103 protein-coding genes and 1 pseudogene (1 of these 104 cut by a window edge) are annotated in these 115,343 nt (G+C 41.7%); 19 read left to right on the top strand and 85 right to left on the bottom strand.

Translation table 11 applies throughout. From position 1 onward, the window contains the following. Window positions 1-149 precede the first annotated feature (149 nt). From STRCR_RS05250 to STRCR_RS05240, 3 genes are read right to left on the bottom strand one after another with little or no spacing between them, the layout of a single operon-like run. Window positions 150-1,496: a PTS galactitol transporter subunit IIC gene (locus STRCR_RS05250; protein ID WP_004226658.1), complete on the bottom strand. Its 1,347-nt coding sequence runs from the start codon at window positions 1,494-1,496 to the stop codon at window positions 150-152. 34 nt (window positions 1,497-1,530) lie between these two features. Then, window positions 1,531-1,857: a PTS sugar transporter subunit IIB gene (locus STRCR_RS05245; protein WP_004226524.1), complete on the bottom strand. Its 327-nt coding sequence runs from the start codon at window positions 1,855-1,857 to the stop codon at window positions 1,531-1,533. 14 nt (window positions 1,858-1,871) lie between these two features. Further along, entirely contained in the window at window positions 1,872-2,333 is a 462-nt protein-coding gene (locus STRCR_RS05240) for a PTS sugar transporter subunit IIA (RefSeq protein ID WP_004229877.1), read from the bottom strand. Window positions 2,334-2,514: 181 nt separating this feature from the next. Here STRCR_RS05240 and STRCR_RS05235 point away from each other — a divergent pair, with 181 nt between their 5' ends. Further along, window positions 2,515-3,264 carry a DeoR/GlpR family DNA-binding transcription regulator gene (locus STRCR_RS05235; protein ID WP_004225930.1) on the top strand — a complete coding sequence of 250 codons (750 nt, stop codon included), beginning with the start codon at window positions 2,515-2,517 and terminating at the stop codon, window positions 3,262-3,264. Between the two features lie 21 nt (window positions 3,265-3,285). Beyond that, on the top strand, window positions 3,286-4,242 hold the full coding sequence (locus STRCR_RS05230) for a 1-phosphofructokinase family hexose kinase (RefSeq protein ID WP_004226983.1): 957 nt from the start codon (window positions 3,286-3,288) through the stop codon (window positions 4,240-4,242). 468 nt (window positions 4,243-4,710) lie between these two features. Here STRCR_RS05230 and STRCR_RS05225 read toward each other — a convergent pair whose 3' ends face one another. From STRCR_RS05225 to STRCR_RS05210, 4 genes are all read right to left on the bottom strand, one after another. Continuing rightward, window positions 4,711-5,661, bottom strand: a complete 951-nt coding sequence (locus tag STRCR_RS05225; RefSeq protein WP_004226683.1) for a bile acid:sodium symporter family protein — start codon at window positions 5,659-5,661, stop codon at window positions 4,711-4,713. A gap of 367 nt (window positions 5,662-6,028) precedes the next feature. Continuing rightward, on the bottom strand, window positions 6,029-7,075 hold the full coding sequence (locus tag STRCR_RS05220; protein ID WP_004228485.1) for a D-alanine--D-alanine ligase: 1,047 nt from the start codon (window positions 7,073-7,075) through the stop codon (window positions 6,029-6,031). A gap of 224 nt (window positions 7,076-7,299) precedes the next feature. Further along, entirely contained in the window at window positions 7,300-8,538 is a 1,239-nt protein-coding gene (locus STRCR_RS05215; RefSeq protein ID WP_004227986.1) for an acyl-CoA thioester hydrolase/BAAT C-terminal domain-containing protein, read from the bottom strand. Further along, window positions 8,528-9,007 carry a MarR family winged helix-turn-helix transcriptional regulator gene (locus tag STRCR_RS05210; RefSeq protein WP_004226127.1) on the bottom strand — a complete coding sequence of 160 codons (480 nt, stop codon included), beginning with the start codon at window positions 9,005-9,007 and terminating at the stop codon, window positions 8,528-8,530. Before STRCR_RS05210 ends, STRCR_RS05215 begins: the two co-directional genes overlap by 11 nt. Before the next feature lie 149 nt (window positions 9,008-9,156). Here STRCR_RS05210 and STRCR_RS05205 point away from each other — a divergent pair, with 149 nt between their 5' ends. After that, complete coding sequence (locus tag STRCR_RS05205; protein ID WP_004227518.1) at window positions 9,157-9,753, top strand: TetR/AcrR family transcriptional regulator; 597 nt, start codon at window positions 9,157-9,159, stop codon at window positions 9,751-9,753. Continuing rightward, window positions 9,750-10,313: an NAD(P)H-dependent oxidoreductase gene (locus tag STRCR_RS05200; protein WP_004226368.1), complete on the top strand. Its 564-nt coding sequence runs from the start codon at window positions 9,750-9,752 to the stop codon at window positions 10,311-10,313. The genes STRCR_RS05205 and STRCR_RS05200 overlap by 4 nt, the downstream gene beginning before the upstream one ends. 74 nt (window positions 10,314-10,387) lie before the next feature. Here STRCR_RS05200 and recR read toward each other — a convergent pair whose 3' ends face one another. The 3 genes from recR to STRCR_RS05185 form a co-directional block, all read right to left on the bottom strand. Continuing rightward, entirely contained in the window at window positions 10,388-10,984 is a 597-nt protein-coding gene (gene recR, locus STRCR_RS05195; RefSeq protein ID WP_004227811.1) for a recombination mediator RecR, read from the bottom strand. A 67-nt stretch (window positions 10,985-11,051) separates the two neighbouring features. Beyond that, entirely contained in the window at window positions 11,052-13,214 is a 2,163-nt protein-coding gene (pbp2b, locus tag STRCR_RS05190) for a penicillin-binding protein PBP2B (protein ID WP_004229291.1), read from the bottom strand. A gap of 552 nt (window positions 13,215-13,766) precedes the next feature. After that, window positions 13,767-14,459: a phosphoglycerate mutase gene (locus STRCR_RS05185; RefSeq protein ID WP_004227585.1), complete on the bottom strand. Its 693-nt coding sequence runs from the start codon at window positions 14,457-14,459 to the stop codon at window positions 13,767-13,769. Between the two features lie 278 nt (window positions 14,460-14,737). On the opposite strand from STRCR_RS05185, the gene STRCR_RS05180 reads away from it, so the two are divergent. Both STRCR_RS05180 and STRCR_RS05175 read left to right on the top strand, forming a co-directional pair. Next, entirely contained in the window at window positions 14,738-15,673 is a 936-nt protein-coding gene (locus STRCR_RS05180; protein WP_004228450.1) for a dihydroorotate oxidase, read from the top strand. A 653-nt stretch (window positions 15,674-16,326) separates the two neighbouring features. Next, complete coding sequence (locus tag STRCR_RS05175; protein WP_004226725.1) at window positions 16,327-17,364, top strand: oxidoreductase; 1,038 nt, start codon at window positions 16,327-16,329, stop codon at window positions 17,362-17,364. Window positions 17,365-17,488: 124 nt separating this feature from the next. On the opposite strand, the gene STRCR_RS05170 is transcribed toward STRCR_RS05175, so the two are convergent. From STRCR_RS05170 to STRCR_RS05150, 5 genes are all read right to left on the bottom strand, one after another. Next, window positions 17,489-17,674 carry a hypothetical protein gene (locus tag STRCR_RS05170; protein WP_004225914.1) on the bottom strand — a complete coding sequence of 62 codons (186 nt, stop codon included), beginning with the start codon at window positions 17,672-17,674 and terminating at the stop codon, window positions 17,489-17,491. Between the two features lie 68 nt (window positions 17,675-17,742). Then, window positions 17,743-18,018: an HU family DNA-binding protein gene (locus STRCR_RS05165; RefSeq protein WP_004228960.1), complete on the bottom strand. Its 276-nt coding sequence runs from the start codon at window positions 18,016-18,018 to the stop codon at window positions 17,743-17,745. Window positions 18,019-18,275: 257 nt separating this feature from the next. Continuing rightward, the gene (locus tag STRCR_RS05160; protein ID WP_040804467.1) at window positions 18,276-18,872 is read right to left on the bottom strand and encodes a YpmS family protein; all 597 of its coding nucleotides are present in this window, start codon (window positions 18,870-18,872) and stop codon (window positions 18,276-18,278) included. Next, the gene (locus STRCR_RS05155; protein ID WP_003048894.1) at window positions 18,850-19,692 is read right to left on the bottom strand and encodes an SGNH/GDSL hydrolase family protein; all 843 of its coding nucleotides are present in this window, start codon (window positions 19,690-19,692) and stop codon (window positions 18,850-18,852) included. The genes STRCR_RS05160 and STRCR_RS05155 overlap by 23 nt, the downstream gene beginning before the upstream one ends. Continuing rightward, window positions 19,685-20,527 (bottom strand): DegV family protein, encoded by an 843-nt coding sequence (locus tag STRCR_RS05150; RefSeq protein WP_004228990.1) that lies wholly within the window; start codon window positions 20,525-20,527, stop codon window positions 19,685-19,687. Before STRCR_RS05150 ends, STRCR_RS05155 begins: the two co-directional genes overlap by 8 nt. 882 nt (window positions 20,528-21,409) lie before the next feature. Here STRCR_RS05150 and STRCR_RS05145 point away from each other — a divergent pair. Further along, window positions 21,410-22,996: a putative cross-wall-targeting lipoprotein signal domain-containing protein gene (locus tag STRCR_RS05145; protein ID WP_004229959.1), complete on the top strand. Its 1,587-nt coding sequence runs from the start codon at window positions 21,410-21,412 to the stop codon at window positions 22,994-22,996. A gap of 181 nt (window positions 22,997-23,177) precedes the next feature. Here STRCR_RS05145 and STRCR_RS05140 read toward each other — a convergent pair whose 3' ends face one another. The 17 genes from STRCR_RS05140 to queG form a co-directional block, all read right to left on the bottom strand. Continuing rightward, window positions 23,178-24,923, bottom strand: a complete 1,746-nt coding sequence (locus tag STRCR_RS05140; RefSeq protein ID WP_004228914.1) for an ABC transporter ATP-binding protein — start codon at window positions 24,921-24,923, stop codon at window positions 23,178-23,180. Next, window positions 24,886-26,655 carry an ABC transporter ATP-binding protein gene (locus STRCR_RS05135; RefSeq protein ID WP_004225420.1) on the bottom strand — a complete coding sequence of 590 codons (1,770 nt, stop codon included), beginning with the start codon at window positions 26,653-26,655 and terminating at the stop codon, window positions 24,886-24,888. Before STRCR_RS05135 ends, STRCR_RS05140 begins: the two co-directional genes overlap by 38 nt. Before the next feature lie 170 nt (window positions 26,656-26,825). Next, window positions 26,826-27,356 (bottom strand): VanZ family protein, encoded by a 531-nt coding sequence (locus STRCR_RS05130; RefSeq protein ID WP_004229467.1) that lies wholly within the window; start codon window positions 27,354-27,356, stop codon window positions 26,826-26,828. 6 nt (window positions 27,357-27,362) lie between these two features. Next, complete coding sequence (rlmN, locus tag STRCR_RS05125) at window positions 27,363-28,478, bottom strand: dual-specificity RNA methyltransferase RlmN (RefSeq protein WP_004229496.1); 1,116 nt, start codon at window positions 28,476-28,478, stop codon at window positions 27,363-27,365. A gap of 1 nt (window position 28,479) precedes the next feature. Then, window positions 28,480-29,043 (bottom strand): YutD family protein, encoded by a 564-nt coding sequence (locus tag STRCR_RS05120; protein WP_004227126.1) that lies wholly within the window; start codon window positions 29,041-29,043, stop codon window positions 28,480-28,482. 170 nt (window positions 29,044-29,213) lie between these two features. Next, the gene (locus tag STRCR_RS05110) at window positions 29,214-30,359 is read right to left on the bottom strand and encodes an ISAs1 family transposase (RefSeq protein ID WP_004225757.1); all 1,146 of its coding nucleotides are present in this window, start codon (window positions 30,357-30,359) and stop codon (window positions 29,214-29,216) included. A gap of 189 nt (window positions 30,360-30,548) precedes the next feature. Beyond that, the gene (locus STRCR_RS05105) at window positions 30,549-31,634 is read right to left on the bottom strand and encodes a SepM family pheromone-processing serine protease (RefSeq protein ID WP_004228979.1); all 1,086 of its coding nucleotides are present in this window, start codon (window positions 31,632-31,634) and stop codon (window positions 30,549-30,551) included. Next, window positions 31,621-32,112, bottom strand: coding sequence for a pantetheine-phosphate adenylyltransferase (gene coaD / locus STRCR_RS05100; RefSeq protein ID WP_004227827.1), 492 nt, complete (start codon window positions 32,110-32,112; stop codon window positions 31,621-31,623). Before coaD ends, STRCR_RS05105 begins: the two co-directional genes overlap by 14 nt. Then, a complete protein-coding gene (gene rsmD / locus STRCR_RS05095; RefSeq protein ID WP_004226009.1) occupies window positions 32,102-32,641 on the bottom strand; it encodes a 16S rRNA (guanine(966)-N(2))-methyltransferase RsmD in 540 nt (179 codons plus the stop codon). Before rsmD ends, coaD begins: the two co-directional genes overlap by 11 nt. Window positions 32,642-32,824: 183 nt before the next feature. Then, window positions 32,825-33,904 carry an MmcQ/YjbR family DNA-binding protein gene (locus STRCR_RS05090; RefSeq protein WP_004230123.1) on the bottom strand — a complete coding sequence of 360 codons (1,080 nt, stop codon included), beginning with the start codon at window positions 33,902-33,904 and terminating at the stop codon, window positions 32,825-32,827. An 84-nt stretch (window positions 33,905-33,988) separates the two neighbouring features. After that, window positions 33,989-34,981, bottom strand: coding sequence for an aspartate--ammonia ligase (gene asnA / locus STRCR_RS05085; protein ID WP_004228458.1), 993 nt, complete (start codon window positions 34,979-34,981; stop codon window positions 33,989-33,991). 573 nt (window positions 34,982-35,554) lie between these two features. Beyond that, window positions 35,555-37,375 (bottom strand): zinc ribbon domain-containing protein, encoded by a 1,821-nt coding sequence (locus STRCR_RS05080; protein WP_004226295.1) that lies wholly within the window; start codon window positions 37,373-37,375, stop codon window positions 35,555-35,557. Between the two features lie 24 nt (window positions 37,376-37,399). Then, window positions 37,400-38,728 (bottom strand): hypothetical protein, encoded by a 1,329-nt coding sequence (locus STRCR_RS05075; protein ID WP_004227331.1) that lies wholly within the window; start codon window positions 38,726-38,728, stop codon window positions 37,400-37,402. Between the two features lie 776 nt (window positions 38,729-39,504). Next, window positions 39,505-40,419, bottom strand: a complete 915-nt coding sequence (gene ftsX, locus STRCR_RS05070) for a permease-like cell division protein FtsX (protein ID WP_004229153.1) — start codon at window positions 40,417-40,419, stop codon at window positions 39,505-39,507. After that, window positions 40,412-41,104, bottom strand: coding sequence for a cell division ATP-binding protein FtsE (ftsE, locus tag STRCR_RS05065; protein ID WP_003048823.1), 693 nt, complete (start codon window positions 41,102-41,104; stop codon window positions 40,412-40,414). Before ftsE ends, ftsX begins: the two co-directional genes overlap by 8 nt. A gap of 12 nt (window positions 41,105-41,116) precedes the next feature. After that, a protein-coding gene (gene prfB, locus STRCR_RS05060; protein ID WP_100207983.1) for a peptide chain release factor 2 occupies window positions 41,117-42,215 on the bottom strand; the annotation gives its coding sequence in 2 pieces (ribosomal slippage) (window positions 41,117-42,142 and window positions 42,144-42,215; 1,098 coding nt in all). Window positions 42,216-42,299: 84 nt separating this feature from the next. Next, the gene (queG, locus tag STRCR_RS05055; protein ID WP_004227949.1) at window positions 42,300-43,424 is read right to left on the bottom strand and encodes a tRNA epoxyqueuosine(34) reductase QueG; all 1,125 of its coding nucleotides are present in this window, start codon (window positions 43,422-43,424) and stop codon (window positions 42,300-42,302) included. A gap of 98 nt (window positions 43,425-43,522) precedes the next feature. Here queG and STRCR_RS05050 point away from each other — a divergent pair, with 98 nt between their 5' ends. Beyond that, window positions 43,523-44,380, top strand: a complete 858-nt coding sequence (locus STRCR_RS05050; RefSeq protein WP_004229754.1) for a metallophosphoesterase — start codon at window positions 43,523-43,525, stop codon at window positions 44,378-44,380. A 108-nt stretch (window positions 44,381-44,488) separates the two neighbouring features. After that, on the top strand, window positions 44,489-46,267 hold the full coding sequence (locus STRCR_RS05045) for a glycerophosphoryl diester phosphodiesterase membrane domain-containing protein (RefSeq protein WP_004226308.1): 1,779 nt from the start codon (window positions 44,489-44,491) through the stop codon (window positions 46,265-46,267). Window positions 46,268-46,567: 300 nt separating this feature from the next. Here STRCR_RS05045 and STRCR_RS05040 read toward each other — a convergent pair whose 3' ends face one another. The 11 genes from STRCR_RS05040 to STRCR_RS04990 all read right to left on the bottom strand — a co-directional run bounded on the left by STRCR_RS05040 (window position 46,568) and on the right by STRCR_RS04990 (window position 64,003). After that, window positions 46,568-49,009 (bottom strand): YSIRK-type signal peptide-containing protein, encoded by a 2,442-nt coding sequence (locus tag STRCR_RS05040; protein WP_004227290.1) that lies wholly within the window; start codon window positions 49,007-49,009, stop codon window positions 46,568-46,570. 629 nt (window positions 49,010-49,638) lie between these two features. Next, window positions 49,639-51,183, bottom strand: a complete 1,545-nt coding sequence (locus STRCR_RS05035; protein ID WP_004228620.1) for a peptide chain release factor 3 — start codon at window positions 51,181-51,183, stop codon at window positions 49,639-49,641. Between the two features lie 890 nt (window positions 51,184-52,073). Beyond that, window positions 52,074-53,615 (bottom strand): phage holin family protein, encoded by a 1,542-nt coding sequence (locus STRCR_RS05030; RefSeq protein ID WP_004226061.1) that lies wholly within the window; start codon window positions 53,613-53,615, stop codon window positions 52,074-52,076. 403 nt (window positions 53,616-54,018) lie between these two features. Then, window positions 54,019-55,182 carry a cell division protein FtsQ/DivIB gene (locus tag STRCR_RS05025; protein WP_040804873.1) on the bottom strand — a complete coding sequence of 388 codons (1,164 nt, stop codon included), beginning with the start codon at window positions 55,180-55,182 and terminating at the stop codon, window positions 54,019-54,021. A gap of 33 nt (window positions 55,183-55,215) precedes the next feature. Further along, complete coding sequence (locus STRCR_RS05020) at window positions 55,216-56,304, bottom strand: UDP-N-acetylglucosamine--N-acetylmuramyl-(pentapeptide) pyrophosphoryl-undecaprenol N-acetylglucosamine transferase (protein ID WP_420805001.1); 1,089 nt, start codon at window positions 56,302-56,304, stop codon at window positions 55,216-55,218. Next, window positions 56,301-57,656 (bottom strand): UDP-N-acetylmuramoyl-L-alanine--D-glutamate ligase, encoded by a 1,356-nt coding sequence (gene murD, locus STRCR_RS05015; protein ID WP_004228139.1) that lies wholly within the window; start codon window positions 57,654-57,656, stop codon window positions 56,301-56,303. Before murD ends, STRCR_RS05020 begins: the two co-directional genes overlap by 4 nt. Before the next feature lie 432 nt (window positions 57,657-58,088). Further along, window positions 58,089-58,391 (bottom strand): DUF3165 family protein, encoded by a 303-nt coding sequence (locus STRCR_RS05010; protein ID WP_004229369.1) that lies wholly within the window; start codon window positions 58,389-58,391, stop codon window positions 58,089-58,091. 133 nt (window positions 58,392-58,524) lie between these two features. Next, window positions 58,525-60,372, bottom strand: coding sequence for a translational GTPase TypA (gene typA / locus STRCR_RS05005; protein WP_004227023.1), 1,848 nt, complete (start codon window positions 60,370-60,372; stop codon window positions 58,525-58,527). 192 nt (window positions 60,373-60,564) lie between these two features. Then, a complete protein-coding gene (gene pepF / locus STRCR_RS05000; protein ID WP_004225676.1) occupies window positions 60,565-62,376 on the bottom strand; it encodes an oligoendopeptidase F in 1,812 nt (603 codons plus the stop codon). Window positions 62,377-62,408: 32 nt separating this feature from the next. Further along, complete coding sequence (locus STRCR_RS04995) at window positions 62,409-63,392, bottom strand: competence protein CoiA (RefSeq protein WP_004226759.1); 984 nt, start codon at window positions 63,390-63,392, stop codon at window positions 62,409-62,411. Window positions 63,393-63,511: 119 nt separating this feature from the next. Then, entirely contained in the window at window positions 63,512-64,003 is a 492-nt protein-coding gene (locus STRCR_RS04990; protein WP_004228670.1) for a YkgJ family cysteine cluster protein, read from the bottom strand. Window positions 64,004-64,179: 176 nt separating this feature from the next. On the opposite strand from STRCR_RS04990, the gene STRCR_RS04985 reads away from it, so the two are divergent. Next, on the top strand, window positions 64,180-64,782 hold the full coding sequence (locus STRCR_RS04985; RefSeq protein WP_004229712.1) for a TetR/AcrR family transcriptional regulator: 603 nt from the start codon (window positions 64,180-64,182) through the stop codon (window positions 64,780-64,782). Further along, a complete protein-coding gene (locus STRCR_RS04980) occupies window positions 64,775-65,161 on the top strand; it encodes a hypothetical protein (protein WP_004225977.1) in 387 nt (128 codons plus the stop codon). Before STRCR_RS04985 ends, STRCR_RS04980 begins: the two co-directional genes overlap by 8 nt. A gap of 24 nt (window positions 65,162-65,185) precedes the next feature. Here the strand turns inward: STRCR_RS04980 and STRCR_RS04975 are convergent, their stop codons facing one another. The 8 genes and pseudogenes from STRCR_RS04975 to STRCR_RS04940 all read right to left on the bottom strand — a co-directional run bounded on the left by STRCR_RS04975 (window position 65,186) and on the right by STRCR_RS04940 (window position 71,144). Next, a complete protein-coding gene (locus STRCR_RS04975) occupies window positions 65,186-66,145 on the bottom strand; it encodes a ketopantoate reductase family protein (protein ID WP_004227024.1) in 960 nt (319 codons plus the stop codon). Further along, entirely contained in the window at window positions 66,142-66,993 is an 852-nt protein-coding gene (locus STRCR_RS04970) for a CPBP family intramembrane glutamic endopeptidase (RefSeq protein WP_004228094.1), read from the bottom strand. Before STRCR_RS04970 ends, STRCR_RS04975 begins: the two co-directional genes overlap by 4 nt. Window positions 66,994-67,116: 123 nt before the next feature. Further along, on the bottom strand, window positions 67,117-67,494 hold the full coding sequence (locus tag STRCR_RS04965; protein ID WP_004229801.1) for a hypothetical protein: 378 nt from the start codon (window positions 67,492-67,494) through the stop codon (window positions 67,117-67,119). Next, entirely contained in the window at window positions 67,491-67,949 is a 459-nt protein-coding gene (locus STRCR_RS04960; RefSeq protein WP_004228967.1) for a LytTR family DNA-binding domain-containing protein, read from the bottom strand. Before STRCR_RS04960 ends, STRCR_RS04965 begins: the two co-directional genes overlap by 4 nt. Before the next feature lie 72 nt (window positions 67,950-68,021). Continuing rightward, window positions 68,022-68,534, bottom strand: a complete 513-nt coding sequence (locus STRCR_RS04955) for an HXXEE domain-containing protein (RefSeq protein WP_004225460.1) — start codon at window positions 68,532-68,534, stop codon at window positions 68,022-68,024. Beyond that, on the bottom strand, window positions 68,534-69,520 hold the full coding sequence (locus STRCR_RS04950) for an AraC family transcriptional regulator (RefSeq protein ID WP_004229920.1): 987 nt from the start codon (window positions 69,518-69,520) through the stop codon (window positions 68,534-68,536). Before STRCR_RS04950 ends, STRCR_RS04955 begins: the two co-directional genes overlap by 1 nt. A 26-nt stretch (window positions 69,521-69,546) precedes the next feature. Then, on the bottom strand, window positions 69,547-70,365 hold the full coding sequence (locus STRCR_RS04945; RefSeq protein ID WP_004227659.1) for an oxidoreductase: 819 nt from the start codon (window positions 70,363-70,365) through the stop codon (window positions 69,547-69,549). A 339-nt stretch (window positions 70,366-70,704) separates the two neighbouring features. Then, window positions 70,705-71,144 (bottom strand): annotated as a pseudogene (locus STRCR_RS04940) (GNAT family N-acetyltransferase). Window positions 71,145-71,333: 189 nt separating this feature from the next. Between STRCR_RS04940 and STRCR_RS04935 the strand changes: the two are divergent. Then, window positions 71,334-71,696: a GyrI-like domain-containing protein gene (locus tag STRCR_RS04935; protein ID WP_004229227.1), complete on the top strand. Its 363-nt coding sequence runs from the start codon at window positions 71,334-71,336 to the stop codon at window positions 71,694-71,696. A gap of 5 nt (window positions 71,697-71,701) precedes the next feature. Here STRCR_RS04935 and STRCR_RS04930 read toward each other — a convergent pair whose 3' ends face one another. Both STRCR_RS04930 and nagB read right to left on the bottom strand, forming a co-directional pair. After that, on the bottom strand, window positions 71,702-72,418 hold the full coding sequence (locus tag STRCR_RS04930; protein ID WP_004227694.1) for a pseudouridine synthase: 717 nt from the start codon (window positions 72,416-72,418) through the stop codon (window positions 71,702-71,704). A 148-nt stretch (window positions 72,419-72,566) separates the two neighbouring features. Then, entirely contained in the window at window positions 72,567-73,268 is a 702-nt protein-coding gene (gene nagB, locus STRCR_RS04925) for a glucosamine-6-phosphate deaminase (protein WP_004225866.1), read from the bottom strand. 122 nt (window positions 73,269-73,390) lie between these two features. Between nagB and queA the strand changes: the two genes are divergently transcribed. Beyond that, window positions 73,391-74,419 (top strand): tRNA preQ1(34) S-adenosylmethionine ribosyltransferase-isomerase QueA, encoded by a 1,029-nt coding sequence (gene queA / locus STRCR_RS04920; protein ID WP_004225678.1) that lies wholly within the window; start codon window positions 73,391-73,393, stop codon window positions 74,417-74,419. Window positions 74,420-74,894: 475 nt separating this feature from the next. Here the strand turns inward: queA and STRCR_RS04915 are convergent, their stop codons facing one another. The 10 genes from STRCR_RS04915 to STRCR_RS04865 form a co-directional block, all read right to left on the bottom strand. Next, on the bottom strand, window positions 74,895-75,722 hold the full coding sequence (locus STRCR_RS04915; RefSeq protein ID WP_004228655.1) for a hypothetical protein: 828 nt from the start codon (window positions 75,720-75,722) through the stop codon (window positions 74,895-74,897). Window positions 75,723-75,992: 270 nt separating this feature from the next. Continuing rightward, window positions 75,993-77,039 carry a serine hydrolase gene (locus tag STRCR_RS04910; protein ID WP_004229723.1) on the bottom strand — a complete coding sequence of 349 codons (1,047 nt, stop codon included), beginning with the start codon at window positions 77,037-77,039 and terminating at the stop codon, window positions 75,993-75,995. Window positions 77,040-77,743: 704 nt separating this feature from the next. Beyond that, entirely contained in the window at window positions 77,744-78,352 is a 609-nt protein-coding gene (gene sodA, locus STRCR_RS04900) for a superoxide dismutase SodA (RefSeq protein ID WP_004229293.1), read from the bottom strand. Window positions 78,353-78,522: 170 nt separating this feature from the next. Continuing rightward, a complete protein-coding gene (gene holA, locus STRCR_RS04895) occupies window positions 78,523-79,563 on the bottom strand; it encodes a DNA polymerase III subunit delta (protein ID WP_004228518.1) in 1,041 nt (346 codons plus the stop codon). 99 nt (window positions 79,564-79,662) lie between these two features. Beyond that, complete coding sequence (locus tag STRCR_RS11335; protein ID WP_004227583.1) at window positions 79,663-80,346, bottom strand: DUF805 domain-containing protein; 684 nt, start codon at window positions 80,344-80,346, stop codon at window positions 79,663-79,665. Between the two features lie 541 nt (window positions 80,347-80,887). Next, entirely contained in the window at window positions 80,888-81,793 is a 906-nt protein-coding gene (locus STRCR_RS04885; protein ID WP_004230044.1) for a DUF805 domain-containing protein, read from the bottom strand. 139 nt (window positions 81,794-81,932) lie between these two features. Beyond that, window positions 81,933-84,164 carry a DNA internalization-related competence protein ComEC/Rec2 gene (locus tag STRCR_RS04880; protein WP_004228684.1) on the bottom strand — a complete coding sequence of 744 codons (2,232 nt, stop codon included), beginning with the start codon at window positions 84,162-84,164 and terminating at the stop codon, window positions 81,933-81,935. Further along, the gene (locus tag STRCR_RS04875; RefSeq protein ID WP_004227766.1) at window positions 84,161-84,811 is read right to left on the bottom strand and encodes a helix-hairpin-helix domain-containing protein; all 651 of its coding nucleotides are present in this window, start codon (window positions 84,809-84,811) and stop codon (window positions 84,161-84,163) included. Before STRCR_RS04875 ends, STRCR_RS04880 begins: the two co-directional genes overlap by 4 nt. Before the next feature lie 494 nt (window positions 84,812-85,305). Further along, window positions 85,306-86,046 carry a lysophospholipid acyltransferase family protein gene (locus tag STRCR_RS04870; RefSeq protein ID WP_004227170.1) on the bottom strand — a complete coding sequence of 247 codons (741 nt, stop codon included), beginning with the start codon at window positions 86,044-86,046 and terminating at the stop codon, window positions 85,306-85,308. A gap of 11 nt (window positions 86,047-86,057) precedes the next feature. Beyond that, complete coding sequence (locus tag STRCR_RS04865; RefSeq protein ID WP_004226732.1) at window positions 86,058-86,987, bottom strand: peptidase U32 family protein; 930 nt, start codon at window positions 86,985-86,987, stop codon at window positions 86,058-86,060. Window positions 86,988-87,189: 202 nt separating this feature from the next. Here STRCR_RS04865 and STRCR_RS04860 point away from each other — a divergent pair, with 202 nt between their 5' ends. Beyond that, window positions 87,190-87,498: a DUF3270 family protein gene (locus STRCR_RS04860; protein ID WP_004227158.1), complete on the top strand. Its 309-nt coding sequence runs from the start codon at window positions 87,190-87,192 to the stop codon at window positions 87,496-87,498. A 638-nt stretch (window positions 87,499-88,136) separates the two neighbouring features. On the opposite strand, the gene STRCR_RS04850 is transcribed toward STRCR_RS04860, so the two are convergent. The 9 genes from STRCR_RS04850 to miaA all read right to left on the bottom strand — a co-directional run bounded on the left by STRCR_RS04850 (window position 88,137) and on the right by miaA (window position 95,821). Then, the gene (locus tag STRCR_RS04850) at window positions 88,137-88,961 is read right to left on the bottom strand and encodes a DUF6612 family protein (RefSeq protein ID WP_004225813.1); all 825 of its coding nucleotides are present in this window, start codon (window positions 88,959-88,961) and stop codon (window positions 88,137-88,139) included. 205 nt (window positions 88,962-89,166) lie between these two features. Continuing rightward, the gene (locus STRCR_RS04845; RefSeq protein WP_004230104.1) at window positions 89,167-89,595 is read right to left on the bottom strand and encodes a YtxH domain-containing protein; all 429 of its coding nucleotides are present in this window, start codon (window positions 89,593-89,595) and stop codon (window positions 89,167-89,169) included. After that, window positions 89,595-89,996 carry a DUF948 domain-containing protein gene (locus tag STRCR_RS04840; RefSeq protein ID WP_004228628.1) on the bottom strand — a complete coding sequence of 134 codons (402 nt, stop codon included), beginning with the start codon at window positions 89,994-89,996 and terminating at the stop codon, window positions 89,595-89,597. Before STRCR_RS04840 ends, STRCR_RS04845 begins: the two co-directional genes overlap by 1 nt. Then, window positions 89,990-90,808 (bottom strand): prolipoprotein diacylglyceryl transferase, encoded by an 819-nt coding sequence (lgt, locus tag STRCR_RS04835; protein ID WP_004228645.1) that lies wholly within the window; start codon window positions 90,806-90,808, stop codon window positions 89,990-89,992. The genes STRCR_RS04840 and lgt overlap by 7 nt, the downstream gene beginning before the upstream one ends. Continuing rightward, entirely contained in the window at window positions 90,808-91,737 is a 930-nt protein-coding gene (gene hprK, locus STRCR_RS04830; protein WP_004225296.1) for an HPr(Ser) kinase/phosphatase, read from the bottom strand. Before hprK ends, lgt begins: the two co-directional genes overlap by 1 nt. 100 nt (window positions 91,738-91,837) lie before the next feature. After that, window positions 91,838-92,104 (bottom strand): PspC domain-containing protein, encoded by a 267-nt coding sequence (locus tag STRCR_RS04825; RefSeq protein ID WP_004229038.1) that lies wholly within the window; start codon window positions 92,102-92,104, stop codon window positions 91,838-91,840. 151 nt (window positions 92,105-92,255) lie between these two features. Further along, entirely contained in the window at window positions 92,256-92,693 is a 438-nt protein-coding gene (locus STRCR_RS04820; protein WP_004228244.1) for a SprT family protein, read from the bottom strand. Next, window positions 92,680-94,812 (bottom strand): Tex family protein, encoded by a 2,133-nt coding sequence (locus STRCR_RS04815; RefSeq protein ID WP_004228245.1) that lies wholly within the window; start codon window positions 94,810-94,812, stop codon window positions 92,680-92,682. The genes STRCR_RS04820 and STRCR_RS04815 overlap by 14 nt, the downstream gene beginning before the upstream one ends. Window positions 94,813-94,933: 121 nt before the next feature. Beyond that, window positions 94,934-95,821, bottom strand: coding sequence for a tRNA (adenosine(37)-N6)-dimethylallyltransferase MiaA (gene miaA, locus STRCR_RS04810; RefSeq protein ID WP_004227426.1), 888 nt, complete (start codon window positions 95,819-95,821; stop codon window positions 94,934-94,936). Window positions 95,822-95,890: 69 nt separating this feature from the next. On the opposite strand from miaA, the gene STRCR_RS11665 reads away from it, so the two are divergent. Beyond that, window positions 95,891-96,067, top strand: coding sequence for a DUF3042 family protein (locus STRCR_RS11665; protein WP_002962393.1), 177 nt, complete (start codon window positions 95,891-95,893; stop codon window positions 96,065-96,067). Between the two features lie 142 nt (window positions 96,068-96,209). Further along, window positions 96,210-96,866: a DUF6287 domain-containing protein gene (locus STRCR_RS04805; RefSeq protein WP_004229678.1), complete on the top strand. Its 657-nt coding sequence runs from the start codon at window positions 96,210-96,212 to the stop codon at window positions 96,864-96,866. 397 nt (window positions 96,867-97,263) lie between these two features. On the opposite strand, the gene STRCR_RS04800 is transcribed toward STRCR_RS04805, so the two are convergent. The 3 genes from STRCR_RS04800 to STRCR_RS04790 are packed head-to-tail and all read right to left on the bottom strand — an operon-like array spanning window position 97,264 to window position 99,295. Then, on the bottom strand, window positions 97,264-97,968 hold the full coding sequence (locus STRCR_RS04800) for a Bax inhibitor-1/YccA family protein (RefSeq protein ID WP_004226617.1): 705 nt from the start codon (window positions 97,966-97,968) through the stop codon (window positions 97,264-97,266). 46 nt (window positions 97,969-98,014) lie between these two features. After that, a complete protein-coding gene (locus STRCR_RS04795; RefSeq protein WP_004228071.1) occupies window positions 98,015-98,518 on the bottom strand; it encodes an HD domain-containing protein in 504 nt (167 codons plus the stop codon). 36 nt (window positions 98,519-98,554) lie between these two features. Continuing rightward, entirely contained in the window at window positions 98,555-99,295 is a 741-nt protein-coding gene (locus STRCR_RS04790) for a TrmH family RNA methyltransferase (protein WP_004226689.1), read from the bottom strand. Between the two features lie 57 nt (window positions 99,296-99,352). Here STRCR_RS04790 and STRCR_RS04785 point away from each other — a divergent pair, with 57 nt between their 5' ends. Both STRCR_RS04785 and yidC read left to right on the top strand, forming a co-directional pair. Continuing rightward, entirely contained in the window at window positions 99,353-99,631 is a 279-nt protein-coding gene (locus tag STRCR_RS04785; RefSeq protein WP_004227809.1) for an acylphosphatase, read from the top strand. 836 nt (window positions 99,632-100,467) lie between these two features. After that, window positions 100,468-101,394: a membrane protein insertase YidC gene (gene yidC, locus STRCR_RS04780; RefSeq protein ID WP_004225704.1), complete on the top strand. Its 927-nt coding sequence runs from the start codon at window positions 100,468-100,470 to the stop codon at window positions 101,392-101,394. 525 nt (window positions 101,395-101,919) lie between these two features. On the opposite strand, the gene greA is transcribed toward yidC, so the two are convergent. From greA to zapJ, 5 genes are all read right to left on the bottom strand, one after another. Next, window positions 101,920-102,402, bottom strand: a complete 483-nt coding sequence (greA, locus tag STRCR_RS04775; protein WP_004225189.1) for a transcription elongation factor GreA — start codon at window positions 102,400-102,402, stop codon at window positions 101,920-101,922. A gap of 95 nt (window positions 102,403-102,497) precedes the next feature. Continuing rightward, window positions 102,498-104,396, bottom strand: a complete 1,899-nt coding sequence (gene mltG, locus STRCR_RS04770; protein ID WP_004225976.1) for an endolytic transglycosylase MltG — start codon at window positions 104,394-104,396, stop codon at window positions 102,498-102,500. Between the two features lie 104 nt (window positions 104,397-104,500). Then, window positions 104,501-104,986, bottom strand: coding sequence for a GNAT family N-acetyltransferase (locus tag STRCR_RS04765; protein WP_004228962.1), 486 nt, complete (start codon window positions 104,984-104,986; stop codon window positions 104,501-104,503). A gap of 620 nt (window positions 104,987-105,606) precedes the next feature. Then, window positions 105,607-106,938 carry a UDP-N-acetylmuramate--L-alanine ligase gene (gene murC, locus STRCR_RS04760; protein WP_004227591.1) on the bottom strand — a complete coding sequence of 444 codons (1,332 nt, stop codon included), beginning with the start codon at window positions 106,936-106,938 and terminating at the stop codon, window positions 105,607-105,609. A 20-nt stretch (window positions 106,939-106,958) separates the two neighbouring features. Continuing rightward, the gene (gene zapJ / locus STRCR_RS04755) at window positions 106,959-107,603 is read right to left on the bottom strand and encodes a divisome accessory protein ZapJ (protein WP_004226846.1); all 645 of its coding nucleotides are present in this window, start codon (window positions 107,601-107,603) and stop codon (window positions 106,959-106,961) included. Between the two features lie 251 nt (window positions 107,604-107,854). Between zapJ and STRCR_RS04750 the strand changes: the two genes are divergently transcribed. Further along, window positions 107,855-109,456, top strand: coding sequence for a transposase-like zinc-binding domain-containing protein (locus tag STRCR_RS04750; protein WP_004225446.1), 1,602 nt, complete (start codon window positions 107,855-107,857; stop codon window positions 109,454-109,456). Window positions 109,457-109,470: 14 nt separating this feature from the next. On the opposite strand, the gene STRCR_RS04745 is transcribed toward STRCR_RS04750, so the two are convergent. From STRCR_RS04745 to STRCR_RS04725, 5 genes are all read right to left on the bottom strand, one after another. Beyond that, a complete protein-coding gene (locus tag STRCR_RS04745; protein WP_004225679.1) occupies window positions 109,471-110,043 on the bottom strand; it encodes a restriction endonuclease subunit S in 573 nt (190 codons plus the stop codon). Next, complete coding sequence (locus STRCR_RS04740) at window positions 110,030-111,871, bottom strand: HsdM family class I SAM-dependent methyltransferase (protein ID WP_004228969.1); 1,842 nt, start codon at window positions 111,869-111,871, stop codon at window positions 110,030-110,032. The genes STRCR_RS04745 and STRCR_RS04740 overlap by 14 nt, the downstream gene beginning before the upstream one ends. After that, entirely contained in the window at window positions 111,864-112,127 is a 264-nt protein-coding gene (locus tag STRCR_RS04735; RefSeq protein WP_162097698.1) for a hypothetical protein, read from the bottom strand. Before STRCR_RS04735 ends, STRCR_RS04740 begins: the two co-directional genes overlap by 8 nt. A 14-nt stretch (window positions 112,128-112,141) precedes the next feature. After that, window positions 112,142-112,420: a winged helix-turn-helix domain-containing protein gene (locus tag STRCR_RS04730; protein WP_004228538.1), complete on the bottom strand. Its 279-nt coding sequence runs from the start codon at window positions 112,418-112,420 to the stop codon at window positions 112,142-112,144. A 196-nt stretch (window positions 112,421-112,616) separates the two neighbouring features. Continuing rightward, window positions 112,617-115,343: the 3' portion of a pilus expression-regulating Snf2 family helicase gene (locus STRCR_RS04725; protein ID WP_004226769.1), read on the bottom strand. It continues 381 nt past the right edge of the window; the window shows 2,727 of its 3,108 coding nt (coding positions 382-3,108); its start codon lies beyond the right edge, outside the window — the gene reads right to left on this strand; it ends in the stop codon at window positions 112,617-112,619.

Here is a 115,343-nt window from a genome sequence, read left to right as displayed (position 1 = left end):
TTACCAGTAGCCCCAGTACAATCACAAAAATATTTAACCAATATAATTTTGTAGAAATAGCCACTATAAATAGCAGAAATGCTAGAAAGCTTAGGAAAGTCCAAAATATCTTAGAGTTTACATTCATCTCAGTTCCTTCTAAAAATTCACTAGTCTTGGTATTTGCTTGCTGGAATTGGATTTTTCTTAAATCCTCTGTATAAAACATAGAACAATGCTAACAATACTACTAAACCAACAATTGCTATGACATTACCTCGACCTGCCCAAGATGCTAAAAAACGAAAATCTGGTGCTTCAATAGAGCTCCATGAAACTTCTGATCCTTTAGGAACATTGATTGCTCCTGTGCTCTTGGCCAATTTTGTAAAGATGCCTGCAAAATAGGTTGAACCATATAGAAATAGTGGTTCATAGATAATACCTAAGACAAGCATCCTCAGCAGATTACCACCGGTCAACAAAAGGCCACCGACTCCAAGACAATAGTTAATAACACCAGCAAGAGGCAAGATTTCATTACCTGGTAAAATGGCAGAAAACAAAATGGATACAGGAATCAAGAGAACCATTGTTACCCAGAGCTCTGTACTTTGACCAACAATTGGCCAGTCCAAACCAATAACAAACTCACGACCTTTCACATGTTTTTTCATGAAATCACTCATTGTAGTACCAAATGGTGTCAAGGCATCCATAAAGAATTTTGCCATGACTGGGAAGATTGCCATGACAGCACCAGTTGTGACTGCAAGGTTCAATGAATTAGCAATTCCATACTGTCCAACCAATCCTAGAAGCAAACCAATAATAGCCCCCATCACGACAGGTTCACTCAAAATACCAATTTTACGTTTTAAGGCATCGGCATCCCATTTTTTATTAAAGACAGGGATATAATCCATCAATTTATTGACAGGACTCATAATAGCAGCAGTGAATGTTTCTATGTGTGTGACAGTTACACCTTCATAGCCTAACATATCTTTAATTTCATCCGCCCACATATCTCCCAACTTCAACGAGATAACAACTTGAATACCAGCAACAATACAACCCCAAACAAAGTTACCAGAAAATTGATATACAATATATCCAGTTAATGCAACTCCCCACACATTCCACATGTCTGCATTCAATGTTTTGGTCATTTTACCAAGCAACATAATCAGATTGATTCCAAGTTCAACTGCAAAAAATATAAATGCAAGCGGCCAGGCCCAAGTGATTGCTGAAGCTCCTGTCCAGCCAAAGTCAACAACTGGCAAGTTAATTCCTGTGTTTTTTGCCAAAGCTTTCGCTGCTGGGCTAACCGCTGCAGTTAATTGATTAATAGCTAAACTCATACCAATAAAACCAGTCCCTAGATAAAGTCCTGACAGCAGAGCTTTAGAAGGCTTCATCCCGAAGATCAAACCTAAGATAGCAATAAAGATGGGAATAAGAACAGTAGATCCAACTCCCAATATTGATTGAACAATGTCATTCCAGTTCATAATAAATTCCCCCTGAGAATTCTATAATTTTTAGTTATGCTAGCCTGTATTTTTCAACGATTTCTTTAATACGCTCGTTTGCCTCATCTTGCCCCATACCCGTCAACCATGGCAATCCGACCATTCCAACGACATCATGCTCATCAAGTACTTCTTGAAGTTCTTTATTTGCTGGTGCAATTCCGATATATACAATGATACTTGGATCACTTTCAATAGTTGACTTAGCTGTTTCAATAGGTTTAGGAGTTGCTTTAGCATACCCATCTAATCCTACCGAAGCCAGATATTCATTTACCTTATTTGTTACTTGGGGGCTTGTAGCGACACCCGAACCACAACACACTAAAATTGTTTTCATAAGAGTACTCCTTCTTATTCCTCAAAACGACTAACAACCAAATCGTACATCTCTTCTTTGGTTGTAACGTTTTTAAATTTATTTACAAACCCACTATCCTGAAACGCTGCCATCATATTTGCCAATAATTGTGACTGTTTCGACCCATCTTTGATTCCTAAAAATAGGAAATCTCTGGCAGACATTTCTGCTGCATCGCCCATTTGTCTAATATCTAGGACACCGCTGTTCCTTGCAATATAGATGAATGGTTCTTTTATATACTTACTATCTACATGCGGGAATGCAACGGATACCTCAGGAAATTGCAATCCTGTTGGGTACGATAATTCCCGCTTCTCTAACCCAGCAATGTATCCCAGTTCTGCAACACCTTTTTCTATAACTCTCATTCCTATTAAGTCAAACAGCTGGGCTTCATCGGATACAATAACGTCCAAGTCAATCAAATCTTCTTTGAACATTTCACTAATCATAAGATTTCTCCTCCCTAAAATGTTATCGCTTACATCACTAATTATAATCAAAACAATTCATAAGTCAATCATTTTCGAAACTTTTTTGAATTATTTTTTTCATTTTAGATTATTTATTGATTATTAACCTGTTGTATACTATAATAAAAACACCAAATATATTTAGTAAGAGGTATAGATAGTGATTAAAAATGTTCGATGGAATAAAATCATTGATTTAATCAATATGAACGGGGGAACAATGACAACTTCTGATATTGCTACCGTAACTGGAGTATCCGAAGTTACAATTCGCCGTGATCTGAAACAATTAGAAGAACAAGGAAAATTAAAACGAGAACATGGAGGAGCCATATCCATTGATCGTTCAAGGCATACTGAATTTTCAACAGATGAGAAATTACTGCTTAATGTCGAAAAGAAAAATAACATAGGAAAGAAACTCGGTGATTTAATTCCTAATAATTCCACCGTATATCTCGGTGCCGGCACCACACTCCTTTTAGCGATACCTTACCTAGCAGCTAAAAATATAAGATTTGTCACAAATAGTTATCCTGCCTTTCAAGCACTACTAGAATATGACAATCAAATCATATTAACTGCCGGTGAATTTTATAGGAGAACTGGTGAATTTTTAGGTCCGATTGCTGAAGCTTCTTTTAAAGATCTAAATATAGATTTTGCTCTTTGTTCAACAAATGGTATCAGCAAAAATAGAGTGACAACGAGCAATTCTACACAGGGAAGTATACAGTTAACAGCTATGAATTGTGCCAATAAAAAAATCATTGTGGCGGATACATCAAAAATTGGAATATCTGATATGATAACTTTTGCTCCTCTGGAAGCATTTGATAGTTTAGTCAGCGATGATGATTGGGTTTCCATAAAAAGAGACGAGTATTCAAAATATACAAATATATTATAATGTCCAGAAAGGAAGTCTTATATGATTATTACACTTACTATGAATCCTTCTGTAGACTACCTCTATAAAGTCGATAGCCTATCCTCTGGAAAATTAAATAGAGTAAAATTAATAACCAAAATGGTCGGAGGAAAAGGAATTAATGCGGCACGCGTTTCGGCAATACTTGGTACAGAAACTACTGCAGTTAGTATCATCGGCGGAATGAATGGAGATTACATTCTTTCCCAAACAAAAAAAGATAAATTCACGTCAGATTTTATCCGTACAAATGATGAAACTAGAAATTGCTACGTTATCTTAGATAAAGAGAATGTGAAGACAGAAATAAATGAGTTGGGATCAGCCATCACCCAACCTGTTCTAAGTGAACTTGAGGAAAAAACGGAATCTTATATTAAAACCAAAGATATTACAGCGATTTCAATTAATGGCAGCCTGCCACTTAATTGTCCACATAATTTTTATTCTAACTTAATACAGAAAATAAGAAGGTTCAATCAGAATATAAAAATCTTACTAGACACTTCTGGTAAGGCATTAAAAGACTGTTTAGACTCAGGTTTTCTACCAGATATTATTAAACCTAACGAGACTGAAATTGCCGAATTACTAAATACAGAAATAACCACTGATGCCAAAACACTGCAAAAAAATATCTTAGCTAATGAGTTGCTCTCTAATATCCCTATTATCTTTGTATCATTGGGAGCAAGCGGATCACTTATCAAGCATGAAGATGAATTCTATAGAGTTACATTTCCAAAAGTCAAGGCTATTAATACACAAGGATCTGGTGATGCAACAGTCGGTGGTATCTTGTCTGCTATTGATAAACACAAATCTTTCATTGATGTATTAAAATATGGTTCTGCAGCAGGAACTGCTAACTCTTTAGATGTCAAAACAGGATTTTTAGAAAATAGTGTCTTTGATTCGGTCTATCAAGACGTTTCAGTAGCAAAATTGGAATATTAATTTCATCAATAGTGCCAAAGCGCACTTTTTTCGTTTAGATTTATCTATAGATAGGGAATTACCACAATCATAATGATATATCCCTCTAAATCAGATAATAATAACATTCTAACCGCTCACTCTGGTATTACTATGATGCTATAGGTTATGAAAATTAAGAATAATCAATTGATGTTCTAAAACATCACAATGACCCATTAAACGAGTGGATTATTTGTCTTCCACCTATGGAAGCGAGGCGAACTAAAATCGCAGTAAAACGGGAGTAGGATTAACTCCAAAACTGAAAATTTTGGTTTGTATTCCCACCCCCTGTGCCAAGAGTTTATTACAAAACAGGGATACTGGACGAGTTTTTGGCTAGACTCACTGTTTAATTCTTATAATGTTATGCTCACTAAGTGAGGATTTTTTGCACAAAAAAACTTCACCACATTAGTGATGAAGCAAATTAACGATTGGATTCCTTTAGTCCTCTTTAATCAAGTTTTCCTTGGAGTGGTTTTTCCACCAAGATGAAAGGATAGACCCTGAGATATTGTGCCAAATTGAGAAAATAGTCGAAGGAATAGCTGCTGGACCTCCAAAAAATTTAAGAGCCAAAGTTGCCCCTAGACTGGAGTCCTGCATGCCAACTTCAAAGGTAATTGCCTTTTGTTGGGGTTCTTTCAATCCGAGCAATTTAGAAAAGGCAAAGCCAAGACCATAACCACAAAGATTGTGGAGCATGACAACCGGAATAACCAGAGCTGTCGCTGCCGTAAAGATATTGGCATGATTAGCAGAAACGACTGCTCCAATAATCAAAAGAATAGCAAACTGTGAAATCAGCGGCATAAGTTTGAGGATGTTATCCAACTTGTGTGAGAAAATAGTATGGATAAGTACCCCCAAAACGATAGGGATAACAACGATTCTAAAGGTAGACAAGAAAAGTTGAGCTGCAGGTACCGCTACGAGATGCCCTGCTAAAACCGATAAAAGAGTTGGCAACATCAGGGGAGCTAGGAGTGTGGAGAGCACTTCAATGGAGACATCAAGGGCAACATCACCGCCAGCCAAGAAGGCCATAACACTAGAAGAAGTTCCGCTTGGACAAGAACCAACCAAGATAACCCCCGCTGCTGTTGCTCCCTTAAGATGAAAAATCAGGCAGAGCAACCAAGCCAAGCCGGGCATGATAATGTAGTGAGCTACTGTCCCCAAAATGACAGGAATAGGTCTTTTTGAGATACGAACAAAATCCTCTGTCGTCAGCGTCAAGCCCATTCCGAAAAGAATAATTCCTAGTAGATAGGACGTATTGGGAATAACCCAAGTGCTTGTTTGCGGCAAGACATAGTTAAAAGCTGCCCAAATGATAACAATGACCGTGAACCATTTGCTGACCCAACTAGAAAAATTTTCAACTTTCTGCATAAGAACCTCCTATAAGATACTAAGCCCTTAAGCGGCTCATGGAAATTTAGGGGCCGAATGAAGAATCAACAAGATTCTAGGAAGGCGATCCTCAGTAGTTGATCGGCTGTGTGGGGGTGAGACGATGAAATCAAGATTTCTGTCCCACTCCCTAATTCCACAGAGTCGTAGGCGTGTTTAATTAATAAGAATAGTCCTATTGTACTCCTATTTGTTGTAATTTTCAAAATATTTTTTAAATTATTTTTCCGGAAATTTAGCAGAAATTTTCGCACATTCAATTTCCTTTTCCAAAGACATTTGAAATTAGTACCAACCACGCCCTTTCCCATAAGAAAAAGCGAAGTCTATGCTCCGCTTCCCATTTTTATAGCAAGTGACTTTCACGTTTGTCAAACACTTCCTGAGCCAGACGGGCCAGCTCAGTAATCAACTCTTTATATGGAAGACCCATGTTTTCCCAAAGTAAGGGGTACATAGACCATTGGGTAAAACCTGGCATGGTGTTAAGCTCGTTGAGATAAATCTCACCGCTCTCAGTTAAGAAGAAATCACAGCGAGACAAACCGCAACCACCGAGAGCTCGGAAGGCCGTCTCAGCGTAAGTCCGCATCTTGGTCATAACCTCCTCAGATACCTTGGCTGGAATATCCATAGTAATCTTATTATCGATATACTTGGCCTCGTAATCGTAGAAGGCCACATCCTTGACGACTTCACCGGGTTGAGTCGTTTTGATCTGGCTATTGCCCAAGATACCAACTTCAATTTCACGGGCCACTACGCCCTGCTCAATCAAAATCCGACTATCGTATTTGAGGGCTAATTCAAGGGCAGCACATAGCTCCTCCCCATTCTCAGCTTTAGAAATCCCAACGGACGAGCCCATGTTAGCTGGTTTAACAAAGACAGGGTAGGCCAATTTTTGCTCAGTCTGGCTAATAGCCTCTGCCATGTCCTGACCTTCCATATAGGTCACATAAGCCACCTGAGGAACGCCCGTTGATTCTAGGACATGTTTGGTTGTAATCTTATCCATAGCCACACTAGACGACAGCACATTTGTTCCAACATAAGGCAGACACAGAACTTCTAAGAAGCCTTGAATGGAACCATCTTCTCCCATAGGCCCGTGGAGAACAGGGAAGACAATCGCATTTTCCTCATAAATATCGCTAGGTCTGACAGCTTGACTGGCAACCACAGTCGCATTGGTCATGAGTTTTTCTGCTTCGCTAGGCTGACTGGTAAATTCTTGCGTCTTGATAAAATCACCAGCCTGGGTGATAAAGTAAGTCTTAACCGTAAACTTATTATAGTCAACAGCACGCATGACGCTTTCAGCCGACAAGACCGATACCTCACGCTCCGCCGAGCGCCCGCCATACAATAAAATCAGGGTTTTCTTTGACATGATTTCTCTTTTCTAGCAATTATTCGCCCTTTATTATAGCATAAATTGCAGGGAGATTGGAATTAGCAGATAAAACCGCTTCCGTCATCGTAAACGATGTTAAAAAGGCCCAGCATAACCATACTGAGCCTTTTTCTACCTCCGTGTTGAGGTCACTATATCTCATCGTAAGGACATTTTGGCATATTGAGACGGAAAGTCAAAAGGGAGAAGAAAATTTGAGCTCACAAATACTTTTGAAAGAATCCTACTGTCGCTTGCCAAGACCGCACACTATCAGACAAAACTTCTTGCCAAGCTATTTTTTTATAGCGGTTATTGGGCTGGTAGGCAACCGTCAGCATGTGACCGCTATGTTCCAAAACCAGTTTTTCTAAATGATACATCTGATTTTTTCTTTGCTGCCACCGCTCTGAAATTTTTTCAATTGACTCATCGGCTGGCCAGATTTCATCCTGTTTGCTTCCTATTAACAAAAGATGCCCTTGAATGGTTTCAACTGGAATATAGCTATCTGCCTGATAACGAATTCGAGGCTTTCTTGATAGCTTCCCCACCAAAAAAGCCCTAAGTGAAAACCCAGTAAAAGGCAGCTCCCGTCCTTGATAGACCCAAGAAGAATGACCCGAATTGCGATAACCCTTCATACCTTCAAGAACAGCACAAGATGGTGAATTAGCAATAATACATTTGAGCTTTGGAAAAAAAGCAGCCGCTGTCAGAGCTAATTCGGCCCCCTTGGACCGCCCATAAATCCCAATTCGTTCTTTATCAACTTGAGGCATAGAGCCAAGATAAGTTAGGACCTCTTCCATAAAACCTAAGTCAATTCTATCTAAATCTTCAGGAGTACCCTCCAAACCAAAATAGGCTACAGCCAGAGTAACAAAGCCATGACTGGCCAGTAATTGAGCTATATTTTGGGCTTTTTCAATCCGACCGTCACTGCCGCTCAGTACAACGATAGCTGGTAAATTGCCAGCCTTTTCTGGGTAAAAAAGTCTGGCTTTGGCTTGGTAAAAGGAAACATCCTGTCCCCTGATATGAGGCAATTGGTAATAACGTGAAAAACGCAGTTCCTCTAGTTTTCGCTTCCCTTCAAACACTTCCAAAAGGACGTTAAAATGTTTATTGAACGGGATATCTTCTAAACGCGAAGGCAGGCTTACCTTCCTTATTTTGTCTGGCCTACTGTTAAAGAATAATCCCATGGGATACTGTCCTTGATAGGAACCAGACTGACAAGCGGTCTGGCTAAGACTGATACAGCCTTGCTGATCCGAATAGTAAAGGCCACTGGATCGCCAGGGAACTATCCGGCTTAAGTCCATGGGAGCATTGATATTGTAATAATTTTCAAGAGTCATCTCCAACCGATAAGGGCTAGATGGCTTTAAGCCACTGATGACTATATCAAAAATACTATCGGCTAAAGCATCGTCGCTAATAAGTCTAATCGCCATTGCTCCACCCTTCTTGATTTCTCTGTGCTAAGGCGTTCCAAACACCTTCTACCTCTATCATCAATCGCCTTACTTCTTCTAAAAAATGCTCAGGATAGGCTTCCAAAACCTGCTGCAGCTTTTTCCTTAAAAACTCATGCTGGTAGAGGTGGATCTGGTAAATTTCCTGCCCCAATTCTGTTAAACTAACGCCATAGGCACTCTTCTTATGCGGCGAAAGTTCCTTTTGCAGATAGCCTTTTAGGACTAATTTTTTAACCAGCTGGGTCACAGCACTGCGGGAAATCTGCCGCTTCTGAGCAATCTGTGATAGACCAATTCCTCTCTCTTGTCCAACTAAGACCAGCAGATGAACTTCAGCCATTGTCAAATCCTTATCTGGAATATGGTGCTGCTCCTGCTCCAGTTTTTTATATTTTTCTACAAATATCTGCAAGTCTTGGCTCAAATCGAGTATTTTATCTGTCATCCTTCTTCTCCTTAATTTTGTTAAGTTGCTTAACATATTATCCGACTTAGTTCTTTTTGTCAATGCGTTAATTTCTTGACATCTGCAAGTATACAGTGTATACTTATTCCGAAAGTAGCCGGTGTATACTTTTTGAGAAAGGAAATTATGTGAAACGCAATACAGCACAACTCAAGGAAAATTTAATTCAAACAGGAATAGAAGAAATCCGCCAGCATGGCATAGATAATCTATCACTAAGGACCGTCTCGCAAAAATGCGGCGTCACACACGGTGCTCCCTATAAACACTTTGGCAGTAAAGATGGTTATCTCAGAATCGTTTTATCACGCCTCTCTGATTTCTGGGCCAATGAGATGACCGTAAACATCGCGCCATCCTCATCAGCTAGAGATGAACTGACCCAAATGGGATTTAACTTTGTCTTAGCCGCAAAAAGGAATCCTTATGTTTTTGAAGCCCTTTTTGTCAAATACCCTTTTAAATACTTGGAGCTTTCTGGAGAAACTATTCTAACAGAAACAGATTTGCCTGGTTTTGATGCTTTTAAGCACATCGTCCTCAAACTAAGACAGCAAGAAGGATTCAACAATAGCGAAGCTGAAACCCTCTTTCACTTCTGGAGCTTCATTTCTGGTCTGGCCATTTTGTCACAAAATCCTATTGGAACAGACTTGTCACAATCAGATATTCGAACTACGATTGAGCACATGCTTGATATTTACATCAAAGGAGAAAACACATGAATATTTTAATCATTACCGCCCACCCTAACCCACAAAGTTTTAATGCCTATATTGCAAAGCAAGTGCAAGAAAACTTGAATAAATCCCATAAACTTCGGGTAATAGACCTCTATGCTGAAGGATTTGATCCCATTTTACGTTTTGATAATAGGCATCGCAGACGTGACTTAGCCTCTGATCCTGAGACCGCCAAATACCGTGATTTGGTAACTTGGGCAGACCAATTCATTTTTATTTTTCCCATTTGGTGGTCAGGTATGCCGGCCATGCTCAAGGGCTTTATTGACCGTGTCTTTGTCGCTGGCTTTGCCTATCACAACACTAAGACTGGACTGAAAGGCCATCTCAATGGCAAAGCTTGGATAATCATCACGCACAATACTCCATCTTTTATCACTCCATTGGCACAAGATTACGGTAAAGTTCTGAAAAATCAGATCCTCAAATCCTGTGGCATTTCACCCGTTACCATTAGTCAAATTACAGGTGTTGAAAAAATTTCTGATCAAGAGCGACAAAAAGCCTTGAATAAAATTATCCAAAAGGCAAAAAATTTATAACATAAAACGAGACTGAACGTTTGTTTCAGTCTCGTTTTAACTATCTTAAATATAGCAGAACGATAAATGAACAGTTATAATTCCGTTCGATTCTCGATAGCACGAAGAAGAGTGACCTCATCAGCGTACTCAATATCACTGCCGACAGCCAGCCCACGCGCTAGACGAGTAACCTTAATACCCGCTGGTTTGAGAACTCGAGAAATATACATAGACGTTGCTTCCCCATCGGCCGTAGCATTGGTCGCCACGATGACTTCATTAATCTCACTGTCCATCAGACGATTGATCAACGACTTGAGATTGATGTCGTCAGGCCCTACACCATTCATGGGGGAAATGAGGCCATGCAGGACATGGTAGAGACCGTGGTACTCTTGGATTTTTTCCATAGCTGTCACATCCTTGCTTTCCTCGACGACTAAGAGAGTTGATTTATCTCTAGTTTCGTCGGTACAGATGACACAGGGATCCTCCTCAGTTAAATTACCACAGACCGAACAATAGGTCAGCTCCCGTTTAGCCGCTAAAAGGTTCTTAGCGAAATCATTGACATCTTCATCTGACATGCCAATGGTATAGAAAGCCAGTCTGGTTGCAGTCTTGGTTCCGATGCCAGGCAGCTTAGAAAAACTATCTATCAATTTTGCAATAGGTGTTGGATACAGCACTTCTCTCTCCTTCAACTAAAAAGGTCTGGAAATTCTTCCAGCCTTTCTATTATAGCGTTTATCTTTCTTAATGGCCACCACCATACATGGATTGATAAAGATTTAAAATTTCACGCGCAATATTTTGGTGAGCCTTGGTTTCTGAATTAGCAGCATGCGGATACATAACCGCTACGGCCACACGAGTACCATCGTTAGCTGTTGCATAGGCAACAACATTGAGATTTACAGTTGGAACAGTATTTCCATTACCATCACTAGCAAAAGTTTCAGCTGTACCAGTCTTACCAGAGATGGAAATCGAACTGCTGGCCATATTTTTACCAGTCGCATAACCAGAAGATGAATTAACCACCGAATAGAAACCTTGTTGAATCAAACTCATTTGATCATCAGAAATATTGACCTTGTTGAGAACGTTGGTATCAACTGCTTTGATTTGATCTCCCAAACCACCGTCAGCATTATTATTATAAATACCTTGAACGAGATGAGGAGCTACGCGATTTCCGCCATTAGCCACTGTCGCAGCGTACTGAGCTAACTGCATTGGCGTATAGCTATCGAACTGACCAAAGGCTTCGGTCAAGACGTTACCTGGCTTATAGTCCTTAGTTGTGTAGCCTTCAGACTCATTAGGCAGGTCAATACCTGTCTTAGTTCCCATACCATATTCAGCATAGACACTACGAAGCTTCTCCATCGTGCTGTCAACACCATCATCACTGAGACTCATTCCAGGATAGTAGTCTTGCCCCATCATCTTAAGAGCCACTTGAACCATGTAGGTGTTGGATGAATATTCCAAAGCCTGAGTAGCCGTGATCGAACGGCTGCCTTGGTCGGTAAACCAAGATTTGATAGGGTTAGAACCATTAACACTGATAGTTTGGTCGGTCAAGGTTTGATTGCCTTCCAGCACACCAGATTCCCAACCAGCTGTTAAGGTTGCTCCTTTGACCACAGACCCCGGAACAAAGACGTTTGTGACATTGCCCAGAGCATTCGAGGATAGTTGACCGGTATCTTTGTCATGAGCCAGACCAGCCATGGCCAGGACGGATCCTGTATCAGCATTGAGGGCAACCGCATAGATTCCTTCCGAATTAGCTGCTGTTCCAGAAGAAACCTCTGAGCCATAGAATTGGTTGAGAATGCCTTCAACACCATTTTGGAAGCCAAGATCAATTGTCAGTTTCAGATTATTGCCCTTGCTTCCCTTGGTTGTTTGTTTAGTCTTAACAACATTTCCATCATTATCGACGCTAATTTTTCTTGTTGTTCGACTCCCTTGAAGAATATCCTCATATTGCTTTTGCAGGTAAGACGTTCCTACACGGTCATTAAGAGAATAGCCCTTAGCCAAGTATTCCTTGGCCGTTTCTTCTGGCAGACCAGTCTTCTCACTTGACAGTGTTCCGATAATATCTGACAGAGATGAAGAAGAGGTTGTTACTTCTTGATTCCAGTCTGTTCCAATACTGATACCGCGCAACTTAGATTTATTTGCAGTAATATAGGCAATCTGATCATCTGTCAAATCTCCAGTTGTCAGATTAACGGTACTAAAATTGGAGGCATTGTTCATCTGATTAAAGATGTAAACCTTCTTGAGCGTTTCCTCCGAATAATTAATCTTACTCTTAGGGACTGCATCAACCGCATTCTTATAAATATTCGATTCGGTCAAATTATTACCATAGTTATCGAACTTTTTCCTATCCGGAAGTTTATCTACCACTGATTGATAATGCTTAGGATTGGCCAAGTAGTAATCCCGCTTTTGACGATTAGTCACCTTAGTTTCGGTTAAATTAACCATTTTAGCTAAGTCATTCGCATTTTTAAGGATATCAGCAGCTGTCGCTTTATTGCTGCGCGTGTAGGTTACAACGGTCTTCTTTTCATTATCAACCAAGGGCTGCCCTGTCGCATCATAAATCTGACCCCGTTCAGAGGACTGCTTAACCGTGTAGGTCGTCTGTTTATTGAGCTTGCCCAAATAAAAAGACTGGTGGTTAATCTGCATATAAGCCAAGCGACTAATGAGCACTGCTAGCAGAGTTAAAACCAAAGCAAAAATAATATAAAGACGACTGGTTAAGCTGGAAAGAAAACCTGTTCGTTTTCTCAGCTTTTTCCGAGTGGTTCTAGCCAATGCTTTTTCCACTTTTTTTTCAGGTTTATCACTTATCTTTTTTCCTTTTTTAAACGGATTCTTCAGGTCCATAGTCTCCTCATTTCGATAAAGTCTAGTGACCTTATTTTATCACAAATCAAGTAAAAAAACTTAGCTTCTGAGTAAGGAATTTTTAAAATTTGATTACCAAAGAGCTAGGTAAGAATCTCATCAACAGCATTTAAAAGCTGTTCCGTTTGAAAGCCAAGATTCTAAATGTTCCCGAGAAAGCAAAAAAAGAATCAGCAGCTCTTTAGCTATAGTGATATCTCGCACGCTATCATCGTTACAGTAACTAACTGCTCAGCACTACTAGGCAGTGCAGCAAAAATCCTATCGTCTTACGGTGCGAGAAAACAAAATCGCTTTCTAGAAAATCATGATGTTCACTGCCTTTAATAAAACTCACCCCAGAAGTTTTGTGCAAAAGAAAACAGGCTTGAAATTTAGATTTCACAGCCTGCTTTTCTCTAATATCTTTAGACTGAGAACTAAGATTGGGACAGACAGTCATGATAGCTGTCTGTCCTAACCTCTAATCAGCCTTGCGGGGGCAAACGGATAAAATCGCTTTCTATAAAGTTGCGATTTTTATCTCACTCCCTATTCTCCAAGATAGTATTCTTTTGTAACGTTAAGTTTTTCGTCAAATTCAAATACCAGTGGTGGGAAGTTAGGAATTTCAACACCCATAATTTCATCGTCACCCAAATGTTTGATGTGTTTTACAAGGGCACGGATTGAGTTACCATGAGCACCAATAAAGACATTTTTACCATCTTTAAGGGCTGGAGCAATTTTGTCTTCCCAAAATGGAAGCGCACGTTCCAAGGTAACTTTCAAGTTTTCTGCATCTGGGATAACAGAATCATCAAGTGAAGCGTAACGACGGTCAGTGTGTGCTGAATATTCGTCATCTTTAGCCATAGCTGGCGGTAATACATCGTAAGAACGGCGCCAAATATGAACTTGATCATCACCCCATTTTTCAGCAGCTTCTGCCTTGTTTTGGCCAGTCAAACCACCATAGTGACGTTCGTTCAAGCGCCATGATTTTTCAACGGGTACCCAAAGTTGATCAGCAGCTTCAAGAGCAAGGTTAGTTGTCTTGATAGCACGTTTCAAAACAGATGTGAAGGCAAGGTCAAATTCGATACCTGCTTCTTTAATCAAGTTACCAGCATCAATTGCTTGTTGTGTTCCTTTTTCTGAAAGATCAACATCTGCCCAACCAGTGAAAAGGTTAGCTTTGTTCCATTCTGACTCACCGTGGCGAGCGAAAACCAATTTTACCATTAGTAATTCTCCTTTTAAAATATAGCCCTGAGGGTTAATTTGGGTTACAGCATTACGCCATTACTCCTATATTTTACAAGAAAATAACTAAAAAAGCTAGTCTAATCTCGGATAAAAGTCTTAGTCAAGTTGGATTAAACCAAGTTAATCAGCCTATCACTAGTAAAAAACGAATAATTAGTATAAGAATGTTGCTGAATATTTCGTTTTAACTTGTCTTTGACAGACCGAAATAGTAGAATGTAAGTAATTCCAAACCATTATTTAAGGAGGACACAATGGTTTCTACAGCAACAACAATAGGCCGATTTGCTTTTGATAACTGCCTGATGAATGCGGCAGGCGTTTACTGCATGACCAAAGAAGAATTAGCAGAAATCGAGGATTCTGCTGCGGGTTCCTTTGTCACCAAGACTGGAACCTTAGAAGCCCGCTCTGGCAATCCCGAACCCCGCTACGCCGATACCAAGCTTGGTTCTATCAACTCTATGGGTCTACCCAATAAGGGATTCTACTATTACCTCGACTATGTCACAGAATTGCAGAAAAAGCCAGCAAGCAAGAACCACTTCTTATCTCTGGTCGGAATGAGCCAAGAGGAAACTCACACCATCCTTAAGGCCGTTCAAGACAGTGACTACGAGGGCCTAGTTGAACTCAACCTCTCCTGCCCAAATGTTCCTGGCAAACCGCAGATTGCCTATGATTTCGAGACAACTGATAACATTTTAAGCGAGGTCTTCTCCTACTTTACCAAACCACTGGGAATTAAGCTGCCCCCTTATTTTGATATTGCTCACTTTGATCAGGCTGCTGCTATTTTCAATAAATATCCCCTAGCCTTCGTCAACTGCGTCAATTCGGTTGGTAACGGCCTAGTTATTAATGATGAAACCGTAGTTATCAAGCCCAAAAATGGATTCGGCGGTATCGGTGGTGACTATGTCAAACCAACTGCCCTAGCCAATGTGCACGCTTTCTATCAACGCCTCAACCCCTCTATCCAAATTGTCGGAACTGGCGGGGTAAAATCCGGTCGCGATGCCTTTGAGCATATTCTCTGTGGAGCCAGCATGGTCCAAATCGGGACTGCCCTTCACCAAGAAGGACCAGCCATCTTTGAACGAATCACCAGAGAATTAAAGGCTATCATGGAAGAAAAAGGCTACCACAGCCTTGAGGATTTCCGTGGCAAGCTCAACTACCTCAACTAACTGAGACAAAAAGGCTGGGCAAACTCGTCCAGTATCTTTGTTTTGGAATAAACTCTTAGCCGCAGTTGCGGGGAGCCAGACTTGTTGGCTAGACCAAGAAGTCTTACCCTTGCACAGTTCATTAGAGGGTGGGACAGAAGTCAATTTTTATATAATCGACTTCGCCGTCCCACCTCCGCACAGTTGATTAGGAAGTCTTTATCACTTGCGCTTGCAAGAGATAAAGACTTCCAATCAACCACTGCGTCAATTGTTTATTACGGCACAAAACAATCAAGCTCAGGACAAAAGTCCTAAGCTCTATTTCTAACCTCCAAAGGTCTCCCAAACCTTTGAGCTGTGCGGGAGTGGGTTAAAAAAGTCTGGGAGACCTTTTTAATCGGGAAATGAAGCTTGCAAAGCTAGTGTCAAAAACGGTCTGACCGTTTCAGGTCACCACCTTAAAACCAGTGGTGAGAACTCAAATTTTCATTCTTTGGGTTGATCCCACTCCCTTTTACTAAGGGCTTGAGAAGCTGGCAAATTTTGTCTTATAATTCCTATCTTAACTATCCGCTTGAACGAAAACCGATTGTTCCGTCTTATTTTCCCAATCTGAAAAATCACAAATGATTTGCTATAATGAGCTCAAAAAATCAAAAGGGAGGAAAATTATGTCTAAATTACTCTCACCTGCTAAAATAGCAGGCTTATCATTGAAAAATCGGGTAGTCATGCCCCCCATGTGTATGTACGTAGTTGATAAGGAAGATGGTAAAGTCACACCTTTCCACCATGCCCATTACGGAGCTAGGGCCATCGGTCAAGTTGGCCTCATTATCCTAGAGGCAACTGCTGTTGAGCCTGATGGGCGTCTGACCAACCGAGATTTAGGCATTTGGAATGATGACCAGATTCCTGGACTCAAGGCCTTGGTTGATGAACTCCATAGCCTAGGAACCAAGGTCGGGATACAATTAGGCCACGGCGGCCGCAAGGCCCAAGATGCTAAGGATAAGATTGCCCCCAGTCCTCTAGCCTACAATGACGATTATGGAAAGCCACGAGAAATGGCCCTTGAAGACATTAGCCGAGTCCAGAGGTCCTTTATCGCAGGAGCCAAGCGCGCTCAAGCAGCAGGTTTTGACTTGATCGAACTCCACGGAGCTCATGGCTACCTCATTAATCAATTCTTGGAACCCTTAACGAATCGCCGAACAGACAAATATGGTGCTAGCTTGGAAAATCGCTATCGCTTCGTCGGAGAAATGCTGCCAGACATTCGTCAGGCTTTCTCTGGCTCCCTCTGGATTCGCCTGTCAATGACAGCCTACGATGAATCCGGTCAGCAAAACACCATCGAGGATTGGCAGACCCTTGGCCGTTGGCTGGAAAGGGATGGCCTTGACTGCCTAGATATTTCAACTGGTGGTCTGCTTGATACCCGGCCTAATATCCCTATTTACGGCGGCTATCAAGCCTCCTACACCGCTAAAATGAAGGAAGCTGTCTCTATTCCTGTGACAGCAGTCGGTCTGCTAAATAGCCCCGAACTAGACGAGTACCTCCTGCAAACCGATCAGACAGACCTAATTGAAATCGGCCGCGGTCTTATTCGTAATCCCAACTGGCCTGCCTATGCCGCCGAGGTTCTGCATGACCACGATTTCAAATCTTACAATAACTCTTATCAAAGAGGACAGGTTAAATAAAGTATAGAAAAAAAGCTTGAATCGTCCAAGCTTTTTTCTATAACTGTTAAAACAGAACCCCTATTATCAGTAACAAAAGGCTGCCTAATTAATATTAAATATTGAATCACTTGAAGCCTTCTTTTTAGGTTAAATCCTCAAAATCTTCATCTTCGTCTTCGCCATCCATTTCTCGGTCAAAAGCTTTTTTTTCTTCTTCCGTCATTTCTTGCGGTTTAAAAATCTTGAACATAGAGCCAAAAATCAAAAGTTTAACAAGGGTCAAGCCCAGCAAAACCAGTAAGACAATGAAAAATGTTGTTTTAGTCATCTTATCTACTTTTCTAAAAAGAGGCTGGGGATCAATCCCAGCCTCTTCTTGCTATCAAAAAATCATTCTTATTTAACAGCGTCTTTAAGAGCTTTACCAGCTTTAAATGCTGGAACTTTTGAAGCTGCAATTTTGATTTCAGCACCAGTTTGTGGGTTGCGACCTTTACGAGCGGCACGTTCACGAACTTCGAAGTTACCAAAACCGATCAATTGAACTTTTTCACCTTTTGAAAGGAATTCTTCAATTGATGAGAAGACTGCATCAACTGCTGCAGCTGAATCTTTTTTAGTCAATTCTGTTGCTTCTGCAACTTTTGCAATCAAATCTTGTTTATTAGCCATTTAACTAATCCTCCAAATATTATTAAGTCTTCAAGTTTTCACTTGGACTTTAACAATGACTATCATATCTGATTTTCCTTGTTAGGTCAAGTATAAAACGTTATTTTAAGCCATTTTTACCCAGTACAGACTAATTAAAAAGTCAGCCAAAATAGAGATGAAAGAAAAAATGCAGTCCTAAAGCGCTCAACAACTCTTAGCTAGCAGGAATTCTCCTAGGTTGGGGAACCTTTATTTATAAGGAAATTGCTGAAAAACTACTTTCTCTTGTAGATAGCAAAACGCAATTTATCATTAACCAAATCAAAGTCAGTCGCTTTAACATAGAGGCCGGCCTTATTATCCATTTTCGGCAAGTTAAGCACAATGGCTTCCTTCTTGCTATTAACCTCAACAAAATCAGGTAACTGATAGCTAGAAGCGATAAACTTCAAAACATCAGAAACTGGGAGGGACAGAGTCCCAGCAGAAACTGAGCTGACATTAAGCTGAATACTGCCATCTTCCAAGACAACAGGCGTGAAATAAACGTAGAGGGGAACCTGATACCCCAAGAGAGTATAGGTCCCTTCAAATACCACTTCTTTTTCTGTCGCCTTAAAACTGTAACTGTTATTATCAGTCTGATACTGCTTGAGATAAGCCTCAACCGTATCATTAAGCTGATCCCGTGAGGAACTGAAAGTCCCTACCATAACATCCGATTGACTCTGCCGGCTGCTGATATGACCAGCTGGTTCTCTAAGAGTGCCTATGCGCAAGAAAATGATACCGACGAAAGCAAGATTAAAAGCAAGCAGGGCAAGACAGCCCCACTTCCATAGATTTTTTTTACCACTTGTCCTTTGTTTCATTAATTTTCTCCAAAACAGCATTGGCCATAATCTGGTAGCCAGTATTATTAGGATGGAAATGATCCTTTTCAAAAAGAGCATCATTTTTAACAGACGTATTAGACTGACTGTCTGAGGCTTCTGCTACTCCTTCTTGACCATCAATACCCTTATAAAGTAAGTCATTCACAGGAACGAAATAAACATTATCATATTCGTCCGTTACCGCTTGGGTTCCGTCATTCCATGAATCAACAACATCCTGTATCTGAGTTAGATCAGGAAAGTTGAGGTAAAAAGGATTGTAGATGCCGAGGACATAAATCGGCAGATCCTTGTTACCCTGACGAGCCAGCTCAATAATCTTTCGCAAGCGTTCCTGATAAGCTTGAGCAGGTTTAGTAAAACTATCAAGACTTAAGTCCGCTAGATTCTTTCTCAGAACTGCCATGACATCATTGCCACCGACAGTTAGGGTCATCATATCAGCCTGCTTCAAATCTTTTTGGATATCAGCCTTATCCTGCATTCTAGTTAAAATCTGCTGACTAGTATTGCCAGCTACGCCGTAATTTTTTGATGTCACTTGGTGATGATAATCTGTTTCTACCTGCCTAGATAAGATGGGGACAAAGCCCCCCTGATTAGTGGAGTCACCAACCCCTTCCGTCAGTGAATCTCCCAAAGCCACATAGTTAAAATTACTAACCCTTCTAGAATGCTTAAAATCAGCCCTTGTTAGCTGACCCTTGGCACTGGGCAGAAGAAAATTAAGAATCAAACCAAAAGAGAGAAGACAGGCGATAAAAAAGGCTGGAGCTAAAAACAATCGCTTATTCATAGCGCACCATAACCGCAAAAGCTCCTTCACCCGTATGAGTTTGAATAGTAGAGCCAGTTTCTAAAACTGAAATATGTTCACCATCAACTAAAACTTCAAGCCTATCCTTCATGGTATTGGCCCAATCAGGTGTTCCTGAATAAGAAATACCAATTTCAGCAACCTTACGTCCTCTAGCGTGCTCAATAAAATTATCTAACCATTTGACAAAAGTCTTCTGTCCCCGGCCTTTGACAACAGGATTTAAAGCAGAGTCCTTGAGTTCCATCACCACTCGGATATTCAGAAGGGAAGAGAGCATCCCTGAAACACGCCCAATACGGCCACCCTTAACTAAATTTTCTAAGGTTGATACCCCAATGAAGAGTTCAGATTTTTGCCGTACTTCTTCTATCTTAGCTAAAACTTCTTCCAGACTGGCCCCTTGTTCAGCCAGAAGGGCAGCCTGAACCACCTGATGCTTCATAGACTGATCAGTAAAGGTTGAATCAATGACCGTCACATTCGCACCAGCAATACTTGCCCCTTGACGAGCAGCTTCAACCGTTCCAGACAGGCTGTTAGTGATGTGAATAGAGACAATCTGATCTGCACCTTTTTTGACCAAGTTTTCATAAACTTCCGCAAAAACACCCACGGGAGGCTGACTGGTTTTAGGCACTTCTTTACTCTGTCGCATCAGATCTAGGAACTTGCCTTCTTCCTTCAAATCATTATCACTATAGATGACCCCATCAATCATAACCGACAGGGGGACAACAGTAATTCCCAAACTCTCCACCAGTTCTGGCTCAATAGTAATTGAGGAATCCGTTACAATTTTAATTTTAGACATTGCTGTTTCCTACTTCGTTCTTTCTAATAAAACATTTTCATTATATCAAAATTCTAATGGTTTTTGGGCTCTAGCAGCCAATTTAATACTCAAGACTGAGTCAGGGCCATGAAAGCTTCAAAAATCTCATCCCAAAATTGAATAGGAGGTCAATTTTTAGTCATTAAAGTTAACCAAATGACTGAGGTTACAAACTGATAGACCTAGTCATAGTCCCCACAAAGAAGAGCACCATCAAGAACTGATTTTGATGAACAAAGAAGCAGCTGGTTTACAGACAAGCAAGATGGAAAAACACGCTCAAAGCCTATTTTAGCATGAACTGATGACTTTCTTTACTGAAGTACTGACCATACAAATCCCTAGAATTACTAAAAAGATACCAAGGTAAACTATTAGAACGGCAAAGCCACTTGTCACTTCCCAGTTGATTAAAAAGATATAAGTAAAGCTGCCATCACAGAAAATCAAAGTTGTTGAGGAAATAATGAGTTCTAACAAAGATTAAAACTTCTGATAATTTCAAGATATTTGATAGGCTAAATAAATTTAGACAGGAAGGCTTTGGAAACAACAGTGCTTGACAATCGCCATAAACAGCTTTAAATCAAGCTTTACTCCTTATCTGGTCACATTTGAGACCTTTGTAATAAACTCGACATGCTTTTTTAATTTTCTAACCTTATGTCCGATTAGAAAAAGTAAAAAAGTAAAATTTGGCTCTATCTAGCAAGGATTTTTGACTAGCAATCATTTTGTCTTATTTGCAAAAATCGTTTGCGAGGACAATTTTAATCTCTGAAGCCTTATTGCGTAATCCAAAAACTGTGATAGAATATTTTACTGTTAAAATAAAAATAAAATTTTTAGATAGGAAGTATTATGCAGAAGAACACATTCAGCAAACGTAAAACAAAATTCGCCGGTCTCTGTGGAGCCATCCTTGCTACAACGACCATCGCTATGGGGGTTGGCGCAACCGTTCAGGCTGATGAAACGGCAGCACCATCAGCTACTGATGCAACTGCTCAAGAAACAACCCCTGCAGATACAAAGCAAGACCAAAAAAGCTTTGAAACGACTCCTGTTGATACCAGCCAAGATACACAGGTAACGACACCGACAGGCACTTTCACGATTGCTAGCAGTCCTGCTCAAACAGCTGTAACAGCTGAACAAACTGTTCCCGCAGCAAACGAAAATACTTCAACCGCTGCTGAGGCACCTGTTCAACAAGCACCTGCCACTGCTGCAAGTACTGAAAACAGCAATCAGGCTAGTGTTCCAGCCAGCCAAATGAACACAAATACTCAACAACCAAAATCTGCTGATAATATCGCAACTAAACCAGCAGATACAACTGAGTACGGCAGTGTTGACTTCAATCAAACGTTGACCAGCACAGCAAAAACGGCTCCTGTTACCGATGTTAACTACAACGGTTCTCAGGATGTCTACATCACGGTTGATGATCCAAGCCAACCTTATACACCAAATGCGGATAACATTGCTAAGTACTTGAATGAGTACTTGACACAATTGCGTAATATCAACGGTATCAATGTTCCTGTTCCGCCAGCTAACGATTTGATGAAGAGCTGGGCTCAAGGACGTGCTAACGAGGAAGCTTCCGAAGCTGACAGCATTGATCACCAAACAAAATTGGCCTTCCCTTCCGGTGTTTCTGTCTATTCAGAAGATGGTCATGAAGATTCTCTCTCTTCCATTGCACCAACCAATCAAGCTGGCCAAAATTTGGGCTCTGATCAGGCAACAGCTTACTACTTGGCCCTCAGCTGGTTTGCTGACTACTTCAATATCGCTGGTAGCAAGGATGATGCAAATGGTATGACATCATTTGGTCATGCCCTTTCTATCCTTTCTAATAGCGGAGACGGTATGGCTCTAGGATTTGCCAACGGTACGGGGCAAGAAAATGGCGGTTTCTATGCTATGCTGGAATTCGGTAGCAATTCTAATGTGCAAAATAATGATGGTTTTGCTGCTGATACCAAGGATGCGAATGGCAACTGGATATTGACTTACAACGGTAAGCAAGTCTTGTTCCTACCTAAGACAACTTTCCACTATGTTACGAAAGATCCTAATGCTAAACCGGATCCAAACCAAAACAATGGCGGTCAAGCCAATGATTCGGCTGCTGGTAATGGTGCACAGGCTAATGATCCAGCCAATCCTGCAGCTGGTAATTCAGATAATGCAAGTAATGGAGCTGGTAACGGCCAATCGGGTTCTGGTACGGCTGCTGTAATGCCTAAGACAGCTGAATTGGCTAATAAGGGAGCAGGTATGGGGAGTGCTAATGCATCTGCTACTGCTGCCAAGGGAGATAAGAACCTTCCATCTACAGGTGACTCTGTTCAAACTGCCGTAACAGCTATTGGTGCTGTTATGATCATGGCTGGACTTGGACTTGCAACGAAACGTAAAATCCAAGGTCAAGACTAAAATAAAATAAGACTACTCTAAAAAACGTTCTTCGCAATAAAACAGCGAAGAACGTTTTTTTCTGTCCACTTCAGAATAAGCTTCTCTCAGGCTAGATTAAGGACCCAATACTAGTTGCAAAAACTACCAAGAACAGTAAAAAGCCGAACCTAGCTACTCGACTTCTTACTGTTCTATCCATCTAGTCCATCATACCAGCCTGTAGCTGATACATACGGTGGTAGGTCCCTCGCTTAGCTAGAAGCTCTTCATGATTGCCGCTTTCAATAATCCGACCTTTATCCAAGACATAGATACAGTTGGCATCTTGGATAGTAGAAAGACGGTGGGCAATGGCGATAGTCGTCCGTCCCTGCCGCATCTTCCTGAGGGAATTTTGGATAACATCCTCGGTCTCCGAGTCAATATTAGCTGTTGCTTCATCCAAAATCAGAACCTTGGGCTGGCTGGCAACTGTTCTGGCAAAAGCTAGGAGCTGACGCTGCCCTGTTGAATAGGTTGAACCCCTTTCAGTTACAGGTTCATCATAGCTCTGAGGCAGCTTTTCAATAAAGTCATCGGCATCGACAAATTCTGCTGCCGCCTTAACTTCTTGGTCAGAAATGTCCTGATACATCCGAATATTGGATTTAATGGTTCCATGATAGAGAAAAGGATCCTGTAAGACCAGACCGACAGACCGTCTAAGCTCCTCTTGTGAATAGTCTCTGATATCATGACCGTCTAAGAGAACCTGACCTGATGCAAATTCGTAGAAGCGCATAAAGACATTGATGATGGAAGATTTACCTGAACCAGTCGGGCCGACAAAAGCAATGGTCTCGCCTTTTCTGACGCTAAAGCTGATATCATCGAGAATCTGTCGCTTGCCATCGTAGGAAAAGCTAACATGTTTAAATTCGATATTCCCTTGGGTCACCTGCAAATTTTGGTTAGCTTGTTTAGGCTCATAAGTATCACGGTCAATCAAGGTAAAGACTCGGCCAGCTGAAACCATAGAAGTCTGCAGAGTCGAGAAGTTCTGCGTGACTGAAATCAGAGGATCAAAGAGACGGTTGATATACTGAATAAAGGCATACATAAGTCCAGCCGTGATTCCGATAGTTTGCCAAGTCAGTCCAAAATAGGCCATCAGGACCGCATAACCCAGCAATTTGAGCAAGGACATAGCCGGCCTTAGGAAGATGGAATCCAGCAGAACCGAACGATTGGCAAAGGCCAGATGGCTAGCATTGATTACTTCAAATTCATTCTTGAGCCGCTCCTCCTGCCGAAAAGCCTGAATAACTCGGATTCCTTCAATGGATTCAGACAGCTTGGTATTGATATCGCTGAGTCGGGCCCTCGTTGCCTCAATCACGCTCATTGATCTTTTACGGTAGAGGTCAACCAGAATAAAGATGAAAGGCAAAAAGAAGGCTACCAGGATGGTCAGACGAATATCCAGAACAATCATGGTGTAGAGGGTGGTTGCAAAGATAAAGATGGCCGAGATAAAGCTGGACAGAATCCCAGTGAACATCTGACTGATAGCCTCGGTATCATTGGTCAGCCGAGAAACAATAGAACCTGCGGGAGTCTGGTCAAAATAAACCATCCCCAGACGCTGAATATTGTCAAAGGCATCCTGGCGAATATCCCGCACAATAGAATAGGCTACCTTAGCAAAGAGGTAATTCCCCACATAAGAGAAAATCATCTGCCACACATAGAGCAAAAAGTAACCAACCAGAATGACTAGAGCCGTCTGACTGACATTTTGGATATAACGGTCAATAAAGTAACGGGCCACTAAAGGAATGAGGGTTTGGACGATTGTTGTCAAGAGAAGAAAGATAAGAGCTAGACTGGTCAACCACTTGTAGTTTTTCAGATAGGCCATGAGACGTTTAAAAGTCTGGCGCTGACTCATTAGTTTCGTTTCCATGCTCTCCTCCTTCCATTTCTAATTGTTGTGAAGCATAGGTTCTTGCATACCAGCCCCCTTGGGCCAGTAAGTCATCATGACGTCCTCGTTCGATAATCCGACCATCTTGCAGAACCAAAATCAAGTCACTGTGTACCACTGCGCTAAGACGATGGGCCGTAATTATGGTAGTCTTGCCCTGACGAGTTTCCTTAAGGTGATCAATGATGGCATTCTCGGTCTTGGCATCAACAGCCGATAGGGAGTCATCCAAAATCAGAATGTCAGGATCCATGATCATGGCTCGAGCCATAGCAATCCGCTGCTTCTGGCCGCCAGACAGAGAAACTCCCTTCTCACCAATCAAGGTGTCAAAACCATCCGGCATGGCTATAATATCATCATAGACCTGAGCCAATTTAGCAGCCTTCTTGACCTGATCCAAAGTCAAATCAGGGTTGGAAAAGCGAATATTTTCTAAGATGGACAGAGCAAAAAGAAATTGATCCTGAGGTACATAACCGATTAGACTGCGGAGGTCTGAGAGCCGGTAATCCTTGATATTATGACCATTAAGGCTGACAAAGCCATCTGTAACATCGTATTCCCGCAAGAGCAATTTCAAGAGGGTGGTTTTACCAGAACCCGTTTGGCCAACCAAGCCTAGAGTCTGGCCCTTCCCCAACTCGAAATGAATATCTCGCAGGGTCGCATCAGTATCGTAGCTAAAGCTATTAATCGCATAAGTAATCGGACCATTTTCAATAGTTGCAAGCGGTTGGTCTGCTTCCTGAACATCGCTCTCTTCCGCCAAGAGCTTAGAAATCCGGTCATAGGAAACATTTCCTCGCTGACTGATATTAAAGAGGAAACCAATGGCCTGAAGTGGCCAAACCAACATGTCCAGATAAGTGATAAAGGTAACCAGACTACCAACCGTGACCGTCCCTGCTGTAATCAGGTAGGAACCAACCAAGAGGGTCAAAACATAAGACATCCCGACAAAAAACATAGTGACGGGAGTAAACATACTATTGTACCGCATGCTGACTAGGTTCTTTTGAAAGGTCTGCTGGTTAGTCTCAGCAAATGAAGCCGATTCTTGGTTTTGATAACCAAAGGACTTAGTTACCTTGATACCCGAAACACTCTCTTGCACCTTGTTGTTGAGATCCGAAAAAGCAGCCTGAGAAGCCTTGAAAGATTCGTGGTTCTTGCGACCCAAACGGCCTGTAGCCAAAGACATCAAGGGCAGAGGGAGAATAGCAATCAGGGTCATCTGCCAAGAGATAGTAAAGAACATGGTAAAGAGGGTCACTAAGGCCGTAATTGATGCATCTACTGCCGACATGACACCTGCTCCAGCCAACATGGTCAAGGAATTGATGTCATTAGTAGCATGGGCCATCAAATCCCCAGTCCGATACTTCTGAAAGAAAGAAGGAGACATTTGAGTGAAATGCTCAAAGAGGCGGCTGCGGAGATTTTTCCCAAGCCGATAAGAAGTCCCAAGTAAATAGAACCGCCAAATCAGCCGCAAGAGATACATGCCCAATGCAGCCGCAAGAAGAATGACCAGCTTGGTCAAAAGTGAGCCGAGGGTCAGATTTTTAGCATCAATGGAATCGATAACCTGCCCCATGACCTTTGGGGGAATCAGATTGAGGACACTGACCAAACTGAGGGAGAAAATCCCAATTAAATAGCGGCTCTTTTCCTGCTGGAAAAACCACCAGAGTTTTTTTATAATCATGCTATTTCCTTCAAAAAATGGATTACTGTAATAGAGACTGAACGATTGAAAAACCAATGTCCGAGCAGAGAAACAACGCATCCAGTCTGCATCTGCAAAAATTTCAACCACAACAAGAGGCTGGGAAGATTTCCCAACCTTTTTTATACTTATTGAACCCTAACATTGGGCTATTTATTTCTGACTTTCTTTATAAAGAATTTTACCACAGACACCAGCCAGAGGGCAAACAATCCGCCCAGACTATTAAAAATGAGGTCATCAATTTCAAAGACCCGATTGGCATTGAAAAGCCAGTCAATAATAACTTGGGTCGTTTCAATGCTCAGGCTCATGCCAAAGCTCATTAACAAGACTTTGGGCCAAGGCCGCCAATCCGGACGCAAGGCCAAAAGTCCCAAAACCAAGGGTGTTAATAGGAGCAGATTGGAAAAGTTCTGCCCGATAACCCAGAAAAGTTCTTTAAAGGTATCTAGCTTGCCGATAGAAACAAAGGAATTGAAGGGCACTAATAGGTAGGGCACCCGTCCCCAATAATGGATATTGGGCGTATCAACACCTTTTAAACTAATTGGTTGAGGACAAAAACAAAGATAGAGCAGGCAGAGAAAATACCCTTCCAGCAGAAACCAAACTAACTTACATCCTAAATGTGTCAATTCTGCCTCTTCGTCAAAGAATCTCCTGATAAATTTAGCCATCTTTAGCTACCTTGCCATCGCTTTTTGCCGATCCCGCTTCATGGTGTTAGACCGCAGCTGACCGCAGGCTGCATCAATGTCCGTTCCGTGTTCCTGACGAACAACACAGTTAACACCATTTTTCTTGAGGACATCATAGAAAGCATCTACACGCTCCTTTGTTGAACGGCTGTACTGATCATGTTCGGATACAGGATTGTAAGGAATCAAGTTGATATAAGAAAGCTTGCGGATAGACTTAGTCAAATCCGCTAGCTCCTGAGCATTTTCAGGACTGTCATTAACCTCATTAAGCATAATGTATTCAAAGGTTACCCGACGGTTAGTTGTCTCGATATAGTACTCAATGGCATCAAAAAGTTTTTCCAGTGGGAAAGAACGATTGATTCGCATGATACTCGAGCGCAGCTCATTATTAGGAGCATGGAGAGAAACGGCCAGATTGACCTGAATCCCTTCATTGGCAAAGTCACGGATTTTATGAGCCAAACCAGAGGTGGAAACGGTGATATGGCGAGCCCCAATAGCTAAGCCATTATCATCATTGATGGTTCTTAGGAAGCAGATAACATTGTCATAGTTATCAAAAGGTTCACCAATTCCCATAACCACTACGTGGCTGACCCTTTCGCCTTGACCTTGGTCATCCAGATACTTTTGCACCAGCATAATTTGAGCCGTAATTTCTCCATTGTTGAGGTCACGCTGTTTTTTAATCAGACCGCTGGCACAAAAGGTACAGCCAATGTTACAGCCAACCTGAGTAGTCACACAGACAGACAGACCGTAGTGCTGCCGCATAAGCACCGTTTCAATCAGCATGCCATCCGGCAGCTCAAAAAGATATTTAATGGTCCCATCGGCGGACTCTTGAACAATACGTTGCTTGAGGGGATTAAAGTCAAAATTTTCCTTGAGAACAGCAATAAAATCCTTGGAAATATTGGTCATTTCCTCAAAGGACTGCACCCGCTTTTTATAAAGCCAGTCCCAAATTTGTGTTGCCCGAAATTTCTTCTCACCGTGTGCTATAGCCCAATCAATCAATTGGTCTCGCGTCAAACTATAGATTGATGGTTTCATTTCTGTATTTTCTTGATCCTTCTTGCTGGTTGCTGCCATCTTAGTTGCCCTTCTTTCTTATGGTGAAATGTTGGTTCTGATCCCTATCGTCACGCCTTCTGCTGTCTGGCCTTGGTTTATGACGCTTTTGATTGGATTGCCTGTAAGAATTGTCCTGCTCGCGCCTCTTAAAGTCCTGCTTGGACTTCTGACGAGAGCGGCGTTTGCGGTTATCCCGTTTGCGGCGAGGTCGGTCCTCTTCTTCTTGCTTAGGTTCTTTTGGCTCTGGATTTTCTAGGAGGAAATAAGCACAGCCAAAATTACAATATTCCTTAAGGTAGTCATCCAAACGACTGATTTTGCTGTCTGTTTTAACGACTCGCTCATCTTTATAGAAGCCTCGCAGACGGAGCTCATCACTGGACCAATCTCCAAGGATATAGTCGTATTTAAGCAGAATACGTGAAAAACGCTGCTGAAAATTTTCCAGTTTAAAACCTTCTTTATAATTATCAACCAGCTCTAACTCAATATCTTCCGAGCGAACCTGATTATCAAAATAGACAAATTCGGGCCCCGGAAACTTATTATAATTGAGCATATCAGGGGTAATATCTTTTCGCATGGGGCTCCTTTCTTTTTTATTATGATTTTAAATAGCCTAGAACCTTTATATTATACACTATTTTGGACATTTTGTAAGGAATACTTAAATAGACCCACGTCTTACGCACGAAAACTTTCTCTTCATCCTTTTGTGCCCTCACATCACTTTTGAAAAGATAGTTTTTTAAATCAATCATCTGCTTGCCCTCTTTCTCCAAATAATTGGACTAAATAGTCTTCCAAATGAACAGAGATATACCGTTGTTTGCGACGATAGCTGAGAGCTTTTTTAGGAAATGTCATCACTTTGAGAAAATATAAACACATTTTTCGAATAAGATTAAGGGTAAATGCTGCTCTTTTATCCAATGTCTGATTATGATCTTCACGATAAACCACGTCCAATAACCAATGCAGGCTTTCGACACACCAATGACCTCGGACACTAGTGGCAAATGTGGTGACATCTGGCTTAAAACTAAAGATAAAATAACGAATCTCTTGACTCTGTTGACCATCCTTATCAACGGTGTTACGAGTCATCCCAATACCACGTAATTTATGCCATTTGGGATGGTTTTGACACAACCACTTGATATCAGAAGACACCCAATATTCTCGAACTTCAATCTGTCCTCTAGCTTTTTCAATGGTCTGATAGTATTGCCTCTTTTGTTGTAATCTTTCCAATACGTTGACATCACTAAAATAAAGGGTAATATCGTCATAAAGCGTCTCTTGATTCCTTTTGACGGCTAGGCAATAATCTCCTTTGCCTTTGATAATCTCATCCACAATCTCTGTCTGTGTTCCCATAGCATCCATGGTCACAATACCTTTACGGATATCAATGGTGCGCAATAATGGAGGAATGGCAACAATTTCATTACTCTTCTCATCAACCGCCACCTGCCCCAAACTAAGATGATGTCCTCCATCATAAGCCGTCACAATATGAACAGGCTTCTGATCTTTACCGCGATTGCCTCTAATGGTTTTACCGTCCACTGAAATAAGTTTATGAACAGCCCCTAAGCTCGTCACTGATTGTTCAAATTGAACGTTAAGCTCTTTTAAACGGTCTGGATTAACAAGACTAACCACACGCTCTAAGGTATCATGAGACGGACAACCATCACTCAAATCAACATAGTCTGCAAAGGTTGTTTCATTCATTTCAATAAAATCTTCCATCTCTGTCCATGTTTCAATACCAGCCAATTGGCAGCAAAATACCAAGAAGAGAATCGTCGACAAAGGGTAATGAATTTTCCAAGCTTGACGACCATCCAGTTCAGTTGCTCGTTCATCAATAGAAATAATAAAATCAATCATTGTAGTATCCTCATGTCTAGTTTACTACTTTGATTGATTTTGTCATTATGGTTTCCGCTTTCTGAAAACGAAACTTCCTTCATGCGTTTGGCGTGAAATAGACCTCTGGGAATGCTGATGACCAGATCTATCTTCCTTCGCTCTGCTGACACCAAAAACAACTGCTCCTTTCTGAACAGTTGCTCGTTTTTATTTGGTTTTCTCCAGATAGTCGATAGCTTCCTGAGCTGTCTTGACAGGAACAATTTTCATCTTACTACCAATCTTCTTGGCCATCTTTTTGGCCTCTTGATAGTTGTTGCCCCTAGGATAATATTTCTTATTCGCCTCAGCCACCGGATTATCAGGAACAAAGAAAATTTCAGCACCTGACTTATCAGCAGAAACGACCTTTTGTGAAACACCGCCGATGTCACCGACCGAACCATCTGGCTCGATAGTGCCTGTTCCAGCAATCATCCGCCCTTTGAGCAGATCTTTCTTATTGAGCTGATCATAAATGGACAAGGTAAACATAAGACCGGCACTAGGTCCGCCAACCCCTTGAGTGGAGAACTTAACCTTTTCAGGCGAGCTAACTTCGGTATGATCGGTCAGGGTAATGCCAATACCATTTTTGCCATTTGTGAGCTTGACCACCTTACCTTTGGACGACTTCTTCTTGTCTTGACTGGTGTATTGAACAGTCACTCTGGACCCTAATTTAAGACCAGTGACATACTTGACCAAGTCTTTAGAAGATTTGAAGCTCTTGCCATTGATGCCTGTCACCGTATCAGCAATATTGAGAGTTCCTTTAAAAGTCGAATTGTCAGCGATATTAAGGACATAGACACCTTTATAGTCTAATTTAACCTTTTTACCAGCTAGCTTGAGAGCCTGATAAATAGCTGTGTTCTGGGAATTTTCCATATAGTACTGATTCATCAGGTTGTAGTCCTTGGTGCTAGCACCACCAGTCATCTCTTTCTTGGAAACAATCTCGGTTGTGTCTTTATTGAACCAAGAATAGGCGATATTAAAGACTGTCCCCGGTCGGAGCTCGACCGCCACAAAATTGTAGGAACCCTTGTTCTTATCTGTTTTACCATTAATGGTCATGACCTGATTGATGTCAAAGGCACCGCCAGGAACTTCAACATAATAGGGGAGTGGGACGAGCAAACAGAAGGCTAGAGCTAGAAGAGCAAAGCCGCCGATCAGCCACCATTTAAATCGTTTAATAAAACTCCCCTTGTTAGGATTGACCTGATTTTCTGCCTTATTTACCGTCATATTGTTTCTCCAATTCTAAAGCCACGATTTCTGGGACGTAGGGCCGAATGTCAGCACCAAAGTGGGTCAACTCACGGATTCTTGATGATGAAACATAGGATAACTCTGGCTTAGCTAAAAGATAGATGGTTTCCAGCTCAGGATCCAAGTCATGGTTAAAATGATCCATACTAGCTTCATAGGTCAAATCCTGACCATTGCGAAGCCCTCTTACCAAAACCGTTGCTCCAAGGGATTCAGCCACATCAACAGCTAGTTGCTCGTGCGAGGTCAGGACAGAAACATTAGGAAGGTCCTTAACCACTTCTTCCAGCAAAGCCTGACGCTTGGCTAGCGGCAAGAAACCTGCCTTATCCTGATTATAAAATATACCTACATATAGCTGATCAAGGAGCTGGCTAGCCCGTTTGATGAGGTCTAAATGACCATTTGTCACAGGGTCAAAAGAGCCTGCATACAAGCCAATCTTACTTGACATAAATTGTCACCTTACTAATTCCATATATTTTTTGTTTCCAAATTTTTAAATCATTGATGGTTTCCGGCAGCACAACTGCCTTGTCAGTTTCACAGACAATCATAACAGCTGGTGCAAGCAAATCATAGGCTTGAAGTTGTTGGATCGTCTGAACAATCTCCTCCTTAGCATAGGGAGGGTCCAGCAAAACCAAATCAAACTGGCCCTCCAAGGTCGGCAGAACCTGCTTAGCATCTCGCTTAATCAGCCGAAACTGGTCTTGGACCTGGGTCATCCTGATGTTGGCTTCAATGACAGCTTGAGCCCGTCTATCCCGCTCAACCAAAACCGCTTGCTCCATGCCTCGGGAAATAGCCTCAATGGAGAGACCGCCGCTGCCGGCATAGAGATCCAAGACACGACCCCCATTAAAGAAGGGGCCAATCATACTGTAAATAGCTCCCCTGACCTTATCTGAGGTTGGACGAGTAGTCTTACCTTCCAAGGTTTTAAGCGGACGACCGCCAAAACTTCCTGCAATAATTCTCATAACAGCTATTATAGCAAAATTTCACAATCCATAAAGGATTAAAACCCAGCTCGAATTTCTTTTTAGGCTGGCTATAATAATCGCGAGCAATACGTCTGTCTCCCCCTCACTAACATAACAGTCTATCAACTGCTTGAACTTTTTATTGCCAAGCCCCGTCCGTTCCCCTTTTTCCAAATTCTCCTAGAGTTCCACCTTAATCTTATCAATTAATTTCTTGGTCATACGTCTAGGCCCTCGAACGGCCTTAACCCCAGATTCCTTGAGGACTGTCAGAGGAAACTCTTGATCTGCGAAAGTCTTGACCCGCTTGATGGTCATAAGCTCCTTGATATCTGACCTGTTCCGATAGCCTTCATTGGGGAGATTGCTAGCTAAAACTTGGCAGGCATAACGAACCGCCTGAATGGGACTAGTCATATAGATGAAAACCCAGTCCCCTTTTTTAATCTGAGCCTTCTGAGTCCAATGAATGGTATCTGAAGCGGCAAATTCGGCATCAATATCATAGTATTTGGGATTAGCAGGAATTAACCAGTAGTCCGGCCCTTCCTCAGCCTTAAAAGATTTGGGACCAACCAAAGCACGACTAGCCTCTACCAGTTCAAAAACTTCCTTATCTGATAGACTGTCATCCATGATAAGGGAAATCCAAGATTGCTTGTTCATGTGATAACTAGGATAGATGCCTGGCTTTTCCAAAAGTTCTTCTAAGAGCCCCTTATCAATTTTGATATTGATGACCTCAGCTTCTCGCTCCACATCCGATCCTGCCAGAGGCTTGACCTCACTATCTAATTTGTCCAATTTGAGGGGAAAGACTAGAGCGTACCATTTATTGTTGGCGGGGTGACGAAAGGAAGCATATTGCGAATACTTGGCAAAAGGGTAATCAAAACCATCGCCAAACTTATCCTTTAAATGCTGGGCCAGACGGTTGGTTTGGGGGAGGTCAAAAGGTGTGACTTCAAAGCAGGCCTCCGCAATCTCTTGAAGCAGCTCCCCGTAAGCTTCTCTGACCTGACCTAGGTAGGATCCGGTTTGACTGATGACATGAATAGCCGTGTATTCTTCGCCAAGGTCGGTATCCATGAGTCGACCGGACACCTGACCCTCTCCAGTTATTAGAATTTGAGCCTGAAAATCCCCAGCCATAATAGCTCGATTATAACGATAGTCAGTCCCTTCTTTTTTAAAGCCAAAATCCAATAATTTTTGGACATTCACGGTTTTACGCTTAAAATATTGACTTTCAAATGTCATTACAGACTCCCCGTCTTGTCTCTTTACAGTCTCCTTATTATAGCAAAAAGCGAGCAGGCTTTCCTAGCTCACTCGCTCTTCATTTTATAAAATGTTATCAAAGTCTTTTCTGACTTGGTCTGGCCAAACACTAGATTCGACTTCCCCAATGTGTTTCTTACGCAAGAGGAACATAGCCATGCGAGACTGACCAATACCGCCACCGATGGTCAGAGGAAAAAGACCGTTGAGAAGAGACTTGTGCCATTCCAATTTCAAACGATCTTGGTCACCGGTGATTTCAACCTGACGCTTGAGGGCATCCTCATCAACCCGAATCCCCATGGAGGAGAGTTCAAAGGCATGGCCCAGACTTTCATTCCAAACGATAATATCACCATTGAGACCATGATAACCGTTTTCAGATTCACTAGTCCAGTCATCATAGTCTGGGGCCCGACCATCATGAGGTTTACCATCTGGCAGGATACCACCGATACCAATCAAAAAGACAGCACCATACTCCTTAGCAATCACATCTTCACGTTCCTTAGGCGTTAAATCAGGGTATTGCTCAACCAAGTCCTCTGTGTGAATAAAGGTAATCTTCTTAGGCAGGACTGCATCAATATCGAAGCGAGCTTCGACAGCCAACTCTGTCAAACGAATAGCCTTGTAGACCTTTTCAACCGTTTCTTTGAGATAGGCAAGATTACGCCTACCATCTGGAATAACCTTTTCCCAATCCCACTGATCAACATAAACCGAATGGATCTGGTCCAGAGAATCTTCATCAGGACGCAGAGCCTTCATGTGGACAAAGAGGCCTTCGCCCTCATTGAAACCAAAACGTGCCAAGGTGTGGCGTTTCCATTTGGCTAAAGAATGAACAACTTCATAGGTTTCGTCAGGAATTTGGAAGACATTCACGCGCACAGGATTTTCAACCCCACTCAAATTATCTTGCATACCGTCCCCGACCCGACTCAAAATGGGTCCTTGCACTTCAACGATATCAAGCTTATCAATCAAATACTGAGTGAAGGTATTCTTGACAAAAGAAATCTCCTGCTGCTGGTGAATAAAGCTTTTCTTCATAAGCTTCCCTCCTTTAAAATTTAATATGAGGCTATTATACTCCCATTTGCCTAAAAAATAAATAGCTTGAAGCATAAAAGTTTGATTTTCCTGAATTTTTCTGGAAATTTTTGAAAACAGCCATCGGTCACTAGACAAGACAGCGAACTCTTGTCCTTACAGGAAAATAGCTTTAACGTTATCAATGTTCAAAAAATAAAGTGAGTCTGAGACAAAAGTCCAGACTCGTTAGTATTATTCTAGATTTACCAGATTGGCACAGTGGTTGCTGGCTGGTTTTCCTTTTGCCACAAGGCCAAAGCGGAAAACCTAAACGAATGTGATGACCATCGTTCATCTTATTTCCAAGCTCAAAAGGTTCCACAGACTTTTTGAGCTGTGCGGGGGTGGGTTAAAAAGGTCTGGAAGACCTTTTTAATCGGGAAATAAAGCTTGCAAAGCAAGTGTCAAAATGGTCTTGGAAGAGACCGTTTCAGGTCACCACCTTAAAACCAGAACGGGGTGAGAATCAAAATTTTCAAGTTTTGGGTTCTTCCCTACTCCCTACTGATTTTGTCCCACTCTCATTTTACCTTATTTCACAGTATCTTCCCGACTAATATTAGTTGAAGTACCATTCTTACCTGTAATAATATAATCGGAGTAATCTCCGTAACCAGAACCATCATCATCATAATCATCATCATAATCATCGTCATCACTGCTTGAATCAGAGCTAGACTGACCATCATTATAATCTACCTTCGCAGACCATGACACCTTATCTTTAATATCACCAGATGACTTATGATCTGAATCATAAGCATAGTAGAAATCACATACTACTGTGAAGTTCACTGTATAACTCTTTGCACTGGTTTGGGTAACACTAGTGACGTCAACATCACTAAACGTAACACTATCCGCCTTACGAATCTTGGCATTAATGGTATTGGTATCAACCATATCTTTGAGATCCTTATACATACTGTTGTCTGTACCACCTTGGAAAATGTCAGCTAAATCATCCGGTGTCGTATTATCAACAGCATAATCCTCCATTTTACCATAGGCAGCCGTAATCAGGTCATCTGCTGTATCACGTTCCAAGATACCATCTGCATCCAAGTTCAAGCTGTCACCATCACTGATATCCTCAATTACGGTAGTGTCTGATTTAACACTAGTACCATCGCTAAATTTCTTCTGAACATAGACCGAGGCGCTGTCTGTGACAGCCAATTTTGAAGCAGAATATTGGCCATTTTTCATGCTACCGATTTTCTTGCTGCCGACGTAAACATCACCATCCGTCAGATTACTATTGATAGTGAAACTGAGGTACTTGACATTAAGAGCAATTGTCAGAGGCTTACCTGCCTCACTCGAAGAGTTACTCGAGTGATCGGGTTTCAGTTTCTTTTCCGAACTAATTTCAAGACTCTGGCCCTTAACCTTGCCTGCTGCCACAAAATCATAAGTTCCAGGATAAAGACGCTTTAGAGTTGAACTGTATTTAGTGCTATCAGAAGTCGCAAAGTTGACATCATTGATGCTGATTTTCAAATCCTTGGTGTTGGTTGAAACCCTTGCTGAAACAGGTTTAACGGCCACTTTCCATTTAGGAAATAGGAGATACTCGCGCCCCGCTTGTACCATATTGGAGCCCTTCATCAGATCTGACTTACTGGTATTCGAGAAGACTTTAGAAGTATTCGTGTATTTTAAGTCCGAATCCTTAATAGCCTTTTTATTATCAGCCCAAACTTCATACGTTAGTTGCTGTTTAAAATTCTTACCAGCTACAGCCAAATAACGGTTTGCCACAGCGTCACGCGAATAATAGTGACTACCGTAAACAATCATACTGATTAGAGCCAGAGCGGCCAGCGTGGCAAAAGCTATTAAAAACTTTTTCCAAGTTGCCATCGGCAGTTTAACAGGCTTGAGATTAGAATTCAAAAACTGATTGACACTTGTCAGATCAAAGCCTGCTGCTTTACCGATTAAAAATTCTTCAGGTCGAGGCTGACGGCCAACATACTTCTGAAAGGCTGAAATCCAGACATCTTTTTGCGATGTATCAAGATCATCCCGCTCAGATAAATTGGACTGGTGAAGCCCTGCATCAGACGTTCCTGCTGCAGCCTGACTGGGCTCTTTCTCCTGACCTGCAGTTGTTTCCGCAAAATCTTGATCGGCTAAATCGGCAACAAACACTTCCTGTGTAACATCACTATCCTGAGAAACTGCTTGAGCACTTGTAATGACACCATCAATACTTTCCAAGCCAGCGATCCGACGAATTTCCTTAGGTGAAAAGTCAGTTTGCTTTCCAGCCATAAATTCCTGAGGCGTAGGTTTGCGGCCGACAACATCTTCAAATAATTCTGTCCATCTTTCTTTCGTAGCCATAGTCTCACCTTATTCTATTGTCAATTAGAAGAAGTTAGAGGATAACTCTGTAAGAACATCCCTTAAACCACCAATAATCATCGAGCCTGAAATCTTGTAAACGATGAAAAGAACCAAGGCAAACACCAAACCAACTAGCACTGACATGTAAAAATTGTTAACTTTCTTAAGAGAAAGATTAATGTTCTTGAGTAAAGCCACAAAGATAAAAAGAAGACCGAGAAGAACAAGGAAGGTCACAAAGCCTCCGCCAACGGTAATCGTTTTAAGTGCTGGCAATGCTTGTTCCAGCTTGGTAAACATTCCAAAAGATCCAAATACGGAATCAGAAGTATCAAAGGCATCCATGGCTGAGGTATCGACATCTAACTTGTTCGTAACAATAAAACTGCTGAAGAATGCTAAGATATTCAAGACCAAAACAATTGGACTGTAAGAGAAATATTGACCAAATTTTTTGAAGAAGGTCTTGGTCTTATCTTTATCAAAAATAGCAGGCGCCCCCATAACAAGGACATAAAAGACAAAGAAGATAAGGATGAATGCTAAAGTCTTAAGAAAACCAAAATGACTAGAAATACTATTTACAATTTCCTTATAGGCTTCATAATCTGCTTCCTTAAAACTTTCACCATCAGCTGTAGCATTAGGGAACATCATCAATAATCTATGGAAGAAATTAACCAAGCCCCATGAAATAAACCAAGAAGCCAAACCAATCGTTACCAAGCCAAAAACAGGATGGGGCTCTTCTTCCTTAGCTTGAGGATTCTTGAAGGCTTTCAAGAACCAAGCAAAGTAATCCTTAAAACCTTTTTTGAAGGCTTCAACCTGTGGATTGGGTTGCTTAGGTGCTGGAGCCATAACCGCTTGAATTTGACCGTCTGGACCTTGTTGATAATAGACTTGTTGTTGAGGTTGTGCTACTTGTCCTGGCTGAGCAAATTGACCCGACATTGGTTGACCAGCTTGAACTGGACCTTGTTGAACCTGAGCAAATTGACTGGCTTGATCGGCCCGAGGATTTTGAAAGCCTGGCATCGCTTGTGCTTGACCAGAAGCCTCTGCAAAATCTTGCGGAGTCGCTGCTTGAACGGACTCCTGTCCTGCTTGTGGCTGAATGGGAGCTTGAGTTTGCGCCATTTGTTCAGCTTGGGCCTCTGCTGAGTTTACTGCTTGTGCTGGTTGCGGAGCAACTGGTTCCTGCGGCGCTCCTGGCTGGACTTGATCTGGAGTTGCTGTCACATCTTCTGCAACAAATTCTCCTGCCGCAAGTCCTTGAGCTACCTCAGCCTCTGAGGGTGTTCGACCATTGATGGCTTCAAAATATTCAATCCAATCCTGTTTGTTCATGTTATTCTCCTTATCATTTTAAAAAAAACTGATGTCCGCATTTGAAATATTCTATTTCTATCAAAATGTAACTCTTGCTCTATAAAGAAGCAAGTCAAGACTAAAAATACAAAATGACACAAAGCCTCTATTCAGTTTTCTTTTAGAATACTTCCCATTATACTATAAATTTAATTAGAGAACAATAATGTTTTTAGATAAAAAAAGGCCAAAGCGGAAAACCTAAACGAATGTGATGACCATCGTTCATCTTATTTCCAACCTCAAAATGAGAAAACGAGAAAAGAGAGGACAGAAGTCGATTTTTTATATAAATTGACTTCGTTGTCCCACCTCCGCACAGTTGATTAGGATGGCCGCTAACACTTGCGGAGTAGTTAAACAGTCCAGTGGACTGTTTAAGGGGGCGCCTGAAAATAAGACAGCGTCCCAGATCAGGACCCCCAACCACTGCATCAAACTGTTATTACTGCAAAAATAGAAGGCTGGAATACTTTTCCCAGCCTCTACTGATTTTTATCCCACTTCCTTTGGATTTAGTAAGAGAGACAGCTCAACGACTGCCATTGTCACTCAAAAAGGCTCCATAACCTCTGGGTGGGGATTTCACCCACTACAGAAATTATAGAGCCAAATTTTTGAAACATTGGATTTGCTTTAACGATTACAATCTTAAAAGGCAGAGCCCATCGCATCCCCTTACAATCAGTAATGAAAATAGGCAGTTACCGTAGCCTATCAAGAACTTTATATCCTTAGCAGACAGGCGCTCGCCATCAAGCTTTCAAATATCTGCGAATAGAAATCATAGAACCGATGGAACCAATGACAATACCAATTAGGAAGAGCCCACCGATTAAATAATAAAGATAAGGATTAGCAGGATAGAGACCGAGATTTTCAGCTGCCATGGAAGGATTGATTCGATTATAGGTAATTGTATAGAGGTAATAGACAATCAGAGCAGGTAAAATAGCTCCCAAAATCCCAACCCAAGCTCCTTCGAAGAAGAACGGCGTTCGAATATAGGAGTTTTTAGCTCCGACCAAACGCATGATGATGATGTCATCCTTACGCGACATAATAGTAATACGAATCGTATTAGAAATCAGGAAGATAGCAACCAAAACTAGAAGTACTGTACCAGCCAAGCCCCAGGTCCTAATTTTCCCAACAACAGCAGTCAAACGGTCCGTATCAACACCGCCATAGTTAGCATCATTAACCCCCTCAATTTCCTTGATTTGCTTAGAGATACTTTTCATATCTTTGGCTGACTTAACCTTGACAAGATAGGCATCAAAGAGAGGATTGGAGCCTTCATCGTAAGACCAAGCGTCACCATATTGCTTTTGTAAATCTGCTAATTGATCATTTTTACTCGAGAATTTGATGGATTTGACGCCGTTGATTTCTTGAATTTTGTTGTAAATGACATGGTAATTTTCATTGACCGACCCATCAGCCTTATTTGGGGAATCATCAAAAACATTGGTTTCCATATAAACATTAATGGTCAAATTATTTTCCACATCAGTCCCCAACTTATTGATATTGAGCAAAACTGCAAGAAAAATTCCTACCAAAGTCAGAGTAATAGTTACCGAGGAAACCGCTGCGAAGGTCATCCACCCCTGGCGTTTGAGACTGACAAAAGATTCTTTTATGTGACGGAAAAAGTTTCTAATCATCGTAGCCGTACTCTCCTTCCTCTTCATCACGCACCAACCTACCATCTTCGATAGCCAGCACCCGATGTTTGTGCGTATTAACAATACTGCTGTTATGGGTCGCCATCAAGACAGTCGTTCCCTGCTCATTGATGCGTTCTAGAAGCTGCATAATTTCTTCAGAAATCTCTGGATCCAAGTTACCAGTCGGTTCATCAGCAATAAGCACCTTAGGATTGTTGACGAGGGCTCTGGCAATAGCCACCCGCTGTTGTTCCCCACCAGAGAGCTGATTAGGGAAGGAGCGTTCCTTATGTTTAAGTCCTACCAAGCTAAGGACCTCTTTAACCCGCTTTCTAATGTAATGCGGTTTTTCGCCGATAACTTCCATAGCAAAAGCGACATTTTCATAAACTGTCTTATGGTTGAGCAGTTTATAGTCTTGAAAAACTACACCAATAGAGCGGCGCAAAATGGGAATCTGCCGCTTTTTAATCTTGTTGAGGCGGAATTGTCCCACCTTGATAGAGCCTCGGCTCACTTCTTCTTCACGATAAAGCATGCGAATAAGGGTTGATTTCCCTGCTCCTGAAGGACCAACGATATAGACGAATTCTCCATTTCTTACATCGAGGGTAATATCACGCAGGGCAGTCGAACCATGAGCATACTTTTTAGAGACTCGATTTAGTTCAATAAGTGCCATTTAATTTCCTTTCTATTCTTCTAATCGCCATTTAAGGTAGGCATCGATAAAGCCATCAATATCGCCATCCATAACCTTGTCTACCTGAGCGACCTCATAGCCAGTTCTGTGATCTTTGACCATAGTATAAGGTGTGAAAACATAAGAGCGAATCTGTGAGCCCCATGTGATTTCTTTTTTATCACCCTTGAGGGCAGAGACTTCTTCGGCCTTCTTCTCCTGCTCTAATTGATAGAGTTTCGCCTGCAACATTTTCATAGCCCGGTCACGGTTGCCATACTGGGTTCGGTCAACGGTCGAAGCCACAACAATGCCTGTTGGGATATGTGTCAGGCGAACACCTGTTGAAACCTTATTGACATTTTGTCCACCCGCACCGCCTGAACGAAAGGTATCCATCTTAATATCTTCATCGCGAATATCAACATCAATGGTATCATCTAATTCAGGCATAACCTCAACCGATGTAAAGGAAGTATGCCGCCGCTTGGCTGAATCAAAGGGCGAAATCCGAACCAGACGGTGAACACCCATCTCAGACTTGAGAAGACCATAAGCATGAGGCCCTTCAAAGGAAAGTGTCACCGACTTAATACCAGCTTCATCCCCTGCCTGATAATCTAAGACTTCAACCTTAAAACCTTTGGCATTTCCATAGCGCTGGTACATCCGCAGCAGCATATCTCCCCAATCCTGAGCCTCAGTACCTCCAGATCCTGGATGAATTTCCAAGATGGCATTGTTGTTGTCATAAGGTTCAGACAAAAGCAAAGTCATTTCATAGCTTGCCATCATCTTATCCAACTTAGCCAAGGTGTCTTCCAAATCCTCTTGGACACTGGCGTCTTCTTCCAACATCTCCAGATAGAGCTCTGTTTCTTCTGAGAGTTCTTCCATCTGATTAAAGGTATCGTAGGTTTGCTTGAGCTCATTGAGCTCCTGAGAAGTCTTTTGGGCAGCAACATTGTCATCCCAAAAGTCTGGCTCGGTCATCTTATTTTCTAAAAGAGCAATATCTTCTTCTAAGCGATCGAGGTCAAAGAGACCTCCTGAAGCTAGTCAACTTCTCTTGATTTTCTACTATTTTTTGGCGAATTTCAGCCACTTCCATAATTTTTCTCCATTCTGTAGATTCAGAAAGCTAAACTCCTTAATAGAAGTTAGCCATAATTGTTCTTATTCTAACACAAAGCCCTTAAATTTGCCATTTTATACAAACTAAACGCCACTCCTCTTTAGCAGCTTGATCTCGAGGATTAAGAGCCTTCATATAATCCTTAATAGCTTGGTCTGGTTTTTTAACAATTTCCCCCAAAGCCCAGATAGCTGTCGCTGTATGAATAGGGTTATTATTCTTATCAATAATTTCCATGAGTTTAACAAGAGCATTTCTATCGTGAGCATTGGCTAGAGCGATAATGGCATTGCGCTGTAAGATATTCTTACCCCGCCAAGAACCAGCAATCTCCCCAAATTTTTTCTTAAAATCACTATTGGATAAGTCTAAAAAGGGCAAAAGCTCCGGCCAAGCTAGTTCGGGATCAATCGGAGTTGCCAAGGGATTTTGAATTCCCTTATTATAGGGACAGCAGATTTGGCAGATATCACAGCCATAGATGACTGTCTTAATCTTCTTACGAAATTCCATGGCCATCATCCCCTTATCCTGAGTTTGGAAAGACAGACAGCGTTTGGCATCCATTGAGCCATTGCCCAGCAGACAGGAGGTTGGGCAGGCATCCAGACATCGTCGACAATCCCCACAACCATAATCAACTGGGCTATCTGGTTCAATCTCAAGATTGGTGATTAGCTCACCCAGAAACATGTAAGAGCCATACTCTTTGGAGATAACCAAGCCATTTTTACCGATAAAGCCGATCCCAGCACGCTGAGCTACTGCTGTATCAACCAAGGCACCTGTATCCACCATGGCCTTATGTTCCAAAGGAAAATCCGCACAGAGCTCTTCTATGCCTTTAGCCAGACGAGTCAGCTTATCATTTAAAACATGGTGGTAGTCCAATCCCCATGAATTAGGCGTAATCTTTCCCCTCTTGTACTGAGTTTTAGGTGGCTGAACTGGCAGCTGCCTAGGGTAGGCCACCGCAATGGAAATGATAGTCTTTGCTGAGGCCAAACTCAGTTTAGGATCAATTCGCTCTTCAATGTTTTTGTGCTCAAAACCAGAATTTCGGCCCTCGTCCACTGAAGCTCTCAGAGATTTTTCCAGATAAGCAAAATCGTCGGCTGTCGTAAAACCGATTTTAGAAATACCAAGCTCCTTGGCTAATGTTTGAATGTTTGCCTTAATATCCATAAGTCTATCATAATCGAAAATACGCCAGCTTTCAAGACTCCTTCTACTTTCAGGTCAAGCTCCCTTATCTTTTTAAATTTTTCTGCTAGAATAGAACTATGACTAAACTAGCGATTATGAGTGACCTCCACATTGACCTCAATAAATTTGGCGATTTTGAAAGAAAGACTCTTCTGGAAACCTTGCAAGAAAAAGACATTAACCACCTCCACCTAGCTGGTGATATTTCTAACCACCATCAGGATATTTCCTTACCTTTTATCAATGAGCTTCAAAAAAACCTGAGAGTCACCTATAATCTAGGCAATCACGATATGCTGGATTTGACAGATGAGGAAGTCGATAAGCTAGACTTTCAGCTCTACAACTTGGGAAGCCGCCAACTTCTAGCCTTTCACGGTTGGTACGATTATTCATTTAGCCAAGAATCAATGGATAAGATCCTGCGCCGTAAACAAACTTTCTGGTTTGATCGTCGACTCCGCCGGCAGGCAGATGATCCTACTATTACCGAAAAAGTTCTCACCAGACTTGAAAATCATCTCAAGCAATTAGATACTGCTAACCTTATCGTCGCCATGCACTTCGTGCCCCACCAAAACTTCACTATGACCCATCCCAAATTTGCTCCCTTCAACGCCTTCCTAGGCAGCCAAAAATTTCATCAGCTCTTTGCCAAGTACGGTGTAGCCCATGTAATTTTTGGACACGAGCACCGCTCCTATGGCCATGTGACCCTAGATGGGGTCAACTACCACTCCCGCCCCTTAGGATATATCAGGGAGTGGGACCTGACTATCAACTTTGTTTCCGACCACCCCGAACTCAATCCCAGCGGCACCTGGAACCTCTCCAAACGCTACAATCTGGTTAGAAAGAATCCTGACTATCAGGCCTACCAAAAAGAGCAATTCAAAACTGAACTGCTCAACTCCATGACAATATTTAACTATTAAAAGACCGATAAGGGTCTTTTTATAATGGCAGCTAAAGTCTTAGTATTTTCCTACTTATGACTACTTTATGCTACAATAGCACTAAATTATCCTGACGAAAGGAATCTCATGATAACGTTTAGAGCCCTTTTAAAAGAGACTTGGAAAAATTTATGGCAGCATCTGTGGACCTATCTACTGATGGCTATTATTTTACAGGTTGGCTTAGCCTACTTGGCTAAGGGACTGCTCTGCTTCCTCTTTAATAGAGTGGTCGGCTTTGCAGGTCTCATCAGTCTGACACCGGATAGCTGGTCGGCTATCCGACATCATCCGCTGGCTTTACTCTTTTTCTGCCTCTATCTCTTGATCTTAACAGGAACCATCTACCTAGAATTTGCCATTTTAACAATTACTGTCGCCAGAACCTACCGGCCTTTTTCCATTCGTCAAATCATTAAAAGTCTGCCTCAAAAATGGCGAGATCTCTGTAGCTACCAGCTCTTAGCCTTCCTATTTTACCTCACCCTCATGGTGCCTCTGGCCGGCTATGGCTTGAAATTCGGTCTGCTTTCCCGCTTTAACATTCCTAACGTCATGTCAGATCAATTAATGAAATCCAGTCTAGGAAAATTCAGCTATCTGATTGGTCTGGCCCTAGTTGCCTATTTCAACCTTCGTTTTATTTATTTTATCCCCCTCTATACCATCAGCAACCGCAGACCCTGTCAGGTTTTGCGAGACTCCTGGCAGCTGACCAAAGGAGCCCAACTCAAGGTCTTGGCCTTTTTTGCTTGTTACAGCCTGACCGCAGGACTTGGCCTCACCCTTATCTATAGTGGGACCGCCCTGCTTTTTGACCAGCTGGGCCAAGCAGGCAATAGCCTCCTGATTCAAACAAGCTTCGACAACCTGATACGAGTCCTCAATTTTGGAACTATTTTGAAACTAAAATATGTTTTGATTATCCTCCTAACCAGCCACTTCTTAAAGCATGAAAAATATCAGTTAAACCTACCCTACCTATCTGAAAATAAGCCAGTTTGGACTCTTCCTCGCTGGAGCCGACTCCTGATTCCACTAACACTTTTAATCTGGTTCATTTCCAACAGCCTCAGCCTCTACCTCCTGCCACGCAATACTCATGCTCTCCTGATTGCCCATCGGGGGGATGTGACCCACGGCGTTGAAAATTCCATTACAGCTATGCAGGCCGCCCACAAGGCTGGAGCGGACTATTCAGAGATGGATGTCATCATGACCAAAGACCAGCAGTTCGTCGTCAGTCATGACAATAATCTCAAACGTCTGACTGGTTTAGATAAGAATATTTCCGATTTGACTTTAGCCCAAGTAACCAAGCTAAAAACCTACCAGAATGGCCACAGCGACCATATTGCTTCACTAGATGAATTTATAAAGGCTGCTCAGGCTTGTCATCAGAAAATCGCTATCGAATTAAAACCCTATGGGCATGAGCCAGCCAACTATGCTGACATATTTATTAAGAAACTTAAGGACCTAAAGGCAGTCCAGGACAACAAGATTATGTCTATGAAACTGCCAGTCATCGAAGCGATTGAAAGAAAGCTACCTCAAGCTGATACCGGCTATCTGGTTTCTCTCCAGTTGGGACCCCTTCCGCCCCACAAGGTTGATTTTTATGCTATTGAAGAATTCTCTTATAATAATGTAGCGGCCCTGTCTGCCCATCAACAAAAAAAGGATCTCTATGTTTGGACCGTCAATGATAATAGCCTCTTACACCACTTCTTACACAGCCCAGTCAATGGGATCATTACCGATAAACTGACCAAATTTAAAACCAACCAAAAAGAAATAGGTCCTCAAGATTCGTATTTTGACAGAGCGATCCACCTCCTAGAAATCGAGTTTTCAGACTCTTGATCTCAAACAGCATACCGGGCGGATGGCCATGACAACTTCACCCTCACCTGCAAAATATTGTAATCTCTGAAAATCACTTATAAAATAAGGGGTTAAAAATTTTTGCCAGTAATTCATAGAAAACCAAAAAGCGAACAAAATTAGAATTTTCGTCATTAGAAATCTAACTTTGTTCGCTTTTTATATGTCACTAGGCTTTTATTTTATACGCCATCTTAGGAACGATAGGAGCTTGTAGATGAGGGCGCAGCGCTCATGAACATCTGCCCCACTTGCATTTATGCCTATGTTACCCTTTGATTAGGCCTTGCGATTCTTTTTATTTTGAGCATTCATCCAGTCAAAGATATTTGCATAGTTTTTACCCTTATAGACAGCCTGAGCGTCACCGCCATGGGTGGCATTGGTTGGTACCATACCAGTCAAACCTGCCCAATTTTCAGCATTGGTAGCATTTTGCACACCGGTAACTTGGTCGTTCATAAAGTAAACCCATGACCAGTGCCCATTGTAAGTTGGATGATTAGCAAACTCACCAACATTGGTTTCGAAGTAAGACAGCCATTTATTTTGTCCGCCAGCTTGCAACATATCTTTATAGAAGGGCAGGACATGATTATCGACATCAAGAGTTGCATCTGCCTTAGAAGAAATTAACCACATTGGCTGATTTCTTAAAGCGGCCTGAACATCAACCTTAATGTTATTATTATTGTTAGTCAAGATAACATCGTAAGGTGCAGAAATTGGAACTAGAGCAGCAAAGTAATTAGGATAAGCAGCAGCTAAAGCCCAAGTCATTCCGCCGCCATTTGAGGCACCGGCCAAATAAATGCGATTACTATCAATATCTGGATGGGCAGCAACATAAGAGCGAATAGCAGCCATGACTTGAGTCTTATCTGCTTTTTCCCAAGACGTTGGGCTCTGCAATACCATGACATAAGCGCCTTTTTGGGTGCCCTTGCCAGTTGAAGTAAAATGACTTTGAATTGGATCTTCTGTCAAGTTGACAGCGTTGCTGGCAAGAATCGGAATATCAACATCCGTACCAACTTCTCCAATGCCATGTAGCCAGATAATCAATGGATTCTTTTCACCAGCCTTGGCATTTTCCGGTGTATAGGCTGCGTAATGAAAATCGCCATAAGTAGCACGTTCTGAGAAACGTTCTGTCTCAGGAATAACTCGGTTAGCAATAGCATTTTGTTCCGAAGCAACATTTTGATGGTAAACAGAACCATCATATTGAACAGACAGGCCATCTACCTTAACATTATAGGCACTAGCCCACTTGTTAGAGAAGGTTGCCATATCAAAATTAAATGGGGAAGCATTCTTGCCGGTATCATTACTATCATAAGGAATATTCAATTCCAGCGTTACATAATTGCTGCTGTCGAAATAGACCACGTGACCAGTCGCATCTGAAACATAAGAATTCAAGACTTGACGAGCTACACCAGCAGTCATGACGCTGGCACCATTGTGAATAACCGATGGGGTTACCTTATGATCAAATTGTAAGATGATTTTAGAAACAGAAGGGCCAAATTCATAGCTATCAACCACAATACTGGTTTTGACAACCTGAACCTTATCTTGAGCCTGACCATCACCATTATTATCAAATCTATAGGTCACACCATCAATCAGCAGACTAGTATTTCTAAGCATTTGGCCTGAATTTTCATCATAATAATGAGTTTTGCCATCAACTTGAATGAGGCCGCCCTTAACTTGGCTACCATCAGCATTGAAATAGAGATCTTTTCCATTAATCGTTTGAGCGCCTGTAGCTGCAGCGCCATCAGAACCAAAATAGTACCAGCTGCCATCAATTTGAGCAAAACGATCGGTCCAAAGATTGCCACTATCTTGATCATAATACCGAATCTTACCATCACTGTCAGTGATCAAACGTCCCTTAGCCTGCTTGCCAGTGGTGGGATCAAAGTAAAGCTTTTGACCTCCAACTTCTTGGCTCCCAACAACACGAGCTCCGTCAGAACCATAGTAGAACCAACCTTGCTGGTCATCTGCTTGGCGGAAACGGTTGACCCATAGCTCACCACTATCTCTATCAAAATAATAAACCTTACCATCAATGGTAGCCTCTTGGCCTTTGACCTGCTTCCCATCTTGAGCGAAATAAAGCCTTTGACCGTTGATGTCCTGACGGCCAGTCACATTGTTACCATTATTATCAAGATAGTACCAGTTACCCTGTCCATCATCAACAAAAGTGTTCTTGTATTTAACATCAGCTGTGACTGCTTTATTATCCAAGGCGGCATCAAACTTATCAGTCTGAGCACTTGTCTCGGTAGCAATCTTAGAGTCAGCTAGATCAGCCTCAGAACTTGCAGCCCCATCTACTTGGTCCGGATTTAATGTCATCGTTGCCATGTCGGGATTCGCTGCTGATTCGGCAGCAGGCTGAATAACCGTACTGGTTTCGCTGGTACTTGCCGGTGCGGCAGTTTCTGGCTGGTCGTTGACCTCAGTTGGAGCAACAGCAGTCTGGCTGGTGCTATTCTGCTCAGTGTCAGCTTGGGCTTGATTTTCCTGATCGTTACCTGTTTGTGCAGCAACTGGGGTATTATTCCCTTGCTCATCAGCACTTGTCTCATCAGCTTGAGCTAAGCCAGCTGTTCCTGATAAGAAGGCTGCAACCGCAACAGATGCTAAGCCAAATTTCAATTTACGAAAGCTGTAACGTTGATGTTTTTCCAATGACATAATATCATTCCTCCTTGTAATCCCTGTCATTTTAGCACATTTTACGCTATCAAACAATTTTTAAGTCTGGTTTAAGTTCTATTTGAGCTATTTTCAATATGCCTATAAAAATTCTGACTTCTAACAGATTTATCAAAACCCTCGCTTTGGTCATATCGAAGTCACATTCCTATGCTACTCTTCTTTAATAAAAAGAAAAAAAGGAAAACTAGGCCTTAGGCATGGAAGGAGCTGTTTTTCTACCAGAAAAGGTATCTCTTGATTGCATCACCAGTGTTCCTCATGATGCTTATGGTGTTTTCTTGTTTGGCCTAGTCAACAAGTCTTTCTCCTAACCACTGCGCCTAGCAAATAAAATTGACCAAATAAATAAGGCTGAGAACTTTTGTCTCAGCCTCGTTGCTCAGTTTGTCTCTCAAATCCAGTGCGTCATGACATTCAAAAAAAGATGGTCGAATGGCCATCTTCTTTTAAATGAGTGAGGGGAATAGGCAAAGCACCATCGTACTCAATTCCAGATTTCAATCATGACATAGAGCCAAAGCAGCCAATAATACTACTTTGGCGAAGTCAGTGAATGAGCTCACCATTCGCCACCAAGTTCTTCAAAACTTAGGCGGCTGGGCCTCTCACATCTTGGCTTCCAACTCCACATCGGGGTACTTGTCTGCAAACCAACGCAGAGCGAAGTCATTTTCAAAAAGGAAAACAGGTTGATCGAAACGATCCTTAGCGAGAATATTACGGCTGGACGACATACGCTCATCCAAGTCGTCAGGCTTAATCCATCGCACAGTTTTGCTGCCCATCGGGGTCATGACAACTTCAGCATTGTATTCACCTTCCATACGATGCTTAAAAACTTCAAATTGTAGCTGACCGACAGCTCCCAGCATATATTCGCCGGTTTGGTAGTTGGTGTAGAGCTGAATAGCTCCTTCTTGTACCAGCTGCTCAATTCCTTTATGAAAGGACTTCTGCTTCATGACATTCTTGGCCGAAACCTTCATGAAGAGTTCTGGGGTAAAGGTTGGTAGCGGCTCAAATTCGAACTTATTCTTGCCGACGGTAAGAGTATCACCAACTTGATAAGTCCCCGTATCGTAAACGCCAATTATGTCACCAGCAACGGCATTTTCCACATTTTCCCGCGATTCCGCCATGAATTGGGTAACATTGGACAATTTAGCCCCCTTACCCGTCCGCATTAAGTTGACTGACATACCTCTCTCAAACTCACCAGAAACGATGCGAACAAAAGCAATACGGTCGCGATGACGAGGATCCATATTAGCCTGAATTTTAAAAACAAAACCAGAGAAATCCTTATCCAGTGGATCAATCATACGATCATCTGTCGTTCGGTGACCATGAGGTTCTGGGGCAAACTTCAAGAAGGTATCTAGAAAGGTTTGTACCCCAAAGTTTGTCAAAGCGGAGCCGAAAAAGACAGGGGTCAGCTCACCCGCCAAAATGGCTTTTTCTGAAAATTCATTACCTGCCTCAGTCAGAAGCTCGATATCTTCCTTAGCTTGTTCGTAGAAGGGATTGCTGGCAAAGAGGGTATCTCCATCTGAAATTTCAGCAAAGCGTTCATCACCCTTGTAGAGCTCCAGACGCTGATTATGAATATCATAGAGTCCCTCAAAGGATCGGCCCATACCGATTGGCCAGTTCATAGGATAGCTGGCGATACCTAGGACATCCTCTAATTCTTCCAAGAGATCTAAGGGTTCTCGCCCATCACGATCCAACTTATTGATAAAAGTAAAAACGGGGATACCACGATGCTTTACGACCTCAAAAAGTTTCTTTGTCTGCGCCTCAATCCCCTTAGCAGAATCGACTACCATGACAGCTGCATCAACAGCCATCAGGGTCCGATAGGTATCTTCAGAGAAATCTTCGTGCCCCGGTGTATCTAGGATGTTGACACGCTTGCCAGCATAGTCAAACTGCATAACCGAGGATGTTACAGAAATCCCACGCTGTTTCTCAATATCCATCCAATCTGACTTGGCAAAAGTCCCAGTTTTTTTCCCCTTGACAGTACCAGCCTCACGAATTTCACCCCCAAAATAAAGCAACTGCTCTGTAATCGTTGTTTTTCCAGCATCTGGGTGAGAGATGATAGCAAAAGTGCGCCGTTTCTTAATCTCGTCTTGTAAAGTCATTGTTTTCCAATCTTATCATGTTCAATCTAAATCTAGCAGAGCTAATTTCAGCTAGACACAAGCCAAAATACTCTGCAACCCTTTCATTATAGCTAAAAATGAAAGTGAAAGCAACTCAAGCTCCCATGGCAAGACCTAAAGTCTCGTACCTTCTGTACACATTTTTCGGGGGAACTGCTTAGCTGCCCCCCTTATGAAACTGTTTTTCTTGTAAACAAAAACAGAACGTCGCCTGAGGCGAAATTCCGTTAATTTCATGCAGGATTCTCAACCTAAATGCCAGCTATACAGTTTCTAAAACTTACTCTGAGACTTAGCCTAACAATCAAAAAAGAGTGGGAACACCCCAAGAATTGAAAATTTTGGTTCTCACCACATCCTAGTTTTTAGGTGATGACCTGAAATGGTCTCCCCTCAGACCGTTTTTAACACTTGCTTTGCAAGCTTCATTTCCCGATTAAAAAGGGCTGGGGGCCTTTTGAGGTTGGAAATAAGATGAACGATGGCCATCACATTCGTTTAGTTTTTCCGCTTTGACCTTGTGGCAAAAGGAAAACTAGCCAGCAGTGGTTCATTGAGGCTAGGAAAAAATATTCCAGCCTTCTATTTTTACAGTAATAACAGTTTGGCGCAGTGGTTGGGAGTCCTTATCTTGGGGTGCAGCCCCATTTTCAGGCATCTCCTTAAACAGTCCACTGGACTGTTTAACTACTCCGCAAGTGTTAGCGACCATCCTAATCAACTGTCCCACTCTCTAATGAACTGTGCAGGAGTAAGACTTCTTGGCATAGCTAGTAAGTCTTACCCTCCAACAACTGCGCCAAAAGTTTATTACAAAACAGGAAGACTGGACGAGTTTTCGCCCAGCCCTTTTTTATAGCTCTCTTACATTAGTTATCCTTGTCACTATACTTAGAAGACAAGTTATAAGTTTTTCCGCCATCGTCTGATTTAAAGGTTAAACCTACATAGGTCAAATGAGAATCATCAGTACCATAATCTGAGTAAGTGACTGACAAACCATAGCTGATATCTTCGTCACCATAGAAAGACAGGTTATAAGAGGCTGAAGAAACTTTTGGATGCTTATTCTTAATATCATTCCAACTGCTACCGCCAGCACCCGTTTCATTGTCGCCTTCTTTCAACGCATCATAGTCTTCTTTCTTCCAGTCGGATTTATAATCCCTGCTTGCATCAATATCATCGGCATTAAAATTCGCATTCCCACTTGACAGAACGAACTTGCCATTGTATTGCTTTTCAAAGACCACCATGACACTATTGCTGCTTCCAGCTTTGCTGTCCTTATAAGTCAAAGTCAGACGATCACCCGAAATTTGTGCATCAGAAGCCTTACCATGTTTCTCAATAACATCAGAAACCGTATCTGACGTTGCTTCCAAGTCCTCAAAGTCATCCTGCGTCCACTCAAATTTATAATCTTTATCAATATAGTCTTTAGCATTAACATCTTTCTTACTGGTTGAAGCTGAACTAGTGTCTGTAGTTTTATGCGACACAGAAGCAAAAGTGGCAACACTAGTAACAATGAGAGCCAGCAGAGCAACACCAGTCGCAACAATCGAAAGGACTGGCTTGCCCTTAAGATTCAGGATAATCAGGACGGCAGCGCCGATTAAACCAAGCACCGATAAACCTAAGAATAGGGGAGCTGCCACTAGGAAAGATAAAATCATAAAGAGTACTGACAGAGCCAAGGAAATAATTGGTAAAATTAGGCTCAGAAAGTTGCTAGACTTAGCCGGAGCCATTCCCGTCATCTGTCCTTGCGGCATAGCTGAAGCAGTCAGTTGAAAACCAGTCTGAGTTGATGTTGGGCTTGACACTTGTTGAGCTGAGCCAGACAAACCAGAGTCTGGCATTTGACCAGCTGGATTAAAGGCTGAATTTGCTGGTCCAACAGGCTCTTGAGTTGGATTCGCTGGTCCCTGAACAGGCTGGACAGGTGCCCCCTGCTGAACAACTGACTCTGCTGGCTGAACCAAAGGCGCTGCCTCTCGGACTGGTTGGTCTGCTTGACCAGCTAAATTTGTTATCTCTGGACTAGCTTCAGAAGTCAAACTCTCAGATTCAGCACTTGTTTGAGTTGTTTCAGCCACTGAACTGCTAACAGGAGCAGGGTTAAGGATACTAGCCATTTGAGCTTTATCAAAGCCGGTTGCTTTAGCCTGCATAAATTCAGCAGCTGTTGGTTTTCGACCAGAAACTGATTCAAATAATTTCATCCAGTCTTCTCGAGCATCCGTTTGACTCGTAGCTGGTTCTTGAACTGGTGTTTGTTGAGCTTGTCTCGGAGCAAACTCGCTAATATCAAAATCGTTTCTCATCGCCTGCGCATATTCAGCAGCTGTTGGTTTTCGACCTTTAGTGGATTCAAATAGGTTTACCCATTCTTCTTTGGTTGCCATATGAGGAAATCTCCTTATTTTTTTGTTAGAGAGCTAGTCTAAATACTTTCTTCAAACAAGATAGGGATACATCAGTAATATCTACTAGCTTTTTATCATTTAGAACTAATACTCAAAGAAAATCAAAAATAGACAAAGCGACGAAGCGCAGGCAGTACCGATGTACAGCAAGCAGAAGTCAACGATGTATAGTTTTGATTTTCAAAAAGTATAACTAAACCGTCAATAACAATTATCATTATTCTAGCATGTTTTTGGAACCTTTGCAAAGCAATCTTAATGATAATTTAAGATTTATTTCAAAAGAAAGACAATTCTAGCTAGAAAACATCAGCAGGCCAATCCCACTGATACCTTTAAAAAATTAGCAGCAATTCCTAAAGAAGAGATAAAAAACAGCAACTCACTGAGGATTTGCTGTTTGATCATTGTTGGCTTGCTCAGAGCCATCGGTCTCTGAAGAAGATTCCGTTGTATTCTGATCTGGGTTTTGATCGCCCGAATCATCTGACTGCGATTCTTCTGGAGCTTGATCAGGATTGTCGCCATCAGAATTTCCAGTATCTTCTTGTTCGCCTTCATTATTGGTCGCAAAGATACCAACCTCCATATCAATAATATGGTTGTCCTTCAAGCTATCTTTAATTTTATCATAGTAAGGAAGCTTTTTATCAATTTGAGACAGAGGCACGCGCACTGTATTTCCATCCTGCATTTCCAAATTGAGGAGATCAGGTGTTGTCTTAGAATCTGCCAAGGTAATGACCTTAATTTCAGAAATCAAAGATTTATCCATCTTGGTCAGTTTTCTAATCAAACTGGACAAGTACTTACCATTTTCAAGATTTATAGTCGTAAACGCATCAGGCAAATCCGTTGCTTCAACACTATTGAGACGAGTCCCGCTCTCTAGGATTGGGACATACCCCTGATCTGTCTGAGCATAGGCAACGATACTGTATTCCTTGACCTTAATCGAGAAAGTAAAGGGAAATTGATAATCAACCGTGGCAGATTTGACCCAAACATCATTTTTAGCAATCGACTGGGCTAACCGAGAACGATTAAAGATAGTAGCTAAGGTATAGTCGCTATCCTTTAAACCAGAAGCCTTCAAGACCGACTGACTATCGGTTTGATTAACCCCTTCAACCGTTACCTGTTTAATCTTGCTAAGCGGAGTCATCATATAGAGTGCCAAGAGAAGCCCTAAAAATGCAGGGACAAGTACACTGGTCAGACGTCGTTTGAACTTAGTTGACTTAGGCTTGGGCTTTTTAGGCAAAGGCTTTACTGAAGCCTTTTTAGCAGGTTTAGACTTTTTCTTAGAACCAGCCTGAGACTTCTGCTTTTTTCCCTTGCCATTGCTTTCATTATCTTCTTTAGAAAACGGAGATTGGCCTGTGAAACGAGCTCGATTCTTATCGGCCAACTCCTTCTTGAGCTTTTCTTGCTCCTTCTTCTTTTCTTCCTTCTGTTTCAAAAAGTCAAGATTGCGTTTTTGCCACTCAGTCAGAGGAGCTTGCTCTTGCTTTTGATTTTTTTCATCTTTTGATTTTTTAGCCAAGATTTCCCCCTTTTCGACAAAAACAAACAACTGCTAGCTTTTCGATGCTCCTTGAGAGATAGCCGTACTTAATAGCTGATAAAACTCTTCTGGCGATTTAAGTTCTGTCGTATCTGCCATAGCAGATAGATAGCTTTTTTTAGCGGATAAAAGTTGCTTTAGCTTTGCTTCAAGATTTTTTAATGTCAAGTCAGGCTCTAGCAGCTGGGTTGAATAGCCCTTCTTTTCAAAGTAGGCTGCGTTTTCTAACTGATCTCCCCGACTGGCCTCCTTACCAAGAGGAACAATGATATGGAGCTTTTGCATAGCCAGAAGCTCAAAAATCGTATTTGAGCCTCCTCTTGTCACTACAACATCCGCCAAATCCATCAAGGGTTGGTAGAGATCAGTCACATAATCAACCCGATAGAGGTGAGACTGCAAACCATTTAGACTCTTATCACCGGAAATATTGATAACATTGTAAGACTCAGTCAAGTCAGGATTGTTGGTGATGAAATCGTTAAAGACCTTGGCCCCAGCAGACCCACCAATAAAGAGGAGAGTTTTCAGATTGGAATCAAAGGCTGCTTTAATTTTCTTAATTTGCTCAGAATCAGGAGTAGTTTGGTCGGTCTGATTCACCTTAGTAATAGCTCCTACGTGCTGAGCCTTGCTCAAGCCCTGCCCTTGCTCAAAGGTAGTGAACATCTTGGTCGCAAACTTGTAGGCAATCCGATTAGCCAGCCCCATAGACAGGTCTGATTCATGGACGAAGACAGGAACGCGCAAAAGTTTAGCGGCTACAACAGGCGGAACCGAGACAAAACCTCCCTTAGAAAACAATGCTTGCGGCCTAATTCTGGCAATGATAGCCAAAGACTGCAGGACACCCCAACCAACCTTGAAGAGATCGAACAGGTTCTGAAAAGAAAAGTAACGCCGTAATTTCCCTGTCGCAATACTATGAAATTTAACATCTAGGTCCGACTGGAGCAATTGTTGGTGTTCGATGCCATGCTTATCACCAATATAGTGAACTTCCCAACCATCTTTCAAAAATTTGGGAATCAGAATCAAATTGAGAGTAACATGGCCGACAGTTCCACCACCGGTAAAGACGATTTTTTTAGCCATGCTCATTCTCCCTTTAGGCTTTCAAAGGCAGCGATAAAGTCATCTCCTCGCACCTCAAAACTCTTATACATATCCCAAGAAGCATTAGCTGGGCTCAGGAGAATCACATCATCAGGAGCCGCTTCTTTAAAGGCAATGCTTGCAGCATCTTTGACATCCTCAGCATCCAAATAAGGAACGCCCGCTTTATCTGCAGCTCGCTTGACACGAGGGGCAGATTGACCGATGATAATCATTTTTTTCAAGCCGACAATATCTGGTATTAGCTCATCAAATTCATTTCCGCGATCCAAACCACCGGCAATCAAGATGACCTTGTTATTATCAAAGCCAGACAAAGCTTTTTGAGTAGCAAGAATATTGGTTGACTTAGAATCATTGTAGAAGGAAACGCCCTTTACCTGTCCCAAAAATTGCAGACGATGCTTGACTCCACTGAAACTGGACAAAGTTTGAGCGATGACAGCATTATCTACACCTGATAACTTAGCAACCGCAATAGCTGCCAAGGCATTTTCAATATTGTGACTGCCAGGTACACCAATAGTATCTGCGGCCATGACTTGCTCACCTTTAAAGCAGAGGTAACCATCCTTGAGATAAGCACCATCGACTTCTTCCTGAGTTGAAAATGGCAGGACGGTTGCTTGTGTCTTAGAAGCCAGCTCCTTAGCCAAATCTTGATTAAAATTAAGAATCAGATAGTCATCAGCCGTCATCTGACCTTGCAGGTGCCACTTAGCTGCCACATAGTCTTCAAATGTTCCATGGTAGTCAATATGAGTTGGCATAAGATTGGTGATAACTGCCATGTGAGGGTGAAACGTCTCAACTCCCATCAATTGGAAGGACGATAACTCCATCACCAAAGTATCCTTATCAATTGCTGTCATAGCCACTTCTGAAGCTGGAAAACCAATATTTCCAGACAGGAGAGCCGACTGACCAGCTGCATTAAGGACATTCGCAATCATGGTTGTTGTTGTCGTTTTCCCATTAGAACCAGTAATCCCAATAATTGGGCTCTCAGAAATCCGATAGGCTAATTCAACTTCAGTATAGACAGGAATACCTTTTCTCAGAGCCTTTGCCACCATAGGATTGTCGTAGCGAATTCCGGGATTTTTAATCATATAGGCGAAATCTTCGTCCAAAAGTTCCAAGGGATGGTGACCACAGATAACCTTGATTCCTTCTTCCAAGAGAGCCTGAGCCGAAGGATTTTCTTCAAAAGGCTTGCCATCATTGACCGTTACAATGGCTCCTAATTTTGCTAAAAGACGCGCTGCTGCTTCGCCTGAACGCGCCAATCCCAAAACCAGCACCTTCTTGTTCTCAAAGTCTTTAACTGCTTTCATAATAAGCCCACTTCCAACTAGTATAGTTCTCTTTATTTTACCCTTAATTGAGCGGTTTTTCAAGCCTAGCACCACAGACAAGGCCTCTCGACTTTTCCCTTCAAAGCAGACTTATTTGTCCTTGACTAACTGTTTATTTAGGGCTCTAAAAAAGGGAGTGGGAACAACCAAAAAATTGAAAATTTTGGTTCTCACCACTTCCTAATTTCTTTGCGGTAACCTGAAACGGTCTCTTCCCAGACCTTTTCACTCCACACCCGCACAGCTCAAAAGGTTCCACAGGCCTTTTAAGGTTGGAAATAAGATGAACGATGCTCATCTTATTCGCTTAGTTTTTCCGCTTTGTCCTCATGGCAAAAGGAAAACCAGCCACTGCATCAAGAGTTTATTCCAAAACAAAGATACTGGACAAGCTTTTGCCCGTTCTCTTTATCATGACTTAAAATGATTGACAATATAATTTTTAAAACCAACCCAAAGTTTGTGATGCTTGTTGGGCCGAGTAGACAGACCAACAACATCCCGGAGGCTGAAATAAGCCAATCCTACCATAGCTAGGGCTACAAAAACTTCTGGGGGGGATTGAATCAGTTTGACAAAACCGAGAATAGACATGACAATCAGGACCGCAACAATTCCCATGGTTGAAATCATATTCATCGTATTTTTTACGGTCTTAGGAGCCGCAAAGAAATAATAAATGGCAATCAAGATTGCAACAAATAGATAAAACATTGCCGGTACCTCCTAACGCAGTGATGAGCTGGTAACACTAATTTTAATAGTTTAGCCCCCATCCCAGTATAGCTAAGCATCTAAGTACAAGGAAGCATCGAACAACTGAAATGTGCGACTGCTCTCTCATTCCTTACTCAGCTGCTGCAGTTTTTTTCTTCTTGTTAGCCTTGTCACGGGCTGCCTTGTTTAGAATTTGTTTCCGCAAACGGATCGATTCTGGCGTAACTTCCATATATTCATCGTCGTTGAGGAATTCCAGCGACTCTTCCAAGGTCAAAATTCGAGGAGTCTTGATAACTGCTGTTTGATCCTTAGTTGCTGAACGAACATTGGTCATCTGTTTAGCCGTTGTGATATTAACACCAAGATCATTATCACGGGCATTTTCCCCAACAATCATCCCTTCATAAACTTCGGTACCTGGATTAACAAAGATAGTCCCGCGTTCTTCAATTCGCATAATGGAGTAGGTCGTTGCCTTACCATTATCAATAGAAACCAAGGCACCGCGGTGGCGACCGGAAATCTCACCAGGAACAACCGGTAAGTATTGATCAAAGGTATGGTTCATGATACCGTAGCCACGCGTCATAGAAAGGAACTCTGTTGAGTAGCCAATCAGACCGCGAGCCGGAATCAGGAAGACCAAGCGCGTTTGTCCATTGCCGACCATTTGCATATCCAGCATATCGCCCTTACGTTCTGAGAGGGACTGGATAATAGCTCCCTGATATTCTTCAGGAGTATCAATTTGTACTCGCTCAAATGGTTCACACTTAACACCATCAATTTCTTTGATGATAACTTCAGGACGTGAGACTTGCAATTCATAGCCTTCACGACGCATGGTTTCAATCAGGATAGACAAATGCAATTCCCCACGTCCAGAAACAATCCATTTATCAGGAGAATCTGTCGGGTCAACCCGAAGAGAAACGTCAGTCTGCAATTCAGACAGGAGACGTTCTTCAACCTTACGTGAGGTTACCCATTTACCTTCACGGCCAGCAAACGGTGAATTGTTAGCCAAGAAGGTCATTTGTAAGGTTGGCTCATCAATGTGAAGAATTGGCAGAGGTTCAACAGCATCGGTTGGTGTGATGGTTTCACCGACGAAGATATCTTCCATACCAGAAACGGCAATCAAATCACCAGCCTTAGCCTCGTCAATTTCCCGACGTTCAAGACCGAAGAAACCAAAGAGCTTAGTAACACGGAAATTTTTAGTTGTCCCATCCAATTTAGACAGGGTAACTTGGTCACCAACCTTAATTTTACCGCGGAAAACACGTCCAATACCAATGCGGCCAACAAAATCATTGTAATCCAAAAGAGAGACTTGGAATTGCAAAGGTTCATCAGAATTATCAACTGGTGCTGGAATATGATCAATGATGGTATCAAAGACTGGTTCCATCGTGTGCGCTTGATCAGCTGGATCATCTGACATAGATGAGGTCCCATTGATTGCTGAGGCATAGACGACTGGGAAATCCAACTGTTCATCATCGGCACCAAGTTCAATGAAGAGCTCCAACACTTCATCAACAACTTCTGCTGGACGGGCTGCTGGCTTATCAATCTTGTTAACCACAACAATTGGAATCAGATTTTGTTCCAACGCTTTCTTTAATACAAAACGCGTTTGCGGCATGGTTCCTTCATAGGCATCTACAACCAAGACAACCCCATCAACCATCTTCATGATCCGTTCCACTTCACCACCAAAATCGGCGTGCCCTGGTGTGTCCATGATGTTGATTCGCGTACCATTGTAAGCAACGGCAGTATTCTTGGCTAGGATGGTAATTCCACGTTCTTTTTCCAAATCGTTAGAGTCCATCGCTCGCTCTTGCAACTCTTTACGTTCATCCAATGTATGAGATTGTTTTAAGAGTTCATCTACCAAGGTTGTTTTCCCATGGTCAACGTGGGCAATGATAGCAACATTACGAATATCTTCTCTAAGTTTAGTCATGTTTTCCTCGATTATTTCTATAAGTTTTCAACCTTATTATTATAGCACGAATTCCCCCAAAAATCAGGCAGCAATGCATGTAAACGTTTTTAAAAAGCAAGAAGAAAACTTTTTTCAAGCTCAAAAGAGAGCCAAATAAAATCAGCTCTCCCTCCTTAGTCATGATAGCCTTTTTCTGAGAAATTGTCTTTTTTAACTTAACTCCTTAAGCCTATTCTTTTTGACTAGGCAATCAAATTCATCCAGACGTTTGGCAAAAGTCTGGAAAGCAGACTCTAAGTAATCCGCCTGAGTCATGTCCACCCCTGCCTTGGCAATGACTTCCAGAGGATCGGCAGAACTTCCGGCCTTAAGATAGTTCAGATAACTCTCCCTATCCTCTTGAGAACCATGAATAATTTTTTCAGCCAGATAACTAGCAGCTGCAAAACCTGTCGCATACTGATAGACATAGTAATTATAGTAAAAATGAGGAATACGTGCCCATTCATATTGAATCTCAGGATTACCTTCCTTGGCTAGGCCATAATAAGTTTGATTGAGGTCCGCATAGAGCTCATTTAAATACTGACTCGTTAAGACTTGACCTTGGGCGTCTGCCTGATGAATCTTCTCTTCAAATTCTGCAAACTGAGTTTGGCGAAAGACCGTCCCCTTGAAACTATCCAAATAATGATTAAGAATAGCAAAACGCTCCTTGTCAGTCTTCGCTTCCTTGAGCAGAGTCTCAGTCATAATATTTTCATTAGTAGTCGAGGCAATCTCAGCCAAGAAAATTGAATAATCCCCATAGACATAGGGCTGATTCTCACGGGTAAAAGTCGAATGCATACTATGCCCCATCTCATGAACCAAAGTATAGAGGTTATCCAGCGTGTCCTGCCAGTTGAGCAGCATAAAAGCTTTGGTATCGTAAGAACCACCTGAATAGGCTCCCGAACGTTTGCCCTTGTTGGCCTGAACATCAATCCACCGCTGAGACAGAGCTTCTTTTACCCGCTCAGTGTAGTCTGACCCATAGATTGCCAAAACCTCCAAAGCTTTGGCCTGAGCTTCTTCATAAGTAATGGACATGTCCAGCTTGGACAGGGGCGTATAGACATCATACATTTTTAAATCTGCTATCCCTAAAACTTCCTGCCGCAGACGTATGTAACGTTGCAATAAGGGAAGATATTTATGAACTGTTGCAAGCAGGGTCTCATAAACAGCCTCTGGAATATGGTTGCCAGCCATAGCAGCCTGACGGGCAGAATCATAATGGCGAATCCTCGCAGTTAAATTATGACTCTTGACCGTTGTCGCCAAGGTCTTGGCATAGGTGTGCTGAAATTGCTGATAAATACTATAGTAAGCTCGATAGGCAGACTTGCGAACCTCTCTATTTTGAGATTCCATCAAGGTGATAAAGTTGCTGTGAGTCAACTCGACTTCTTTACCAGCTTCGTCAAGGACACTTGGAAAAGCCAGGTCAGCATTATCCAAAATTTCGTAAGTCTCACCGGCTGCTCCTAGGACTTCCTGAGCCTGAGCTAAGAGTTCCTCTTGATCCGGTGCTAAGACGTGAGCCTTTTGGGAAAAAATTTGCTGGAAGAAGTGCTGATAAAGATTTAGCTTGGCATCTTCTTGCAGATAATCTGCAAACTTTTCTTCCCCCATGGTTAGAACTTCAGGCTCAAAAAAGGCGAAAGCCTCACCATACTTAGCATAAAGTGTTGTCGCTTTCGAAGCCATTGCTTGATAGGCGGCGACTCTTGTATCCTGATCATTTTTCATGGAAGCATAAACATAGACCTTCTCCAGCCGGCGAGCCAAGTCCAGATAGATTTGCGTTACCTGCAGAAGCTTAGTCGCAGACTGACCAAGCTGTCCAGCCAAATCCTTTGCTTCGACTACCGCCTTTTCTAACGATTGGTATTCAGCCTCCCATGCCTGATCGGTTGCAAAAACGCTAGTCAAATCCCATTTATATTTTTTATCAATATGAGCACGATTATTGGTCATAAGCCTTTACTTTTGAATTGACGCTGAAGAAGCTAGTTCTTCACCTGCACCTTTTCAAAATTTCCCTTCATAGATTTTCCTTCTATTTTATCATAAAAAGCTGGTGGATAAAGCACTTGTACAGTCTGATTATGAGCAGTCTGATAGTAGGCCAGAAAATTGTTCTCAAAAGTCGTCAAATCTCCTTTCATTTGGCAGAAAGGCCCCTTAGGAGGTCGAACTTGCGGATAGTAGTCTGCTAGCGACTTGGCTAGTAAATTATCCCCACGTTCATAAGCTTGCGCTTGACGCTTCAACCACCTAGGATTTCTGCTGTAGAGCTGGCGCTGAATGTAGCTAAGAAGTTGCTGATCCATCTTGACCTTATAGGAAGTTAGAGGCTGCCTGACGTAAGGCTGGCGCAGAAAGTCCAAACAGTTCTCAGAAAAAGGACACTCTTTAATCAAATAGTGAACATGCCCATGCCAATCCTCATAAATCAGGTACTTTAGGCGTAAACAGCGTTTTGCCAAATCTAGCTCCCAGAGATGAAAGCCTATATTAGCTGAAAAATAGAGGAAATCTTTTTGCAGGGCCGTCAGAGACTTTCTCAGCCAGAGCTTTTTGCCCAAAAGCCAACGCACTTGAAATCCATAAGAGCGATAGGCATGAGTTCGTTCCTTCAAACGCTCTCTCGATAAAGTCGAACATTGAACTTCTAAGGCCAAGTTATCCTCAACCAAGAGATCAGCCACCTGCTGTAAATCTGGCAGAACCACTTCAATCCGCACCTGACAGACTGGTTTCAAGGAGCGATAGAGTTCAGACTTGAGCCCCAAATGTTCTTGACCCTCATTTTCCCAAAAAAATTGACAGTTCTTCAGGGAAAGGTGGGCAAAATAAGGTCGCCTAATCTTGCCCTTTTTCAAACGAACTAAGGCTCCGCAACCTGGACAGGTAAAAGGGGCTTTCCCAACCTCAATTTGTCCTTCTAAAAGAGAAACCAAGTGGCCATCATTGCCTTTAGCGACGAGCATTATTACACCTCCCTTTGACTAAAATTACCTTACTTATTGATTCGAAAAATGACACATAAAAAGCATCGTTAGCAAGGCCAACGATACTGGGATGATTGTTGCAATTTTTTCAGGTTTTTCTAGCCCAAGCGCTTCCTAAGTTTTTCCACAAAAAGGTAGGCAGCTGGACAAATCAAGGTATTCTTGATGGTCAGATGATTAATTTGGTAAAATTTCTTGCGGTCAGTGTGGGGAAACTCCCGACAGGCCTTGGGCCTCATCTCATAAATGGAACAGAGATTATCCTCACCAAGGAAAGGACAGGGCATAGACTGAAAAACCTTATCACCATCTTCATCGACCCGCAGGTAGGTTTCTTCAAAAACCGACAGCTTCATCCGAAAGATCTTGGAAATCCGCTGAATATCAGCCTCGGTAAAAAGGGGCCCCAGAGTCCGACAGCAATTGGCACATTGGGTGCAGTCAATCTCATTGAACACCTCGCTGTGGACCTCTTGGACAATTTTATCTAAATTTTTAGGAGCCTTTTTCTTCAAGCTTGCTAGGAACTTGCAGTGTTCCTTCTGCTTTTGCTGGGCCAGATCTTTATAATGCTCGATATCAACTGCCATGCTTTACGCCTCAACTTTCTTATTTCTATTATAACAAATCCGTTTCAGCTTTGGTGGGTCAGTTGAAAGGAATTAAAGTCATCTTGACATTTTCAGAAGACTATCTTAAAATACTATATGACTATTTTTGATTATTTAGTCATAAAATTACAAAGGATTTAAAAGGATAAGAGAGTATGGGTAAGAAATTTTCAGCCGAAGAACAAAAACATATTCGACAAAAACTGATCACTATTTTTGAAAGAAAATTACACAAAGAGCAGCCTAGTAAAATCACCATTGACGATTTGGTGCAAGAGGCTGGCATTGCCAAGGGCTCCTTTTACCATTTTTTCCCGACAAAGGAAATGCTTTTTGTCACCCTTATTAACCAAACCCAAGATAAGATGGTTAAAAAAGCCCAGCGAATGACTTCCAATAAAGACATTACCGAAAAAGAAAAGCTCAAGAAAATCCTCCTCCTGATTATCAAGGAACTAAAAGTTCACCCTTGGTTACAAAATCTATCGGGACCAGAATTTGAAAAAACTATTCGCCGCCTGCCCCCTGAATTACAAAAAGACCTGCAGAAAAAAGATAAACTAGCCATTAAAGACCTCCTACAGGATCTGCGATTAACAGCAGCAGTCCCCTTAGAAGATCTCCTTATAATCATTGAGATTATCCTATCTTCTGCCAGTCGCTCTAGTGATTTTGGCCGCCATTATGACCGAGCAGTCAAAATCATGATCAACTGCTTGGTTGACGGTCTTTTTAGTGAAAGGAAAATCCATGAATAGACTCCTTCGTTTTAATTTTATCCTCATGATTCTGGCCATGCTGGGAGCCAGTTTCTTGCAATTATTCAGACCAGAGATTCTTGGTTCTCAGACTAATTTCGGTCTTGCTCCTGACTGGCAAAGAGAAATCTCTTTTTGGAATCTGGCTGTGATCCCTATATTTCTAGCTGCTCTTTATAAAAAAGATTACTTTTTTACAAAAGTCTGTGCCATCTCTGCCATAATTGGTGGTCTTGGTTTCGCCAGCAATCACTTACTCGGTTGGTTAGCACAACCATCAGCCACTGCTAATCTAGTCGGCTGTTTGGAAAATTACGCCTTTGTCCTGCTTTGGTTAATTGGTCTAGGCATCGAAATCAAAAAACATAAACAGCTCTGAACAAGACTAGCTCAGAGCTGTTTTTTAATTGTACCATTTCTCTAAACAGACTTGAAAGGCTCTATAAAAATTTGGGGCCTCGACTTGCCTTTCTTGTCCCAACTTATAGAGTTTTTGACAGATAAAGAGCAAGTCTGGCAGATTACTGTGCAAGGTCATGATTTTGCGGCTCAGGAGGTTTTTAGCAAACATGCGTTTCATGAGCGGTGCTGAAAGCCAAATTGGTAAATGATAAGGCAGCAGTTCAGTGCGGTAGTGCCTAAGATCGACTCCCCTATTCTCCACTATCTGAGCTGTTTCACGAATACTTTTAATCACCTGAGAAAGTAGTCTAGCAGAATTCATAACAGTTTCAGCAGCTGCACTAGGATTTTCACTATCTGCATAACAGCCTGCTACTGAGATAACACCGGCATTGATAGCCATGTGTAACCAAATCCATTCCAACATATCATAAGGAAATTCCAATTTAATCTGACAGCTATTAAAGAGTTTTACCAGATCTTGATAATTAGATATCCTAGACTTCTCCTCGGATTCCAGCATAAAGTGATCAAAGACACAGCAGGCCAGACGGTTCCCAATCAAATTACCACCAGCAACGGGGTACCCCAGCAAATAATCCCGCTGACTCAGCCATCGCTCTAACTTAGTCCTATCCTCCCAGATACCGCAGGCCAGAACCAAACTGCCCGTAATAGCCAGACGATCGAGGTCTTCAATAACTTTTTTAACCTGTCCTCTGGACACGCTAACAAAAATAAAATCATACTTCTTTTGACTGCATGGATTAATCCGATAAGTATCCTTGATAGCCTGCCCCTGTCTATCTATCCTACCATCCAATAAATCAACGGATAAATATTTAATACCTCGCTTAGGGCTTGTATCCCGCAGCAAATGCTCGACCTCATGACCTGCCTTTTGAAAAAGATAGCCATGAGTTGCCCCAATAACACCTAAACCAACCACTAAAATTTTCACTGTGAAACGTCCTTTCTACTCTTTTTTGCAGCCAGTAAATACCAAAGCAAGACCAGAACAAAAGATAAGATTTGTGCAATGGCGACTCTTGCAAACATCAGCTCATCTGCCCCCGTATCAGATAGGGTATGAATGATATTGATTAAAAAGTTATTGGTAAAATGGTGGGACATAGCCATATAAAGGCTTCCTGACAGTCTAGTCATGAGCGCAAACTTAAATCCTACCATGGCAGAGGTAACAACCAGCATCAGCGCATTAAGTATAAAACCTGAAAAATTCATGTCCCCATCAAAGCAACTGCGCAGTGGTCCCACAAAATGCCAAAGACCAAAAAGTATTGAGGAGCAGACGGCTGCTGCTATAAAGCTGTATTTCTGCTCCAAAAGTTTTTGAAACAGGCCGCGAAAAGCTCCTTCCTCCATGATCACATTGATGACATTACCCAAAAAACAGATGAGAAAGAAGACTAAACCAGTTTCTCTGCCAACATTCTTATCCACAGCATAGGAGCTGACATAGACATCCAGTCCTTGGAACTTGCCTTGATTGCTAAGCAAGAGGATTTCCACACCATAAGCAATCACAAAAACGACAATGCCAAAAAGCAGTCCATTCCAAGTGTTTTTGAGGAAACCTTCTTGCCTAAAACCTATCTCCTGCCAAGTGAGCTGAAAAAATTTGAGGACTGCATAGATAACCACGATCCCCAATAGTTTGTGCACAAAGGCTTCGTTCCAGAAGGTTTGATCGGTCCGTAAAATAAAATAGTCAAAGAGATGCAAACCATAGCAGAGCAGATAGATAGCCAAGACTGCTAACTCGATTTTTTTCTTTTTGGGTAGCATAGATAATCCTCCTTACACTAAGACACAAAAGCCGTTAAGCGCTCCAAAGAAAAATAGGGAACCTAACGATGAATCACTAAAGATTCAAAGAAACATTTTTTCTAGGAGTGTAGGCGTGTTTAATTAACGACGATTTTTAATCAATAAATTAATTTCACGCGCTTCCTGGCTGAGATCAAAAAGATCCAAGACTTGTGAAATGATATAAACAGCGATCCCAATAAGAAGAAACATCCAAGGCTGATTCCAATGAAAGAGCCAGCCCATCCCCATTGTCAAGCCTTCAATCGCTACAATTTCCACCAGCACCTGCAGCATAAAGAATTCCCACTCTAGTCTGCGTATAAATAAAACCAGCAATTGGATGAGACCGTTAAGAAAAAAGACCTGAAAAATACTCACCAGCAGGAGCCACTCCGCCTTCAAATACAAGGCAGCCAGAGTTAATAAGAGCAACGATACGCCTGTCGTAGCAAAGACATTAACCAACCATTTTTTCATTTTGGCTCACCTCCTCTTAAGGCTTCTTTAACAGCCTGTAAATAACGGCGATTGACAATAACCTTCTCACCATTGAGCAAAGTCGCTTCCATGCGGCTGTTAAAAAGCGGCCGAATACTTTCTAAGACATTGATGTTAAGCAGACAGCTCTTAGAGATCTGAACAAACCCGTCATTTTGTATGTCATGGAGCAGTTGATAGAGCCTCAAATCCGTTTGATAAATGTCATCTGCTAAATAGACAAAAGTCTTCTTGTCCACGCTTTCAATATAGTAGATATCCGAAAGGTTGACCAAATGCTCTACTCCGTTCTCATAACAGCTAATTTGCTTATCAATACTTTCCAAAAATGTTAAAATCCGCTCAACCAGCCTGTTTTTCTCACTATACTTTAAACTGACTTCCAGCTCCTTGAAGCTGGCATCCTGTTCGATTCGTAATTTCATAGTTTTCATTATAGCACAGCTTTTCTATCAAAAAATCCCGCATCAACCAAGATGCAGGATGGGGAAACTGAAATACATTATTTACGAGTGTAGGAATTTTTCAACCTGATCAGCCTGCCGATGCAGAAAAACAAGGTTGGCGATGATTACTGCAAAAATAAGCGGGGTTATGACCAGCAGCAATAGCCAATGAAGCGGATTGTTCAGACAAAACAGAAAGATACTGTAGATAAGCAAGGGCATGGTGAGAACTGCAGTCACACTGCCAGGAACCCAAGTTCGAAATCGGAGAGCCTGACTGATATGGGATAAAAGATGGACAGTATGTCCCAGCGTAATCGCCAGCACTAACTCTGGTAATTTAAAAAGAATACCTGCAAGCAAAATCAGGCTAGCTAAAATAAATTCCTCCAAAATGCTAGCCGCTAATGTTTCTGTTGAAGGATAATGTACTCTGCCAGCGACAAAGATTTCATTAGCAAATTTTGGATCATTCTTTTTCTTCGCAATCCATGGACAGACTAAAATAATCTCTTCAAACTCATGGACCATAAAAAGCATGAGCGCAAGAAAAGCAAGCAAGGTTGGGGGCATTATTTCTTCTCCTTTGATTGGTTAGTTTCTCTGTACTGTTTGAGTGTTTTGCCGGTCCAGTTTTTAAAAGCACGCAGAAAGCTGGAAGTTTCTGAGTAACCTACGAGATAAGCGATCTCGTCAACCGACATAGATAAATCAAGATAAGAAAAAGCCATCGATTTTTGTATACGTAGAACTTCTTCTTTGAACGTTGTTTTTTCAGCAGCTAATTGGCGCTGCAGTGTCCTGGCACTGAGACCAAGCCTCTCAGCTACGGCAGCAAGAGAGAACTGACCGCTGGGGATAGCCAACAGCAACTCGTTTTGAAGCGTCTGTGTGAAATGGCTGCCGCTTTTTTCCTCCTGAGCTAGCTGCCGATTAAGACTCGGTTCCAAATAATACCACATGACATTGTTCTCAGTGATGAAAGTTTTTTCAAGATCTGCTTTAGATAGCACCAAGAAGTTCCTTTGTGATTTTTGCGGGAGGATTCCTACCTCATTCTCAAGAACCGCTCCGTAATCATAAGGCGAACTGACCCTGCGGGGAAGAACTGACGCCCCTGTCCCTGTCCGTAAAATACTTAAAAGTAGCAGCTGCTCCTGCAGCAGTAACATGCGAGGAAGCGGCAACTGTGATGACTGGTAGGCATAGTTTACAGCAACTTCATCGTCTTTTTCATGAATCTCTACTTTTACTGGACCAATCAAACTTTTATATTTTGAGAAGCGCTGCAGGGCTGTCAAACCATCTGGACTTGATAAAGCAGCAAAAAAGGCTGGTACAAACATCTTAATATTGTCAATATTGCTCAATGCTAATAGGGCTTCATCTGTAATTTGCTTATCCAAGGTCGCTATAAAGCGATAATAATCCTGAGCACTATAAGTCAGCTCTTCTTGCCAAAGTTGGTTTGGCAATTGCGCTCTCTGCAAAATCAGTCTAACATCTATTCCTAATTCTTTTAAGAAGATCTGAAATTGTTTAGTGATAATAAGTTTCATAATCTTATTGTCTAAAAATATTAACCTCAAGTCAAACTCTTAACGACCAGCCAATCAAATACTCTAGCAGGTAAGATTGAATGAAGAAAAACAATAGTTTTAGCGCCCCTACCAACGAGGTAACGCGGTTTAACTCGTTTGGCATTAACAATTTTGACAATCCTTCTTGCTACAAGACCAGGCTCAGAAATCAATCGGCCTGCATACATTTTTTCGATACTTTGGGAGACCTTTTTGGCCATCTTTTCATAGGCTCCTCCAACTGCAGAAGTTCGCAAATTCTCTGCAGCAATCTGGCTCCAAGGCGTTTTAATACTGGCTGGTTCAATAATCACCGTCTCAATTCCAAATGTTTTTGTTTCCATACGAAGGCCATCGGATAAGGCCTCAAGGGCATACTTAGAGGCATGATACCAAGAACCCATAATGGTAGTGATGCGGCCACCGGTTGAAGAGATATTGATAATGCGCCCCGATTTCTGAGCTCGCATATAAGGAAGAACTTCCTGAGTTAAACGAGCTAGGCCAAAAAGATTGACTTCAAATTGCTTTCTAGCCTCCTCAAGCGCAACATCTTCAATCGCACCAAAAGCAGCATAACCAGCATTGTTAATCAAGACATCAAGCCTGCCTTCTGCTTGAATAACCACTGCAAGAGCCTGTTTAATGGTTTGTTCATTGGTAAGATCAAGGTAAAGCGGCTGGACACCATCTTGCTTGAGTTTTTCCAATTTGTCCAAGCGTCTGGCACCACCATAAACCCTATGTCCCGCTCTTGCCAGTCCTTGTGCCGCTAGATAGCCGATTCCTGAAGAAGCCCCTGTTAATAAAATTACCTTTGACATTTTTTCTCCTTTCACGAAATTATAAATCAATCGTTCACTTTTTGTATAGAACAATGAACGACATTATAATGACAATTAATGCCAAAAAGAGTGGAGAAACGTAATCCTCTCCAGATGATTGTAATATAACTCACTCAACTATAATTGACAAAACGTTTAAAAATCCCGCATCAACCAAGATGCAGGATGGGGAAACTGAGATACAAAAGGTAAGTAGAAACGTCCAAAAGTTTCCTTAGTCTATGACAGTTGCCCTTTCACAAAAGTAGAAGGATCGCTCTGTCCTTAGCTGTTCTAGTGGTGTAACTTATCATTTAGCTCGCATACCATTAGGCAGTCTTACTCGTTTTCAATAATCGTCTGAAAACCAGCCTTTTAATACATACCACAGGCGTCATTGTCCTTTTGAACAGATAAAGAAATCTGGCGATAGCCTTTCATCCTGAGAGCCTTTAAGAAAGTCTTGAGTAATTTTGTGCCAATTCCCTGTCCACGATAAGCAGGCAATAAAGGCATCGCCAAAGAAGGTGTCTCATCATCAATATGACCATAATCACCTATGATACAGCACCAAACAGCACCAATAATTTTCCCATTGCTTTCTACCACCATAGCTTCATCATAGGGAGATTGTCCAAAATCCTTCACATAAAGCTGCAGCTCTGCAACTGGATAATACTCCTATCAGGCATTTCTACCCTTTGAGGTACAAAGATGGCCTGATAGAGAAATTCATCTAAAAGTGGGTATTCTTGAGAGATCATTGGGCGGATAAGCATATATTTTCTCCTCGTAAAAAACTATTTTTAATCAGACTTGAAAATCATTTTAACTGGCAGTATACTATCAAACAAGTTGACTTAATATCATAAAAACGAGGTAAAACTATTGAAAATCGAATATATATCCAAAACACCGATTCTTTACATGAGAAGAGTCGGAGCTACGGTACAGAGAATCATCTGTTGATGGAAACATTTAAACAGGAACTTCGCAATCAACATCTTTTTCAAAATCCTACTATCCTTGGTATTGCACAAGATAATCCACTAACAACAAGTACTGAGCATTGCCGATACGATGTTTGTCTGATTCTGAATGATACAACAACCTCTGCTAAGTTCCCTTTAAAATATGGTGAATTTCCAGAAGGTAAATTCGCTGTCTTTCAATTGAAACACACGGCAGAAGCCATTGCCGACTGGTACAGTCAGTTAAATATTCTTATTCAACAATTTAAGCTCAAACCACGCTCTTCTCCTATTATCGAGCGTTATCAAGATAAACTCATGAAGAATGGTTACTGCGAAATGCTACTGCCTATTGAGTAGTTCAGCTAAATCAAATACTTTTTCAATGCTGCCTTCTCTCCTTTAGTCAACTCCCGATACTTTCCAACAGGTAAATCGCCCATTTCAAAGGGTCCAAAAGAGATACGTTTGAGGTAAGTCACTTTGACACCATAGGCTAGAAACATTTTCTTGACCTGATGAAATTTGCCTTCTGAAATGGTGACATAAGCTCTGCTGATTTCTGAACTAGAGCTGATAATCTCTAACTTAGCTGGCTTACAAACCTTACCATCTAAAAAAGCTATGCCATTGTCAAAAAAAGCAGGTGCATCGGCACCAAGCTCATTGTTAACCTCAACATAATAGGTTTTGTCCACGTGATGCTTGGGGTGGAGTAGGCGAAATCCTAGGGGACCATTGTTGGTGATAAGAACCAACCCTTCCGTGTCGCGATCCAAGCGACCAACGGGATAGAGTCCCTCTTTTTTGTCTTTTGAAGCAATTAAGTCAATCACCGTCTGATGCTCAGTGTCAGTGACTGCGGAAACTACACCACTAGGTTTGTTGAGGATATAATAGACATCAGGAGAAGAGCTAATCTGCTTGCCAGATACTGTGATGGTTTGCAGATTTGGATCGACATTGAGTCGGTCAGAACGCGCTAACTGGCCATCCACGCGTACCTGTAGACTGCGAATCAGTTTTTTAACTTGATTCCTAGAGCCAAACCCAGCCTGACCTAATAGTTTGTCTAATCGCATACAGTTATTGTAGCACAAAGGGAGTGGGATAAAAATAACCAACTGGACGTTAAAGGGAGCATTTCTCGATTTCCAGTTGGTTATTTAAGGGAAGAGTGCCCTTAACTTAATGACATTGGACTTTTATCCTCATCCTCTTACTTTTGTCTTACAACCTACTGGCAGCTTCTTGATCCAAAATGATGGTAACATCCGGATGTTTCTGTAAAACGCTGGCTGGCAGACTTTGCATAACTGGTCCTTGGACCATACCAGCAATAGCTTGGGCTTTTTCTTTACCATAGGCAAAGAGGACAATAGACTTAGCCGACATAATAGAGGCAATTCCCATAGATAAGGCCTGAGTCGGTACATCTTCTTTCTTGTCAAAGAAGCGACTGTTGGCTTCGATGGTGCTTGGAGTCAAATCAACCACATGGGTCCCGCTAGAAAAATCAGTGCCCGGCTCATTAAATCCGATATGCCCATTGCGGCCAATTCCCAAAATCTGGAAATCTATGCCATACTGCGCAATCGTGTCATCATAGTCACGCGCAGCCTGATGCAAATCAACTGCCTGACCGTCAGGTAGAAAATGCTCCTTAACTGACTTATACCGAAACAGATGCTCTTCCATAAAGTAATGGTAGGACTGAGGATTTTCTTTCGGCAGGCCAACATACTCATCCAAATTAATAGAGGTCACCTGTGATAGGTCAAGGTCACTGGCAGCTAACGCTTTGTAGAAAGCCTCTGGTGAACTCCCTGTCGCTAGGCCCAAAGTTTTAGCCCCCTGAGACAGTTTTTCTCGCAAGATATCTAGGGCACAGTTTGCTCCGTCTGTTTGATTTTTTACGGTGATAATTTTCATGCTGACTACCTCCTACTTTGGTCTATACCGATTATTATCTTCATTATATGGTATAGACCAATTTTTGTCAAGCTATTTTGTGATATAATAGGTCAGTATTAAACAAGATAAAGAGGAAAAAAGTGAATACACAAGATTTTGATTTTCATTTACCTGAGGAACTGATTGCCCAAACACCCTTGGAAAAGCGTGATAGTTCTAAACTCCTAGTCATCGATCACAAAAACCACACCATGGTGGATAGCCATTTTGATCACATTCTCGATGAGCTAAACCCTGGCGATGCCCTAGTTATGAACAACACGCGGGTCCTGCCCGCCCGTCTTCACGGGGAGAAGTCTGAGACCCATGGACATGTGGAATTTCTCCTTCTGAAAAATACTCAGGATGACCAATGGGAAGTCCTGGCAAGACCAGCTAAGCGCCTGCATGTCGGGACCGAAATCAGCTTTGGCGATGGCCGCTTGACTGCTACTATTGTCCAAGAACTGGACCATGGTGGTCGTATTGTTGAATTTCACTATGACGGAATTTTCCTAGAGGTTCTCGAAAGTCTTGGCGAAATGCCCCTGCCGCCCTATATTCATGAAAAACTCGAAGATCAAGAGCGCTACCAAACGGTCTATGCCAAGGAAAATGGCTCCGCTGCTGCTCCAACAGCCGGCCTGCACTTTACCCAAGAACTGCTAGAAAAAATTGAAGCCAAGGGGGTGAAACTGGTCTACCTGACTCTCCATGTTGGTCTGGGCACCTTCCGACCTGTCTCTGTCAATAATATTGAAGACCATGAGATGCACTCAGAATTTTACCAGCTCTCCGAAGAAGCTGCACAGACTCTGCGTCAGGTCAAGGCTTCCGGCGGTCGCATCGTTGCTGTCGGGACTACCTCCATCCGGACCTTGGAAACTATCGGTAATAAGTTTAGTGGAGATATCCAAGCTGATTCTGGCTGGACCAATATCTTTATCAAGCCCGGTTACGAGTTTAAGATTGTCGATGCTTTCTCAACGAATTTCCACCTACCAAAATCGACCCTTGTTATGTTGGTCTCAGCCTTTGCCGGACGAGAATTTGTCCTCGAGGCCTATAAACACGCCGTTGATAAGCACTACCGCTTTTTTAGCTTCGGTGATGCTATGTTTGTCAAATAAGTTAGCAAAATGCGATCAAACGATTTAAAAATTTAGAAAAGGGAGTGGAATCAACCCAAAAATTGAACATTTTTGCTCTCACCACTTCTTAACTTCTAAGTGGTGACCTGAAACTCTCTTCCCAGACCGTTTTTGACACTTGCTTTGCCAGCTTCATTTCCCGATTACAAAAGCCTTCCAAACCTTTTTAACCCACCCCCGCACAGCTCAAAAAGTCTGTGGAACCTTTTGAGCTTGGAAATAAAATGAACGATTGCTATCGCATTCGTTTAGATTTTCCGCTTTAGCCTTATGACAAAAAACCAGCCAACAGTGGCTCATTGGTGCTAAAGCACTTAATGAACTGTGCAGAGGGTATAGAGAGTAGACGAAAAGTCTCTCGTATTTGCATCCGAAGGAACAAAACCGCTAGACTTGGACCAGCCTGCGTTTCCGTATTTTCAAGAGCATTTAAAAAGACCTCTCAAGGCCTTTTTTATTTCATCTTTTTCAGACTTCCCTTAGCTTTTTCAACCATAAAGAGAGAACTCTCTGCTTGTGATACATGCTTAAAGAGCTTCTTAGCTAGGGCCTTATCCCCAGCTAAGCGAGCATTTTCAGCTAAGAAGTAGTCACGCAGGACTTCTTCCAATTTATTGCTAGCTTGTATGTCCTCAAGGTCTTCCAAAGCTTCTCCTTTACAGACAACAGCTTCAATTAACGGAAGAAGTTGCTGGCTATAACGTTTTTGCACCTGTTCCATATCATTTTGTACGACCAAATTATGGATAGCTGCCAAACTAGCCTCTAGATCATAGTCTTCTTTGCCAAAAACCTTGTTGGCAAAATCAACAACATAATAGGTTAGCAGGAGCGGTGTCCGTTCCTTAGGAGATAACTGAGTTTTCACAGGATTGACCATTTCGATAAATTCAGCCGACTTATTAAAGTTGCCTCGTAAAAAAGCCAATTCTGCCTGACGGATAATGGTACGATCCCAATTAGTCTTGAGAGCAGCTTGCGATTCATAGCTCAGCATATCTTCATACTTGTCCAAGGCAAGATCCTCGGTCAAAATTTTTAAAGAATCGCGACGATAAATATTGTTTTCCCGCACATATTGAACAGCCAAAGCCAAGAGAGGTAAAAAACTTGCCAAACTAAAGGCCGCCCCCATAATATTCTTGGGGTTCAAGAACCAATAAATCACAGACGCTACAAATAGCAGCAAGAAAAGTAAGAACCAATTGCGCACTACAGTTAAGTAGGTGTACATTCTATTCTTAATATCGTCTATTTGACCGTCACGGTATGATGTCAGCATAACTTCTCCTTTTTCTTAACAATTAAAACTAAAATATTGCCTTGGGTTTCTGAATTGCCTGAAAACAAAACCAGAATCCATTACTCGTCTTAAAATAGCTCATATCTATGGCTAGTGAAACTTCAAAATTGCCTCTATTATATCACAATCTTTCCTAAGTTGAAAAAACTCTGAGGGACAAAGTAAGCTTACCTTTTCTACTAGACTTGCCACAAGATTAGCCAAGAGCAGTTTCTCTATGTCCCCCTAACTTAAGCAAGATGGGAGATTTCAATTCATATTGACCCGATGCCATTCATTGATGACATAGGTCAGCATAGCTAACTGATTATAACCGGCACCATTAATTTCTGAGCTACTCTCGGTTGACCCCCCCAAATAACGGGTGTAAATGGCAATCAAGTAAGGGCTATCTTCCATAACGATGGCATCAACATTGATGGCTTCACGAACATAACCTGGCTTTTGGTAGATAGTCAAATCATCTGGCAAATAAGTCTTATAATATTCATCTGGGAAGGATTGGCCAAGATAATCCAACAAATCTTTATACTTATCCTGATATTTAAACAAATAGTCCAAAAGCTGAAGGTAATAAGAACTGGTTGTTTTATTGCCTTCGTATTGAAAGGCTGGCACATCAGGATTAGTGGATTTACCATAGCGGGTATATTGACTGTAGGCATTTTCCATACCGCCTAGTAAGCTGGCCAAGCCATAGGCAGGAGTGTTTTCTGAAACGACTAAAGAGCCATACTGCATCTCAGGGATAGTCATGCTACCGCCATAATTATTAACATAAGCATCGTGCTCTCCTTGATACTCATAGTCCAGATTTGTGATATCAACTTCTTGATCATAGGTAAATTTTCCTTCAGCAACCCCATCAACGACCAACATATTGAGTGGTAGCTTATAGGTTGAACCTGCTGTCATCAATTCGGCATCGTTCATGGAAAAAGTCTCATTGGTTCTTGTATTCCTATAAGAAAAGGCTACCTGAGACTGATCAATCCCTTGCTCAGCTAGAAAGGCATTAACGGTGTCGTTAAGACTCATATTGGCATAGTCATAGTATAGCCCCAACGAATTCATCCGCTCACTATCCGCCTCCATGACTGCCTGTTTCTCTTCAGCTGACTTGTTTCTTGGAGTCACCAACTCCTGAGGACTCTTCTTAGCCTGCCTCGAATCTCTCGTCTGGTGATGCTTCTGCTCTTGGGTTTCCTTCTGTCCTTGCTGCAAATAAAAACTGCCTAGGATACCTAGGACAATTGCAAGAATGATCGCTAAAACAACCGTAATTCTTTTTGACATAGTTTCTCCTCACTATTATTTTAAGGGAAAATTGATTTTTTGCAAGCACTATCCAAAATTTTTTAGAAATTGTATTCACAAGTTTAAATTCTTAGCATCAACTGGAAAAAGTCTGGGAAAAAAGTATTCCAGCCTTCTAAATAACAGTTTGACGCAGGAGTTGGGAGAAAGACTTGTTGGCTCTGCCGACTTAGTCTTTCCCCTGCACAGTTCATTAGGTGCTTTAGCACCAATGAACCACTGTTGATTGGAAGTCCTTATCTTGGGGTGCAGTCCCATTTTCAGGCACCCCCTTAAACAGTCCACTGGACTGTTTAACAACTCCGCAAGTGTTAGCGGCCATCCTAATCAACTGTGCGGAGGTGGAACAACGAAGTCAATTGATATAAAAAATCGCCTTCTGTCCCACTCTCAAAACAGATAGTTGCCTCCGTGGTAAAAAGACGATTGGCCCTATTTAAGTCAATAGTCGAGGGGATTTTCAAGACCCTAGGCTTGAAAATGAGCAATGAAACTCCGTTAGGAAGTCGCTTGCGTCCCTACCACATAAGGCTAACTGTCAAAAAAATGTAAATACAAGTTTTTAGATTAATAGCCACTGATGATGAGTCGTCTGACACTATTAGCAAAATAAGTGCGATCAAGCTAAAAGGCCACCCTCCAAACGAAGGATAGCCTAAGGCAATTTTTTTCTATAACCTCAATTATTTTGTAGCGGCAGCATAAAGTTCTGCTACCTTGCCCCAGTTGATGATTTCAAAGAAGGCTTTGATGTAATTAGGACGAACATTGCGATAGCTTAGGTAGTAAGCATGTTCCCAAACATCCAAAGCCAAGATTGGCTTTTTACCATCCATGATAGGAGTATCTTGATTGGCTGTTGAAGTCACTTCAAGTTTTCCTTCCTTATTGACAACCAACCAAGCCCAGCCTGAACCGAAGCGACCAGTTGCAGCTGCTGTAAAATCAGCTTTGAAGGCTTCGAACGAACCAAAGGCTTGTTCAATAGCAGCTGCCACTTCCTTGGTAATTTGAGTCTTTTCCGGTGACAGGAGTTCCCAGAAGAGAGTGTGGTTGAGATGGCCGCCACCATTGTTAATCAAGGCTTGGCGAATATCAGCAGGAATCTTTTCCACATCTGACAAGAGTTCTTCAAGATCTTCTCCGATTTCAGGGTGCTTTTCCAGAGCTGCATTAGCATTAGCTACATAGGTCGCATGATGTTTATCGTGGTGAAGGGTCATAGTTTCAGCATCAATATAAGGTTCCAAAGCATCGTAAGCGTAAGGAAGTTCAGGTAATATAATAGCCATAAAGGTTACCTCTTTTCTGTTAATAGAGCTTGCCCCTAAAACAGGGCAAGGAAGAAGGAACAAAAGTCCTTAAACACTTACATTGTAAAGGAAAGGGATAGGGTTTTCAAGGATTTTGATTACTAGTTAGTATTGTTGAATTATCTGCTGCTAAATAGGCCCATCCAGCCTTATTTCTGCCTAGAACTAGCAATTTTCAAAAGGGCCACATCAAAGAGATAGGCCTTATCTAGCCTTCCCTGCTTGATTTGGTAATCTGTATTGATCAAGACTGTCATGACTTCTTTCAAGAATGATAAAGCTAGAGGACGGCTATCCCTAAGGGCAAATTTAACTTGGTAGGGATTGATTTTCCGCCCTAAGAGATCCGATAACTGGGCGACCATGGCTGATTCATTCTTGCCAGCCTGAGCGAGAATTTTAACTTGGGTAAAGAGACGAAATTGCCCCAACATAATGGCAATCAGTTTAATCTCATCTTCACCCTGTAGACGCAAATCCCTAACCAAATCACGGGCCTGATCAATCTTCCCCTGTAAAATATATTGGGTCAAATCAAAGAGATTATCCTGCAAGCTTTTAGGAATGGCTTGGTCAATATCAATCTGATCAACCTGACCACCAGCTTTATAAGCCTTAAGGAAAGCTAGATTTTTCTGAATTTCGCTGAAATCAAAATTAGACTTAATCAAGAGTTGATCAAAAGCCCCCTTGGCAAAAACCAATCCTGCTTGATGAGCTAGCTTTTGAAAATGCGTTCGCAGTTCGGCTTCCTTGAGCTGACTCGCTTCAAAAATCTTAGCCTCCCGCTTAACTAACTTAACCAGTCGACGTTTTCCATCCAATTTTCCGGGTGCAAAGATAACCAGCCGCGTTGTTTCTACTGGATTGGTCAGGTAGGCTTCCAAACTCTTAGCTTCCTTATCATCTAAGTAAGACTTTTTGGCTGTTGTCAAATCCAAAAGATTATCAAAAATCACCACCTTCTCATCTGAGAAAAAAGGCAGACTTTCTAAATCCATCTGAGCATCAGCAAAGTTATTTTCTGAAAAATCAAAATAAGAATAGGTCAAATCACTGGGGTCAAAACCAATCCGTTCTAAAAAGAGTTGCTTGAGCTGGCTGTACTGCCCCAAGTCATCACCCGTTACTAGCGTAATCAAAGGAAGTTTTTCCTTGATTAAAGCATCAGCTTCTTCAATTGCAATCATATAGTCATTGTACCATAAAAGCCGTTTGGCTCTTTAAATAAAAAGTATAAAAAAACAGTTAGAAATTTCCTCCTAACTGCTGACGAATTTACCTTCTATCTATTGGAAGGGACTTCCGGTGTAATTTGATTCGGAACCAACTGCTGAATTTGACTCCTGAACAGGAGCAGCTGCGCTTTCTGAAAAGGCTGTTTGAACCGGCTGCTGAACAGCTGCTCCTTGCACCGGTTGTTGAGGGACTTGACCAGGCATCTGCTGATTAGTAAAACCTGCTTGGCCTTGATTCATCGGCTGTTGGCCGCTTGGGTTTTGCCCTGGAAAGCCTTGCTGATAACCATTGTTAGAGCCAGTTTGGTTATAATAACCTTGATAATTGGTAAACATTGGCGCCTTGGTTGGCTGGCAAAGAAAAACTAAAAGGACAATATTCCCAATAGGAACAAAGGCAAGGAAAATCCAAGGCCAGTCATAGCCAGCATCACGCAAACGACGAATAATAATTGCAAGGTTTGGAACAAAATTTACAAGGACCCAAATCACAGCAATCACCCACATGAAAATTCCTAAGATTCCTAAGCCAACAGCACTAGAAGTGACGTCACCTGTACTATCATATTCTGCGACCATTCCTAAGCCGACAATCACAACGAGAAGAATAAAGTTCAAGCTAAAAATAGATGAAATAATAAAGTTCATCAAGGCAGGCCACCAAAAGCCTGGACGATCGGTGCGACCCGTAAAATCAGCATACTGTTTCCAATAATTTTTATACGCTTCTATCATAATAGACTCCTTTAATAAATTACAGTTATTTTACCCTAGTAGAAAGAGGCTGAGGCTGAACAAAAGCTTGCCCAGTATTAGTATTCCTCTTTTGAAATAAGCTCTTAGCGCAGTGATTGGAAGCAGGACTTATTGGCTAGGCCAAGAAGTCTTGCCCCCGCACAGTCCATTAGAGAGTGGGACAGAAGTCAATTTTTTATATCAATCGACTTCGTCATCCCACCTCCACACAGTTGACTAAGATAGCCGCTAACAATTGTGGAGATAAGGGTTTAGGACCTCCAATTAACCACTTGCGTCAAACTGTTATTACTGCAAAAAAGAAGGCTGGAATACTTTTTCCCCAGCCTTAATAAACCCACTGCTGGCTGGTTTTCCTTTGGCCACAAGGTCAAAACGGAAAGCCTAAACAAATGTGATGACCATCGTTCATCTTATTTCCAACCTCAAAGGGTCCCCACCTCAAACCTTTGAGCTGTACGGGGGGAGGATACGAACTCAAATTTTCAATTTTAGGGTTGATCCCACTCCCTAAGAAATTCTATTTATTGTTTTGCTCAGGAGGAACTTGACCGTCTTGAGGAGATGGATTGGGTTGTGGATTCACCGGATTAGCAACTTGCCCTTGTGGGAAAACCTGTCCTTGCGGTGCTACCTGTCCTTGATTTGGAGCGGTTTGCTGGCCACCTGCGGCTTGACCATTGACAGGCATCCCTTGCTGCGGAACATTAGAAAATTGCGGATGAACAGTCCCTTGCCCCACAGCTGGTTGAGACGAAGTCGGCATTTGTCCTTGCGGAACAGCTGGCCCCTGCTGAGAAACTTGTGAGTTCATAAAACCAGACTGCTGAGGGGTAGCCGAAGCCTGCTGTGCTTGAATCATAGCTGGATTAGGCTGTTGAAAACCAGCCATTTGTTGAGGGACAGCTGATTGCTGAGGAGCTGTTGTAAATTGATTGCCAAGAGGAGCGTAAAGAACATTCGCCTTTGGCTTTGGTTCACGGCTCGGAAAGGCCCAGAGAACAATGCTCGCAATCAGCAGGGCTGCCGCTAAGAACCAGCCGACCCATGGAATAGAGTTGAGAAGCAAGGCTGCTCCATACATAAAGATAAAGGCCCAATGGAAAGCTGCATCACGCAGACGACGGACACCGATAGACAGACTTGGCACCAAAATAGCTAATTCAAACAGTCCCCACAAGATAAGGATAGTCACCATCAGAGGTGAAATATCTGTCCAAATAGAAAGGCCGTCGGTTGAAAGGGCACTGTCTTCCATCAGCCTCATGCGCTGACCGAAAGGAATGATCAAATCAACCAAGACAATCAAATAAAAAGCTAGTCGAATCAAGTTATTAAAGAGAAAAGGCCACCAAAACTCTGAACGTTTGGTGCGTCCTTTAAAATCAATATAGTGTTTCCAAAAATTTGCATAAGCTGTAAACATGAGCAATCTCCTAAATAAATTTGGTATTTATTAGAATAGCACATTTTAGGCTGAAACACAAACTTAACAAGATCGTTTAAATCTGGGATAAAGTTTAGGTTAACAGGCCTTAACGGCGATATTTCACCCACCTTCACAATTAGCGGACAGTTTCAAGATGCCACTCCCACAACCCACGATAGGAAATTGCCCCTACTTGATCTGTCCGATAAACAGCCATATTCTGAGCCCTAAAGCGCTCTAAAGTTTCCTTATTAGGATGGCCATAACGATTATTTTTTCCTGCCGAAATCAAGGCTGTCTCTGGTTTTATCCCCATTAAAAAATCTGGACTGGATGACCCCTTAGAACCATGGTGACCAGCCTTTAGAATGTCAACACGGAGGTCAGGATAGGTTCGTAATAAATCTTCCTCCCCTTCTTTCTCAAGATCTCCAGTAAAGAGAAAATTCTTATTTAGCAAATGGCCATAGAGGACTAGAGAGTCATTATTGCCACCATCACCGATCGTTTTAGGATAGAGGACATGAAGCCAACTGCCCATAATGGCTAAATTGTCTCCTGCTTCCACCGTTCTCACCTTGACTTTCAGTGTCTTGAGCCTCCTGACAAAGGAAGGCCTGGTCAAACTTCCCCGACTAACCAAAACCTCACCAATTTTAAAGTGTCGAGCTACAGTTTCCAAGTCACCAATATGATCGGTGTCAGTATGCGTTAGGACCAGCTGATCTATCTTCCCCACGCCGCGGCTCTTGAGGTAAGGAACGACCGTCCTATCGGCATTACTATCCTCATTTCCCTTTTGCCAAGCCTCTTCCTGCCCGAAGGTTACTCGACCACCCGTATCGATTAAAATTGTCTTTCCCCAACTATCTCTCAAAAAAATACTGTCCCCCTGACCAATATCAAGAACGGTCACCTCATTGGTCAAAGGATGCTTAACCAGACAGACTAGAATCAAGAAAAGCACAATGAGCAGGCAGCGAATCTTCTTATGCATCCAATAGTCATAGAGAAAAGCCAATAAGACCAGCATAGTCAATAATATGGCCAAGCTAGGACTGCCGCAGACAGGCGATCGGCCAATAAAATTATGAGTCCAGACGACCGTCTTCTCAAGCAAAATAAAAACAGGATTCGCCCAAGTCAGCTTGAGTAAAGGAGTTAGCAAAAAGGCTAAGCTCAAAAAAGGTAGGATAAGATAATCAAAAATAAGCGAAAAAATGAAGGTTAATACAATAGATAGTGGCTGGAAAACACCAAATAAATAGGCAAGTATAGGAAAAGCCCCTAAAGCCAAGCTCACCCCTTTGGCTAACGCAGCTGTACGTCTACTTAAGCCTTTAAAATCTACGACAGCTAGAATAAAAGCGTAGACAAAGCTAAGCAGACCGCCGGTTGTCAGCAGAAAATTTGGCCTCAGTAAAAACATACTAAACACACTAAAAGCTAGATTATCCAATCGCTGCAAGCCCAAATTTCTCCAGAAAGACTGAAGTAAACTCCTAAGAACTGATGGGGCATAACCTGTCATTCCTGCATAAAAGATAGAAAAGGGAACTTGAAGGATATCTACCCAGTCTCGTCTCACTCCTAAGCGTAAGAGAAATTTTCGGTAAAATCCAATAAAAAAATCAACCTGCATGCCCGATAGAGCAAAGAGATGAATAATACCAAGGCCAGTGTAGATATCTCTCATCTCAGAAAAATCCTTTCCCAGATATCCAAAAAGGAGCCCAGTCATGTAGTGGTTCATAGGACTCGGAAAGTTCTGCTGGCAATTAACCAGAGCCTGCCGTCTTAGAATATGCAGGCGATCAAGTAAGGAAAGTCGCTTAGCTGGTTCCAAGGACTTGATTTTGTCAATAGCTACCAGTCGATAGATTCGCTCGTGTTTGAGATAGACCCGATAGTTAAAACCGTGGAAATTTCGCTGTGGTTGAGCCCGTATTAATTTAGCTGAGACCATCACATCAAGTTCCACTGTCACATTTTGGTAAAACTGCTTTTCTTCCGGTGTTTTCAGGCGGTAAAAAACCTGGTAGGTTCGTCCTTGACTTCTGGCCCGAAAACTGAGCTGATCACCATTAACAGAGATGGTATCAGGAATCATTCTTAATTCTTGGAGCTGACTCGGAGTAGACCTGTCATCATCATTTCCCTTAGCTTGGTAAGCAGAAAAGACCAGACCAAACACTAATAATATCAGTGAGACCTGAATACCTATTTTTAAGCCATGGTGACGCCAGAGCTGAAAGAGCGTAAAAGTTAAAATCACTCCGACCAACCAGTAGTAAGAATAAATGAAATAGGTTAGCAAAACTAGCAAAAAAGCCAAGTAAATTGGCTTGATTGGGGCATACTTAGTCATACAGTCACCTCGGGAGCAATTTTTTCGTAGGTCTTATCACCGATGCCAGAGATATTTTTTAACTCTTCAACAGACTTAAAGCCACCATGCTCTTCTCGATAATCAATAATATCTTGAGCCCGCTTCTCTCCAATTCCTGAAAGGGTTTGGAGCTCTTCCTTACTGGCTGTATTAAGATTAACCTTGGCTTTACTGCTGTCTGATGCCCCTGCCTGAGTGCCAGATGAGGAATTAGTGTCAATGACTTCATCAACAGCTTCACCATTAGCAGCTACGTAAACCACAGCTTGGTCTTCCAACTTTTGAGCCAGATTAACCGATTTCTTATTAGCATTAGCAGCAAAACCACCAGCCTTCTGAATAGCATCAGTCACTCGACTACCAGCTGGCAACTCATAAACCCCTTCATTTTTAACTGCTCCTTTGACATCAACCACAATAGTAGCTGACTTTTCAGCCGTCGATAATGATGAATTGCTTCTACTGGCCTGGCTAGTCTTGGAAATTTGAGGAAAGTCCGATTGACTTCTGGTCGATTTTGAATGAGCCAAACTAGCAAACAGTGCTAAACTAAGAATCAGCACCATGACAACAAGCCCCACCACCAATTTATTTTCTTTAATTTTTTCAATCCAATCTTCAATCATAGACTTCCCCCGCTAAATAATAGCCAGTAACAAAATCATTCCTAACAAGACAAGAACAGCTAATAGATAAATTGTTTCTGCTTTCATAAAACCTCTTACCTATTTATCCGAAAATAAAAAACGAGAGTGGGACAGAAGTCAATTTTTTATATAAAATAGACTTCGTTGTCCCACCTCCGCACAGTTGGTTAGGATAGCCGCTAATAATTGCGTGGTAGTTAAACAGTCCAGTGGACTGTTTAAGGGGGCCGCCTGAAAATGGAACAACGTCTCAGATCAGGACCTCCAATCAGCAGTGTTTCATTGGTGCTTTAGCACCTAATGAACTTGTGCAGGGGGAAGACTTTTTGGCCTAGCCAACAAGTCTTACTCCCAACCACTGCGTCAAACTGTTATTACTGCAAAAAATAGAAGGCTGGAATACTTTTTCCAGCCTTTACAAAATAATTACTATAAACCAAGTCATTGAACCCCATTAGCTCCTCATACAAAGCTTATTTAAGATGCTTTTCTGGTGTCCAAACAAAGCTGGCCACATAACTGAAAGCCATGGTCAAAAGAACCAGAATCAGGGCAATAATACCTAGTGGGACCCGATAAATATAGGTCAGCGGATTGAGCTTTTTATGATTATTATAGGCTTCATTTTGTTCATCTAACTGATCAAAGGCAGTATGAACTCGTTTAGCAACCCTCTCTATGCCTTCATCATTGAGACGTTTGATATCCGACACATCAATCGCTTGGCCAAAGTTCATGTCAATCCTTTCTCCTTTTAGGAGACCAGAAAATTTTCTTGGACCACCGTAGACAACCGGCTGAATCTTTACCTTAGCCATCTTGGCGATGACTGCCACACCGCCCTTAACATCTGTTGAATGGCGGCTTCCGCTTGGAAACATAATTAAAGAGCGATGGCTCTTCTTCAACATCCTGACAGGATACTTGATGGCTTCCTGACTAGGATTGTCTCGGTCAATTGGGAACGAACCGCACATCCGAATCCACCAGCCAAAGATACGATTGTTAAAAAGCTCCTTCTTAGCCATAAAAATGAATTGCTTAGGTTTAGTAGCAAAAGCTAGATAGATAGGATCCCACCAAGTCCTGTGAGGGGCAACTAAAATATAGTTTTCCTTGGTATCTAGGAGATTTTCCCGATTATGATAATGGGCATTACCATTGACTACCCAAACTAGGAATGAAACCAACCAGCGTAAATAAGCATAAAACATGAATGAACCTCCTACTTAACTAAGTCTGGATCAAATTCATAAAAACCAGTATCTAAATTCCGATTGGCAGGATGGAGTTTACGAATTTTTTCATCAAAGAGGAAGGCTTGATCAGTCGACCACTGACCAGCTTCTAACAAGTCACGGGCCCTAGTAAAGCACTCAGCAATGCTAGTAAAATTTTCACCTGGACAATAGATACCATCCAGTTTCCAATGATGGTAGCCATGCTCGACCAAATCAGACAGCTTAGTCATCAAGTCAAGGTCATTGTTGGCGAAGATATGGGTCCCATGATTATCTTCATAGATGGAATAATGGGAATCCTTATCGCTAGGCTCAGCCAAAAAGAGATCTCTCTGCCGGGTCTTCTCATCATCAATATGGGTGAAGTTATAATAATTTTGCAGGAGAGGACGCTTGGAATGATGGATAACACTCGCTCCATAAACCAAGATCTCTGCTGGAATTTCTAGGTTCTCTGACATTTTAAAGAGTTCAGCTGACGGGATTTCTCTAGCTAAAACAGCTTCTGAAACGCCTGCTGTCTTGCCCCAGAAATTGACTTGACGACTGGAAGTCACCATGGTCGACGCATCATAAATCAGTTTAAAAGGGCGATTGTCTCGCTGACAGATATAGATAACCCCAGCATCTCCGACCGTGATATAATCAGCTCCGATTTCCTCCAAGAAATCCAAGTACTCAGGCAGAGCATCCATCATTCCCTGATGCATGAGAGCATTAACGGCAACAGTCAATTCCTTACCAGCCTCATGCACCAACTGGGCAATCTTTTTTAAATCCTTGTCTGAAAAGGTCTTAGGCAGACGAAGCCCAAAGGCCTTATCCCCAACATAAATGCGATCAATACCAATCTTTAGCAGAGCCTCAACCTGTTCTAGACTCTCCGCGGTTGCAGTAATAATAATTTTATCCATAGCTTTACTATTATATCAAATTTTCATAGAAAATCTGAAACGATTTAAAAGGTCTGAAACATCTTCGCACGGCATTTTCGCATCAAAGCAAGCCTAATCGAGCGCCCCTCGCTAAATCTTCATGACAATTTTAATAATTTATGATAGAATACTACCTAAGTAACAAAGTTTACCCCACTACTCCAGTGGAAAGGAGAATGCTATGGCAGCCCAACGCCAACATGATTTTGATTATTATGATAATCAAGAATCACAAAATAAAACCAATCAAGCTAATCAATCACAACAAAAATATCAAGAATTTTACCAAGTCGATACGCAGAGTGCTAAATTGCGGGAATTGCTTTTCTTTGCCCGCATCGCCCTCTTTTGTATCTCATCTGTCCTCCTAAGCTTCCTATTCCTCACAATGGGTTGGGGAACAGTCGTTTCCTTCAGCTTAGCGATTTTATTGGGAATTGCAATTACATCAACAGTCTCAACCTTCGTTCTTTCGATGAAGAAAAAATAAAAGTTTGGGACAAACTGATTTGAGTGACTGCGCTCATCTTCGCAGGATGCTATCATCTGTGAAGATAGTGTATAAAAGTCCTAATAATAATATTAAAAAAACGAACAAAGTTAGATTGCCAATTTTGTTCGTTTTTTGATTTTTCCGATCAAGAAATAGGGCTGAAGACAATAATTCTAAACGAAAAATTATTTTTATCCCCTAATCTTCAGAGATTACAACATTTTGTAGGTGAGAACAAGGGAGCGGGACAGAAGTCAGTTTCGACTTCGTCATCCCACCTCCGCACAGTTGATTAGGATGGCTGCTAACAATTGCGTGGTAGTTAAACAGTCCAGCGGACTGTTTAAGAGGGCGCCTGAAAATGAGACAGCGTCCCAGATCCGAACCTCCAATCAGCAGTGGTTCATTGGTGCTAAAGAACCTAATGAACTGTGCAGGGGTAATCTTGGCATAGTCAACAAGTCTTACTCCTAACCACTGCGTCAAACTGTTATTACTGCAAAAACAGAAGGCTGGAATACTTTTTCCCAGCCTCATCTATCCCACTCCTTTGCTTTAAAAATAACGATAAGAACACTTTTAGAAAGAAAACCAGACGACTACTGAATAACAGTAATTTTAAACTGATTTCACAGTTAGTTTAGATCAGAAAATTCCTGACTGTCATCACTTGTATCGCCCGCATCATCATTACTATCATAGGTAGCATCACTAACATTATCAGGGGCTTTAAACTTGGAATCGCTAATCTTATTCCATTTTGAATACTTAGACTCAACCTCCATAGATAGTCGGTTAGCTCGCACCTTACTTACCATTTTAAGTTTAAAAGACTTCAGACGAAAATTCTCCTTATCAAAACTGACTTCAAATGTTTTCTTCATACTTGACTGACTATCACCTGTCAAATACATGTTTAACTCATCTTCAAATAGAGACACCAAATCCACATTTTGACTTTTGAGAGCCAGAGTATAGTTAGCTCCGTCATCCTTAAGTTTGAGATCATCTTTCATGGAATAAACAATATCAAGGAAATCAAAGTAATCTGGATCAACATTGTAACCATTGACGCTTTTGAGAGTCCAAGGAGCATCTTGACTAGCTCTTGAATAGATATCACCGCCTCCTGGCATTTTAAAGGCTTGATAATCTTCTGAGCCATCCTGCTTCGTAGAAATAGAACCATTGGCTCTCTTCACATCACCAGCCTGATCACCATAGTCAAGATCTGCCTTCATTTTCTGGGTTTTTCTCTTACCAAGAGAAGTCGTGCTCAAATCCATGTCAAAGTGAACAGTCTCAACCTTCTTGTTAGCTACCTTAGCCTTTTTTATCAACTGGCTGACAGTCATTTTAGCTTGTGCGTTTTGTAACTTATCCGTTATCTTGCTGTGGCAGCCTCCTAAAACTAAAAGGCTTGTAAAAATGAGAACTGCCATTTTCATAAATTTTTTCATTAGTCCTTCCTCCTTTTCAATTTGTAAACTCCCTATTAAATACAGTTTAACATAAACAGTAAGCCTTTTCATTAATAATGACAAACTCTTAACAAAATCAAAAAGAATCAAAATATTGACAGTTTTCTCATTTATCCACATTTGCGAATATCTAAGAAAATAAAAAGCCAGATGGGCGAAAACTCATGCCTCATCTGACTTCAATCTAATCTTCTTGGCTAGTTTCATCGGACTCAGGATAGTCAATTACGATGTCATCGACTTCAGCCTGTGTGTTTGATGCTGGCTCTGATTTGGTCTTGGTAAACTTATCACGAAAGGCTACAACTTGGTCATTGGCAAATTCAGATGCCTGAGTTGCCTTCTCCTTAGCTGCATCAAGCACATCCTCCTTGGTCAATTCACCTGTTTCAAACTTTTCTTTATAATCATTGAAAGTGTTGACGGCCAAATTCTTGTAGTGATTAGCCTTTTTCTTAACGGTCTGATTATAGGCCTCAGGATTTTCCTTATAGCCGTTAGCAAAATCTACCGCCTTCTCCTTTATCTCTTGCCCTTTCTTAGTGGTCAAGAAATAACCAACTGCTGCTCCGACAGCTGCGCTAGACACTAGAGTCTTTAAAAATTTTCCCATCATTCTTCCCCTTTCTTTTTACCTTTAAATAGCTTGCTGGCAAAACGCAGGGCTGTCACAACTGTTCCTGCTTTAGCAGCATTAGAACCTGCACTGCTTGCCTTTTTGCCTAAAACACGAGCTTGACTATTGAGATCAGAAACACTGAGTGAGAGATCAGCAACCGCATCAAAGAGCGGATCAATCGTAGCCACCTTACCATTAATATCATCCACCAAAACATTAGCCTTGGCAATCAAGTCATTAGTTTGGTGCAGAGTGACATCCACATCTGCTGTCAGAACTGTCAGTGTCCTTTTCGTTTCGTCGACCGCTCCAGCTACCTTGCGCAGGACGATAGCCAAATAGATGACCAAGGCAACAAAAGCCAAAGCGATAATTAACATTGCATATCCTACCATGTTTTACTCCTACTATTTTCATTCTTATTTTGTTGATAATCGGGTTGCTGCCCCTTGGTTCGACCGTAATAGGTCATAACCAGTCCAAGAATCACCAGAATCAGAGACAGCCATTGAGATACTCGCAAGCCTCCCAACATCAGACTATCCGTCCGCATACTCTCAATGACAAAGCGGCCACAGCCATACCAGATTAGGTAGAACCAGGCAGCCTCCCCACGTTTTAAAAGTCCTGGACGATGTCTCACACTCATAATCAGAGTGAAACCCAACAGATTCCAGAGAGATTCATACAAGAAGGTTGGTACCCGGTAGCTGCCATCAATATACATCTGATGCTGAATGAACTTGGGCAAATAATTCAGATGGGCAACTGCCTTTCCATAGGCTTCTTGGTTGAAAAAATTTCCCCAACGGCCAAAACTTTGAGCCAGCATGACTCCCGGAGCAGTAATATCCAAAAAATCATAGGCATTGATTTTCCGTTTCCAAGAAAAAATCAGCATAACCAGAGCACCCGCTATAAGAGCACCATAGATGGCGATACCGCCCTTCCAAGTTGCCAGCAGCTCATTCAGATGGTTCTGATAATACTTCCATTCAAAAGCGACATAGTAGAGGCGAGCTCCTAAAATGGCAATGGGAAAAGCAATTAGAATAAAATCAAGGATATCATCCGAGGTCATTCCCTTGCGGGGTGCCTCCCGTATGGCTAACCAGACAGCTAAAACCATACCTGTTACGATAGAGATGGAATACCAACGAATCGCTATCGGACCGAATTGAAAAACTACTGGATTAATAGCTGCCATCAATCAGTACCATTTTCTGTAATTAGATTGGTCAAACGATCCTCAAAGGTCTTAGTCGCATCAAAGCCCATCTGTTTAGCCCGATGATTCATGGCTGCCGCTTCGATAACAACAGAAACATTTCGACCGGTTTTAACGGGAATCCGAACTCGAGGAATTTTAACCCCCTGCAATTCGATTTCCTCATTACCATTACCCAGACGATCAAACTCCTTGCCTTGCTCAAAGTTTTCCAAATAAATAGAAAGCTGAACCTGGGAAGAATTCCGAACAGCACTGGCGCCGTAGAGGCTCATAACATCAATAATACCGACACCACGAATCTCTAGCAAGTGACGTAAAATTTCAGCTGGTTCTCCCCAGAGGGTTTCTTCATCCTTGGCATAGACATCAACACGATCATCCGCAACCAGACGATGTCCTCGCTTAACCAGTTCTAGACCAGTTTCGCTCTTACCGATACCGGAGTCACCTTGAATCAGGACACCCATACCATAGATATCAATCAAAACACCGTGAACACTAGTCCGCTCTGCCAAGCAAGAATTGAGGTACCAAGAAATCTCACCAGAAACACTAGAGGTTGCCTGATGGGCCTGAAAAATCGGGGTATCGCCTTCCTTGGCTGCCCGAATCATTTCCTCAGGAATCTCCAAGTCTCGCGCAACAATGAGAGCCGGCGTTTCAGATTTGAACATGGCCTTGAGAACCGAATAGCGATTATGGGGAGTCATAGTCATCATATAAGACCATTCCTTCATTCCCATGAGTTGAACCCGCTCAGGAGAATAATAATCAAAGTAGCCAGCCAACTCCAGTCCCGGACGAGAAATATCGGAGGTCGTAATTTCCTTTTTTAAAAGTTCAGGTCTGGAATAGACTGGCTCCAACTTAACCTTCTTAGCCAGCATATCAACAGTAACTGCCATAAGTTTTTCTCATTTCTATTTAATATCCCCATTATAACATAAATGCAAACGGAAACAAAAATGCCCTAGCTTCTAACTAAAGCCAAGGCAAGCCATAAAATCACCAGAACCACTTGTCATCATCATCAACGACTTCAGCATCCTTGCGACGACGAGGACCAGTGCCATATTGATCACGTTCTTCATCTTCCTTATAGGGAAGAAGGACAGCTAGGAGGACATAGAGAAAGAGCCCAAAACCAATTAAGTAGGTAAAAATAGCGTAGAGTACACGGACTAGGGTGACATCCCAGCCAAACTTATCAGCCAAGCCGGCTAGCACGCCAGCAAAAATCCGCCCCTGCCGTTTTTTATAAAGACCTGTCATCTTGGCTTCCTCACTTCCTAAGATTGGGTTGACTGAAATTCCTGTTCTATTTCAGACTCCCCCTCAGCTTACAGGTTTATTATACTGCTCCTTGCTAAAAATAAAATCAGCCCTAAGGCTGATTTATCAGAAAAAAGACAGAAAATGAGAACTAAATCTGCTTAAGCAAGACCAACCTGCCTCGGCATCGACCGCAACGAAACTTATTAAGGTTCACGCGTCTCTGCCGAGGGTAGGTCTGACCACAAGTTTGGCACTGGTAGAGATAACGAAAATTTTGCTCCTGAAGCTTAGGAGCGTATCGCAGCCCCTCCACTTCTTTGAGCAGCTGTCGAAACTCCCTATCGCCATGTTTATAGCCCTTACCAGCAAAGTATAAGTGATAATGACAGAGCTCATGACGGACAATTTTCCTAAAGATAGCCAGCTCCACAGCCTCATAAATTTTAGGGTTAAAGTCCAAGTGGCTATCCTTGGGAAAGAAACGTCCGCCTGTCGTCCGAAGTCGCCTATTCCAAAACGCTTGGTGCTTAAAAGGCAGACCGAAATCCTCAAGCGAGACCCGCTTGACGTAATCAGTTAGATTCACGTGGAGCCACCAAAGATAAATTGAGCTTCTCGCGCTCTAGGTCAATTTTAGAAACCCAAACGGTCACAATGTCTCCAACAGAGACTAGCTGACTGGGATGCTTGACAAAGTTCTTGGACATTTCAGAGATATGAATCAAACCATCCTCATGGACACCAACGTCAACAAAGGCCCCAAAGTCAACTACATTACGGACAGTTCCTTCCAGTTTTTGACCGACCTGCAAATCTTTGAGTTCTAGGAGATCTTGCCTGAGGGCTGGAGCTTCAAAATCATCCCGCAAATCACGGCCGGGCTTAAGTAGGTCAGCGATAATATCCCTGAGCGTTTCCTGACCAATATCCAGGTCAGAGGCCATTTGAGCTAGGTCAAGGGCCGTCAATTTATCCTTAGCCGCCTGGTCTAGTTCTCTAATTTCCAGACGATTGAAAAGTTCTTCTACAGCTGAATAGGACTCAGGATGCACGCCAGTATTGTCCAAAATATTGTCACCATTAGGAATTCGTAAGAAACCTGCCGCCTGTTCAAAGGCCTTATCTCCTAGACGCGGGACCTTTTTAATTTGTTCCCTTGAAGTAAGGCGTCCTATTTCCTCACGGAATTTAACGATATTATCAGAAATGGTCCTGTTGAGACCAGCAACATGGGAAAGAAGAGCAGAGCTGGCCGTATTGACATTGACCCCAACCTGATTAACAACTGTCTCCACAACAAAGTCCAAATTCTCTGTCAGCTTTTTCTGACTGACATCATGCTGATACTGACCAACACCGATAGATTTAGGATCAATTTTAACTAGTTCAGCTAAAGGATCTTGCAGACGTCGTGCAATAGATATGGCAGAACGCTTTTCAACTGTCAAATCCGGAAACTCTTGCCGCGCTAATTCAGAAGCTGAATAGACCGAAGCCCCACTTTCATTGACAATGACATAAGAAACCTCTGGAAAATCCTTGAGCACTTCTGCTACAAAGGCTTCACTTTCCCGACTGGCTGTCCCGTTACCAATAGCAATGATTTCCACTTGATAAGCTTGTAACAGCTCAGCCAGTTCCTCCTTGCTCTTAGCAATTTTAGCCTGACTGGCCGGAGCTACAGGATAGATAACATGAGTGGTTAAGAGCTTACCAGTCTGATCTACCACCGCTAGCTTAGCTCCTGTCCTAAAAGCTGGATCAAAACCAAGAACGACCTTCCCCTTAAGCGGTGACACTAAAAGTAGGTGGCGAAGATTATCGGAGAAGAGTGAAATAGCGCCATCTTCCGCTGTTTCGGTCAGTTCACTGCGAATCCGCCTTTCCATGGCTGGGATAATCTTAGTTCTGGCTGCCTTGGCAATAGCCTCATCAATGTAGGCATTTCTAACTTTAAAGCGGACCTGATAAAAACGGATAATCTTATCCAAGTGGTGTTCGAAGCTAATCTTAAGCACACCCAACTTCTCTCCACGATTGAGAGCTAGGATCCGATATCCCTGTAAGTCTTTGACTTTTTCTGAGAAATCATAGTAAATTTGGAAAATCTGCTTGCTATCCAAACTGGCATCCTTGAGACTGGAAACCAACAGGCTGTAGTTCCAAATTTCATTATAGGTCCAAGATCGCAGACGATTATCCTCCGACAGAGATTCTATTAAAATGTCCACCGCTCCCGCTAAAGCCTTATCGGCTGTAGGAAAATTATCCGAAATAAATTTCTCAGCCCGAACTTCCAAGTCAGGGACATTCTGCAAAATCAACCGCGTCAAATCAGCCAGACCTGCTTCGCGGGCGATGGTTGCCTTAGTCCGACGTTTTTCCTTATAGGGGAGATAGAGTTCTTCCACCTCAGCTAATTTATCTGCAGCTTCGATAGCCTTTTTCAATTCAGAGGTCAGCTTGCCTTGCGCCTCAATCTTGGCCAGAACTGTCTCTTTTCGCTCAGCTAGAGCTGTCAGAGATTTGTCCTGATCAATAATCGCCTTGATGGCAACTTCATCCAAATTACCTGTTTTTTCCTTCCGATAGCGGGCAATAAAAGGAATGGTATTTCCTTGGGCAGTTAAATCTAAAACCGCTTGGATTTGCGATGATTTAATATCCAAATTTTGAGCAATAAGAGTAATATTAGAATTTTTCATAACGCTATCATTATACCATAAAGCTAAAAATAAGCTGATAAAGCGGGATTTGGTGCCATTAGCGCTAGTTAGCGTTTGACCTTTAATTTTTTCTTAAGAAAAGGACTAAACCCTAATTGGCTCAGCCCTTCTCTAAAAATTCCTCTACTGCATGCTCAACCGCCTGTTTAAAATCAGGATCAGAAATCTCATAAAAATTGACAGCCATGCGGTTTCTAAACCAAGTCAGCTGACGTTTGGCAAAGCGACGGGTGTTCTGTTTGAGCTTATCGGTTACCGTCTGCAAGTCTTGTTCCCCTCTAAAATAAGGAAAAAGCTCCTTGTACCCAATAGCCCTGGTCGCCTGTGCCTCTGGATAATGCTCGTAGAGCCAGTAAGCTTCTTCGAGCAGCCCTTGGTCCAACATATTATCAACCCGTTTATTAATCCTATCATACAGCCTAACTCTCTCATCATTAAGGCCGATTAAAAGAGAGTCATACTCAGCCCCCTGATTAACCAAATCTTTACCAAACTTTTCTAACTCCAAAGCTCGAATTAATCGTCTGCGATTAGGCTGGTCAGGCTTTTGTGACAATTCTTGAGCTTTAGCTGTCAAGTCAGCATCGGACAGTACTTCTAACTCTTTCCGATAGGCTAATACAGCATCCTGATCAACTTTTCCTCCAAGGTGATACCCTTCTAACAGGCTCTGTAAATAAAGCCCCGTTCCTCCAACGATAATAGGTACCTTCCCCCGACCAGCAATTTCAGAAATGGCTGTTTTAGCTTCCTGAACAAAGTCGTAGACAGAATAGGTCTGATCAACATCTCGCACATCAATCAGATGGTGAGGAATTGCAGCCTGCTCTGCCGAACTTGCCTTAGCTGTTCCGATATCCAGTTTACGATAGACTTGTTGGCTGTCTCCGCTGATAATTTCACCATTAAATTTTCGGGCCAAACCAATGCCCAAGGCGGTCTTGCCAACCGCCGTCGGACCAGCCACTACTATTACTTTTGTTTTCATCTTTTTCCTTGAAAATAATCTAAAATTTAGCTAGTATAATTATAACATAAGAAAGAAGGAGAGACGATCATGGCTAAAAAACATGCTTTCGCTCGTGGCCTTGCTACTGGCGTTGTTGGAACTGCTGCAACTGTCGCAGGTGCTGTCTTTGCTGTCAAGAAGACAATTATTGAACCTGAGGAAAAGAAAGCCGCTTTCATCGAAGAAAATCGTAAGAAAGCGGCTCGCAGACGCATTGCTCGCTAGTGAGAAACGGAACGGCCTTGAGGCCGTTTTTTTATGGACTCACTCCTCCATCTAGCAAGATGAAAGCCAATTTGAAAACGTTTTACATTTCTTTCAAAAAATAGTATGATTAGAGGCAACTACAGAAAAGGGAGGAAAGGTTATGAGAAAATCATTTCGACTACTATCGCTTACTCTAGCAGTCTGCCTAAGTATTGGCATGGCTGCCTGCAACAAGCCAAATAGGGAAACTAGGCAGACAAAGACTCATCAAACATTAAAACCGCAAGCAAAATCAAAGAAATCATCTTCTAAATCCTCATCTCATAAAGCTTCGACCAAACAAAAAGCTAAGTCATCTTCCTCAAGCAACCAAGCAGAGAACAACTCAGACAATAAGGAGGCAGAAACACCATCTGCTAGCTCCTCCTTTAATCTTGATGCTCTAACTAAAGGCGACTATACCAGCATTTCTGGTACCTGGGCAGATAGCAGCGGGCGAGTGGTTGTCATCTCTCCTCAAGGACGCATCAGTGTTCTAGGGACAACTGGCAGTATCTCTGTTAGCCGAGATGGTAAAGGAGAGGCTTTAATGACGGTTACCTATGATGACGGTACCAGCTTTAGTATTCTCATGTATGGAGCTGGTCAACCCATTCCTGACCGCCACTTCCAAAATAGCCAAGCTGATCCATCCGATACTAGCAAGGACCGCCTTGTTACAGCCTACAGCGACATTTTAGATTCAAGTGGAACGGACCAATTTAAAAATCAAGTCCTCTATAAATCATCTGATGATTACAGCAGCCTAGTTCAATAAAAGGTCCACAGGACCAGACTCGCTTCCTAATTTCAAGACTTGGGATAAGTCTGGGACAAACAGCCATGATGGCTTCGCTCTCACCCACAAAATATTGTAATCTTTGAAGATTACGTATAAAAAGTCCAGACTCGTTAGCAATGTTCTAGATTTACCAGATTGACGCAGTGGTTGATTAGCGACTTAGGCGTCCCGGACTGTTTAATTACCATGTAAAGGATAGCGGCCAGCCTAATCACCTGTGCGGAGGTGAACAAAAATTCTCTCGCTTCTACCTAAAATAATGATAAGGCTTATTTCTTCCATGCCATGTAAAGCACAAAGACTTAAATGGCTTAACTGCAAAAAAAGCAGCTGGCTATCTTAAACCAACTGCTTCTACCCCCTTTATAGCTGACTAATTGCGACGGCCAAAGAGATTCAAAATACTCAAGAAAAGGTTGATGAAGTCTAAGTAGAGACTGAGAGCCATAGAAATTGCCCAGCCATCGTGAACCTGACCATGTGTTTGACCATAGACGCGCTTAATCAGCTGATTTTCATAAGCAATCAGGCCAGAGAAAATCACAACGGAGGCCACACTGACCAAGAAGGACATCATTCCTGACCCCAAGAAAATATTGACAACTCCTGCGATAATAATGCCGATCAAACCAGCAATTAAGGCTTTGGCCATGCCTGATAAATCTTTCTTTGTGGTTGCACCAATGGCCGCCATAATGAAGAAGACGACAGCCGAACTCACAAAGGCACCGACAACTTCTGCCCCTGTATAAGCCGCAATGATAAAACTCATGGTAAAACCATTCAAAGCAGAATAGATAAGGAAAAGCGGCAAAGCCCAGGGTGTGTTGCGACGAGCAGCACTCGAAGCTACAAAGACCAAAGCCAGCTCAAGACCAAGGGCTCCCAGATAAATCAGCCGTCCACCAGTCATAATAGCAATCATATTTTCTGGAAAGACAAAGAGCATAAGAGCTGCAACGACAGCTGATAAACCAATACCAGCTCCAACTAAGCCATAAATCCTGGCAAAGAAACGACTCAAGCCAGCATCAGCTTGTGTAATAACGGGACTTGGCCCCATATTATTCATATTCATATAAAGTATCCTCCAAATTATTTAAGTGCTTCTATTTTAGCAAAATTTAGTGGTTGTGAGAACCCAATTGTTTACGTTTGAAAATCTTGCGATTTTTAAAGCGTTGGCGCATAGGATAAGAACCTTCCTTGATCGCCCAGTATTTATCAACAAAGGTAACGATATAAGATTCCTTGTAGCGAGGAGGGGCAATAGTTGCTCCCCACATGTGCTTGAGGATAATATCCTTTTCTTTCTTATTGAGGTTAATCAATTTTTTAGCATTCTTAACCGCAATCCGTGGATGGACCCAAGCGTGACTCTTATTAAATTTGGTATCTCGCCAGTCATAGTAAAAGAAATCATGTAAGAGACCGCCACGAGCTGTTGACTTAGCATCCCAACCAAATTTCTTGGCAAGCTTATAACTTGTATAGGCCACATTGATGGAATGTTTCATCCGTGTTGAATAATGGTGATGAGTAATCTCGTCTAAGCGTTGAAATCTAGGATTTTCAATCAAAGGTCCTACGATTTTCATAAATTCTTTATCTTTTTGATAGGCTTTCATACTGTTCTCCTTTTGCTAGTAACTAGCAGGAACTTCCTAAATAAGTTGAAACATCATAATACCAGCAGCAACTGCCACATTGAGGCTCTCCGCCTGTCCTGGCATACTAATGTGAACCAACTGATCGGCTGCCTGAGCCATTTCCTGAGAAATCCCTTGACCTTCATTTCCCATAACCAAGGCAAACCTAGCTGGCTTAACTAACTCGCGGTAGTCAATAGATTGCTCTGATAAAGTCGTTGCCAGTAGACAAATTCCTGCATTTTTTAAAGCTACCACAAAGTCCATGACTGGACCGCGGTAAATAGGCAGATGGAAGTGACTGCCCTGCATAGAGCGAAGCGTCTTAGCATTATAGATATCAGCCGACTTATCTGAGATAAAGACAGCCTGATAGCCAGCGGCATCAGCCGTCCGAATCATAGTTCCAAGATTTCCTGGATCTTGGATATCTTCCAAAATTAGGTAAGGCCCCTGCCAAGTCTCAGGCAAGGCTGGTTGATCTAACCGAACTTCCGCAACAATCCCTTGGGGAGTAGGACTCTCAGACAATTCCTTAAGCACCTCCGGCGTCACCAGAACAACTTTCTCTTGATGATTCACTCTGTCAGCCATTTCCTCAAGGACAAAAATATGTTCAAAAACTGCACCATTCGTACAGGCTTCCTCAAAGAGATGCCAGCCCTCAATCAGATAAGAATGCTTTCGATGTTTTTTTTGCAACAATTTTTTTGTCTTTTTGATGAGATTATTGGCTTTTGAGGTTATAATAATCATATAATTATTATAGCACATCTGGAAAAATCAAAGCTCAGTCCAAAGGAGGAATTTTTCATGAAAAAGATAAAAATGATTGTCTCTGGTCGTGTGCAGGGGGTCGGCTTTCGCTATTCAACCTTCAATCTTGCCAAAGAAATCGGCGATATCTATGGACAGGTTCGGAACAAGGATGATGGCACTGTCGAAATCTTAGCCCAATCAGCTGATCCAGCTAAGATGGCTAAGTTTATTCAAGAAATACGCAAGGGTCCATCCCCTTGGGCCAAGGTCACCTATGTGGATGTTACCATGGCTAACTTCGAAGACTTCACAGATTTCCGCATGGCAAATTAAGAAACTGTATTCACAAGTTTAAATTCTTAACGTTAGCTGGAAAAAGTCTGGGAAAAAGTATTCCAGCCTTCTATTTTTACAGTAATAACAGTTTGACGCAGGGGTTGGGAGAAAGACTTGTTGGCACTGCCAAGAAGTCTTTCCCCTGCACAGTTCATTAAGTGCTTTAGCACCAATGAACCACTGCTGATTAGAGGTCCTGATCTTGGGGTGCAGTCCCATTTTCAGGCGCCCCCTTAAACAGTCCACTGGACTGTTTAACTACTCCGCAAGTGTTAGCGGCCATCCTAATCAACTATGCGGAGGTGGGACAACGAAGTCAATTTATATAAAAAATCGCCTTCTGTCCCGCTCTCAAAACAGACAGTTGCCGCCGTGGTAAAAAGACGATTGACTTAAATAGGGTCAATCGTCGAGGGGATTTTCAAGACCCTAGGCTTGAAAATGAGCAATGGAACTCCGTTAGGAGATCGCTTGCGTCCCTACCACATAAGGCTAACTGTCAAAAAAATGTGAATACAAGTTCTAAGAAAAGCTACTTGGGACGTTTAAAAAGCCGTATGAAATAAAAATACGACAGAAAATCCTGATTTTTTAAGACCTTCATCTTTTCCGCTAGGCTTTTGGTCCATGTTCAATTAACCAGTCCCACAAAACACTAAAATTCTTATCCGACTGTAAGATTTTTTTATAAGAAATTTCTAAGTCAATAGTGTCATTACGGATATCCGAGGTGGGATTTTAAAAATCCGCTAAATTCCTACTTGGGAACTATTGAGTATTTGTCTAAAAAAAAGTAAAATAGAACAGTATTACTAAATTTAAAGGAACTTATTGTGAATAAAACTTCAAAACGTATACTTCTCTCAGGTATTGCCCTATCCATGCTCTTTATCTTGTCTGGTTGTGTCCGCCTTGGTAAAAACGGCAAACCGACTGGAACAGTCTGGCATCTATTGGGCGAACCTATGGGACACCTTATCACCTTTTTTGCCCATAATCTCGGATTAGGTTTTGGACTGGGAATCATCCTTGTCACCGTCCTAGTGCGCTTGCTAATTCTCCCACTTGGGCTCCATCAATCACGCAGTGCTGCCTATCAAGCTGCTAAACGTGACTACTTGGCTCCAATCTTTGAACCCATCAATAAGAAAATGAAAGAAGCGGCAACCCAAGAAGAAAAAATGGCTGCCCAGACTGAGCTCATGCAGGCTCAAAGGGAAAACGGCGTCAGCATGCTAGGGGGCATGGGGTGCCTGCCACTTTTGATTCAGCTCCCCTTCTTCTCGGCTATGTACTTCGCAGCTCGCTATACCCCAGGAGTTCTCAAGTCTGATTTTCTTTGGTTCAATTTGGGTCACCGTGATATTCCTTTGATGATTATCATCGCTGGTCTCTATTTGATTCAGTCTTGGTTAGCTGTCAAGCAGATGCCAGAGGAGCAGCGCAAGCAAGCCGGTATGACTATGTATATGACTCCTATCATGATGGTCTTCTTCGGACTGGCACAGCCCTCAGCTGTCGTCCTCTACTGGTTCGTAGGAGGTATCTTCTCTATTATTCAACAGCTGATTACCAACTTCCTGATCAAACCGAAACTTGCCAAACAAGTTGAAGAAGAATTCAAGAAGAACCCACCTAAGGCACCTAAAACAGCTAAAGCGGCTCGAAAAGATGTCACGCCACAAAATCAAACGAATCAAGCTATTACTACTAAAAAGAAAAACCGTAATGCCGGTAAACAAAACCGCAAAAAAAACTAGCTTAAAATGCAAGGATCCGTCCCATCATAACTAGGACAGATCCTTTTTATTTATCCGCAAAAAGAGCTGCTCCACGCGCCACGGCCCCCACTCTGAGGTGTGAAATAAAAAAACAGCCATGATGGCTACGCCCTGAACAGTTAATTAGGCACCTTAGCACCAATGAACCACTGCTGGGTGGAATTTTCGCTGGTCATCTTCTAGGCTCAAACCTTTGACAGTCCATCGGGACTACCAAAGTATTCCTTGCTGCACAGATGATTGTCTCAAAATATGTACTGGACCTGTTGAGATTTCAAGAATAAACCAGAACTTTAAAAATACAACACACTAGAGCCAAGGATGTACAATTTTGCGCTTCAAAGAGGTAAGTGTCATCTACTTAAGCATCAACTATTTAATGCTACATAATCAAAACTCTCCGTTTAGCGGGTGGCTTATTTGTCTCGCGCCAAAGGACGCGAGACGGACTAAAAGTCACATAATTAAAAGAGTTTGGAATTTTGTACCAAACTCTTCAACTAGTTATTGAGTTTTTTCAACACTGACAATTTCAACATCGTAGCTACCTGCTGGCGATTCAATTGTAGTCTTGTCGCCAACTTTTTTACCAATCAAAGCTTGAGCAATAGGGCTTTCATTGGAGATTTTACCAGCGAAAACATCAGCACCCGCAGCTCCAACGATAGAATAGGTATCCTGATCCTTGGTGCCAACTTCTTGAACCACAACTGTTTTTCCGATAGCAACTTCGTCAGAAGCCACGGCATCGCTGTCAATGATTTCAGCGTAGCGAATCTTAGTTTCAATGATTTGAATTTGACCTTCGACGAAGGCTTGCTCATCTTTGGCTGCATCGTACTCGGAGTTTTCAGATAGGTCACCATAAGAACGGGCAATCTTAATCCGTTCGATAACTTCTGGACGGCGGACCAATTTGAGTTCTTCTAATTCCTGTTCAAGCTGTTCCTTTTCTGCTTGAGTCATTGGGTAAGTTTTTTCTGCCATGATTTTCTCTTTTCTATTTTTTATTTTGGTCAGAGGTTTGACACAGAAACAGAGCCCGGAAACGTTCGTCACAGACTCTTGTTTGAGGCTCAATTTTAATTTTTATTCTCTGAATCTTGTTCGCTACTATCCGAAACTTTCTTATTTACATAGGTATCAACATTCTTTTGGTGATCCTCATAGGTCTCAGAATAATAGACATTGCCAGTCTCAACATCAGCAACAAAGTAAAGATATTTTGTATCTGCCGGATTAACAACTGCTTCAATCGCAGATAAGCTTGGACTATCGACAGGGCCGGGGATGACTCCCTTATTCTTATAGTCATTGAAAGGAGAATCAATATTGGTATCAATATTGGCATCTTCCTTCAGGGAAGTCTTATCACCAAGTTTACCTAGGGCATAAAGCACTGAAATATTAGATTGCAAAGGCATATCAGCATCCAAACGATTATAGAAGACACTAGCAATATTGCGACGGTCTTCATCTGTTTGCCCTTCCTTTTCCACCAGAGAAGCCAACGCTAAAGTCTCATTAACATTATACTTGGACTCTTCAATCTTATCATAGTATTCACTTAGATAAGAATCCATAGTCCCTAGCATCTGGTCCACAAGGTCTTCAAGATTGACATCCTTAGTGTAATTATAGGTGGCTGGAAAAAGGTAGCCTTCTAACTGATACTTGACTCTATCAGATTCCGGCAGGTCTGCCAAGAGCTTAGGATACTTTTCCTTCATCTTTTCGATGAAATCCTTATCCTTCATTAAATTGAGAAACTTTTTAGAGCTGTACGGCGTTTTATCCGTTTTAACTTTGGTATTAGCGTTATTCTCAACAGCCTTAGCAATTTGCTCCAGAGTATACCCTTCTGGAATAACAATCTTACCAGCACTAGGATCGGTTGGCTCAGTTGTCCCTCCAGCCTGCAGTTCCTTGATAATATCATCAATACTCATGCTGGCTTTCAAATTATAGTAACCGCTCTTAAGATTACTGTAATTTTTAAACTTGGTATAATAATTGAAAACATTGGCATCTTTAATGATGCGCTTTTTTTCAAGAATTTGGCCGATCTGCTTACTGCCAGCTCCCTTAGGAATTTCAACCGTTACATACTTAGTCGACTGAGCATCTAGCGGAGCTAAGCTGGAATTGACATAATAATAACCAAATCCACCGCCCGCCAAGAGAGCGAGCAAGATAAGACTGATAATCCAAGTACTAATACGGCGAGCCAAGCGTTTTTTCTTCTTTTGCTTACGCTTATTATCCTTGCGGCGAGAAGAGAGCTCCTCTTCCTCCCAATCTTCTTCACCTTCTTCCAGCTCATTATCATCAACTGTTCCATTATCATAAGTCTGTTTAGATAACGGCTGTTTAGATGAGACTTCTACTTCCGAATCACTCTCGGAAGCAAAACCTGCTTCTTCCTCAGAAACAGAGAAGATATGAGGTTCCGTCTCAGACTCCTGCGACCGACTTGATTGTTCAGACAGGGGTCCTGTTGAACTAGCCGAATGGATATCTTGGATGGGAATGGGGATTGTAAATCCTGATAGATCTACATCAGCGATCTCAGCAGCTTCCGAAGCTGACGTTGAAGCAGAGCTGGCATAAGCACTGCTCTCTTCCAGTGGCTCTTCTTCGGTCAAGTCTTCACCCAGAGGATTGAGCTCCCTGAGATGCTCCTTCTCTCGAATTTTTTTAATAGCTTGAGCCTCAGCCAAAGCACGTTTTTGCTCTTCTTCAGCTGACTTAGCTGCCTGCTCCTCCTGCTTTTTCAGTTGAGCAGCAGCTTCCTGCCAATTAAAATCGGGATCAATTTCACGATTGCCGTCAGCATTGAGACTTTCAACAATCGATTTAACGATCCCGTCATCTTGGATTCCTTTTAAGCGATTGGCTTCTTCTAATTCGTTCAAAATCTGTTCCTTAAAGCTCTTGCCACCGGCTGCAGATTTTGACTTATCGTCCTTAAAATCGGTCAAAGCTCATCCTCCTCATAGTTATCAGTCGCCATTATATCTTAAATTAATGGTAAATGCAAATTTTATAAGTTTTATCACCAAACCCTTATAGAGGAAAAAGAACTTTAACGATTTTCCCAAACCAGATTGTACCAAGTTTGGCCACCATGCTGGGAATCTGATAGGCCTTCATCCTGAAAGCCATTCATCTCATAGTAAGAAATCAATTCAGCATGACAGGTTAGGCTAATTCCCTGCCGTTCCTGAGCCAGAGCTAAGTCTTTAAGAGCCGCTAGAAGAGCTGTCCCCAATCCTTGTCCTTGGTACTTAGGTGCCACCGAGAGAGACTGAATCTGGATAAAACCACCAGTGACAGGATTAGGGGCAACGCGTTCAAAGAGATCATCGGTCAGATAACGCTCCGCTCTGGCCGGCCCAACTAAATAAGCCACCACACGCCCAGAAAGCTCAGCGACTAAGAAAGTATCCGGAATAATAGCAATCCGCTCTTGCAGAGCTTGGGGACTTGCCGCTTCTTCTTCAGAAAAATTAGCTTCCTCAATATCAAGAATTTCCCCAAAATCGTCCATTCTAACCTGTCTAATAATCATAAAAAATCTCCTATAAACGAAAAGAGAGTGGGATAAAAATCAAAATCGAAATAAAATGACAATTTTGATTTTCCTCGCTCTCCCATTTTAAGGCTCAGGACTCTGCCACTTTCCTATTTTTAGGTGGCAGGCTTTGACAGTCTATCTCCAGACTGCCAAACAAAGTCCATGGGAGCATTTTAATTCCACCTCAGCACAGTTTAATCAAGATACAAAGCCGCTAAGCAATACAAAGGAATTTAGGAAAATCAACGTAGGTGATAAAAGCACCTAATGAACTGTGCAGGGGTAAGAGGCTGGGAAAAAAGTATTCTAGCCTTCTATTTTGCAGTAATAACGGTTTGACACAGTGGTTGATTGGAGGTCCTTATCTTGGGGTGCAGTCCCATTTTCAGGCGCCCCCTTAAACAGTCCACTGGACTGTTTAACTACTCCGCAAGTGTTAGCAGCCATCCTAATCAACTGTGCGGAGGTGGGACAACGAAGTCAATTTATATAAAAAATCGTTCTGTCCCACTCTCTTACTCTCCCAATCACTACGCTAATCTGGTAAATCTAGGATAATGCTAACGAGTCTGGACTTTTGTCCCAGACTCGTTTGGCTATTAATACTAATACTTTTATTGGGTACTGCTAGCTAGGTTAGCCACCAACTCTTCAAAGGAGCGTTCATAGAGCTGAATATCGCCCGCTCCCATGAAGACATAGACAGCATTGTCATGGTCTAAAAGAGGAGAGACATTCTCAACCGTCACAACTTTTGCTGGCTTCTTAATTTTAGCAGCTAAATCTTCAACCTTAACCTGACCGTTGTCATGCTCACGTGCAGAACCATAAATCTTTGCCAAATAAACGCTGTCAGCCTCATTTAAAGCTACTGCAAATTCATCTAAAAGAGCAATAGTCCGCGTGAAGGTGTGAGGCTGGAAGATAGCTACAATTTCCTTTGATGGATACTTCTGCCGAGCTGCATCCAAGGTAGCAATGATTTCAGTTGGGTGGTGAGCAAAATCATCTATGATGATAGTATCATTGATAATTTTTTCCGTGAAGCGACGCTTAACACCAGCGAAAGTCTTAAGATGTTCGGCCACCAACTCCATATTAAAACCAGCAACATAGAGATTTGCAATAACCGCTGTAGCGTTTAAGATATTGTGACGGCCAAAGGCTGGCACATGGAAGCTCCCCAAAACTTGGCCCTCATGCTGAACCTTAAAATCAGAACCATGGGTTGTACGGACAATATCACAAGCTATAAAATCATCATTGTCCTCAAAACCATAGTAGTAAATGGGGGCATTAGAAGTAATTTTTCGCAAGTAAGGATCTTCGCCATAAACAAAGAGACCCTTTTGAACCTGCTTGGCATAATCATCAAAGGCCGAGAAGACATCATTAATAGAAGTGAAGTAATCAGGATGGTCAAAATCCACATTAGTAATGATAGAATAGGCCGGATGATAAGGCATGAAATGACGTTCGTATTCATCAGCCTCAAAAACGAAGTATTGGCTGTTCTCTGAACCACGCCCAGTTCCATCACCAATCAAGAATGAGGTGTCAGTAATATTGCGCAAGACATGAGCTAAAAGACCTGTGGTTGATGTCTTACCATGGGCACCCGCAACACCGAGACTGGTAAATTGGTTCATGAAATCACCGAGAAACTCATGATAACGTTTGAAAGCCAAGCCATGGTGCAGCGCGTAAGCCACTTCAACATTATTATCTTCCCGAAAAGCATTCCCCGCAATTAATTCAACATCAGCTGTGATATTTTTTTCATCAAAAGGTAAAATCTTGATGCCAGCTTGCTCCAGCCCCCGTTGGGTAAAATAATATTTCTCAACATCAGAACCCTGAACCTTGTAGCCCATTTGATGCAACATCAAAGCTAGAGCGCTCATCCCAGAGCCTTTAATTCCAATAAAATGATAGGTTTTTGACATAGTCTTCTTTTCTCCTTTGCCTACTCCTCATCCATCATCAAATTCAATTCCTTGGCAATTTGATGAGTTCGACGCTGTCTGCTTTCTTCCTGATTATAAATTTGACTGCGTTTTAAAAAGTCATAACTATTCTTTTGACTTTGTTTAGTAGAAGGATTCTTAGGCTCCTTATAAACCCTAGGTAATTCTGCTAAGATATAGTGATCTTGGTGAAGATTTTTGCTAAAACGAGCTAATTCATTATTAGGCAAGTCCTGATCGGCACCTGCCATTCGACCATTAAAGAAGAGGGTCGGTTTTGAATTGGCCGACTTGGTGGTTGTTCCAGCAGCTTCTCGACGCTGAAAATTTGGTTTACTCGGCAACTTTGCTTCTTTAGCAATAAAAGATTGGCGCTTGCGCTTGAGATCTTGCTTGGCTTCCTGCCGAGCTAATTCAGCGTAAGATTGACCAGCCTTTCTATCACTGAGCGGAGTTTGCCCCCTTTTGGAGGCCGTTACAGTGGAATTGTCATTATCGGGCTGGTCCTGAAAGGTCTTATCCTGATAATCCCCATGAATATTATTGATTAAATCTTCATTATCGTACAAGTGCATTTGAGGAGCTGCTGTAATTACCGACTCATCATCTGCTACGAGTGGAAACTGGCGATTTTTTCTGGCCATAAGTATCCTTCCCCCAATTTTTTGAACATGACTCTAACATTTCTATTATACCCTAAAAAGGTAGCATGTCAAAAGGATATTAGTCCTTGTTATATTATCCAATAATGGTGTGATGCTTACAAATGCCTTAATTTTAACCTTACTTACAAACATCTTTTCAAAATCTATCAATTTCTTGTTGTGAAATTACCTCTTTTTATGATATAATTATGGTGTAGATAATTAAACCATTAAAGTTAAGAGGGAAGAAAATGGCTAAAAAACAACTCAGTTTAGAAGATGTCTTGAATTATGTGGAGACACTACCTTATACACAATTTAAAAACGTGGTGGAACACTATTCTCAAAAGCAAAGCAGTGATTTCTCCAACACACTCAATCAGCTTGTTGTATCTAATTTTGAGCAACGCTTAGAGAAATTAGAAGTTAATACAACTTGTCCTTCTTGCACCTCTGATTCTGTGGTCAAAAATGGAAAACGTCATAACATTCAACAGTTTAAATGCAAGGATTGTCATAAGCGGTTCAATCGCTTTACAGACACTATTTTAGAGAAGACACGTTGGCATTGGGATATTTGGGTTAAGGTGTTAGAAATGGTGATACACCACTATCCTATTCACGATATGATAAATGTCTTGGTAAATGATTATGGCTGCGCTGGGATTGATTATAAAACTGTGTGGTTTTGGAGAATGAAGTTAATTCATGCTCTGGCTGAGATGCCAATGCCTCAATTAACAGGGGTTGTCCAAGTAGATGAGACCTTTGTCAGAGAAAGCCAGAAAGGAAGTCGGCAGTTAGTTTCCACTATCAGTAAGAACGCCTACAGGAAACCACGTTATGGTAGGCAGCCTTCCCAGTATGGCGTGATGGGGTCAGAATTCGCCACTGTCATTACAGCTGTTGATAGTAGAGGTTATTGCGTTTGTAAAGTAGCAAGTTTAGGCAAGGTATCCCCCGAACTTTTCTTTGATTTGTTTGATGAACACTTTGATAATATTTCTTATCTCTGTAGTGATGCGAATAGTATTTATGAGGACTATTGCAAATTGAGAAATACACCTCACTATGTTCGTCCTTCTAACTACATTAAAATGATTGGGGATTATGGCTATGTGATTCAGACAACAGAAGAATTTGAAAAGAAGGCGAATAAGAAAGTGTTGGAACATCTCTACTATGAAGGAATTAGTGACCGTATTACCAATCGAGGAGACATGCTATTTGATACCTTCACCGAATTGAAATACCAAAATGGGCTATCACTGGGGCGAGTGAATGAACTCCATAAAGAGATTAAGCAATATATCTACCGTGATATGACAAATGTATCCACTAAGTATTTACAAGACTATATTGGTTTCTTCACCTATATTCGTAACTGGAGAACAGAACATGGGTATTATCCCACTTCTCAAAAAGATGCAGAATCCATCTTTATTGAGATTTTAAAGACAAAGAAAAACCTTACTTCAACTGAAGTAAGGCAAAAAGAATTAGTATTACCAAAACCAAGTTCCCGTTACATGGAAGTTTTGAAAGAAGAAACTGAGAAGGCGAGAGACGCAGTTGACAGCCCTTATTTCAAATTCAACGAGGAAGATGGAGTTCTCTCTTTTAACAAACGTGAATACCTCCTAGACCTCCCTAAAACGAGACTATATGCCATTGCCAAAGAATGTCATATCCCCCGATATAGAAAACTAGCGAGATGGTCTCTAGTCTCTATGATTTTGAAACAGAAGAATATTCAGGATATTCTCTATCAGGAATTGGCAGAGGAGCGTGTCTCATTGGTTGATGAGGAAGATTTGCAGGTGTTGGAGTGGAGAGAAAAGTTTCTTAGGTAGTTCGTAAAGCATCATTAAGAACTTAATTCTTTCAATATTTCCAATTTATTCAATACTGGGACTTCTAAGGATTTTATTTGTTTTGACATTCCATCCCAATCTGGTATTAACCCTTGCTCATTATAAATCTTCTCTTTATCAATTACAGGAGAGCCATGATTATTTGTCAATACAGGTAATTTAATTTTTAATGTATATAAATTACTACCAGTTAAAGCATCGCTATAATCAAATTTTTCGGAAGCTAATTTAATTATAGTTGATATAAATAAAGAATTATATTTATCCAAATTATCATTATATAATAAAGATATAGCTGACCCAGCACCACCACGTCCAAGAAAATCATGCTCTTGATAAAATGCTGAGCCATCTAGGGGGCTGACAGTTATACAATTTCCCTCCTCAATATCATCTTCATTTTTAGGTTCTAAATATGAGACAACTCCATTATTGATTGCACCTGATGATACATACGGAACATCACCTTCAATGTACTCTGAAATTTTTCTTGCTTTAGGCGATTTTATAGTGAATAACCGTGAAATTTCGAAGTCATGCCATTTCTTAATATCAATTTTCCCCATTATTTGTCTCCTCAACCACAATTGATACTATACCCGTTTCTTTTCTTTTAGTAATATCGCTGGAATAAATCACTTTTTCTGATATATTTTCTTTTAATTTTTTTAAATCAATATCCTCTTTAAACATTAAATAATCAAAGATACTTTTTTTGAAATCTTCTTCAAAAACCTCAAACTCTTTCAAATCTTTCTGATAGCTTAAATGCTCGCTTGGTTTTATCCACTTGATACTATCATCCCCACTTTGTTTCTTTATAACTTCTACCCATTTATTTTCAATTACAGACCATTTTTTATTTATATCTTGTCTGCCTTGATTTTTTACTCTTTCCAACCCATCATCTTTAATATAGCAAGTGAAAATTTCCTCATTATTTTGTGATATGCCACTTTCAAAAATAAATATAGATGTTGTTACTCCTTCATCAAAGGTTTTTTCGGGTAATTTAATAATTTTTAAAATCCTATGATTTTCTAAAAGATTTTTTAATACCTTTTTTGATATTTTTTCTAGCTTTTTATCAGGGAGTAAAAAAGCAGCTAAAGAGCGTGGTTTAATATTATCAAGAACATTTTTAATGATTAACTCTGGATGGTATTTTCTTTCATAAGGTGGGTTCATTAAAACTCTTGTAATATTTTTACTGTTAATCCATTCTCCAGCCGCCTCAGAGGTTGAATCAAGTTGCTCAAGATTTGTTTTTCCATCTTTATGTATCAACATATTTGCACATGCCAAAGAAAAAATTCTTTTATCTATTTCGATTCCATATATTTGAGAAGCCATAATAGTTCCAGATTGTTTTGTACCTGGACCTCCAGATTCTTTTATCATATTAGACATTGCTTTAGTCAGAAAAGCTCCACTTCCACAAGCTGCATCTAAAACGCGGTCTTTCTTAGGGTCAATGTTTATCAATTTATACATAAACGAAGTAATATGCTCTGGTGTGAAAACTTGTCCATTTTTAGAAGAGCCTTTATAACGATTAAACTCATTAAAAAATATAGACATTACATCTTCACCATTCCAGTATTTTGAATTGATAAGTTTTGAAATAGTTTCTATATGCTCTATGAATGAATCAATGGCATTTTGGTTATCAGTAATACTCATTTGAATTCTAGAATAAGTATCCAATAATACATTTAATTTGTCATTTTGTTTTTTTGCTTCTTCAAGAGATTTAGAAAGTGTATCTAAAATTGTAAAGTGAAGTAAAGTATATGACATCCCTTGTGTCAACGGAGCTTCATATCTTTTTGCAACCAATGCGCAAGCAGTAAACACCATCCTATCATAATAATCATTTAAACCAAATTTAAAATGGAGTAAATTGTTAATTTTCATAGTTGTTAAGTATATTTTGTTAGTGTCAATTTCAAAATTATTAAACAATTCGGTATAGAATGATTTTGTTTGAAGTTTTTTCGGGGTATCAACCTGTTCTTCATCATTCAAAAAAACTCTTGTATGAATACCATTAAATAATATTCCAACGACTCTTGGATATTTTGAATTTGCAATTTTCACATTTGCTAAAAGTTCTTCTGTAAATTTGGTAGATTCAATATCCTTATCCGAACTTTTGGTTTCCAATATTATTGCGACCTTAGATACGTCATCTGGTAAATACCAACCATCAGGTTTATGATTGCTTCCTTTTCCTGTAAAACCAAGCGACTTAAAAGTAGTTATTTGCCCAGTACCTTGACTCACATTATTCTCATATTTATCAAATTCTAAAATTTGTTTTGCACCTTTAAAAAATCCATCTTTATGTGCGTAACCATCTCTAACTTGGTCTTCAGTTAATTTTCTAACCATTAAAAATCACCTCCAAATCTAAATGAAGGTGATTTTGCGTATTCTGAAAAAAGGTAGTAACTACCTGTGCTGTGCTGTGCTGTGCTGTGCTGTGCTGTGCTGTGCTGTGCTGTGCTGTGCTGTGCTGTGCTGTGCTGTGCTGTGCTGTGCTGTGCTGTGCTGTGCTGTGCTGTGCTGTGCTGTGCTGTGCTGTGCTGTGCTGTGCTGTGCTGTGCTGTGCTGTGCTGTGCTGTGCTGTGCTAATGGATTGTACCATACTTTTCTCCTTAATCAAGCGTTTTTCTTCTGAATTAGACGTAAAACTTTATGTCCTTTTTCAGTAATTTCATATTTTCCACGTTTATTTTGATAAGGGCAAACAAAGCCACCTTCAATCAAGTCACGCAGAAGTCTATTCGTTTTCAGTTTTGACATTTTGTTAATGTCTGCAATCTCTTGTTGAGAAAGCGGTATATAATAAATGCCTTTTACTTCAACTTGGTTTTCTTTCAATGATTTAAGTAATTTGAAAGTGTCGTTAGCAAAAGGCTCAAGAGTAAATTCAACCATAGTGAACCTCCTAATGTACCTATTATACCACAATTACCTTTCTAGTTAACAGTGCAATTCTTAACACCGTTATTTTTTAACTCTCATTCTCAACGAGAAAATAAGAAAAAACAGCCATTTTTAGCAAAATCCGTTATCAGTGGCTGTTTTATTGTTGAAGTATAGGGGTGTTCGCCGATTCAGCTTCTATCCCTCTCTAACTGGATAATATAAAGTCCTTGACACCTAAAATTTCTTTGATTTCTTCGATAGTCATATTAGCCCGACTCTCATTACCATCCAGAACAGTTGTCACCAAATTTTTCTTAGAATCCTGTAATTCAAGGATTTTTTCTTCAATGGTCCCTCGAGTAATAAGGCGGTAAACTTCTACTTTTTCTGTTTGACCAAGCCGGTGGGCCCGACTGATAGCCTGCATCTCTACCGCTGGATTCCACCATAAGTCTATCAGAATGACAGTATCCGCCCCAGTTAAATTAAGACCAACACCGCCCGCCTTTAAGGAGACTAGGAAAACATCCTTGCTGCCATTATTGAAAGCCTTGGTCATTTCCTGTCTTGCTTCAGCTGGGGTAGAGCCAGTAATCTTGTAACTGGTCATACCTAGTTTAGATACTTCTTCCTCAGCAATATCAAGCATATCGCGAAATTGCGAGAAAACAAGGGCACGGTGGGCACTCGCCTGGATTTGACTGAGCAACTGACGCAGGCTCTCAATCTTGCCACTGGCTCCCTGATAATCCATAAAGAGAGCCGGCGTATCACAGATTTGCCGCAGACGGATAATTCCAGATAAAATTTGAATCTTTTGACGATTGAGTTCAGCATCACTGGATTGGCGGACACTCGCTTGGATCTGTCGCAATTGAGCCAAATAAATGGCTTTCTGCTCATCCTCCAATTCATTATAATAGGTAGTTTCTGTCAAATCAGGCAGTTCTGGCAGAACATCTTCCTTCTTACGCCGCATGACAAAAGGCTTAATATATTGAGCCACCTGATTGGCTTCCATTTTTGAAAACTCCTTCTTACTTGGAAGCAGACCTGGTAAGACAATCTGAAAGATAGACCAGATTTCCAAGAGCTTATTTTCAATGGGCGTCCCCGACAGGGCAAAACAATTTCCAACCTCAAAAGCTCGTAAATGCTGGGCAATCTTGGTTTGGGTATTTTTCATAACCTGAGCCTCATCCAAGATCAAATAATCATAGTGACCAACCTGATAGCTGTCAAAATCTTGCCGGAAAGAGGCATAGCTAGTAATTGTCACCTGATGATTTTCAGCTATCGTAGCCACCCGCTCCTGTTTAAGCCCATAAGATACGACCACATCAAGCTCAGGTGCAAACTTGGTAAATTCATCCTTCCAATTATAAATCAGGCTGGATGGCGAGAGTATTAAGACTTTGGAGGCCGCTTTCATCTTACCCGTCAAAAAAGCTATGGTTTGCAGGGTCTTACCTAGTCCCATATCATCCGCCAAAATACCACCAAACCCATAGTGGTCAAGCATAGACAGCCATTTAATTCCTGCCAATTGATAATCACGCAAGCTGGCTTTAACTGCAAGTTTAGGCAATTCAAAGACTTCTGGATGCCTCAAATCGTAGGCCAATTGCTGAAAGTCTTTGGAAAAATCAACGCGCTCAGAATCTTTGAAGAGTTCTGACAGCTGGAAGGCCGCCAAATTATCCAGTTGAAGATGACCGTTGGCTATCGGTTTGGCCCGCAGAGTCTGCAGGGTTTTACTGACCTTTTGAGTTTCTTCGTCAAAGACAACCAAATGTCCCTTATCACTGATATAGTAGGCCTCATTCTTAAAAAGGGCTTGTAAGGCCTGACTGATATCTCCCTCATAGATGGAAGAAAAATCAAAGGAAACATCCAAGAGGCCTTTTTCAGTAGAGACCTTAATTTGGGGCCTTTCGTAGGTTCGCAAATCGTCTAAATCTGGACTCAAAATCACCTGACCCAGACGCTCTAAGTGAGGAATAGTCCTCATAAAGAAATCATAGAGAGCCTCATCGTAGACTGGCCGGTGGCGAGCAGAGAAATGCCCCACAAAACCTTCACTAGCTAGAACCTGACTGATACGTTCTTCTCGCTTAAAATTGCTAGTAAAAGGAAGAGCCTGCAGCTCTTCTCGACTACCGACTTGACTCCCATCATAGTCATAGATGAGATTCAGTAAAATCTCATCATTTTCTGACAAATCCAGCTTAAAAATTGGCTTAAAATCTCGGATCGCAAAGGATTTAGGAGCATCTATTTGGCCAATTTCGGCAAAATCTAAAAGGCTTGCCGCTAGTTTTCCCTGATCTTCCAAATCAAAGTGAACATGCTTATTCAAATCCTGATCAATCATCAAACCCTTAATGGCCTTAACCAAGCGTCTCTGCTTAGTATTAAGATGATAGAAGGTCTGTCTGTGGAGCAGGTAGGTTTGATCAAAGTAGGCCTGACTGGCTTTTTCAGCGATGACCATTTCTAAGGATTGCCGATGAACCAGAATCTTAAAATGAAAGAGATCATCTTCTTTGGTTAATTCCTTAAAATAAAGTTCCTTATAGTCTCGCCCATTGAGGGTAACATGAAAATCATAAAGATCCTGCATAAGCTGAGTGCCTTCCTCAAAGAAGCCCCTAGGCAGAGCTAGATGGCGACCACGATTAGGTAAAAGAAAATCCAAATGATTGAGGTCTTCATCAGGAATCAGCCGCAAAAGAAAGTCAAGAAATTCCTGACTAGCCTCATCGAACTGCAGGTATGAAATCGGCTCAAAATAGTTCTTTCCAATTTGATAAGCATCCTCTCGCTTTAAAACCTGCAGAAAGTTTTTGATGTCTCGCACAATGTATGAACGGTCATCAGGGAGACGATTAATGTGAAGTGTCCACCAGATAGCAGATGAATACAAATCTTG

Origin of the sequence: Streptococcus criceti HS-6 (genome assembly GCF_000187975.2) — a bacterium.
GTDB classification, from domain to species: Bacteria; Bacillota; Bacilli; order Lactobacillales; family Streptococcaceae; genus Streptococcus; species Streptococcus criceti.
The sequence above is the reverse complement of the archived record's forward strand: the minus strand, read 5'-3'. Positions and strand labels throughout refer to the sequence as shown.

Bases quoted from the DNA above. Each gene is read 5' to 3' on its own strand.
- STRCR_RS05250 (WP_004226658.1), bottom strand. From the start codon at position 1,496: ATGAACTGGAATGACATTGTTCAATCAATATTGGGAGTTGGATCTACT.
- STRCR_RS05245 (WP_004226524.1), bottom strand. From the start codon at position 1,857: ATGAAAACAATTTTAGTGTGTTGTGGTTCGGGTGTCGCTACAAGCCCC.
- STRCR_RS05240 (WP_004229877.1), bottom strand. From the start codon at position 2,333: ATGATTAGTGAAATGTTCAAAGAAGATTTGATTGACTTGGACGTTATT.
- STRCR_RS05230 (WP_004226983.1), top strand. From the start codon at position 3,286: ATGATTATTACACTTACTATGAATCCTTCTGTAGACTACCTCTATAAA.
- STRCR_RS05225 (WP_004226683.1), bottom strand. From the start codon at position 5,661: ATGCAGAAAGTTGAAAATTTTTCTAGTTGGGTCAGCAAATGGTTCACG.
- STRCR_RS05220 (WP_004228485.1), bottom strand. From the start codon at position 7,075: ATGTCAAAGAAAACCCTGATTTTATTGTATGGCGGGCGCTCGGCGGAG.
- STRCR_RS05215 (WP_004227986.1), bottom strand. From the start codon at position 8,538: ATGGCGATTAGACTTATTAGCGACGATGCTTTAGCCGATAGTATTTTT.
- STRCR_RS05210 (WP_004226127.1), bottom strand. From the start codon at position 9,007: ATGACAGATAAAATACTCGATTTGAGCCAAGACTTGCAGATATTTGTA.
- STRCR_RS05200 (WP_004226368.1), top strand. From the start codon at position 9,750: ATGAATATTTTAATCATTACCGCCCACCCTAACCCACAAAGTTTTAAT.
- pbp2b (WP_004229291.1), bottom strand. From the start codon at position 13,214: ATGGACCTGAAGAATCCGTTTAAAAAAGGAAAAAAGATAAGTGATAAA.
- STRCR_RS05185 (WP_004227585.1), bottom strand. From the start codon at position 14,459: ATGGTAAAATTGGTTTTCGCTCGCCACGGTGAGTCAGAATGGAACAAA.
- STRCR_RS05180 (WP_004228450.1), top strand. From the start codon at position 14,738: ATGGTTTCTACAGCAACAACAATAGGCCGATTTGCTTTTGATAACTGC.
- STRCR_RS05175 (WP_004226725.1), top strand. From the start codon at position 16,327: ATGTCTAAATTACTCTCACCTGCTAAAATAGCAGGCTTATCATTGAAA.
- STRCR_RS05170 (WP_004225914.1), bottom strand. From the start codon at position 17,674: ATGACTAAAACAACATTTTTCATTGTCTTACTGGTTTTGCTGGGCTTG.
- STRCR_RS05165 (WP_004228960.1), bottom strand. From the start codon at position 18,018: ATGGCTAATAAACAAGATTTGATTGCAAAAGTTGCAGAAGCAACAGAA.
- STRCR_RS05160 (WP_040804467.1), bottom strand. From the start codon at position 18,872: ATGAAACAAAGGACAAGTGGTAAAAAAAATCTATGGAAGTGGGGCTGT.
- STRCR_RS05155 (WP_003048894.1), bottom strand. From the start codon at position 19,692: ATGAATAAGCGATTGTTTTTAGCTCCAGCCTTTTTTATCGCCTGTCTT.
- STRCR_RS05150 (WP_004228990.1), bottom strand. From the start codon at position 20,527: ATGTCTAAAATTAAAATTGTAACGGATTCCTCAATTACTATTGAGCCA.
- STRCR_RS05145 (WP_004229959.1), top strand. From the start codon at position 21,410: ATGCAGAAGAACACATTCAGCAAACGTAAAACAAAATTCGCCGGTCTC.
- STRCR_RS05140 (WP_004228914.1), bottom strand. From the start codon at position 24,923: ATGGAAACGAAACTAATGAGTCAGCGCCAGACTTTTAAACGTCTCATG.
- STRCR_RS05135 (WP_004225420.1), bottom strand. From the start codon at position 26,655: ATGATTATAAAAAAACTCTGGTGGTTTTTCCAGCAGGAAAAGAGCCGC.
- STRCR_RS05130 (WP_004229467.1), bottom strand. From the start codon at position 27,356: ATGGCTAAATTTATCAGGAGATTCTTTGACGAAGAGGCAGAATTGACA.
- rlmN (WP_004229496.1), bottom strand. From the start codon at position 28,478: ATGGCAGCAACCAGCAAGAAGGATCAAGAAAATACAGAAATGAAACCA.
- STRCR_RS05120 (WP_004227126.1), bottom strand. From the start codon at position 29,043: ATGCGAAAAGATATTACCCCTGATATGCTCAATTATAATAAGTTTCCG.
- STRCR_RS05110 (WP_004225757.1), bottom strand. From the start codon at position 30,359: ATGATTGATTTTATTATTTCTATTGATGAACGAGCAACTGAACTGGAT.
- STRCR_RS05105 (WP_004228979.1), bottom strand. From the start codon at position 31,634: ATGACGGTAAATAAGGCAGAAAATCAGGTCAATCCTAACAAGGGGAGT.
- coaD (WP_004227827.1), bottom strand. From the start codon at position 32,112: ATGTCAAGTAAGATTGGCTTGTATGCAGGCTCTTTTGACCCTGTGACA.
- rsmD (WP_004226009.1), bottom strand. From the start codon at position 32,641: ATGAGAATTATTGCAGGAAGTTTTGGCGGTCGTCCGCTTAAAACCTTG.
- STRCR_RS05090 (WP_004230123.1), bottom strand. From the start codon at position 33,904: ATGACATTTGAAAGTCAATATTTTAAGCGTAAAACCGTGAATGTCCAA.
- asnA (WP_004228458.1), bottom strand. From the start codon at position 34,981: ATGAAGAAAAGCTTTATTCACCAGCAGCAGGAGATTTCTTTTGTCAAG.
- STRCR_RS05080 (WP_004226295.1), bottom strand. From the start codon at position 37,375: ATGGCTACGAAAGAAAGATGGACAGAATTATTTGAAGATGTTGTCGGC.
- STRCR_RS05075 (WP_004227331.1), bottom strand. From the start codon at position 38,728: ATGAACAAACAGGATTGGATTGAATATTTTGAAGCCATCAATGGTCGA.
- ftsX (WP_004229153.1), bottom strand. From the start codon at position 40,419: ATGATTAGAAACTTTTTCCGTCACATAAAAGAATCTTTTGTCAGTCTC.
- ftsE (WP_003048823.1), bottom strand. From the start codon at position 41,104: ATGGCACTTATTGAACTAAATCGAGTCTCTAAAAAGTATGCTCATGGT.
- queG (WP_004227949.1), bottom strand. From the start codon at position 43,424: ATGGATATTAAGGCAAACATTCAAACATTAGCCAAGGAGCTTGGTATT.
- STRCR_RS05050 (WP_004229754.1), top strand. From the start codon at position 43,523: ATGACTAAACTAGCGATTATGAGTGACCTCCACATTGACCTCAATAAA.
- STRCR_RS05045 (WP_004226308.1), top strand. From the start codon at position 44,489: ATGATAACGTTTAGAGCCCTTTTAAAAGAGACTTGGAAAAATTTATGG.
- STRCR_RS05040 (WP_004227290.1), bottom strand. From the start codon at position 49,009: ATGTCATTGGAAAAACATCAACGTTACAGCTTTCGTAAATTGAAATTT.
- STRCR_RS05035 (WP_004228620.1), bottom strand. From the start codon at position 51,183: ATGACTTTACAAGACGAGATTAAGAAACGGCGCACTTTTGCTATCATC.
- STRCR_RS05030 (WP_004226061.1), bottom strand. From the start codon at position 53,615: ATGGCAACCAAAGAAGAATGGGTAAACCTATTTGAATCCACTAAAGGT.
- STRCR_RS05020 (WP_420805001.1), bottom strand. From the start codon at position 56,304: ATGAGCATGGCTAAAAAAATCGTCTTTACCGGTGGTGGAACTGTCGGC.
- murD (WP_004228139.1), bottom strand. From the start codon at position 57,656: ATGAAAGCAGTTAAAGACTTTGAGAACAAGAAGGTGCTGGTTTTGGGA.
- STRCR_RS05010 (WP_004229369.1), bottom strand. From the start codon at position 58,391: ATGTTTTATCTATTTGTTGCAATCTTGATTGCCATTTATTATTTCTTT.
- typA (WP_004227023.1), bottom strand. From the start codon at position 60,372: ATGACTAAACTTAGAGAAGATATTCGTAATGTTGCTATCATTGCCCAC.
- pepF (WP_004225676.1), bottom strand. From the start codon at position 62,376: ATGACCAATAATCGTGCTCATATTGATAAAAAATATAAATGGGATTTG.
- STRCR_RS04995 (WP_004226759.1), bottom strand. From the start codon at position 63,392: ATGCTCGTCGCTAAAGGCAATGATGGCCACTTGGTTTCTCTTTTAGAA.
- STRCR_RS04990 (WP_004228670.1), bottom strand. From the start codon at position 64,003: ATGGCAGTTGATATCGAGCATTATAAAGATCTGGCCCAGCAAAAGCAG.
- STRCR_RS04985 (WP_004229712.1), top strand. From the start codon at position 64,180: ATGGGTAAGAAATTTTCAGCCGAAGAACAAAAACATATTCGACAAAAA.
- STRCR_RS04980 (WP_004225977.1), top strand. From the start codon at position 64,775: ATGAATAGACTCCTTCGTTTTAATTTTATCCTCATGATTCTGGCCATG.
- STRCR_RS04970 (WP_004228094.1), bottom strand. From the start codon at position 66,993: ATGCTACCCAAAAAGAAAAAAATCGAGTTAGCAGTCTTGGCTATCTAT.
- STRCR_RS04965 (WP_004229801.1), bottom strand. From the start codon at position 67,494: ATGAAAAAATGGTTGGTTAATGTCTTTGCTACGACAGGCGTATCGTTG.
- STRCR_RS04960 (WP_004228967.1), bottom strand. From the start codon at position 67,949: ATGAAAACTATGAAATTACGAATCGAACAGGATGCCAGCTTCAAGGAG.
- STRCR_RS04955 (WP_004225460.1), bottom strand. From the start codon at position 68,534: ATGCCCCCAACCTTGCTTGCTTTTCTTGCGCTCATGCTTTTTATGGTC.
- STRCR_RS04950 (WP_004229920.1), bottom strand. From the start codon at position 69,520: ATGAAACTTATTATCACTAAACAATTTCAGATCTTCTTAAAAGAATTA.
- STRCR_RS04945 (WP_004227659.1), bottom strand. From the start codon at position 70,365: ATGTCAAAGGTAATTTTATTAACAGGGGCTTCTTCAGGAATCGGCTAT.
- STRCR_RS04935 (WP_004229227.1), top strand. From the start codon at position 71,334: ATGGAAACATTTAAACAGGAACTTCGCAATCAACATCTTTTTCAAAAT.
- STRCR_RS04930 (WP_004227694.1), bottom strand. From the start codon at position 72,418: ATGCGATTAGACAAACTATTAGGTCAGGCTGGGTTTGGCTCTAGGAAT.
- nagB (WP_004225866.1), bottom strand. From the start codon at position 73,268: ATGAAAATTATCACCGTAAAAAATCAAACAGACGGAGCAAACTGTGCC.
- STRCR_RS04915 (WP_004228655.1), bottom strand. From the start codon at position 75,722: ATGCTGACATCATACCGTGACGGTCAAATAGACGATATTAAGAATAGA.
- STRCR_RS04910 (WP_004229723.1), bottom strand. From the start codon at position 77,039: ATGTCAAAAAGAATTACGGTTGTTTTAGCGATCATTCTTGCAATTGTC.
- sodA (WP_004229293.1), bottom strand. From the start codon at position 78,352: ATGGCTATTATATTACCTGAACTTCCTTACGCTTACGATGCTTTGGAA.
- holA (WP_004228518.1), bottom strand. From the start codon at position 79,563: ATGATTGCAATTGAAGAAGCTGATGCTTTAATCAAGGAAAAACTTCCT.
- STRCR_RS11335 (WP_004227583.1), bottom strand. From the start codon at position 80,346: ATGATAGAAGCGTATAAAAATTATTGGAAACAGTATGCTGATTTTACG.
- STRCR_RS04885 (WP_004230044.1), bottom strand. From the start codon at position 81,793: ATGTTTACAGCTTATGCAAATTTTTGGAAACACTATATTGATTTTAAA.
- STRCR_RS04880 (WP_004228684.1), bottom strand. From the start codon at position 84,164: ATGACTAAGTATGCCCCAATCAAGCCAATTTACTTGGCTTTTTTGCTA.
- STRCR_RS04875 (WP_004227766.1), bottom strand. From the start codon at position 84,811: ATGATTGAAGATTGGATTGAAAAAATTAAAGAAAATAAATTGGTGGTG.
- STRCR_RS04870 (WP_004227170.1), bottom strand. From the start codon at position 86,046: ATGTTTTATGCTTATTTACGCTGGTTGGTTTCATTCCTAGTTTGGGTA.
- STRCR_RS04865 (WP_004226732.1), bottom strand. From the start codon at position 86,987: ATGGATAAAATTATTATTACTGCAACCGCGGAGAGTCTAGAACAGGTT.
- STRCR_RS04860 (WP_004227158.1), top strand. From the start codon at position 87,190: ATGGCAGCCCAACGCCAACATGATTTTGATTATTATGATAATCAAGAA.
- STRCR_RS04850 (WP_004225813.1), bottom strand. From the start codon at position 88,961: ATGAAAAAATTTATGAAAATGGCAGTTCTCATTTTTACAAGCCTTTTA.
- STRCR_RS04845 (WP_004230104.1), bottom strand. From the start codon at position 89,595: ATGGGAAAATTTTTAAAGACTCTAGTGTCTAGCGCAGCTGTCGGAGCA.
- STRCR_RS04840 (WP_004228628.1), bottom strand. From the start codon at position 89,996: ATGGTAGGATATGCAATGTTAATTATCGCTTTGGCTTTTGTTGCCTTG.
- lgt (WP_004228645.1), bottom strand. From the start codon at position 90,808: ATGGCAGCTATTAATCCAGTAGTTTTTCAATTCGGTCCGATAGCGATT.
- hprK (WP_004225296.1), bottom strand. From the start codon at position 91,737: ATGGCAGTTACTGTTGATATGCTGGCTAAGAAGGTTAAGTTGGAGCCA.
- STRCR_RS04825 (WP_004229038.1), bottom strand. From the start codon at position 92,104: ATGACAGGTCTTTATAAAAAACGGCAGGGGCGGATTTTTGCTGGCGTG.
- STRCR_RS04815 (WP_004228245.1), bottom strand. From the start codon at position 94,812: ATGAAAAATTCTAATATTACTCTTATTGCTCAAAATTTGGATATTAAA.
- miaA (WP_004227426.1), bottom strand. From the start codon at position 95,821: ATGAAAACAAAAGTAATAGTAGTGGCTGGTCCGACGGCGGTTGGCAAG.
- STRCR_RS11665 (WP_002962393.1), top strand. From the start codon at position 95,891: ATGGCTAAAAAACATGCTTTCGCTCGTGGCCTTGCTACTGGCGTTGTT.
- STRCR_RS04805 (WP_004229678.1), top strand. From the start codon at position 96,210: ATGAGAAAATCATTTCGACTACTATCGCTTACTCTAGCAGTCTGCCTA.
- STRCR_RS04800 (WP_004226617.1), bottom strand. From the start codon at position 97,968: ATGAATATGAATAATATGGGGCCAAGTCCCGTTATTACACAAGCTGAT.
- STRCR_RS04795 (WP_004228071.1), bottom strand. From the start codon at position 98,518: ATGAAAGCCTATCAAAAAGATAAAGAATTTATGAAAATCGTAGGACCT.
- STRCR_RS04790 (WP_004226689.1), bottom strand. From the start codon at position 99,295: ATGATTATTATAACCTCAAAAGCCAATAATCTCATCAAAAAGACAAAA.
- STRCR_RS04785 (WP_004227809.1), top strand. From the start codon at position 99,353: ATGAAAAAGATAAAAATGATTGTCTCTGGTCGTGTGCAGGGGGTCGGC.
- greA (WP_004225189.1), bottom strand. From the start codon at position 102,402: ATGGCAGAAAAAACTTACCCAATGACTCAAGCAGAAAAGGAACAGCTT.
- STRCR_RS04765 (WP_004228962.1), bottom strand. From the start codon at position 104,986: ATGATTATTAGACAGGTTAGAATGGACGATTTTGGGGAAATTCTTGAT.
- murC (WP_004227591.1), bottom strand. From the start codon at position 106,938: ATGTCAAAAACCTATCATTTTATTGGAATTAAAGGCTCTGGGATGAGC.
- zapJ (WP_004226846.1), bottom strand. From the start codon at position 107,603: ATGGCCAGAAAAAATCGCCAGTTTCCACTCGTAGCAGATGATGAGTCG.
- STRCR_RS04750 (WP_004225446.1), top strand. From the start codon at position 107,855: ATGGCTAAAAAACAACTCAGTTTAGAAGATGTCTTGAATTATGTGGAG.
- STRCR_RS04745 (WP_004225679.1), bottom strand. From the start codon at position 110,043: ATGGGGAAAATTGATATTAAGAAATGGCATGACTTCGAAATTTCACGG.
- STRCR_RS04740 (WP_004228969.1), bottom strand. From the start codon at position 111,871: ATGGTTAGAAAATTAACTGAAGACCAAGTTAGAGATGGTTACGCACAT.
- STRCR_RS04735 (WP_162097698.1), bottom strand. From the start codon at position 112,127: ATGGTACAATCCATTAGCACAGCACAGCACAGCACAGCACAGCACAGC.
- STRCR_RS04730 (WP_004228538.1), bottom strand. From the start codon at position 112,420: ATGGTTGAATTTACTCTTGAGCCTTTTGCTAACGACACTTTCAAATTA.